Raw genomic sequence first — 112629 nt, 5'->3', positions numbered from 1 at the left:
AAGGACGCAACCGCTCGATCATAGCGCGGTTCGGCCGGACGTGGATTGAAGCTGCGCCGCGATCCGCTTCAGCCGATCCACCAGCCAGGCGATCGCCGGATCGTTTGCGTTACGGGATGACCATTGCGCGATCTCCCGCACCGGCGGCATTTCGAACGGCAATTCCATCAGCGTCAGCGGCAGGAACTCCGCTAGGCGAACCGCGAGCAGCCGGTGGATCGTTGCGATACGGTTCGTCCCGACCAGCAGACTGGCGACCGACATGAAGTTGGGCGCGATCACCTCGACCCGGCGCGCCACCGACCGCAGGCGCGTCGCCGTCGATTCATAGCTCGACGTCTGGCGCCCGAACCGGACCGCGACGTGACCAAGCTGCTCATAGCATTCCAGGGTCATCGGCCCGGTAAGCAGCGGATTGTCCCGCCAACCCGCGACCACGAAATCCTCGGTGTACAGCAAGGCGCTGGGATGGTCGGTCGACACCACATTGTCGATGCCGATCAGCAGGTCGGCATGCCCACGCTGCAGCGCGTCCACCGGGTGCTCGACGATCGGCACCAGCTCGAACCGGATGCCCGGCGCCTCGGTCGCGCAGGCGACGATTGCGGGCCGCAGCAGGATTTCGACGATATAGTCGGTCGCCATGATCGACAGCGTGCGATCCGAGGTCGCCGGGTCGAACGGCTCGGCGACCATGATGGTGGCGCGGATCTGCTCCAGCACCGAATGGACCGGATCGACCAGCTTTTCGGCGCGCGGGGTCAGCGCCATGCTGCGCCCGTGCAAGACCAGCAGATCGTCGTTGAAATACTCCCGCAGCCTGGCGAGCGCGCCGCTCGCCGCGGACTGGCTGAGGTTGAGGCGATCGGCCGCGAGCGACACGCCGCGCTCCTGCAACAGCGCGTCCAGCGCGATTAGCAGGTTGAGGTCGAGCCGGTCGAGACGCATGGCGGGAGCGGTCTAGCCCGCGCTGATCCGGCGGCGGGCGGTCCACAGGAGGAGCGAGGCGGCGAGCGGAGCGGCGAGCATCGTCGCCAGCGCATAGCGTAGCGCGTCCTCGCCATAGACCGGGTGCAACGCGTCGCTGACGACGCCGATCAGCAGCGGGCCGATCGCGAAGGCGAGCAAATTCTGGACGATCAACATCAGCGTGGAGGTGATGCCGCGCCGCGTCGCCGGCACCAGCGACACCGCGAGCGCGACGCACGGACCGAGGCCGCTGGACAGCAGGAAGTTCATCACCGCGATCGCCAGCACGACGGTCTGGAGCGAGGGCGCGAACAGGAACGTCGCATAGGCCGGGATCGCCAGCGGCAGCGCGATGATCGGCACGATCAGCCCGGCGCGGCGATTGCCGCTGCGCTTGATCAGCCGGGTCGCGAGAATGCCCGACAGGATTCCGCCGGCGATGCCCCCCAGCACCGCCGGCGGCCCGACCAGCGCGCCGACCTCGGCCAGTTGCACGCCGTGCGAGCGCAGCAGGAAGGCGGGCGACCAGACCGGCAGGCACGCCAGCGCCATGTTCGATGCGCCATAACCCAGCGCCAGCCAGCCGAGCCCCGGAACCTGCAGGATCGCACGGAGCGCGCCGATCAGGTTGCGATCCTGCGCCGGCGCCGCGTCGGCCGACGCGATCCGCGGCGTCGGCCGCATCGTCAGCGCGATCAGCAGCACCAAGGCGAGTCCCGCTACGCCGAAAATCCCGAACATCGTGCGCCAGCCGTGCGCCGCGGCCAGGATGCCGGCCAGCACCGAACCGACCATGATGCCGATCCCCGAACTTGCCTGGAAGATCGACACCTGCCGCGTCAGCCGCGGCCCCGGATAGAGATCGGCGAGCAGCGACAGCGCGACCGGGAACACCACCGCCTCGCCGACGCCCACCAGCATCCGGCACAGCGCCAGCGTCCAGAACCCCTGCGCGAAGCCGGTCGCCGCGGTCGCGCAGGACCACAAGGCGACGCCCACCGCCAGGATCAGGCGGCGGTTGCCGCGATCGACCAGCCGCGCGATGGCGATGGCGGCGATCAGGAAGAACAGCGAGAAGGCGAAACCCGAAACGATGCTGATCTGCGTATCGCTCAGCAGCAATTCCTTGCGGATCGGCTCGACGACGATGCCCAGCAGCGCGCGGTCGGCATAGTTGAAGATGTTGGCGAGCAGCAGCAGCGTCAGCGCATAGGCGGCGACCAGGCCGCTGCGCGGCGGCGCGATATCGGTCGACGCGGGATGGGCATTCGTGACGTTCATGTCAGTTCCCCACGCCAATCGTGACGTAGGCGGCCGGACCGGACAACGCCGCCGCCATCATCACGATTGACCGCTATCGTGCTGGGCCAGTTTCTTGAGCAGCCAGGGCGCGATGATATCGCGGATCGTGCGCTCCGGCCCCCAGCCCGCGCCGAAGCCCATGTGAACGCCCTTCGGATTGATCCACGCCTCTTTCGCGTCGCCGCGTTGCAGCAGCAGCAACTGGTCGGCGATCGGCACCTGACTGTCCTTCGCGCCGTTCATCACCAGCATCGGCGCGCACGGTCGATCGATCTGGTCGTCGATCAGCAGCGACATGCGCGAGCCGTATGCGAGGAATTCGTCGAGCGTCTTCACGCCGAACACATTCGCGCGCGCACCGAACAGGTCGAGCAGATATTCGCGTGTGCCGAGCGCCTTCAGTTGCCATTCCGGCTGAAAGAAATGATGCACCGCGCCGCCGTGATTGATCGCGCCGAGCAGCCGGTCCTTCTCGGCGATCGCGACGGGGGTCGCCCAGTGGCCGCCCCAGCTGACGCCGCGCATGAACATTCGCGTCGAGTCTATGTCGGCGCGCGTTTCGGCCCAGTCGAAGACGCGGCTGAAGATGCGTTCGGACCCGACATCCCCCTTGATCGGCGACTGGCCGGTACCGGGCATGTCCATCCCGAACACGCAGATGCCGTGCGGCAGGTACGACAATGCCTCGTCGGCGACCTGTTCCTTCCAGAAATCGAGTCCCCCGCACTGGACCATCAGCGGGAATGGCCCCGGCCCTTCGGGCTTGCGGAAATAGCCGATGATCTCGGCCCCCTCGAATGGGATTCGCACCACTTCCAGCTTCTGCGGGAGCAGATCGGCATAGCGCATATAGGCGGCGAGCGCCTTGTCGTAAGCGGCGCGCTTGCCCGGCGTCACCGGCGTCGGGAACCGGCCCATCGTATAGGTGGAAAAGGCGGTCTTGAAGAGTTCGCGCTGCTCGTCCGGACGCGTCGTGCGTTCTGCTTCCTCGACGACACGATCGCCGGCAACCGTCCACACGCTGGCCCATTCGTCGGGATCGAGCGACGTGAGCGCCGTCATCGCGGCCGCGGCGTCCGCCAGACGGATGCCGCGGCCGGGATAGCCGTTCCCCTTGATCCGCCTGACGACGTCTTCGCGCAGTTCCTCCAGCGTGCGAGGCGGCGCGATGCGCGGGTCCAGAAGGGTCATGAGTCGATCCTGCAATATCAATAAGGTTGTGCGAGCGCCCGCGTGGCGGACGCCAGCAGGCCGGTCTGCTGCGCACGGTCGCCGCCCGAGATTTCCATCTCGCCCGAGCGAACCGACGATTCCACCACCAGCTTTGCGCGTTCGAACCGGCGATCCATGAAGCCGCGCAGCGCCGCCGCCACGTCGTCGATCTTCGCCAGTTCCTCGGCGAGCACCAGCCCGTCCTCGACCGCCAGCCCCGCGCCCGACGCCATATGCGGCGTGGTCGCATGCGCGGCGTCGCCGATCAGCAGCACGCGGCCCTTGTACCAGGGATCGGGCAGCAGCAGCCACTCGAGCGGACGGTAGACGATCTGCGAATCCTCGCCGAGCGCCGCGCGCACTGCGGGCACATTGCCGCCGAACGGCTCCATCAGTTCGCTCAGGTGCGCGACATGCGTTTCGGGCGCGAACCACGGATTGCCGGGCACGTGTTCGAGCAGGAAGACGTACATCTGTTCCTGCGAGATCGGCGACATGCCGAGCTTCAGCGGACCGCCGAAGTAGATTTCGGCGCGATCGATCTGCGGAGGACGATTGGCGACGATCCGCCAGCATCCCTGATCGGTGAATTGCGGTTTCGGCGCATCGGGAAAGATCATGGCCCGGGTCTTGGAAAAGATGCCGTCCGCGCCGACCACCAGATCGTAGCGCGCGGTCACGCCGTCGCTGAACGCGACGTCGACGCCCCCAGAGTCTTTGACGTCATCCTGCTCCAGCGTCTCGACCTTCACGCCCAGCCGCACGTCGATCCCGGCCGCGCGGACGCGCGTCGACAAGATGTCGTGCAGCACCGGGCGCATGATGCCGCCGCCGTACATGACCGGGGGCGACCCCGGCGGCGCGCGCATCGGTTCGCCCAGCGGTTCGCCGGTGAACTTTAGCGGGCGCATCCCGTCATGGACGAAACCCCGCGCGCGAATTTCGTCCAGCACGCCGAGATCGTCGAATGCGCGCAGCGACATGCCGGTGATGGTGATGCCCGCGCCATAGACGCGCCACGCGGGATCGGAATCGATCAGCGTCACCGCGACGCCGCGCCGCGCCAGCGCCAGCGCCAGCGCAGCCGTCATCCCGCCGATGCCGCCGCCGACGACCAGAACGTTCTTCAGCATTGTGCAGCCCCCCGGCGCGGCCGGCTCAGGCCGGTACGCACCAGAGTCCTTTGTCGGCGTCCATCGTCTGATGCGGGACGTTGCCCATGATGATCCGCCCTGTGCCCCATTGATCGGTGATCTGCGGCGTCATTTCATAGGTTTTGGGCACCCACGTTGCGTCGTCGATATCCTCGAGGTCGGAGGTGTATTCGACCGCATTGCCGTTGGGGGTCAGGTAGTAAGTGAAAGTGTTGTTGCCCGCCGTGTGCCGCCCCGGCCCCCAGCTAAGCGTGACGCCGTCCTTCGTCAGCCGGCCGAGGCCGCGCATCAGTTCATCGACCGAGGCGACGTCGAACGCGACATGGTTCAGCGCCGGCTTGCCCGGCATGATCGCAAGGCGGTGGTGCGCCGGGTTGCAGCGCAGGAACACCATGAACTCGCCGATCCAGTCGGACAGCTTGAAACCGAGCACGTCTTCGTAGAACTTCAGCAGACCCTTATGATCGGGCGAATGCAGCACGACATGGCTGAGGCCGATCGGGATCGCCTCGCCCGGTTTGATCTCCCGCGCGGCGCGTTTGTCCGCGTCGCAGATCACTTCGAGCGCGCGGCCTTCTGGATCGAAGAAGCGCGCGGCATAACCGCCGTGCGGACCCTCCGCAGAGCCGGGCTCGGCGATCGGCTTCGCCCCTGCAGCGACCGCCTGCGCGAAGATCGCGTCGACATCGGCGGCGGAGCCGGCGGAAAAGCCGATCAGGTCGGTCTTCTTCTCGTCGTCCTGGCGCAGCCGGATGACGAACGGATGTTCGGACCCTTCGGCGGCGAAATAGATCTTGCCGTCTTCCTCGGCCACCTCGGTCAGGCCCCAGGTCTCGCCATAGAATTTCCGCTCCGCCGCCAGGTCCGGCACGGCGTGGGCGACATAATGAAGGTCGGTCACTCGGGCGGTCATGATGAATTTTCCTGTGATTTCGATCGTCCGGACCATAATTCCTGTTTACAGGAAATACAAGCCCGGACGATCGCCCCTGCACCTCTAGAAGCGCCCACCGATGCGGATGCCGTAGGTGCGCGGCGCGGTCGCGATGGCCGATTGCGTGCCCAGCGTTGCGTTGACGTTGGACTGAGTGATGCGCCGCTTGTCTTCGATATTGTTGACGAAGGCGGCCACAAACCAGTCGTCCGATTCGGGCGCGAGCGTCAGCGACGCGTCGGACTGGAACACGGCTTTCGAAATCACCCACGGCTGATAACTGGTGGCGGCGAAGAAATCGCCGCGCCACCGCGTACCGCCCTGCGCGACCAGCTTGAAACCGTCGAGCCGGATGGTCTGCTCGGCATTCACGTTGAACGACCATTTCGGCGAGAACAGCGCCGACGCGCCCGAACAGTCGATCGTGTAGATCGTCGTCCGCGTGATCTGGCAGGCGTTGGTGTCGAAGTTCGGCACCGGACCCATCACCGATGCGGTGACGGTGTACGATTTATATTCGGTGTCGAGATACTGGACGCTGCCGCCGATTCGCGTCGTGGGGGTCAGCAAGAAGTCGAGATCGACGTCGGCGCCCTTGATCACGCTGCGGCCGATGTTCGAAGTGTAGAATACCGAGATCGGCGGCGTGCTGAAATCGGTGCCGAACTGCGCGATCTGCTGATCCTTGTACTTCCAGTAGAACGCCTCGACGTTGAATTGCAGCCGGTTGCCGAAGAACCGGTTCTTCGACCCTATCGTATAGGCTTCGATCGTTTCCGGCTTGTAGGTTTCAAGCCCCTTGCCGAAATTGAAGCCGCCGCCGTGGAAGCCGGTTTCATAACTGGCGTACAGCAGGTTCGCGGGCGTGAATTGCCAGTCGGCGGCGAGGCGATAGGTGAACTTCTTGGTCTCCAGCGTCGAATCGATCACGACCCGGCTGTTGAGCACTCTCGCGCCGTTGACCACCGGAGGCGGTTGCACGCCGTTGGTCCCGACCAGGATGCCGCGGGCAGCGTAAAAGGCGCGCACGTCGGCTGCGGTGAAGACCAGCGGTATTAGCGGCACGGCCGGACACAGATCCTGCGCCGGGGGAAGCATGGGATTCCCGCAGCTCAACGTATACACGTCGCTGACGCCATTCATGAATTTCGTATCGTCGGTATACCGGCCCGCCGCGGTCAGCGTCAGCCCGTCGCCGACATGCAGACCCAGCTTGCCGAACACCGCCTTCGAGTTGGTGCCGGTCTTGTACGTCTGGATCGGCAGCACCGTCAGCTGGTTGATCGCCGCCTTGCTGTCGATGTTTTCATCGAAGAGGAACGCGCCGATCAGGTAATCGACCGGACCCGCCTTGCCGGCTAAGCGCGCTTCGATAGTCGTCTGATCGTTGCCCTCATCCTGGCGGAAGCCGCGGAAATTCGACGTGGTCGACAGCGAATGGATGAATGATTCGCGATACGCGGCCTGAACGGTCAGCTTACCCGCGCCGGTTACCCAATTGGTTTCGTTGGTGACGCCCCACACGCTGTTGTCGGAGCTGGGATAGCTGTTCACGGGTTCGGAGAACCGGCCGGCGCCGGGGATGAAGCGCGTCTGCACGAACGCCTCGGTGCGCGGATCGTGCACCCCGACCTTCGGCCCGAGCTGCGGCGTCGGCGTGAAAACATAGCCGGCGACCGGGGGGCTGAAGGCAAAGGTGCCGTAGATGAAGGAACCCGGACCCACGCCGCCCTGGTGCGAGAAATCGGCGCCGATCCGCGTCGTCAGGTTCGGGGTCAGTTCGGCAAGTACCTGCGCGCGCACGCTCTTCTGATCCTGATCGCCGGTGCCGTCGGACAGATAGCCGTCATGCTTGACGTACGCGCCCGACAGGCGGAACGCGCCGGTGTCGCCGATCGCCAGATTGACCGCGCCCTGCGCTTGGACCGCTTCGTAATTGCCGTAGCTCGCCTGGAACTCGCCGCTGTTCACGCCGACTTCGGGGCGCTGGGGAATGACGTTGATCGCGCCGCCGGTGGCGTTGCGGCCGTAGAGCGTGCCCTGCGGCCCCTTCAACACCTCGATCCGCTGCAGGTCGTAGAAGAACCCCTGGGTCGAATTCGGGCGGCCGATATAGACGCCGTCATAGTTGAACGAGATTGCCGGATCGCTGTACGAATTGTTGGTCGTGTTGCCGACACCGCGCAGGAAGAAGGTGGTGTTGGGGCCGCCCGACGCGGTCGCGACCAGCGCGGGCACGACGCGCGACAGATCTTCCGCGCGGGTTACGTTCTGGCGGATCAGTTCTTCGGGCTTGATCACCGCGATCGCGAGCGGCGCTTTCTGCGCGGTTTCCTCGGTGCGCTGCGCGGTGACGATGATGTCCTCCAGCCCGCCGGGGCGCTCATCGTCCGCCGATGACGTCGCAGCCCCCTGCGACGCGTTGTCGGCTGGCGTGGCCTGCCCGACCGGCGCGGCTTGCGCCTGCGCCGACGCGACGGCGATGGCCAGACCGGACACCGCCGCCAAGATGATATGCTTCATAACCCCTCCCAATCGCAGCTCTTCGGCTCTAATTCCCAAAATACAGAATTCAGTACCGAAGGCAATCGATAATCGTCAGATGTCTGCCGGTATTCCACCCTCGCGCTGATGGAGGCGGGCGCATCGCGCCGCTGATGAGGCGCGCGTCGACGGGGTTCTATTGTGGCGGCTTGCGGGTCGTGGTGACAAGCGCGGTCGGCTTCGTCGGCCGGCTTCGTCAGCGATGGCGACGTAGATGCTTTGGTCGATGCCGTCGTGTCGCAAATCGAGCGAAACAACGCACCGCTTGCCGACCGTCGCATTATTCCTTAATACCAGAATAAAGCGCGCGAGAAGCTGGGAGGATGCGAGGAAAATGACGACGCAGTTGTTCGACCTGTCGGGCAAGATCGCGGTGGTGACGGGGTCGAGCCGGGGCCTCGGCTATGCGATCGCGGAAGCGATGATCGCGCAGGGAGCGACCGTGATCGTGTCGAGCGAGAATGCCGGCGATACCGCTGCCGCGGCTGCGGCATTGGGTGCGACCGGCATCACATGCGACGTCTCCGACAATGCCGCCATCGCTGCGTTGGTTGCGCAGACGGTCGAACGCTTCGGCGGGATCGACATCTTGGTGTCCAACGCCGGGATTCAGGGCGGACCATCGGCCGACCCGCTCGACATGACGATCTTTGATCGCGTCATCGCGGTCAATCTGCGGTCGATGGCGGTGCTGACGAAGCATGCGTTGCCGCACATGGCGGGGCGCGAAGGCGCGTCCGTCATCCTGATATCGAGCATTTCCGCGCTGCGCGGCAATGCGAAGATCGACGCCTATGCGCTGGCCAAGGCGGGAATCGCGCAGCTCGCGCGCAATATCGCGGTGCAATGGGGGCCGAAAGGCGTGCGCGCCAATGCGATCGCGCCGGGGCTGATCGACACGCGCCTGGCCGATCATCTGAAAGCCGACGAAACGTTCATGGCTAGGCGGATGCAGATGACCCCGCTGCGCCGCATGGGCGAGCCGCATGAGATCGCCGGCGTCGCGGTGTTCCTTGCCGCGCCCGCGGGCGGGTTCGTCAATGGACAGGTGATCGTCGCGGACGGCGGCACCGTGATTACCGATGGGAGCTGATATGTCTGCACTACCCCCCGTTCGCCGGGTCGTCACCGGCCACGACGCCGCCGGCAAGGCCGTCGTCATCGCCGACGCGCTGCTCGATAGTCGGCCGAACCCGAGCGGGGACGCGCTGTTCACGCTCGTCTGGACCACCGCGACGGCCCCGGTCGACAATGACGACGCGACCGACGGGCGCGAGCGTACGGTGGGGCTGACGCAGCCGGGCGGATCGGTGCTGCGCGCGGTCGATCTGTTGCCCGGCAAGCGCGCGCCGATGCACCGCACCGACAGTCTGGATTACGGCATCGTCCTGTCCGGGGCGATCGAGCTCCTGCTCGACGACGACGCCGTGACGCTGGTCGAGGCGGGCGGCATCATCATCCAGCGCGGGACGATCCACGGCTGGCGCAACCCGAGTGCGGACACGACCGCGCGTGTCGCCTTCGCGCTGCTGGATGCGACGTCCGCGACCGTCGACGGCGTGGCCTTGCCCGCGATCCATCCGGGCGCGGTTCCCTCGAAATCCTGAAAGACAAGCGCGGAGAGTATCATGGACGCGGCACAGAACGAATTATTGACGCAGGTCGGACCGGCCACGCCGATGGGCGAAGTGCTGCGCCGTCATTGGTTCCCCGTGGCCGGGGTCAGCGAGTTCGATTCGGAACGGATCAAGGCGATCCGCCTGCTCGGCGAGGACCTGGTGCTGTACCGCGACCTCAGCGGCACCTTCGGGCTGACCGAGCGCCAGTGCGCGCATCGCCGCGCAGACCTGTCCTACGGCTTCGTCGAGAAGTGCGGCCTGCGCTGCAGCTATCACGGCTGGACCTACGACCAGACCGGACAGTGCGTCGCAATGCCGTTCGAGGACACCGTCGTCCCGCAGGCCAAATACAAGGACAAGATCCGGATCAAGGCCTATCCGGTCAAGGCCCATGCCGGCCTGCTGTGGACGTACATGGGGCCGTCGCCCGCCCCGGAACTGCCCGACTGGGAGCCGTTCGGCTGGAACAACGGATTCCGCCAGATCGTCATCTCCGAACTGCCGTGCAACTGGCTTCAGGCGCAGGAGAATTCGATCGATCCGGTGCATTTCGAATGGATGCACATGAACTGGGGGCGGCGGCAGGAGGACGAGAATGCCGAATTGGGGCCGCGCCACATGGAGATCGCGTTCGACGAATTCGAGTACGGGCTGATCTACAAGCGCAAGCGCGAAGACCTGATGGAGAACCATTCCATGTGGACCGTCGGGCGCGTGTGCCTGTGGCCGAACGCTTTCTATCTGGGCGACCATTTCGAGTGGCGCATACCGATCGACGACGAGAACATGCTGAGCATCGGGTGGATGTTCAATCGCGTGCCGAACGAGCAGGAGCTCTATGTCCAGGATCGCATCCCGACATGGCGCGGGCCGGTCGTCGATCCCGAGACGGGACGCTGGCACAGCCGCCACGTGATGAACCAGGATTTCGTCGCCTGGGTCGGGCAGGGGACGATCGCCGACCGCACGAAGGAGAAACTGGGCCTGTCCGACCGCGGCATCCAGATGCTGCGCAAGCAATTGCTGAAGGACGTGGCCGCGGTCGAACGCGGCGAAGACCCCAAGGGCATCATCCGCGATCCCGAAAAGGCCAAGAACGTCGAACTGCCGACCGCCGAGCGCGACCTGCTGGTCAAGGGCGCGAGCCTGGACGCGTTCATGAAGCATCCGTTCTTCGGCCATCACATGCATGAATTCCTGTTCCAGGCCGGGCAGCCGCGCGCGGTGTGGGAGGAATTCTGCGCGGCGATGGGGATCGACCCCGGCCATTCGACCGGCCTGCCGCCAGCGGCGGCGCGGTTCGGGGTGGCGCAAGGCGCGGAGAAGGAGGAAGCGGGGCCGTAGCGCGCGGCGGGCATCGCGTATCAGCGAACGGATTGTCGCGCGAGGCCGACCAAAGTTCACACAAGTTCACACGAAACGCGCCTGTCGTTTGGATGGGGTCCGGCGATTATGAAAGAGCGTTCGGCAGCGCCTGACCGTTATCAGATCGGCATCGTGTAGGAAAACGCGGAAAGACGGATTTCCCGCAAGCGCAGTCAGCGCGAATAGCGTCGGGGCCGACAGCCGGGATCACATGCGTCGGCGTATGGCCGCGATCGAACCCCAATCCTCCACCGCCGCACAATTGCGTTCGAGCAGAGCGAGCAGCAGGCGGTTGACCGGCGGCGCATCGGGCAGCAGCGCGACCGCCGCAGCGGTGGTCATCAACCCGCTGATCAATTGGATGCGATAATCGTCGACGATCCGGTTCATCACATAGCCGCGGGTGGCGCCGAATTCGTCGGCGTATAGATCGAGCAATTCGCGTTCGCTCGTGCGCCGGTCCTCGATCGAGACGCTGCCCGACAGGAAATAGCCGACATCGTGCATCGGATTCCGCACGCCGGCGACCTGCCAGTCGATCAGGATCGCCTCACCCGCATCGTCGTCGAACAGCACGTTGTCGACGCGCGGGTCGCCGTGCGTGATGGTCATCGCCGGGTGACGCAGATCGTGCCACGCGCGGCTGACGGTGGCGGCCTCCGCCACCAGGGCGATGTGCCGATCAGGCAATAAATCCGCGAAACGTTGCGCAACCTGCGAAACGGCGCTTTCCAGCACCGGCACCCAATAATCGCCCGCGCTAGGCATTCGGATCGCCCAGGGCGGGGCGTCCTTGCTTGCAAGCGGCCAGAATGTGCGGTGCAGCCGCGCGAACTGGGTTATCACCCGGCGCGCATCCTCCACGCCGCATCCCGCGACCTGATCGCCAGCGCGTGTGACCCGGCTCAAATCCTCCATCACCAGATTGATGTTGTCGTCGGTCCCAGCCAGCCACAGGATGCGCGGAATGCGGCATCCGTCGGTGGCCGCCGCGAACAGGCGATAGGCCCCGGCTTCGATGGAATAAGCGCCGCTCCCGACGCCGTGGGCGTGCGACGACGCCGTGGACGGACGGAATTTCGCGACGATCGAGGCCGGGGCATCGCCATCAGTCGTCAGGACGATCCGCGCCGTATCGCTGACGTTGCCTGCGCCGATCGGCTGGATCGCGAACTCGCGGACCCGTGCGCTGTGACCGGCGGCATGCAGCACGCTTTCCAGCCAGTCGCCGTCGATTTCGGCCAGCGTATCGAGCAGCCGCGGCGCGGTGCGTGTCCCGTCCATGTGATCCTCTCCCTCGCACGGCGATAACGATCGCGCGGGCGGTGACGCGCGCCAAATAGTTTTCGCGGGCGTATTGATCGGCGGCGTCGATGGTTCGCCCGTGAACCCCGATTGGACGCCGCCGTGGCGTGGTCTAACCTCGACTCGACGAAAGGCAGGACGGATGACCGAGGAGGTACGCACCACCATGACGGCCAAAGAGGTCGTCGATATCTACCTGCATACGATCTGGGACGGGAACCAGCCGGAGCTGGTGCGGACCTATTGCGCCGACCCGATCACGCGCCACGATGCGAACGGCGTCATCCGGTTAAGCCACGACGAACAGGTCGCGCGCATCGCCGGGCAACATGCCGAACTGGAACCGCGATTCGCCGATGTCGTGCTGTCGGGCGACGATCGCCACGTCACTACGGTGTGGAACGCGACCGGCAAGGATCCGAACTGGAAATTGTGCGGGATCGAGGTGTTCCGCGTGCAGGACGGGCGGATCACCGACGTCTGGAACTCGACGTACATGGACGGTTCCTGGGGTTAAGCCGCGATCTTGCGACCGTTTTCGGATCGCGCCGCCTGCCAGTCGCGCGCGAAGGCGAAGAAGTTGCGGGCCGCCGCATTGGCGCCGGTTCCCAGCACGACCGACAACTCCATGTGAAAATTCATGCCCTCGACCGGCCGATATGCCAGGCCGGGCAACACCGGGAACCAGCCGATACCGATCGCGCACATCGCGTGCCGTTCCGCATATCGTTCGATCGCCAGCGCGTTGCCTTCCGATGGAATGACCGGGGTCGCGCCGCAGCCGCGCAGGAAGGTCGCGATCGGATCGACGAAGGCGTGGCCGTGCTCTCCGCTCAACATTGCGACCTCCTGTCCGGCGAGCGCGTCTTGCGGGATGGTGGCGAATGCGGCGAGCGGCGAATCCTGCGGCACCAGCAGCCCGATCTGCCGCGCGCACAGGACGACGCGTTCCAGGCTGTCGGGATATTGCGTTTCGTTGATGATCTGACCCGCATTTCCATCACGCGGGTCTGCCTGATCGAGCACCGGCACGGGGATGCCGAGCAGGAACGCGGCGTCCAGCCGTTCGCCCATCAGATCGGGCAGCTGCGAACTCTGCAGGCGGTTATCGATCGTGAACCGGATTGCGGGATGGGCCGCATCGAAGGCGTCCATCAACGCGATCCGGTCCGCGAAATCCATGCTGTACATCGCGCCGCCCAAGCGGAAATGTGACGCGCGCGCGACCTGCATCGTCGCCACTTCGGCGCGTAGCAATTCCGTCCGTTCGAGGATGGTCATGACGATCGGCAGCAACCGCTCTCCATCCACGGTCAGCGTGACGCTGCGTGTCGTGCGGTGGAACAGAGCAAAGCCGAGATCCTGCTCCAGCTCCTTGATCTGCCCCGATACGGTCGGCTGCGTCAGGTGCAGTCGTTCGGCGGCGCGCGTGACCGACGCCTCTCCGGCGACGGCGGCGAAACTGCGCAGCAGGCGCAGATCGGGGTGGAACATCCTGTCCTCCTGACCGGCGATCTGTCGTCGATCGCTCGGCCGGAAGACTATCATATTCATCGGCAGGGTCGATAGATGCACACAAGATTTGGCCGGTACGGCCCATTTGCTCCATTCATCGGGACGCGTGATCGATCGCTGCGCAAAGTCGATTGGACGGGCCGCGGTCTACCCTTCAGCCTTACCGGAGGAGAGGGAGACGAACCGTGTCGCAGACGCTCGCCCGGAATATCGACGACATCATCACCGACCCCAAGACCTACGGCGACGAACACGCTTATCATGCGGCGTTCGCCGCCCTGCGTCGCGAAGACCCGGTGCACTGGACCGATCCGCCGGACTATCGCCCGTTCTGGGCGGTGACACGGCACGCCGACATCATGGCGGTGGAGCTGAACGCGGCCAATTTCCTGAACGACCCGCGCCAGTTCCTGGTCACGATCGCGGATGAGGACATGCTGTTCGAACAGACCGGCAGCCGCAATTTCGCACGCAACCTGGTGGCGATGGATAACCCCGATCACCGCGCGTACCGCGCGCTCACCGCTTCGTGGTTCGGCGCGAAGAGCGTCCGCAACCTGGAGGAGGAGATCACCGCGCTGGCCCGCGAAACGGTCGATCGGATGATCGAGATGGGCGGCGCGTGCGATTTCGCCAAAGATATTGCCGCCTGGTATCCGTTGCGCACCATCATGATCGTGTTGGGCGCGCCGCGCGAGGACGAGCCGTTGATGCTGGCGCTGTCGCAGAAGATATTCGGCAACACCGATGCCGAAACCGGCGGCGGCGACGGCATGGCGTCGATGGTCGAGGCCTCCAACGCCTTCAACGCTTATTTCAGCAAGATCACCGCGGACCGACGCACCAATCCGCAGAACGACGTCGCGACGATCCTGGCGACGGCGACGATCGACGGGGAGCCGATCGGCGAGGCGGAGCGCCATGCCTATTATTTGATCATCGCCGCGGCGGGGCATGACACGACGAGTTCGGCGATCTCTGGCGGGTTGCTGGCGCTGATCCAGAACCCGGCGGAAATGGCGAAACTGCGCGCCGACCCGTCGCTGATCGCGGGCGCGGTGGATGAATTCATCCGCTGGACCACGCCGGTGAAGCATTTCTTCCGCACCGCCGTCAGCGATTGCGAGGTCGGCGGGAAACAGGTGCGCGCGGGCGACAATCTGATGATGTGCTACCCCTCGGGCAATCGTGATGACGCGGCGTTCGATGCGCCGTTCGAGTTTCGCGTCGACCGTGCCGATGCGAAGAAGCATATCGCGTTCGGTTACGGCCCGCATCTGTGCCTCGGCAATGCGCTGGCCAAGCTGGAAATCCGCATCCTGTTCACCGAAATCCTCGCGCGGATCGACGATATCGAACTGGCCGGTCAACCCGCCTGGGTGGAGGCGAATTTCGTATCGGGGCTGAAACGGTTGCCGATCCGTTTTCGGCCCAAGGATCGCGCGTGATCCCGAACACCCCCGCCGGTCGGCTGGCGTCGCGCTTCGGCGATGTCGATGCGATGGCGGCGCTCTACGCGCCGGAGATCGAATGGACGATCTCGGCCTCGCTCGGCGTGCCGCGACTCATCGGACGCGAGGCGGTGGTCGCGTTCAACCGCCAGGTCTGGACCGAGCATCACCGCCCCGATTGCGAAGTCACTGTCCTTGACGAAGCGGGCGATGACGCGGTGAGCGCGGTGCGCTTCACCTATCGCGCCTGGTCGCTGTTCGCGGGCGATTGGTATGAGAACGAATATACGTTGTTCGTCCGGTGCGGCGCGGACGGCATCGATCAGGTGACCGAGGCGTTCGATACCGCCGCGACGATCGATTTCCTTTCACGGCGTCCGATCGGTACGGGTTGGGCGGCGCTCGGCGGCGAGGTCGGCGATAGCGTGGGAACGCTGGGCCGTGCGGAGACGGACCGATGACGAACACGATCGCCGCCGTTGCGCGACAACCGGGCGCGCCGTTCGCGATCGAGACATTGTCGGTCGACGAACCACGCGACGGCGAGGTGCTGGTGCGGATCGCGGGCGTCGGCCTGTGCCACACAGACCTGATCTTCCGCGATCAGTTCGCGCCCTATCCGCTGCCTGCGGTGCTGGGGCATGAAGGATCGGGGACGATCGCGGCGATCGGCGGCGGGGTAAGCGGGCTGGCGGTGGGCGACCGTGTCGTGCTCGGCTTTTCCAGTTGCGGGGCCTGCGCGCGCTGTGACGAGGGACTTCCGAGTTACTGCGCGCAGTTTCCGCCGCTAAATTACGCCGGGATGCGGCTCGACGATGGTTCGACCGCGCTCAGCAACGGCGACGAGGCGGTCGCGTCGCACTTCTTTGGCCAGTCGTCGTTCGCCGGGCACGCGATCGTCCGTGCGCGCAATGTCGTGAAGGTCGATGACGCGGCCGCGGCGCTTGAGCTGCTCGGGCCGCTCGGTTGCGGATTCCAGACCGGCGCGGGCGGCGTGATGCGGTCGATGGCGTGCCCGGCCGGATCGTCGATCGTCGTGCTGGGCGGCGGGCCGGTCGGGCTGGCGGCGGTGATGGGCGCGGCGATCCAGCGCTGCGCGCGCATCATCTTGGTCGAACCGGTCGCGGCGCGGCGCGATCTTGCGATCGAACTGGGCGCGACCGACACGATCGATCCCGCGGACGGCGACGTGACAGCCGCGATCCGCGCGATCCTGCCCGGCGGCGTCGATTTCGCGTTCGACACATCGGGTCGCGTCGCGGTGATCGAGGCGGCGCTGGCGGCGCTGGCCCCGCGCGGGCTGATCGGGCTGGTCGGCGTCCCCGCCACGGCCGACGCCACGCTGACGGTCAACATCGCCGCCGCGATCACCTTCGGGCAGCGGATCATCGGCATCATGGAGGGAGACAGCGATCCTCAGGTCTTCATCCCCGAGCTGATCGCGCACCACCGCGCGGGACGCTTCCCGTTCGACCGCCTGATCCGCACCTATCCGCTTGCCGAAATCAACGAAGCCATCGCGGCGCAGGCGCGCGGCGAATGCGTGAAGGTGGTGCTTATCCCTTAGCCAGCCGCACTTGGCGGTAGCGCTGCGACCAGCTCCGCCATGTCGAAATAGTCGCGCCACGCGATGATCCGGCCATCGTTCGCGATGTGAAACACGCCCGCCGCGCGCACTTCGGTCCAGTCCCGCCCGGCGAAGCGGAAACGGTCGATCCGTTCGGTCAGCACGATCGGCCCCGACGCGGCGATGGCGACGATCCGCCAGTCGATTTCCTCGGCGTCGAAGAAAGGATCGAGCAACACGGTCGCCGCCGCCTTGCCGTGCGCGGGCGGCAGCGGGATGCCGACGCACAGGATATCGTCGTGGAGCGCGGCGTACACCGCGGCGCGATCGCGACGGTTGAACGCGGCGACCAGATTTTCGACGATACGCGCCGGATCGATCACGCTCAGAAGCGGAAGCCGACCGTTGCGCCGTAACTGCGCGGTGCGCCGAGCGCGAGATAATCGTAACCAAAGCTCGCCCGCAGGTCGAGGCCGTAGACGTAATAGTCCTGATTGAAGAGGTTCTTGACCCAGGCCGTTGCGTACAACCCGCTCTCCATCGTCACGCCGAGATTGCCGCCGACCAGCCAGTATCCCTTCTGCTGCTGCCGCCGGTTCGTGATCGTGTCGGTGGTGCTCGACGGATCGCCATTGAAGGGCGAGAACCATTGCTGGCTGGTGTAGCTGACGTTGGGACTGAAGCTGACCTTGCCGCTGCCGAAATCGGCGACCGTCCAGTCGAAACTGCCGTTGAAGGTGAAGTTCGGCGCGAACGGCAGGCGGTTCCCGTCGAGGCTTACACCGGACAGCGTCAGTCCGTCATATTCGGTCTTCAGCAACCCAACGGAGGCATTGGCGGTCAGGCGGTCGGCCAGCACCGCGGTCGCCTCCACCTCCAACCCGTACAACGTCGATTTCGGCGCGTTGCGCAGCACCGCGACCGCGCCGATCACCTCCTGCAGCTGCTGGTTCTTGTAGCTGTAGTAGAAGCCCGCAAGATTGAGCCGCAGCCGCCGCCCGAGCAGTTCGGACTTCACGCCCGCTTCGTAGGCATCGACCTTTTCCGGCTCGACCAGCGACACCAGCTGGTTGCCGAGATAGCCCCCGCCGTTGACCGCGCCGCCACGATAGCCGCGGCTGTAGGACGCATAGGCGAGGACGCTGGGGGTGAATTGATAGTTCAGCCCGATCCGCCCTGACAGCGCCTTGTCGTCACGCGCGCGGGTCAGAAAGGAATTGGGATTGTACGGCCCAACGCCCGGCGCGTTCACAGGATCGAACGAATCTGCGGGATTGCCGACCGTGTTGAGCACCGGATTACCGTCGTAATCCAGGATGTTGGCATTGCCACGATAGTAACGCAGCGTATCCCAGGTGTAACGCAGGCCGATCGTCGCGGAGAGCCGGTCGGTCAGATCGTAGTCGACCTGCCCGAAGATCGCCTTAGACCGCCGCGTCTGGCTGAACTTCGAATCCACGCCGAACCCGCTGTTGGGGAAATTGAACGGCACCACCGGCTTCAGGAACTGGAAGAAGGTGAAGGTATTGAACACGTCGACCCGGTCCCAGCCGTAGTAACCGCCCAGGATCGCCTTCACCCCGTCGCGGTCGTAGTTCAGCCGGACCTCCTGGTTGAACTGTTCGGAATCGTCGCGGTAGAACACGTCGAGCAGGTCGAACGGCGAATGCGTGCCTTCCTGATCAATCCGTCGCATCGCCTTGTCGTAGGAGGTGAGCGTGGAGATCGACAGCGCGTCGCCCAGCTCCTTCGACAGTGTCAACAGCACCCCCTTCGATTCGATCTTGTACCGCCCGATGTGGAAGGATTCGATCTCATAGAAATCGAGATTCTGGCGGGTGTAGCCGGTCAGCGGATTGACCCCGCCCGCGCCGGTGCCGATGCCGTGGACCGCGCCCGCATACGGATTGCTGCGGCCGTAATAGCCCTTCAGGAACGCGGTGAAGGTCTCGTCCGGCTTCCACAGGACCGAGACCCGGCCGCCGATCGAATCCTCCGATTGCGCATCGGGCTGGCCGGGAAACAGATTGCGGACATAGCCGTCGGAATTGACGTAATCGAACGCCCCGCGGATCGCGAGCTTGCCCGGATCGACGACCAGATTGACCGCTCCTTGCGCGCTCTTGCGATCCTGATTGCCGTAGCCGACCTCGGCGTAACCGCCGTTCTTGTCCAGCTCCGGACGGTGCGTGATGAAATTGATCGCGCCCGCCGTCGTGTTGCGACCATACAGCGTGCCCTGCGGCCCGCGCAGCACCTCTACGCGCTCCAGATCGTATAGCTGGATGCCGTGGCTGTTGCGCGAACTCATATACGCATCGTCGATATACACGCCGATCGGCGATGCGGTGTTGGCGTTATATTCATTCGCGATCGAGATGCCGCGAAGCGCGAAATTGGGTTGCGCCTTTCCGAACGGCGCAGCGATCTGAAGGTTGGGGACGGCCTGCGTCAGGTCGGCCGCTTCGAACACGCCCTTGCTGGCCAGCGTATCGCCGCCGATCGCGGTGATCGCGATCGGGGTGGATTGCGCCGATTCCGCACGGCGCTGCGCGGTGACGACGATATCCTCCAGCCCGCCCGGTTCGCTTTGCGCCGCGTCGATCGGATCGGCCGGGCGCGGCTGTGCGGCGGCATCCTGCGCGAGCGCCGTCTGCGGCACGGCCGCCGCCGCGGTGAGCGCAAGGAGTCCACAGTCGCGGAGATAGGAAAGCCGCATCGTTCATCCTCCCCTGGACGGCGCCGGTCGACCCGGCTGCTCGATCTTCGTCGGCGCTCCACCCGAGGCTGGTTCGCCATTTTCCCGAGACTAGGTATGTCGGAGGAAACAGGTCCAATCGGTTTTGCACCGCGATCGATCGGACGCCGCGATGAATGGCCGACATACTGATCCGCTACGCGGCAGGGTGAGTTGAGGAGAAGGGACGAGCCTTGCGTTTTCTCCCAAGGCCGCGGTCGGTCCGGCTATTCCAGTCGCTCGCGCCACAGCCCCAGCTTCGTTTGCGTTGCCCGGTCCGAATAGCTGAACAGAACCAGGTCGCTGTCGGCCGATATCCGGCGTTCGGTCCAGGACGGGACGACGACGATCCCGCTGGGGGATAGTGGGAAGGCGGCACCGTCGATGAAGAGGGTTCCCGTTCCCTCGACGACGACGTTGATCGTGCCGTCGCTCGATCGCGCCGCGCGCGTCTCGAGCCCGGCCGGAACCAGCCGCGCGAAGGCCGACATCGTCGCCATCACCGGGCCGCCGTCGACCGGATTGGTGAATTCCATCAGATAGCCGTCATGCGCGTGTGGGGCTTCGCTCCGGCGGAGCACATCCAGCGTCTCGCGCCACTCGGCGAAGGGGTAGATGAAGAGCGGGTTGCCCTGTCCCTCCGCGCGCCCGGCATGGACCGGGCGCATGTTGCGCCCCCAGCGCAGCGCGGCGTCGCCCGCGGGGCGCGAGGTCGGCCACGCACCGCGATCCTCGCGGTGTTCGGCGAAGCTGGCGTCGAGCATCTGGACCAGCGGAATGTCGAGGCCGTCGAGCCAGATCATCGGCTGATCGGTTTCGTTGCCATGATCGTGCCACAGCCACGCAGGCGTCAGGATCAGGTCGTATTGATGCATGTACGCGCGTTCGCCGTCGAGCGCGGTGAACGCGCCATCGCCCTGCATGACGAAGCGCAGCGCGTTCTGCGCGTGGCGGTGGGCGGGCGCGACCTCTCCCGGCAGGATCAGTTGCAGCCCGGCATAGAGCGTGCTGGTAATCCGCGACTGGCCCGGCAGCGCGGGGTTTTCGAGGATCAGCACGCGGCGTTCGGCCTCCGCCGCGGTGATCAGTTCACCCGCCTCCATCAGTAGCGGCTGGATACGGTCGAAGGACCAGGCGGCCGGGACCGCCGGGGTGCGTGGCGTCGGCGTGACGAGCGCGGACAGCACCTTCCACAAGGGAGCCAAAGATTCGGGCGCGAGGCGATCGTAGAAATCGTCGCGGGCGGCATCGAGATTGCTGGGGCGGGCATGCGTGGCCATCGGCAGGAATCCTTTTGTGCTTGCGTCATTATGCGCGCTTGTCCACGGTTTTGCCACACAATCGTCAGAGGACTGATCATGTCGCACGTTTTCACGCTCCCCGAACGCCCCGCCGCCGCGATCGCCGGAAGCGCCGAGACCTTTCCCGTTGGGCGCATCATCTGCATCGGTCGCAACTACGAGGCGCACGCGCGCGAGATGGGGACGGATCCGGCCCGCGAGGCACCGTTCTTCTTCACCAAATGGGCCGATGCGCTGGCGCCGAACGGCGCGACGATCCCCTATCCGTCCGAAACCGCCAACTATCATTTCGAGGCCGAACTGGTGATCGCGATCGGCAAGGAGGGCGCGAAGGTCAACGAGGCGGACGCGTTGGGTCTGGTGTTCGGCTATGCAGTCGGACTCGACATGACGCGGCGCGATGTGCAGCTCGAGGCGCGCGAAAAGGGGCGGCCGTGGGACACGGGCAAGAACTTCGCCTTTTCGGCCCCGATGGCGGCGATCCGTCCGGTGGCCGAGGGGCATATCGCGTCCGGGCCGATCCAGTTGCGCGTGAACGGCGACCTGAAGCAGGACGGCGACATTCGCGACCTGATCTGGGATTGCGCCGAAACGATCGCCTATGTCAGCCGGTTCGAACGGCTGTTGCCCGGCGACCTGATCTTCACCGGCACGCCGGCGGGCGTCGGGGCGGTGGTGCCGGGTGACGTGATCGAGGTGACGATCGCAGGGCTGGAACCGCTGACGGTGACGATCGGCGAGCGCGAAGCCGACTTCGCATGATCCTGCACGACTTCCCATTGTCGTCGGCAAGCTACCGCGTGCGCATCGTCCTGAACCTGAAAGGGCTGGCGTACGAAAAGCGCAACTACGTCCTGCGCGCGGGCGAGCAGCGTTCGCCCGAGTATCTGGCGGTCAATCCGGCCGGGTTGGTGCCTGCGCTGGAGGTGGGCGGCCTGCGCCTAGGCCAGAGTCTGGCGATCATCGACTATCTCGATGCGCTCCACCCCAAGCCGCGGATGATCCCGGCCGACCCGATCGAACGCGCACGCGCGATGGAACTGACGCTGACCATCGCGTGCGACATTCACCCGATCAACAATCTGCGCATCCTGCAGTATCTCGAGCACGATCTGGGGCAGGACAAGGCGGCGGTCGACGGCTGGTATCGGCATTGGGTGGAACAGGGGTTCGCCACGCTGGAAAAGCTGCTGCCGGACACTTCGTTCGCGGGCGGCGATGCGCCGAACATCGTCGACGCATGCCTGGTGCCGCAGATGTTCAACGCACGCCGCTTTAAGGTCGATCTGACGCCGTTCCCGCGGCTGACCGCGATGGCCGATCGGGCGGGCGAAACCCCTGCCTTCAGGAACGCGGCGCCGCCTTTGGTTTGACGACGCGTTTGGGCCGCTTTTCGCCGGTCCCTGCGTGAATCGGGGCGCGGGTCTGTTCGTTGAACGCGGTGACGAACCGTTCCAGCAAGGCGAGGAACCTGGCGGCGTCCTTTGACGAAAACGGCTCCAGCGCGCGTTCTCTGGCGCGCGCTGCGGGTTGCGACACGCGCTCCAGCATGGCGTGCCCGGCCGCTGACAAGGTGATGATCTTGCGGCGCTTGTCGACCGCGTCGTCGCGGCGCTCGATATAGCCCGCTTCCTCCAGCTTGCCGACGACCAGTGCGGTCGTCGAACGGTCGATCCCGACCAAGGTCGCGATCCCGACCTGATCCAGGCTCCCGCGCGCGCGCAGCACGACCATCGCGCCATATTGCGTGGTGGTGAGCGCAAGTCCGGCGGCTTCTTCCAGAAACAGCGCGACGCTGATCTGATGCGCCCGGCGCAGCAGGAACCCCGGCCGCCGGTAAAGCTCGTCCAGCGAACGCTCCGCCGGGTTCCGATCGTCCGTCACGCGCGCATTCTCAAACAGCCTCTCCCAGCCGGTGGTTAGCCGATTTGACCCGCGGCGCAATCCGTCAGGTGCGCGTCCCCTCCAGCACGCTGAAGCCCGCGATGCGCTTGTATTGATCCGACAGCCGGCGCAATTCCGCTTGGGAGATGTAGTCGTCGAGATCGTCGAACGGGCGATCACCGACCAGTTCCTCGACCCTCAGGTTGATGATGTCGGGCGGGCTGACCCGGTTGGTGCGCACGATTTCGGCGGTCGTGGGCCGCCGTTCCGCTTCATAGGCGGCGAACGCCGCGCGCGGATCGTCATGCGCCGCCAGCAGGTCGGCCAACGTGCGCACGTCAATCAGCGCCTGCGCTGACCCGTTCGATCCGCGCGGGTACATCGGATGCGCCGCATCGCCGGCGAACGTCACTCGGCCGAACGTCCACCGATCGACCGGATCCTTGTCGACCATCGGATATTCCAGGACGGTGTCGGCGTCGCGGATCAATTGCCCCACGTCCAGCCAGTCGAACTTGAAGCTTTCGTAGATCGGCAGGAAGTCGCGCCGGTCGCCCTGCTGGTTCCAGTCGTTGCGGTGATTGCTGCCGGTTTCGATCTCGGCGATCCAGTTGATCAGCTGGTTACCCGAATCCTCGTCGGCGATCGGATAGACCACGATCTTACCGGTCCTGATCGACCCGATCCGCATATAGGTGCGGCCGCCCAGGATCGGCTTGCGTCGCGTGACCCCGCGCCACGTGTTGATGCCGGTGAAGGCGACCGTTTCTTGCGGGTAGAACAAGCGGCGCACCGCGGAGTTGATGCCGTCGCAGGCGATGACGATGTCGGCCGTGACCGGCGCGCACGACGACCCGTCTGACGTCGCCCTGAAATGCAGCGTGACTGCGGACCCGCTCTGATCAAGCCCGACGAATTGATGATCGCAGACGACCGCGTCAACGCCGAGACGCTGGCGCACTGTTGCCAGGAGAATGCCGTGCAACCGGCCGCGATTGATGCCGACCTCGCGATGAGGATATCCCGCATATTTGCCGCGCGCCTCGGCATACAGCTTTTGCCCGAACCTGTTGAAGAACGCGCTCTCCCGATTCTCGATGCCCGCGGCGAGCATCTCGTCCGCCAGGCCGAGCAGCGCGATTTCCCGCATGCCGTGCGGCAGCAACGTGATGCCGACGCCGATTTCCGCGATCTCGGGTGCCGCCTCATAGACCTGCGCTGCGATGCCGTGACGGTGAAGTCCCAGCGCCAACGCGAGGCCCGCGATGCCGCCGCCGACGATCGCGATCTTCAGCGGTGCTGCGGTCGCCATCCAAACCTCTCCCGTTCCAACGAGAATCCGTCAGACGTCTGTATTTAATCACGCTTGCATGCCGAAGTGTCAACCGGAGCGTCAAATATTCTTGTCTTGCTGAATTATAACCCTAAACCGGTTGCGCGACGCGCGTAGCTATAATATCAGACGTCTGACGATGCCGCGCCGATTCAGCAGTCGTGGCGGAGGGGGCCGGATGATCATCGATTGCCACGGGCATGTCAGCGCCCCGACCGAACTGTGGGCCTACAAGGCGGGCGTGCTGTCGCACCGCGGCAGCCACGGGCGCGGCAAGGTCAACGTCAGCGACGACGATATTCGCCGCGCGGCGAACAAGAAGGAAATGGCGCCGTGCGGCCATCTCGACATGCTGCATCGGCACGGCACCGACTTGCAGCTGATTTCACCACGCCCGTTCCAGATGATGTCCAGTTTCGAACCGGCGCGCGCGGTTCACTGGTTCGTGGAGGAGTGCAACCTCATCATCCATCGCCAGATGGGCCTGTTTCCCGACATGTTCGTCGGCGTGTGCGGCTTGCCGCAGGTCGCGGGCGAGCCGATCGAGAATACGCTGCCCGAACTCGAACGCTGCGTGTCGCTGGGCTTCAAGGGCTGCCTGCTCAATCCCGATCCGTACGAAAATACCGGCACGCATCCTCCAGGCCTCGGTGAGCGCTATTGGTATCCGCTCTACGAGAAACTGTGCGAACTCGACCTGCCTGCGCACATCCACGCGACCGGATCGCGCGCCGACCGAGAACCCTATTCGCTGCACTTCATCAACGAGGAGACGACGGCGGTCTTCAACCTGGTCAATTCGGACGTGCTGGTCGATTTCCCCGACCTGAAGATCGTCGTCAGCCACGGCGGCGGCGCGATCCCCTATCAGATCGGCCGGTTCGAGGCGGGATCGATCAATCCGGGTTCGACCTGGCGGTTCTCCGAACGGATGCGCAAACTGTATTACGATACGGTGCTGTACAGCGAGGAGGCGCTGCGCCTGCTGATCAAGACGGTCGGCCCCGAACGTTGCCTGTTCGGATCGGAATGCCCCGGCGTCGGGTCAAAAGTGGCCGGCGACGACGGTCGCACGATGGACCACATCGCCCCGATCATCGCCGGATTCGACTGGCTGAGCGATGCGGAAAAGAAGATGATCTTCGAGGACAATGCGCGGCGGGTGTTCAGGCTCGACGTCTGATATTGGAGGATTGCCATGGCAGAGATCGTTCTCGGCATGTGGACCACGCACGGCCCCACCCTATCGACGACGCCCGAGGAGTGGCTGCTGCGGCTGCCCGCGGATCACGCCAACAAACAGCATTGGTACAAGACCGGCCGTTACGATTTCGACACGCTGGTGGCGATGCGCGGCGATGAAGGCCTGACCGAGAAAAGCTCGCTTCAGGAGCGGACGAAGCGGAATGCCGCCTGTCGCACCGCGATTGACCGGATGGCCGACGTCTACGCGCAGGCGAAGCCCGACGTCGCGGTGATCTTCGGCAACGATCAGCAGGAGATGTTCAACGAAACGCTGATGCCGGCGTTCACGATCTTCAACGGCGATGTCGTGTGGAACGAACCATCGTCCGCCGAGCAGGCCGCGAAGCACCCGCCGGGCATCCACGCCGCGGAATCGGGCCACAAGCCGCCCGCCTACACCGAATATCCCGGCCACCCGGCACTGGCGAACTATTTGATCCGCGATCTGGTCTCGAACAGCTTCGACATCACGCGCGCGAACAGATTGCCGCGGCTGGAGAACCATTGGCACAGCGGCATCGGCCACGCCTTCGGCTTCGTCTATCGCCAGATCATGCGCGATTCCGTCGTCCCGCATGTGCCGATCGTCACCAACACCTTCTTCCCGCCGAACCAGCCGACTGCGCGCCGCTGCTTCGAGATGGGACGCACGGTCGGCCGTGCGATCAAGGCGTGGAAATCGGACGCGCGGGTCGCGATTTTCGGCTCCGGCGGCATGTCGCATTTCGTGATCGACGAGGCGTTCGACCAGCAGATATTCGACGCGCTGGCGGCCCGCGACGCTGAAGCGCTGTGCGCGATCGGCGAGGATTGGCTGCAGTCCGGTACCAGCGAGTTGAAGAACTGGATCGCGGCGGCGGGCGCGCTGTTCGAAACCGAACTTGCTGGTGATGTGGTCGACTACCAGCCTTGCTATCGTTCCGAAGCGGGCACCGGCACTGCCAACGGCTTCGTGTACTGGAACTGAAATGGATGATTTCGCCACCCGCCTCGCGCGGCTAGACGCCTGCGCGGTGTCCGATGCGCTCGATCAGCTGGGCCTGCCACCTTCGGTGACGGGACTCACCCCACGTGCCGCCAAGGGACGCATCTCGGGCTCGATCATCACCGTGAAACTCGCCGCGGGCACGCCGCCGGAAGGTGCGACTCCGCGCCACCTGTGCACCACCGCGATCGAAATGGCCGAACGCTGCCAAGTGATCGTCGTCGAGCAGCGCACCGGCGTCGAATGCGCCGGTTGGGGCGGCATATTGTCGAATGCGGCGCGCGGGCGCGGCGTCGCGGGCGTCATCGTCGAGGGGCTGGCGCGCGACGTCGACGAAGCCGCCGACATCGGCTTTCCGGTTTACGCGCGGGGGAGCACCGCGCGAACCGCGCGAGGCCGCATCTACGAGAGCGCCACCGGTGTGCCCGTCACCGTCGGCGACCTGACCGTGGCGACCGGCGACTGGGTAGTCGCCGACGGCAGTGGCGCTGCGTTCGTGCCCGCCGCCCGGATCGCGGACGTGCTGACCGCCGCCGAACGGATCGCATCGCGCGAGGCGAGGATGACCAAGGCGGTGCTCGCCGGCCATCCCGTCTCGATCGTGATGGGCGGTGATTACGAGCACTTGTTGGAGACGACCGAATGAGGGACGCCAATGTGGCACGGGCCGCAAGGCTCGACACCGCGACGATCAGCGATGCGCTCGACAAGCTCGGCATCGCGGGCCAGTGCCTCGATATCAAACCGCTGGACCACAGCTACCGGCTGGCCGGCCGCGCCTTCACCCTGGCCTATGCGCCCGTCGGCCACCCGGTCGGCACCGTAGGTGACTTTATCGACGACGTGCCCGAGGGCGACGTCGTGGTGATCGACAACGGCGGAAGGCCCGACGCGACGGTGTGGGGCGACATCCTGACCTTCACGGCGCACAGGCGCGGACTGGGCGGCACGGTGATCGACGGCGCGTGCCGCGACACGCAGCTCGCGCTCGATCTCGGCTATCCGATATACAGCCGCAGCTATTCGATGCGCACCGGCAAGGACCGGGTCCAGTTGGAGGCGACGCAGGTCGTCATCACGGTGGGCGACGTCCGCGTGTCTCCCGGCGACATCGTTCGCGGCGATTCTGACGGCGTCGTCGTCGTCCCGCAGAACCGCGAGGCCGAGGTGTTGGAGGTAGCGGAGGCGATCGACGCCGCCGAGATGCGCATCCGCGACGCCATCGCTGGCGGGCTGCGTCTCGACGAGGCGCGCAGGCAGCAGCAATATCACCTGCTACAACGCCGCGAGGCCCGGTGACCTACAGCGCCGACCAGCTTGCCGAGGCAAACCGGCTCGGCGCGGCGACGCTGCACGAAGCGGCGGGGCGGATCGGTGCGCTGCCCTCCGCGATCAAGCCGGTCGCGTCCGACATGCGCGTCGCCGGTCCGGCGTTCACCGTTCACGTGCCCGCGGGCGACAATCTATGGATCCACCGCGCGCTCTATCAGGCCGCGTCCGGCGACGTGCTGGTCGTATCGACCAGCGGCGGAATCGAATGGGGCTATTGGGGCGACATATTGAACGAAGCGGCGATGGCGCAGCGGTTGGGTGGGCTGGTGATCGATGGCGGGGTGCGCGACGTCGCTGGGTTGTCGACGATGGCGTTCCCGGTCTTTGCCAACGGCGTTTGCCTGAACGGCACGATCAAAGGTTATGAGGCGACCGCCTGGCTTCGCCAGCCGATCCGCATCGGGGACGTTGTGGTGGCGCACGGCGATCTGGTCGTCGGCGATCACGATGGCGTAATCGTGCTCCCCGCGTCGAGCGTCGTTAAGGCGCTGGACGCCGGGGCCGATCGCGAGCGCGACGAGGCGAACAAGATCGCGCGTATCCGGGCAGGCGAGCGAACGATCGACATCTACGGCTTCGGCGAAACGGGCGATCCCCGACGGCCCAACTGACCCTCGCCGAGGATCGCGATGGTTGCCAAGCCTGACCAGAAACAGGATACCGCCGCGATGACCACGGCTGCCGCACCATCCAAGGCTGTCCCCAAGAAGCGCGGGAAAGGCCGGCCCGTCTCGGGCGAGAATGACGTCGGGCGCGAACGGCTGCTGATGGCCACCGAAAAGCTGTTGCGCACCCTGCCACCGGCGCGCGTGACGATCTCGCGCATTGCGAAAGAGGCGAACGCCGATCCTGCGCTGGTGCGCTATTATTTCGGCAATCGCGCCGCTTTGCTGGTGGCGGTTGTCGATCGCGTGACCGCGCACGCGCAGCGCAACGTCCACCTGAAGGACGAGCCGTCCGTTGCGCTGGCCAGCCATATCGCACGCACGGTTCAACTGGTTCGCCGTGCGCCGTTTCTCCACCGTCTGCTGCTCGAAGAACTGGCCGAGGACGGCACGGAGGAGTCGCGCGCCCGCGTCCGCGACATGAACCTCGACCTGGTCGAATTCTATCGCGCGTTGCTGCGCGCCGATGGCGGCGGCGAACTGGTCGAGACCGATCCTCTGTTCCTGTACGTGGCGGTGCTCGGGGCGAGCGACTTCTTCGTATCGGCGGAACCGCTGATCCGCGAACTCGTCCCCGAGAGCACCGACATGGAAAGGCTGACCACGGATTTCCAGATGTTCCTGGGCAAGCTGGTGCTCGATGGCCTGCGGAAACGCTGACGCTGGCCGGCGCGCGGTGCGTCCGGCGCGACGTTCAATCGGCGACTTCGTGGATCATCCCTGAACGACCTGCTGGTCGATCACCCCGAACAGCGGCGCGCCGTTGGGCAGGGTCGCCTCCATCCGCACGCGATCGCTGAACTTCATGAACCCGGTGCGCGGCTTGCCCTCGTCGATCGTCTCGATGCCGCGGCGCTCGGCGATGCACGATGAGCCGACCTCGCGATAGTTCTCGTTCGACACCGTGCCGCCGCCGATGATCGTGCCGGCGCACAACGACCGCGTCCGCGCGGCATGCGCGACGTGTTCGGGAAACGACCAGCTCATGTCATAGCCACCCGCCGCCCCGAACCGCTCGCCGTTCCAGTCGACGATCAGCGGCAGGTCGACCCGGCCGTCGCGCCAGTGCGCGCCCAGTTCGTCGGGCGTGATCGCAACCGGGGCAAGGCTGCACGGCGGCTTGGCCTGCACCCAGCCGAAGCCGATCCTGGATTCGCGCAGGGCGAACCCGCGCAGCGACCAGTCGTTGATCAGCACGATCAGCTTGATGTGCGCCGCGGCCTCGCCGGCGGTCACGCCCATCGGCACGTCGTCGACGATAATCCCGAACTCGCCCTCGAAATCGATGTTGTTCGCCTCGCTCGGCGTCGGAAAATCGGCGGTGCCGGAATAGAATTGGTGCGACAGGCCCTGATACATCAAAGGTCCGTCGTTCGGCGGCGCATCCCGCCCCGAAATCAGCCGCAGCAACGCCCCGTGGCTGTCGTACGCCGATCCGTCGAGCCATTGCCACGTGCGCGGCAGCGGGGCCAGCGCGGCGCCCGCGACGAAATCGATCGCACCGGGCGCTTCCCCGTCCGCCAACCGGTCGGCCAGCGCGCGGAGCGGCGCTTCGACCTCGCTCCACCGTTCCAGCGCGTCCTGCAGCGTCGCGGCGATGCCGTCGGCCGGAACCGCTCGGGCGTGATCGCGCGAGACGATCACGAGACGGCCGTCACGGGTGCCGTTGTCGAGGGTGGCGAGTTTCACGCATCTTCTCCTTGTTCCGGATGCCGGGTCGCCGGATCGACGCGCTGCATGACCCGTCCGGCCCGTCGGTTATTATTCCCGTTATAGAGAATTTATACATGACGGCAATCATGATCGTCAGATGTGTGCCGGTATTGCATGCAGCGCTTTCTACGTGACGCCTCGCCCCCCGGATTGGGTAGCGTCGCGCCGTGGTGGCGCGTATCGCAGATCGATACGGGAGAGATACGATGCCGGCTGATGATCGCGTGATCCTGCACCATTACGATGCGTCGCCGTTCTCGGAGAAGGTGCGGCTGATGTGCGGGCTGAAGGCGCTCGACTGGGCGTCGGTGCTGACGCCGAACATGCTGCCCAAGCCCGACCTAATCCCGCTGACCGGCGGGTATCGCCGCGCGCCGGTGATGCAGATCGGTGCGGACGTTTACCTCGACAGTCAGGTCATCCTCGCCGAGCTGGAGCGCCGCACGCCGGGGCATGATCGCGGTCCCGCCTGGGCGGTGAATTTCTGGGCGGATCGTGCGTTCTTCCAGACCAGCGTCGTCGTGATCTTCGGGCGGATCGGTGATCGCATCGATCCCGCCTTCGCCGCCGACCGCGCGGCGCTCTCGGGTCGGCCGTTCGACGCGCAGGCGATGGCGGCGATGGCCCCGCTGGCCGAACCGCAATGGCGCGCGCACGCCGCATGGATCGAACGCGCGCTAGCGAATACGCCGTTCCTGTCGGGCGATGCGGCCGGAATCGCCGACATCGCGGCGTATATGAACGTGTGGTTCGTCGCGAACATCTTCCCCGAACTCGCCGATACATTGCTGGCGGGATTTCCGCGCGTGCAGGATTGGCGGGCGAAGATCGCCGCGATCGGGCACGGGACGCGGACCGAGATCACCGGCACAGATGCGTTGGCCATCGCGCGCGACGCGACGCCCGCCGCTGCCCTGCCGCACGACGCCGACGATCCGCAGCGGCTTTCGCCGGGCGAAGCGGTGACGGTGGCGGCCGACGACTATGGCCGTGATCCGGTCGCGGGGACATTGGTGTCACTGTCGCCCGGGCGCGTGACGATCGCGCGTGACACCGCCGATCTGGGAAAACTCCACCTCCATTTCCCGCGTGCGGGCTATGCCGTCACCGCCGCCTGAGCCCGACCCCCCGCACTCGCGCGTTGGGCGGATGAATTGAAGGCCGAACCCATCTTGTCCGCTTACCTGAACGCCATCGGCACCGCGGTGCCGGGCCACGACATCCACCACGCCTTCGTGGCGTGGGCGCGTGCGCGGCTGCCGGCTGAAAAGGCGCGGCTGTTCGACCGGATGGCGGCGCGATCGGGGATCGATCACCGATGGTCGGTGCTGCCCGCCACCGTCTCCCCGGTCGGTCCGGGCGGTTTCTACGCCGCCGAACCGCATCCGGGCACAGCCGCGCGGATGGCGCTCTACGCCGAGGCCGCCCCCGCGCTCGCGATTAAGGCGATCGAAGCGCTGGGCGAGCCGCCGGGCGGCGTGACGCATCTTGTGGTGGCGAGTTGCACGGGCTTCGTCGCACCGGGCATCGACCAGATCATCACCAAACGTATCGGCCTGTCGCCGTCGGTCGAACGCACGCTGATCGGCTTCATGGGCTGCTACGCCGCGGTCGCAGCTCTTCGTACCGCCCGTCACATCGTGCGGTCTGAACCGGACGCACGGGTGCTGGTCGTAACGGTGGAACTCTCGACGCTGCACCTGCAAGCCACCGATGAGATCGAGGCGTTGTTGGCGATGCTCCAATTCGGCGACGGCGCAGCGGCCGCGATCGTCACCGCCGATCCGCGCGGCTTCGCACTCGGCCAGCCGTTCGCGACGACGCTCCCCGATTCGGACGATCTGATCCGCTGGGATGTCACCGACCGCGGCTTCGCGATGCATCTGTCAGGCGAGGTACCCGCGCGGATTGCGACGGGTCTGGCCGACCGGGATTTCGCACGCGCGGCGACCGGCGGGCATGATCCGCAGGCGATCGACGGGTGGGCGGTCCATGCCGGTGGCCGGTCGATCCTGGATGCGGTAGAAAGTGCGCTGCACCTGCCGCGCGATGCGCTGACCGAATCGCGCGCGGTGCTGCGACAGGATGGCAATATGTCGTCGGCGACCCTGATGTTCGTTCTTGCGCGCCTGCTGGGCGGTCCGCGGATTGAACAGGGCGTCGCGCTCGCCTTCGGTCCCGGCCTTGCCGCCGAAGGTTTTGCGTTCGCGAGCGCGCCGTGACCCTGTCCGTCCGCGCCCAGCAGGACGAATTGATGGACGCCGACGATCTGGATGCGGACACCTACGCCGCGGTCGTCGGCGATCTCGCGAAGGTCAATGTCGTGACGATGGCGGCGCGGCCAACGCTGGGTTTCCTGTCGCGCGTAACCGAGGCGGGCGGGACGTACCGCCTGCTCGACGTCGGGTTCGGTGACGGCGACATGCTGCGGCGGATCGAGCGGTGGGGTTCGCGGCACGGACGCACGTTCGATCTGGTCGGCATCGACCTGAACCCGCGCAGCGAGCGCGCAGCGCGTGCGCATACGCCGCCTGGCAGCAGCATCCGCTGGATCACCGGCGACTATGCCGATCTGGCGGGCGAACATTGGGATCTCGTCATCTCCAGCATCGTTGTGCATCATATGACACACGACCAGTTGATCGCCTTCCTGCGTTTCATGGAGCATCACGCGGCGGTCGGCTGGCTGGTCAACGACCTCCACCGACACGGTTTCGCGCATTGGGGTTTCCCGATTCTTGCGCGCGTGTTCGGCTGGCACCGTATTGTGCGGCTGGACGGCACGCTGTCGATCGCACGCAGCTATCGACCCGCCGAATGGCCGCCGATCCTGGCCGAGGCCGGCATCGCGGATGCCACAGTCCACCGCGTCTTTCCGTTCCGGCTGTGCGTCGAACGCCGACGCTGATCGTCGGTGGCGGCCCGGCGGGCGCGGCGGCGGCTATCATGCTGGCGCGCGCCGAGGCACCGCATCTGCTGATCGAGCGGACGCGCGAGACGGGCGATGCCTTGTGCGGCGGATTCCTTAGCTGGCGGACGCTCGCCGCGCTGGAGCGGCTGGGCGTCGCATCCGACGACCTGAACCCGGCCAGCATTTCGCGGGTGCGGTTGTTCGTCGGCGATCGGACGACGGAGGCCCCCCTGCCCGCCCCGGCCAAGGGCGTTTCGCGACACCGGCTGGACACGCTCCTGCTCCAGCGCGCGATCGATGACGGCGCGGCGGTCGAGCGCGGCGTCGCGGTGCGCGCGATCGACGACGAAGTTCGGCTCGACGACGGGTCGTCGATCGCGGCTGACGCGCTGTTCCTGGCCAGCGGCAAGCATGACGTGCGTGGCCTCGTGCGGCCCGCCGCGGCGCGCGGAAATGACCCGGCGCTCGGCCTGCGCGTCCGGCTCGGCCCTGCGCCGGGACTGACACGGCTGGTCGGCGATGCGATCGAACTCCACGCCTTCGATCGCGGCTATGCCGGGCTGGACCTTCAGGAGGATGGCGCGGGCAATCTGTGCATGGCGGTGCATCGCTCACGGCTGCAGGAGGCGGGCGATCCCGAAAAACTGCTCGCCGGCCTCGCGCGCGATCATCCGCAACTAGGCGAGCGGCTGGCGTACCGGCAGGGCGGCGGACTCGATGCGGTCGCCAACGTGCCCTACGGATGGCGCGCGACAGAGGGCGTCGCGGGGCTGTTCCGGCTCGGCGACCAGGCTGGCGTCATTCCGTCGCTGGCGGGCGAAGGCATGGGAATCGCGATCGCCAGTGGGGTGTCGGCGGCGGCGGCGCGAATCGGAGGTGGCGATGGCGCAGATTGGCAACGCGCGTTCGGACGCCGCATCGCCCGGCCGATCGCGGTGGCGGGCGTAATCCGGATGCTGGCGGAGAACCGTGCCACCGCGCCGTTACTGCTTGCCGCGGCACGTCTTTTCCCGCCGCTGGTCGGGATCAGCGCGAGCGCGACGCGGATACCGCACGAAATCGCTTGAACAACCCGCCCGGCGCACCGAAATTCGTAACCATGGAAACACTGAACCTGTCCGAAGCCGAATGGCGCAAGCGCCTGACCCCCGAGCAATATCATGTGCTGCGCGAGGCGGGCACCGAACGCGCCTTCGCCGGGCGGCTGAACGACAACAAGGCCGACGGGACGTATGCGTGCGCCGCCTGCGGGCAACCGTTGTTCGACAGCGCGGACAAATATGATTCGGGCTCGGGCTGGCCCAGCTTCACGCAGCCGATCGAACCCGATGCGGTGACCGACCATTCCGACACCAGTCACGGCATGACGCGCGTCGAAACCCGCTGCGCGCGTTGCGACAGCCATCTCGGCCACGTCTTTCCCGATGGTCCGCCGCCGACCGGCCAGCGTTACTGCATGAATTCGATCTCGCTCGATTTTCATGGGCGTTAGGTTTTGATCGGCTCACGCCGATAGTCGGTGCCAGCCCGCTCCCCCTCCCGGCCACCCATCAGGATACCGTGTGGGTGGCCGGGAGGGGGAGCGGGCTGGCACCGACTTGCGCCCGAGAGGGCGTCAAAGAACGCGCAAACCCATTTCTTGTTAACCACGGCCTAAGCTTCTATCCGCCAAGCGGTATCCGATGGCCCGTGCCCCCTCCCCCCGTTCGACCAAGCCGCCACGTTCGCCCTGGCGTCGCCGTGTCTCGCTCGCGATCAAGCTGTCGCTGGTCGCCGTCGTGCTGGCGATCGGCGCGCTGGTCACTGCGGTCTATATCGCGAAAGCGCAGCTCCCCAGCTTCGACGAACTGAAATCGTCCCCCAACGGGCAGATGATCCGCGTTCATGCCGCCGACGGCACCGTGCTGGTGTCGATGGGGCCAAGCTACGGCGACTGGCTGGACTATTCGCGCATTCCCGCCGTGATGCGCGACGCTACGATCGCGGTCGAGGATCGCCGCTTTCGCAGCCATCTGGGCGTCGACCCGATCGGCGTCGCGCGATCGGTGAAGGTCCGGTACGACCGCGGGCGCTGGACGCAGGGCGGATCGACGATCACGCAGCAGCTGGCGCGCAACGTGTTCCTGAACAACCAGAAGAAATTCGGACGGAAATTCCGCGAATGGATTCTCGCGCTGGCGATGGAGCGCAAATTTTCGAAGGATCAGATTCTCGAACTGTACTTGAACAAGGTCTATTACGGCGGCGGCGCGTACGGCATCGACGCCGCGGCGCGGAAGTTCTTCGGGCACGGCGCGAACGAACTGACACTGTCCGAGGCCGCGATCATCGCCGGGCTTGTGAAAGCCCCCTCCAATTACTCCCCCACCGCCGATGCGCAGGCCGCGGTCGACCGCGCGCAGGTGGTGCTGCAGGTGATGCAGGACACCGGCGCGATCACCGCGACGCAGGCGCGCGCGGCCGATCCGCAGGCGGTGAAGCTCGCGCCCGAGCCGAAGCAGAACAGCGTGCGCTACTTCACCGACTGGGCGCTGCCACAACTCGACCTGCTGATCGACGAGACCGAAAAGCCGCTGGAGGTGTGGACCACCCTCGACCTGTCGATGCAGCGCGCCGCCGACGCCGCGATCCGCGCCAATTCACCCAAGGGCACGCAAGGCGCGCTGGTTGCGCTCGACCGCGACGGGTCGGTACGCGCGATGGTCGGCGGCCGCGATTACGTCGCGTCGATCTACAATCGCGCGACGCAGGCCGAACGTCAGCCGGGATCATCGTTCAAATTGTTCGTCTATCTTGCGGCATTGGAAGCCGGAAAGACGCCCGAAAGCACCGAGATCGACGAACCCGTCACTATCGACGGCTGGTCCCCGCGCAACAGCTCACGCCGCAATTCTGGCCAGGTGACGCTGCGCACCGCGTTTGCTTATTCGCTCAACACGATCGCGGCGAAGCTGGGGCAACAGGTCGGTTTCGCGACCGTCGCCGACATGGCGCGGCGCTTCGGCATCACGACTGCGGTCAACACCCACCCATCGATGGTCCTCGGCACGTCCGACGTGCGACTGATCGACATGACCCGCGCCTTCGCCAGCGTCGCCAACAAGGGAGTGGCGGTAACGCCGTTCGGGATCACGCGCGTGACCGCGAACAACGAAGTAATCTATCAGCATGAGGTCGATCGCAGCCGCGTGCTGGTCGCACCCTATGTCGCGGCGCAGATGACCGACCTCCTGCAAACCGCGGTCGCCACCGGCACCGGCCGTTCGGCGCAGATCGGACGGCCGGTGGCGGGCAAGACCGGTACGACCAGTTCGTCGAAGGACGGCTGGTTCCTGGGCTTCTCCAGCGGCATCACCACCGGCGTGTGGATGGGTCGCGACGACGCGCGCGCAGTCGGCGGCCTCAGCGGCGGACAGGCCCCTGCGCAAGCCTTTGCGCAATTCATGAAAGCCGCGGTCGCCAAACGCCCGATCGAGCAGTTCGATACGCAGGTGACGTTGCCAGAATGGCAGATGGAGCCGGACGAGGAGAGCTATTTCGGCGAGCCCGACAACGGGCTGTTCGTCGATGAGGACGGCAATCCGGTCGGCGGCGATCAGGGCGCGCCGGTCGACGAACAGCTCGTCCCCGGTCAAGGAGTCGAACGCCCGTCGCCTCAAGCCGAGCGCGCGCCGGTGCAGGTCGACGAGGACGGCTATCCGATTCCCGCCGCCCCGCCGCAACGCCAACCACAACGTCAGGGTCAACCCGAACAACGCATGGATCAGGACTGGATCGACCGGGTCACCGGTCGCGATCCGGTGCGCGACGCTCCGCGCACGCGGACCTATGATTCGCGCGAAATCGCCCCTGAGGAAGACCGCCCGAACCAGTGAAGGCCTGCGCCATGCGCCTTCAGCCAAGCGCGGTGCGGCGTTGGATCGCTGCCGTACAGTTCGGCGACCAGCGCGTGGAAGGCGGGCGAATGGTTCATATGGACGCGGTGCGCGACTTCATGCGCCGCGGTCGCGCGCCTGACTGCTGACGGGGCCAGCACCAGGCGCCAACTGTAGCGGACCGTCCCCGACGCCGCGCAGCTTCCCCACCGCCCGCGCGGATCGCCAACGCTGACCCGCGCGACCGACACGCCCGCGCGTTCTGCGTAGTAAGCGGTGTCTTCGCCAAGGAGCCGAAGCGCCTCACGCTTCAGCCAGGCCTCGACGCGTCGCGCGACCATATCCGCGGGGCCGCCGACGAGCAGCCGATCGCCATCACGCGTCACGCGCCGGGGATACGATTCCGCCCAGTCGATCGTCAGCGCCGCATCGTCGAACGGCAGCACCGCGCCGGGTGCGAACGGCCGCGCCTCGGGCAATCGCTCATGCTGCTGCGAAATCCAGTCGGCCTGCGTTTCGGCCCAGGCCAGCGCGCGCTTCAGCGACGCGCGCGGCGGCAGCACCAATCGCGTCCGACCACTCGCCGGATCGACCGACAGCTTTGCGCGCCGCGCCTGCGGATGCCGGACGACCTCGAGCGCCACGCTCACAGTTCGCGGTCTACCATATGGTTCTCGAGATCACCCGCATCGTCCTCGCTGATCGTCCACCCGCGCACCGATTCCCCGGCGCGGTGCACCGCCTCGCGATCGCCCGACACCAGATAATGCCACTCGGGCAATTGCTCGCCCGCCGCACGCAGTCGATACGCGCAGGTCTGCGGCAGCCAGTCGATGTCGCGCACGTTGTCCATCGTCAGCCGCACGCATTCAGCGACATAGGCATGGCGGTGGCGATAGTTCGAGCACAGTCCGCTGCGCCGGTCGAGCAGCCGGCACGCGACGTTGGTCGCGACGAGTTCGCCGGTATCCTCATCCTCCAGCTTGTGAATGCAGCATTTGCCGCAGCCGTCGCACAGCGACTCCCACTGTCCGCGATCGAGCTTTTCGAGCGGCGTGTCTTCCCAATATTTCACGTCGCCCACCGCTTGATCTCGGCGACAATGGCTTGCGGCGTTCCATCCTGCGGCAGCAGCGCGAGCGGCTTGCCGTTCGGGTCCATCAGATACGCCTGGCGGCTGTGATCCATCATATACCCGTCCGCGGTCCCCGCGCCCCTCGCGTAATAGATCGCATATTCCTTCGCGATGGCGGCGATCTGCGCGGGCGTGCCGGTCAGGCCGACCATCCGCGGATGGAATGCGCGGACGAATTGCTTGACCACCGCGGGGGTATCGCGCGCGGGATCGACCGTGACGAAGACGGGGACGATCTTCGCCGCCAGCGCGGGCTCGTCCTTGTCGAGCAACTTCATCGCCGCGCCGATATTCTGCACGTCGACCGGGCAGACGTCCGGGCAGAAGGTATAACCGAAGTACATGATGCGGTATTTGCCCGAGAACGCCGCCTGCGTGACCCGTCGCCCGTCCTGATCGGTGAGCGCGAAATCGCCGCCCAGCTTCGCGCCTTCCAGCGGCGGGCGTTCGGCCTGTTTGCCGGGCGAGCACGCCAGCGGCGCGAACAACAACATGGTGGCGAGGAAGCGTAGGTTCATGGCATGGCCAGCCTTGATCTGTTAGACCGCGAACCGCAACAGCGATGGACCTTGTAGCCGAGTATGACGATCCGCCCCGCCCTTCTCGCCGCCGCATTCCTGCTGTCGGCGTCCGCCCTTCCCGCCGCCGCCCAGCAGCAGTCGCAAAGCTACAAGTTTCTCGAGGCGGTGAAGGCCGCCAAAGGCGACGAGGTCATCGCGATGCTCGACAAGCCAGGGCAGCGGATCATCGACGCGCGCGACATCACAACCGGTGAAGGCGCGCTGCATATCGTGATCAAGCGCGGCGACGAATCGTACCTGCGCTATCTGCTGGCGCGCGGCGCCGACCCGAATTTGCGCGACGGGCGCGGCGAGACGCCGATGCTGATCGCGGTCCAGTTCGGGCAGAATGCGCTAGTCGACGTGCTGATCCTGGACAAGGCGAACGTCAATCTCGGCAATTCGAGCGGCGAGACCCCGCTGATCCGCGCGGTGCAAAAGCGCGATCTACCGCTGGTCCGCGCCTTGCTGGCGGCGGGGGCCGATCCCGACCAGACCGACAATGTCGCAGGGCGTTCCGCGCGTGACTATTCGAAGATCGACGGGCGCGCTCCGGCGATTGCCAAGTTGATCGACGAAAAGCCAAAACGCGCACCGCGGGCGGTCGCGGGGCCGAAATTCTAGTCTAGAACGGCGCGACCGCCTCGGGATCGGACAGCGCCACCAACCGCCGCGCCGCGCGGCGGGCGAAGGCTAACGTACAGCGTTTCCGGACGTGCGAGGGGAGCGGATCGGTGCGCGCCTCTCGCACCACCGCCGCGTCGTAGCGATCCGCGACGATCAGCCCGGTCCGCTCCGGAAGAAACGCCGCGCCATCGATCGGCGACGCATCGAACCCGGCCGGCACCGCCCAGAAGAAGCGGTCGCAATGCGCCAGGTAATCCTGCCATTTCGCATCGCCGAGCAGGTCGGCGCGCGACACCTTTATCTCGACGATCACGATCTGCCCGCGCGCGTCCAGCGCCATCAGATCAGCGCGACGGCCGCCGTCGAGCGGCACCTCCCCGATCGCCACCAGTTCATGCCGCAACAACATCCGCGTCACGCCGCGCGCGACATCGGCGGCGCAGAGAGCCGATTCCGGATCGTCCAGACAAGAAGAAGGCGTGACTAGCATAACCCGTCACGCCTTAGAACATTTCACGAACGGGGTGAAGACCCCGCCCCAAAATCAGCGAAAACTATCAGCGATAGAAAACGTGATTGCCGATCGATGCGACCTTCACTTTGCTCCAGCCGGGCGAGACGCGGCGCGCGTGGAAGAACAAGGCCTTCTCGGCAACGCTGTCCCACGCATCGGCCATCGCGACCTTCGCGACGGCGAGCGCAGTGCGGTACGACGGGCGGTTGGCGTCGATTGCGGGGATACGGCCGCCGCGCACGAACGAGAATTGCCCGCGCTGCGTGACGACCGAGCATGGCGTCTTGCCGAAGCGGCCCGACGACGCGCGGTTCAGGATCACCGCGGCGACAGCGAGTTGCCCTGCGAGCGGCTCGCCCTTCGATTCATAATAGATCGCACCCGCCAGGCAGCGGAGCTGTTCGTCGTCGGCGTCGGCGGTCTCCTGGGCGGCGACCGCAGCGGCCAGCGTAGGATAAGCGACCGCATCGTCCTCCTGCACGTCGGCAGTGACGTTCGGAGCCGGGGTAGGCGCGGTCGCGGGAAGGGTGATGACCGCAGGGACGGGAATCGGGAGTGCGGTGGCGACCGGCTGAGGGATCACGGTATATTCGACCTCGGCGGCAAGGCTGGCCGAGCTATGTGCGGCGAGCCCGAGGACGGAAAGGGAAACGGCCGCGGAAATAACGGCCCGGGAAACGAACGACATCAACCAGCAATTTTGTGCGGTGGGTGCGCGGACGCGATCGCTGTTTAACCGACCGGCCGGGATCCCCCCCGACTGCGTAACCGACCGGATCGCACCCGGAAGCGGCACAACGCATTGAACCAATGACGGTCACGTGCGTTGCGCTCGGTTACCAGTCAATGACCGAGGATCGTTTCAGCGGCGAACCGTTCGGCGTCCGGGGTATCCAGAGCAACTATCCAGAGATCGGGGTCGCGCGCGCGGCGTCTTTTCCAATATTCTTCAATCGATTCGCCGCTGATGTTCGACGGACCAGATGTGATGAGCGCATCGTTTCCATCCGGTCCAAGGCCGCGTTCCAGCACCTTCACGGACGCGCCATCGTCGGCGATCACCAGGATCATTCCGCCCTGATCGTCACCCCGCGCGCGCACCACGCCCATCCCGCCTGCATTGTTCGTGCGCCGCAACAGCGCCCCAACGATCAGATGTGTTGGGAGCCGCGCGTTCATGGCAGGCGATAACCGGGCAGACCCGACAGCGCGATCCGGCTGCGCATGAACGTGCCGGTGCCGCGCGCCACTTCCTCCCCGTCCGCCGCGATCAATCGCGCGTCGGCGACGAACACGCGGCGCTGCCCGCTGATCCAGCGCCCTTCCGCGGTCACCGGCCCCTCGCCCAGAGGGCGCGTGAACAACAAGCTGAACTGCGTCGTCAGCAGGAATCGATCGGTGACCAGGCTGTTCGCGGCGTAGAAAGCCGCATCGTCGAGCATCTTGAAATAGCTCGTCCCATGCGCCGCGCCGCCCGCGTGAAAATGGCGCTGGTCGACGGTGAAGTGGATTCGCGCCTCGCCCGGTGCGGTGATCTCCAGCGTCGAATCGAAGAACCGGTTGATCGGTGCTGCGGCGTACAACGCCTCCAGCGCGCGGTGATGCGCCGCTGCGCCTTCAGGCCGCGTCACGCTGCCCAGTTCCAAGATCATCCGCAGTGAGCAGGGCGTAGAAGGCGTCGACTGACCCCGCGCCGCGCAGCTTCTCGACGAACTTGCGGTCGCGAAAGCGGCGCGAGACGCGCGCCAGCGCCTTCAGATGCTCCGCGCCCGCGTCCGGCGGCGATAGCATCGCGACGACGATATCGACCGGCGCATCGTCGACCGCGCGAAACTCGATTCCCCGCACCAGCCGCGCGACGATAACGACGATGCGCGCCAGTCCCTCGATCCGCGCATGCGGAATCGCGACGCCGCCGCCGAAGCCCGTCGACCCCAGCTTTTCGCGCGCCGCCAAACCATCGGCGATCGCCTCGGCCTGCAACGACAGCACCGGTGCCGCCAGTGCGCCGACCTGCTGGAACAAGGCCTTTTTCGTCGTCGCGGTAAGCCCCACGACGACGAGATCGGGAAACAGCAGATCGCTGATATCGGTGGACATCATTACTCTAACGAAAAAGGAGGAATCAGTCGGCGCGTTGCGGTTCGACCCAGCCGATCGTGCCATCGCCGCGGCGATAGACCATGTTGTACGATCCCGTCCCCGAATTCTTGAACAACAACGCCGCGGTGTTGCGCAGGTCGAGCATCATCACCGCGTCCGACACGGTCGCATCGGGCACGTCGACACGCGTTTCGGCGACGATCAGCGGCGAATCCCCCGCCTCCTCCTCGTCGCGCGTTTCCGCGAACAACGTATATCCCGCATTATCGTAAGCGGCGCTCTCCACCGCTTCCATGTTCTGGGCCGAATGCCGGTCCTTCAGCCGCCGCATATAGCGCCGCAACTGGGTCTCGATCTTCTCCGCCGCACCGTCGAAGGCGCGGTGCGCGTCATAGCCGTCGTTGCTGCCCTTCAGCACCAGGCCCTTCATGACGTGCGCGACGATGTCGCATTTGAAGCCCGCATCGTGCGGCCCCTTGCCCAGCGTCACTTCGGCCGAGATCGCGCGCGAGAAATACTTGTCGGCGATACCCTGGAGACGGTCCTCGACGTGGCCCTTGAGCGCATCGCCAGTAGCGACCTGATGACCAGAAACCCGGATATCCATATGTACTTCTCCATTGATGGGCGTCCGCCGGGACCGGCGGGCGCGCCTGGCGTCAACCGGACGCCACAGTAGCTTGCGAAATCCCCCAGACGGGATTCTTCACCCTCCCCATGAACGCTTGATGCGCGGCAAGTTCCGCAGGTGTCGCCGAAAAGACCCGCGGCGCACGGTGGACCGATGGTGTGATGTTGGTGAAAACGGGCGCAACGGCGATCGTCTCGGCGACCAGCCCCAGCCCGATCTGGCGGCCGCCCGTCAGTTCGACGTACACCTGCGCCAACAGTTGCGCGTCGAGGAGCGCGCCGTGGAGCACACGGTGCGAACGGTCGATTCCGTAGCGCGAGCAGAGCGCATCGAGCGAGTGCTTCGCCCCGGGATGCCGCGTCCGCGCGATCGCCAGCGTGTCGACCATCCGCGTCGTGCACAGCGCGTCGCGCGCGCACAGCCCGAGTTCGCCGTTCAGGAATCCCCAGTCGAACGAGGCGTTGTGCGCGATAAGCGGGGCGTCGGCGATGAAATCGATCAGCGCATCGACCGCGGCCGGAAAGAATGGCTTGTCCGACAGGAATGCGTCCGAAATGCCGTGCACCGCGAACGCCTCGGGATGCACCGGGCGGCCGGGGTTGTAATAAGCGTGGAAGGTGCGGCCGGTTTCGATCCGGTTGACCAGTTCGACGCACCCGATCTCGATCAGACGGTCGCCACCGGAAAAGCTCAAACCGGTGGTTTCGGTATCGAAGACGATCTCCCGCATTCCCGCGATTATCCGCCTTCGCGTGCCAACAAGCAAGCGATGACCCGGCGGACATGGCCGCGCGTTTCGTCCAGCGGGACGTCGGTCGGGATCACGAAATCGGCGCGCGCGCGCTTTTCCGCGTCGGGCGTCTGACGCGCGAGAATCGCAGCGAATTTCGCTTCGCTCATGCCGGGGCGGGCAAGCGTGCGGGCGCGTTGAACGTCGGCGGTGGCGGAGACGATCGCCACCTTGTCGACCGATTTCTCGCCATTGGTCTCGAACAGGAGCGGGATATCGAACGCCACCAGCGGCGCAGATGCGTGGATTTCGAGGAATTCGGCGCGTTCCAGACCGACCGCGGGATGGACGATTCGTTCGAGCGCCTTCATCGCCGCATCGTCGCCCAGCACGGCTTCGGCCAGCGCGGTGCGGTTCACGCCACCCGCACCGGTCGTGCCCGGAAAGCGCGCCTCGATCGCGGCGACGACCTTGCCCGCCGGGCCTTGCAGGCGGTGGACGGCGGCGTCGGCGTCGAACACCGGCACGCCCTCGTCGGCGAACATCGCCGCTACGGTGGACTTGCCCATGCCGATCGATCCGGTGAGGCCGAGCTTCAGCATAATCCATCTCCGTCACCGCGGCCAAAGAGCCGAGGTCCCGCTTCTTCTGCGGCCCGACAGACAGCGGGACCCCGGCTCAAGGCCGGGGCGACGAATGAAGGGTTGCTCATTGCGTCAGCAACGCCCGCAGTTCGTCGTCGCATCCCTCGGGCGGGGCGACCCCGAACAGCAGTTCGAACGCGATCGCCGCCTGGCCGACGAGCATCTGCAGACCATCGACGGTGTCGAGCCCGCGCGCCGCCGCCGCCTGCAGCAGCGGCGTCTCCAGCGGCGCATAGACGATGTCGTACACGATCGCGTCATCGGGCAGCGGCGTCAGGTCGAGGTCGAGCGGCGGCTGGCCGGTCATGCCGAGCGCGCTGGTGTTGACCAGCAACGCGGCGGACGGAAGTTTGGCGGACAGCGGCAAAGCGTCGCCCTTCAAGCCGAAGGTCGCGAGCAACGCCGCCCCTTTCAACGGGCTGCGGTTGAGGATCGTCACGCGGCCGACCCCGACCCGCGACAGTGCGAACAGGATCGCCCGCGCCGCCCCGCCCGCGCCCACCACGACGACGGGCTGGCCGGTCAGATCGAGATCCGCGATCGGCGCGTAGAATCCGCCCGCATCGGTATTGGTGCCGATCAGCGCATCGCCGTCCCGGAGCACGCAGTTGATCGCACCGATCGTCGCGCGGACGTCGCCGCGGTCCTCGACATGATCGAGCGCCGCCAGCTTGTGCGGGATCGTGACGTTACACCCGCGCCATGCGGGATCGGCGCGGCGATCGGCAAAATAGTCCGCCAGTCCGTCCGCGGTCACGTGGGTCGCGCGGTAATCGGCGTCGATGCTGAGTTTCTTCAGCCAGAAACCGTGGATCAGCGGCGATTTGGAATGCGCGATCGGATCGCCGATCACTTCCGCATACGGGCGCGTCACCGGCGGTGCGACACGCGAATGTTGAGAAAGTTGAGACGCTGGCGCGATTTTGCGCGCGCGAAAGTTCCGAAAGTTCGCGGAAAACGACAACTCACGCCGCCAGCACCCCGCGCGTGCGGCAGTAATCGAGCACTGGCAGCAATGGCATGCCGAGGACCGTGAACTGACTTCCTTCGATCCGGCTGAACAACTGCACCCCCGGCCCCTCGATCCGATAGCAGCCGACGCATCCTGCGATGGCGGGCCATTCACGGTCGAGATACCAGTCGATGAACGTGTAGGAAAGCGGCCGGACGTGCATCCGCGCGATATCGACGTGCCGCCACACCGCGCGTCCGCCTTCCGCAATCACCGCAGCGCTGACCAGATCGTGGCGCTTGCCCGACATCCGCTGCAAATGATCGGCCGCGTCCTCACGGCTGGTCGGCTTGTCGAGGATCGTCCCGTCGTCGAGCACCGCAAGCGAGTCTGACCCCAGCACCAGCGCGGCGGGCTCGCGCTGCGACACCTTCAGCGCCTTCAGTTCGGCGAGCGCATCGGCGACATCGCGCGGCGGACGGCCCGCGAGCGAGGCCTTCGCGGCGTCTTCATCGACGTGCGCAGGTTGCGCTACGTAGGGGACGCCCGCCGCGTCGAGCATCGCGCGGCGTGACGCGCTCTGGGAGGCCAGGATGAGCGTCATTCGGCGTCTCTCGATCCTTCGCCGCGGCGTTCGTTGACGAGCGAGATAATCGCCGCGGCGGTTTCCTCGATCGATCGGCGCGTCACGTCGATCACCGGCCAGCCGTTGTCGGCGAACATCCGCCGCGCGAACGCCAGCTCGCGCGCTACCGCTTCCTGATCGACATACGCCGTCTCAGGGGCCTGGTTGAGCGACAGCAAGCGGTTGCGGCGGACCTGGATCAAGCGGTCGGCGCTGGTGGTGAGGCCCACGACCAGCGGATTTTTCAGCCGGTAGAGCGTGGTCGGCGGCGGGCTTTCGACGACGATCGGAATGTTCGCCACCTTGTACCCGCGATTGGCGAGATAGATCGAGGTCGGGGTTTTCGACGACCGGCTGACCCCGGCGAGGACGATATCGGCGTCCTCCCATTCCTCCCACGCGATCCCGTCGTCATGCGCGATCGTGAACTGGATCGCGTCGACCCGCGCGAAATAGGCCGCGTCGAGGACATGCTGACGTCCCGGCCGCGCCTTCGCCTGCTGCCCGAGCAGGTCCGACAGCGCATCGGTCACCGGATCGAGCGGCGCGACCATCGGCAAGCCGAGCGAGCGGCAACGCTGTTCGAGCGCGCGACGCGTGGCCGCGTTGACGAGCGTGTAGATGACGAGGCCGGGGTTCTGCGCGATCTCTTGTAAAATGCGGTCGAGGTGCGCCTCGGTCCTGACCATCGGCCAGAAATGCCTCACGGTCTCGACATCATCATATTGCGCGAGCGCGGCCTTCGCGATGTTCTCCAGCGTCTCGCCGGTCGAATCCGACAGCAGGTGCAGATGCAGCCGAACCGGCATCAGCATGAACCTGTGGACAACATGGGGACCGGCGGTAGCGCAACCGCTACCTGCCGCCAAGCATCGGACAGAGCGGTGGACAGAAGCGCGATCATCCACAATCCCGTTCACATCCCCGCTTTTCATCCACAGGCTGTGGATAACGGGGACGGATGAGGGCGGACGGCCTCGCAACCTGTTGGCATATCCGGCAGAGCGCCGTAAGCCCCGCAACCAACGCGCCTACTGCATCAACAACCCTTTTAAAGATTCTTCTATAGTGAAGAGGGACGGTTCGCTCTGACGGATACGAAGCGCCTGCTGGCCGTGTTGAAGGGCGAACGCCGCGAACGCCCCCCGATCTGGCTGATGCGACAGGCCGGGCGATATTTGCCCGAATATCGCGAACTGCGCGCGCAGAAGGGCGGTTTCCTGGCGCTGGCGACCGATCCGGTCGCAGCGGCGGAGGTGACGTTGCAGCCGATCAACCGGTTCGGCTTCGATGGCGCGATCCTGTTCTCAGATATCCTGATGGTGCCGTGGGCGCTGGGGCAGGATCTGTCGTTCGGCGCGGGTGAGGGGCCGCGGCTCGAACCGGCGCTGGTCGACACCACACTCGCCTCGTTGGAACGTGTTACGGCCCGGCTGGAGCCGGTCTATGCGACCGTTCGCGGTGTGGCGGCGGCGCTGTCGCCCGAAACGACGTTCCTGGGGTTCGCCGGATCGCCGTGGACCGTGGCCACGTACATGGTCGCCGGGCATGGCAGCCGCGATCAGGGTGAGACGCGGCGGTTCGCGTATAACGACCGACAGGCGTTCGCGGCGATCATCGATGCGATCACCGAACTGACGGTCGAATATCTCGCGAAGCAGATCGAGAATGGCGTCGAGGCGGTGCAATTGTTCGACAGTTGGGCGGGAAGCCTGTCTCCCGCGCAATTCGAACGCTGGGTGATCGCGCCCAACGCCGCGATCGTGGCGAAGCTGAAGGCGCGCTGCCCGCAGGCGGTGATCATCGGTTTCCCGAAGGGTGCGGGCGGCAAGCTGCCCGCTTACGCGCGCGAAACCGGCGTCGATGCGTTGGGGCTGGACGAAACGGTCGATCCCGAATGGGCGAACACGGTGGTGCCGGAAGGAATGCCCGTGCAAGGCAATCTCGATCCGCTGGCGTTGATCGCGGGCGGTGAGGCGCTCGACGGCGCGATCGACCGGGTGCTCGCCGCCTTCCGTGATCGCCCGCACGTCTTCAACCTTGGCCACGGGATCGACCAGCACACGCCGATCGCGCATGTCGAGCGGCTGTTGGCGCGGGTGCGGGGGGCGTGATGGGGCCGGGGTTTCTGGGCGTGGCCTATGATTGGGTGAAGGCGGCGCATCTGATCTTCGTGATCTTCTGGATGGCGGGGCTGTTCATGCTGCCACGTTATTTGGTCTATCATCAGGAAGGGCTGGGCGACGCGGCCGAGGAAGCGCGCTGGATCGAGCGTGAGGACAAGCTCTGCCGCATCATCCTGACCCCCGCGCTGGTGATGGTGTGGGTGCTGGGGCTGTTGCTGGCGGTGAACCTCGGCCTGCTCGCGGGTGCGCCGGGCCTGGGCTGGCTTCATGCGAAGCTGCTTTTGGTCTTTCTGTTGTCGGGATATCACGGCTGGGCGGTCGGCTATGCGAAGAAACTGGCGGCGGGGAAACCGACGCTGGCGAACCGGCGGTTGCGGATGATGAACGAAGTCCCGGCGCTGGCTGTGACGCTGATCGTGATTTTGGTGATCGTGAAGCCGTTCTGACTCTTTAAATCCTCCCCGGCACGGGGAGGAATCTGAGTCGCTTGACTTGCCCTCACGCGAATCCTACGTCCTTCGCACGGTGCGGCCGGTCCCGGCCCGCTGCCTCCTGCAGTCTCGTTCCAGAGCGACATTCGCCGAACCGGGCCTTTCCCCTACCGACCTATTCGGACAAAATTTATGCATCTCAAGGATTTGAAGAAGAAAGCCCCGGCGGAGCTGGTTCAGCTGGCCGAGGAACTGGGCGTCGAGGGCGCCAGTACGCTGCGCAAGCAGGATCTGATGTTCGCGATCCTGAAGGTTCAGGCCGAGAACGGCGAAATGATCATGGGCGAGGGCACGATCGAGGTGCTGCAGGACGGCTTCGGCTTCCTGCGCAGCGCCCAGGCGAGCTATCTCGCCGGTCCCGACGACATCTATGTCAGCCCGAACCAGGTGCGCAAACACGGCCTGCGCACCGGTGACACGGTCGAGGGCGAAATCCGCGGGCCGAAGGACGGCGAACGCTATTTCGCGCTGACCAAGTTGACGCAGGTCAATTTCGAAGACCCCGAGGCGGTTCGCCACCGCGTCAATTTCGACAACCTGACGCCGCTGTATCCCGAAGAACGGCTGAAGCTCGAGATCGAAGACCCCACGATCAAGGACAAGACGGGCCGCGTGCTCGACGTCGTCACGCCGCTCGGCAAGGGGCAGCGCTGCCTGATCGTCGCGCCGCCGCGCGTCGGCAAGACGATCATGATGCAGAACATCGCGCGCGCGATCAGCATCAACCACCCCGAGGTGTTTCTGATCGTGCTGCTGATCGACGAGCGGCCCGAGGAAGTGACCGATATGCAGCGCACCGTGGTGGGCGAGGTCGTCAGCTCGACCTTCGACGAACCCGCGACGCGCCACGTTCAGGTCGCCGAGATGGTGATCGAAAAGGCCAAGCGGCTGGTCGAACACAAGAAGGACGTGGTGATCCTGCTCGACAACATCACGCGTCTCGGCCGCGCCTACAACACCGTTGTGCCTTCGTCGGGCAAGGTGTTGACCGGCGGCGTCGACGCGAACGCGCTGCAGCGGCCGAAACGCTTCTTCGGTGCGGCGCGCAACATCGAGGAGGGGGGATCGCTGACCATCATCTCGACCTCGCTGATCGATACCGGCAGCCGCATGGACGAGGTGATCTTCGAGGAGTTCAAGGGTACCGGCAACGCCGAGATCGTGCTCGACCGAAAGGTGGCCGACAAGCGCATCTTCCCGGCGATCGACGTCGGTAAATCGGGCACGCGCAAGGAGGAACTGCTGGTCGAGAAGGGTCAGTTGTCCAAGATGTGGGTGCTGCGCCGCATCCTGATGCAGATGGGCACCGTCGATGCGATGGAATTCCTGCTGGGAAAGATGAAGGATTCGAAGACGAATGCGGATTTCTTCGATTCCATGAATCAGTAGCCGAGTGCGGCCTGCGGCATCCTGCCGCAGGACTCGCACCGGCTCGGCCGGTGGGCGAGAGCCCGGCCGACGGCGCGGCTTGGCCGCGGCGCTGCCAGGAGTTTCCACATGATCCTCGAACACGCCGTCTTGTCAGTAAAACCCGGCCAGGAACTCGCGTTCGAGGCCGCAATGCGCGAAGCCCGTGCATTAATTGCCGCCTCGCCCGGTTTCGGCTCAATTATCGTCCGTCCCGCCATCGACCAGCCCGAAACCTATCTGCTGTTGGTGGAATGGAGCGACATCGCCGCGCACCGCGATGGATTCCGCATGTCGGACCGGTATGAAGCTTGGCGCGGCCTGCTACACCAATTCTACGATCCGATGCCGGTCGTCAGCTACTTCGAGGAGTCGATCGTTTGAGCCTAATCGCCATGCTGGCCGAAGCGGCCACCGCCATCGGCCCTGGATCGCCCGCGGACATCTGGCATAACATCCTGAAGGATTTCTCCAACATCACCGAACCCGCAGCACTCGCGGCGTTCGGATCGGTGCTGATGATCGATCTGGTGCTGGCGGGCGACAATGCGATCGTCGTCGGGGCGCTCGCCGCGGGGCTGCCGGCGGAGCAGCGCAAGAAGGTGATCCTGATCGGGATCGGCGCGGCGCTGGTGCTGCGCATCTTCTTCGCGCTGATCGTGACGTGGCTGATGGGTGTCGTCGGGCTGATCTTTGCCGGCGGGCTGCTGCTGCTGTGGGTCAGCTGGAAGTTCTGGCGCGAAATTCGCGCAGGTTCGCACAGCGCGGGGTCCGACGAGATCGTCGGCGACGAACACAGCGGCGTGAAGTCGGCGCGCAGTTTCGCGGGGGCGGCGTGGGCGGTCGCCGTGGCGGACGTATCGATGAGCCTCGACAATGTGCTGGCGGTCGCGGGCGCGGCGCGTGAGCATCCCGGAATCTTGGTGGTCGGCCTGTTGCTGTCGGTTGCGTTGATGGGGCTGGCAGCCAACCTGATCGCGCGGATCATCGATCGCTATCGCTGGATCGCCTATGTCGGGCTCGGCGTCATCGTGCTGGTCGCGGGCAAGATGATCTATGAAGGGTGGATCGGCACCGCGGAGACGCAGGGGTTGGCGTCCCTGTTCATGTGATCCGGTTCAGTCCGCGTTCAACGCGCGATTGCATAAAGCGCATTTCATGACCGGGAGAGATTCCTTGAAGTATTTCACGGCGCTGACGGCGGCGGTCGCGATCGCGGCCCCTGCGGTGGCGCAAAGCGGCGATCTGGCGGCGGTGCAGCAGCATTTGCGCGCGACGACCACGATGACCGCGAATTTCAGCCAGACCGATCGCGCGGGAAAGGTGTTGAACGGCACGCTGACGCTGAAGAAGCCGGGCAAGATCCGCTTTCAATATGAAAAGGGCGTACCGCTGTTGATCGTCGGCGACGGCAAGGCGCTGACCTTCATCGACTATTCGGTGAAGCAGGTGCAGCGCTGGCCGATTGGCAACACCCCGCTGGGCGTGCTGATCAACCCCGACAAGGACATCACGAAGTTCGCCAAGATCGTGCCGGGGTTCGATCCACGCCTCGTCTCGGTCGAGGGCTATGATCCGAAACATCCCGAATATGGCCGCATCACGATGGTTTTCGCGCGCGACGCCGCGGCGCCGGGCGGGCTGATGCTGCAGGGTTGGGTGATGCTCGACAGCCAGGGCAATCGCACGACGATCCGCCTGTCGAACCAGCGGTTCAACGGATCGGTCAGCGACGGAACGTTCCGCTGGAACGACCCACGGAGTCGTGGCGGGCGAAGCTAACGGCGTTTCTGTACAATCGTTCATCTGAGCGACAGGTTCGCTGTCTTAGAGGCTGCGTCGCGGATTTGGGGCGGTTCGGGATTTTCCCCCCTGTTGCCTGGATAGCTCCATTTCCCGCCTGCGTGACGAACGCCAGGTCGGCCCTCGCTCCAAGCCCCCGGAGCGGGGGCCTTTCTGCGCAGTGCGGCAGGCGGCAACGTCCGCCTGACTCGCACAAGCACGGCCGGCGAGGCGAAGCCTCGACCGACGGCGCGGCTTCGCCGCGGCGCGCTTGTTACCGCCGATTGAGCGGTCTAACGCCCCTCCCGTGAAGATCGTCAGCTGGAACATCAATTCGGTGCGCTTCCGCATCGGCATCGTCGAGCAGTTCCTGCGCGAGAACGAGCCCGATATCCTGTGCCTGCAGGAAACCAAGGTCATCGACGCCGACTTTCCGGTCGCGGCGTTCAAGGCGCTGGGGTACAGGCATATCCTGCTCCACGGTCAGCGGATGCATCACGGCGTCGCGATCATCGCTCGCGTGCCGGTGCAGGAGGACGACCGGCTCGACTGGCAGGCGAACCGCGAGGCGCGGCATATCGGGGTGCGGCTGGAAAACGGCGTCCGACTGGAGAACGTCTATGTCCCCGCGGGGGGCGACGTGCCTGATCGGGAGATCAACCCGAAATTCGGGCAGAAGCTGGATTTCGTCGAGCGCATGACGCGCTGGTCGGAGGGGCTGGACGGCCCGACGATCCTGACCGGCGACTTCAACATCGCGCCGCTGCCGTGCGACGTGTGGAGCCACAAGGCATTGCTGAACGTCGTCAGCCATACGCCGGTCGAGGTAGCAGCGCTGGATGCGCTGAAGGCGTCGAACGACTGGACCGACCTGGGGCGGCATTTCCACCCTGCGCCGGCGCGGCTGCATACGTGGTGGAGCTATCGTTCGCCCGATTTCACGGTCAACGATCGCGGTCGGCGGCTGGATCATATGTGGGCGACCGGCGATGCGGCGAAGGCGGCGCGCGCGCATCACGTGTATGAGGAATGCCGTAGCTGGCTGAAGCCGTCGGACCATGTGCCGATCGTGACCGAGTTCGATTTTTGAGCGACCCGCGATCTGTCGCCCGCGCGATCGACGCGCTGCGCCGCGGATGGCCTGTGCGCGTGGGGGCGTTGTCGTTGCTGCCGATCGAAACCGCAGACGCGGTGCGGCTGGTGGCGTTCGACCCTGAGTCGAGTGCGCCGGTGCTTCTATCGGCGGGTCGCGCGGCGACGCTGAAGCTGGCGAACCAGATCGAGGCCGCGGTGCCCGACGCGCCGGTGCTCGTCGATCGCGCGCCGTGGCTCGATTTCGACGCCGCGACTGCGCTGGCCGATCCGCAATTCGATCTGGCGACCCCGCTGAAAGGGCCGTTCCGCGCGATCCCGGTGGCGCATGCGGACGATGCGGCGGCGGCGCTGCGGTTCGCGCGAATCGCGGGGCTGCTCCCGGCCTTTTTCGTGCGCGAAGGTGATGATGGGGAGGTCGCGATCAGCGAAGTCGGCATTACAGGGGCCGATATTGACGCGCACGAGGACGCCGCACGCCTGACGATCGCAGCGCGTGCGCGGCTGCCGGTGGCGCACGCCGAGGATGCGGAGATCGTCGCTTTCCGTACCCCCGAATCGCCGGGCGAGCATATCGCGCTGCTGATTGGCGAACCGACCGGCCAGCCGCCGCTGGTGCGGCTGCACAGCGAATGCCTGACCGGCGACGCGCTCGGGAGTCTCAAATGCGACTGCGGTCCGCAATTGGACGCCGCGATCAGTGCGATCCGGGCGAGCGGCTGGGGCATCCTGCTGTATCTGCGGCAGGAGGGGCGGGGGATCGGCCTGATCAACAAGCTGCGCGCCTATGCGCTGCAGGATCAGGGCTTCGATACGGTCGACGCCAACACCCGCCTGGGCTTCGCGATCGACGCGCGCGATTTCGGCGTGGCGGCGCGGATGCTGGAGCTGCTGGGGCAGCGGAATGTGCGATTGCTGACGAACAATCCGGCGAAGGTCGCAGGGCTTGAAGCGCAAGGTATCACGGTCGTCGAACGCGTCCCGCATTTCCTGCCGGCCAACCCGCACAACGAGAGGTACCTCGCGACGAAACGCGACCGGACGGGGCATCAGCTTTGAAGGGTTGTGCTTGACGCAGGTCGATCCCTAACCCCCAAATGTCCTTTGCCACCATCCGCGTTGCGGCTGATAAGGTTGACGAGCCGTGTCACGACTTTCAGGGAATAGGGTTGGATCGGATGTGGCAGGCACTAGTTGCGCAGGTTTTTCATTTTCTTCCACATTATTAGCTATCAGTGCGGCAAGTGATTCGGCAGCGTGACGTAGCTCAGACGTTACGTTCGTGCCGGCTATATTGCGCTCGGTTATTTCAAGACTTAAGAAAGGCTTGCGTGGATCCTTGATACGCAACTTAAGCTCCAGCGATGACAGCAAACGACTGGTCGAACTGAACGAAGTGGTCGTCGTTTTGGCGCTTAGACCGCCAATTACGGCACCGACCGGTCCAGCCAACGCGGCTCCAATACCGGCGCTGACCAACTGGTTGCCACGTTTCGTCCGTGTCTCCCCGACATTGTCTTCACTAACCTGCCAGATCGGAGTCAATTCTACGCCCGCAAGTGCAGAATACGGTATCCAAACTTCCTGCTGTTCCGCCATTTTGTAGAATAAGGCACGTTGCGCCGGAGCTGCGCCAATAATCACGTCTCCCGCCGCAAGAGCATGCACGAGGGAGTGCTCCATGGTAGCTTGCGCAACTCGCTCAAATTTTTCTTTGCGATCGGCTTCTGCACTGACCGCCGATGTGTGCAAGCTAGCGAATATCAATACAACGGCGATTACCAGAACGCCAAAAAGGGCGACCAAAAGTAGCATAAACATCAGCGCCCCGCCCACATTGAAAACTAGCTAAAGGAGAGCGTAACACACTTCATTGAAGCTACTAGCCACTGCGTGAACGCCGACCGCTCGCAGCCGCTCGGCATGGTCGGCCCCGCAATGCGAGCCTGCGCACAGGCCGATGACGTGGCCGCCGCTGGCGACAGCGCCGGTCGCGCCGACGGGCGAATCCTCCAGAATCACGCAGCGATCGATCCGGATGCCGAGTTGCGCCGCGCCGTAGAGGTACAGGTCGGGGGCGGGCTTGCCGCGGCGCACGTGTTCCGCGCCGCTGTAGATGTGGTCACCGAACACGTCCGACAGGCCGATATGATCGAGGTGTCGGCGGATCCAGCGGGTCGAGCTGGAGGAGACGACGGCCTTGGGCAGGTCCGCTGGTAGTGAGCGGACGAAGGCGATCGCGCCCGTCACCGCGTCGATTCCTTCGGTCATGACACGCGTGTCCTCGGCCTGCCGCGCGGCGTGGAAGCTGTCGGGGATCGGGCGGCCGATCCAAGTTTCCACCGCCGCGTGGAAGTCGGGTCCGGCTAGGCCCATGAAGTTCGCCATCGACTGTTCGGGCGTGGTCGGGTGGCCGATGCCGGTGAGGTATTCGGCGATCTGACGGTTGCCGACATATTCGCTTTCGATCAGCACGCCGTCGAAATCGAACAGGATTGCCCCAAATTTTAGCGGGAGTTTCATGCGCGTGCGCCGAACAGGGCGGAGCCGACGCGGACGTGGGTGGCGCCAGCCATCACCGCGGTTTCGAAGTCTTCGGACATGCCCATGCTAAGGCCCTCGACGCCTTCGTCGTGGGCGAGTTTGGCCAGCAACGCGAAGTATGGGGCGGCTTCCACATCTGCGGGGGGGATGCACATCAGACCTGCGATTGGCAGGTCGGCGGCGCGCGCGTGCGCCAGTAGCGCGGGGAGGTCGGCGGTGGCGCAGCCGCCCTTTTGTGGTTCGTCGCCGATGTTGACCTGGACGAAGCAGGTGGGGCGGCGGTCGGCGGCGTCCATCGCCTTTGCCAGCGCGGTGACCAGCGAAGCGCGGTCGACCGAGTGGATCGCGTCGAACAGGGCGACCGCGTCGACGGCCTTGTTCGACTGGAGTTGCCCGATCAAATGGAGTTTTGCGTCAGGGTAAGCTGCGCGCAACGCTGGCCATTTCTCCTGCGCCTCCGCCACGCGGTTCTCGCCGAAGTCACTGTGACCGGCGGCGAGCAACGGTTCGATCGCGGTGGCGGGGTGGGTCTTTGACACCGCGATCAGCGTGACGGGGTGGGGGGAGCGGCGGAGATTCGCGGCGCGATCGATGCGGTTGCAAATGTCGGCGAGACGGTTTTCTGGACGGTCGTCTGGGGTCATCGGGCGGGCTATAGGTGCGCCGATGCGCCGCCGCCACCCCGTGCCTACCCTGTGGCTGATGACCGACGAGCGGCTGGGCGACGGGTTGTGGGCCGCGATCGAACGGCTGCCGCGGGGGGCGGGAATTGTGTTCCGGCACTACGCCACGCCGGAACCGGAGCGGCGGCGGATGTTTGCGAAGGTAGCGCGGATCGCGCGTGCGCGTGGGCTGGTTGTGGTGCGGGCGGGGGCTGCACCGATGCGCGGCGAGATGGGGACGCATAATCGGAGCCGACGAGGAATCCTCACGTTTTCAGTGCATTGCCGGTCGGAGGCTGTCGCCGCCCGGCGATTGGGCGCGGATGTTCTGTTTGTGTCGCCGATGTTTGCGACGCGGTCACACAAGGATGCGCGGATGTTGTCGAATGTGCGCGCGATGTTGATCGTGCGGGAGGTTCCGGGAGCGTTGATCGCGCTCGGGGGGATGGATGCGCGACGGTTCAGGCGGCTGCGCGGGTTCGATGGCTGGGCGGCGATCGATGCGTGGACCCGCTAAGCATCAAAAGCGGAAAGCGGTGCCCACATAGACCGCTTGGCTGTCGCGGCGGTCGTCGGCGACGCGGGCGAGGCGTTCGCGTTCGGATTTGTAGCGCAGGCCCGCGGTCAGATCGATGTTGCGGGTGAGCGAATACGACCCGCCGACGTCGAGCGAATAGCTGCGGTCGGTATCGACGATCTTCGCAGCGCCTGGCAATGCGCGATCGGCGCCGCCCTTTACGCTGGCGGTGAAGCGCGGCAGCGAATAACTGACCGCCAGGTCGGCGCTCTCGCGGCTGCCCGGCTGGCCAGCCAGATCGACCTTGGCGACGTCGCCGGTCACCGCAAAACGCTTCCAGCCGACCGCCACGCCAAGGTTGTAGGCAATCGGCGCGATGCCGACGGTCGAGACGGCGGCAGGTGCGGTCACGCTGCCGCGGTTCGAGCGCGCACGCACCGCGACGGTGACCGCGCGGTTGCCCGCGCGCGTTTCGGACGGGGTGAACCGGAAATCGCTGCTGTCGAGCCCGGCGCGCGCGAACACCGCGGCGAGGCGCGGATCGGCGGCGGCGGGGGTGAAGCCACCCGCAATTCGCGCCGACGGGGCGATTCGCTTGGCGGGCGAACTCAATTCGGGCGCTCCGAACGCAGGCGCGACGGCGACGCCCGCGGCGACGAGCGCCCCGACCGATATACCGACAATAAAGCGCGCAGCGATCACGAGTCCCTCCAGCCCCTACAACACTCGCCTATCACGATTCTGTCCCGAGTCGACTCAGAGGGAGTCGCTTTATCCAAGAGTGTTGCATCATGCCCACAATTCGCCGCATTTCGGTGGTGCTTGCCGGGGGATATACGCCTCTATAGAGGTTGCCCGGATGTTTTTTACCCTGATCAGGACGATGCCGATGTTCCGCCCGTTGCGTCTCGCGCTTGGCGTTAGCGCCGCCCTTGCTGTCGCCTCTTGTGGAGGCGGCAAGGATCGTCCCAAGGCGGACCTTGCCGCGTCGCGGATCACCACGATCGGCGTCAATTCGTATCTGTGGCGTGCGACGCTGGACACGCTGTCGTTCATGCCGCTGCTGCAGACCGATTCCAATGGCGGCGTCATCGTCACCGATTGGTACATCAACCCGCAGGTTCCGACCGAGCGGATGAAGGTGACTGTGTCGATTCTCGACCAGGATCTGCGCGCCGATGCGGTGCGTGTCGCGGCGCTGCGCGAAGTGAACCGCGGCGGGCAGTGGGTGTCCGCGCCGGTCGAGGCCGCCACGACGCAGAAGCTGGAGGACATCATCCTGACGCGCGCCCGCGACCTGCGGCGTGCTTCTTTGGTCGGCTGATGCCGACGATACGGTGCCAGCCCGCTCCCCCTCCCCGCCTCCCACAGAATATCCTGAATGGGAGGCGGGGAGGGGGAGCGGGCTGGCATCGCCACTCAGCGAAGCTGCCAACAAATGACTAATCGTTTCAACGCGCTGAAGGCCGACGCGCACTGGCAAAAGGTGTGGGACGAACGGTCGACCTTCGCCGCGCGCGACGATTCGCCCAAGCCCAAAAGCTATGTGCTCGAGATGTTCCCCTATCCGTCGGGGAAGATCCACATGGGGCACGTCCGCAATTACACGATGGGCGACGTGCTGGCGCGGTATCGCCGGATGCAGGGCATGGAGGTGCTTCACCCGATGGGGTGGGATGCGTTCGGAATGCCTGCGGAAAACGCCGCGATGGAGAAGGGCGTCCACCCCGGCGGCTGGACGCGCGACAATATCGCCACGATGAAGGCGCAGCTGAAGCGGCTGGGCTTCGCGCTCGACTGGACGCGCGAGCTGGCGACGTGCGAGCCCGATTATTACGGGCACGAACAGGCTTTGTTCCTGAAACTGTTCGAGCACGGGCTGGTCTATCGCAAGGAATCGGCGGTCAATTGGGATCCGGTCGACATGACCGTGCTGGCCAACGAACAGGTGATCGACGGCCGCGGCTGGCGATCGGGCGCGCTGGTCGAGAAGCGCAAGCTCTCGCAGTGGTTCCTGAAGATCACCGATTTCGCCGACGATCTGATCGAGGGTCTGGGCGAGTTGAAGCATTGGCCCGACAAGGTGCGGCTGATGCAGGAGAACTGGATCGGCAAGAGCCAGGGGCTGACGTTCCGCTTCGCGCTGACCAGCGCAGGCGATGCGGGCGAGGGCGTGGTGGAGGTGTTCACGACGCGCCCCGACACGATCTTCGGCGCGAGCTTCGTCGCGGTCGCGGCGGACCATCCAATCGCGCTAAGGTTAGCGGAAGGTGATGCCAAGGCGGCGGCGTTCATCGCGGAGTGCAAGCGCGGCGGGACAACCGCGGCGGCGATCGAGACGCAGGAGAAGCTGGGCTTCGATACCGGGCTGCGCGCGCGTCATCCGTTTGATAACGCGTGGGAATTGCCGGTCTACATCGCCAATTTCGTGCTGATGGAATACGGGACGGGCGCGGTGTTCGGCGTGCCCGCGCATGACCAGCGCGACCTGGATTTCGCGCGGAAGTACGATCTGAACGTTACGCGCGTCGTGTCCGACGGGCATCTGGAAGACCCGGTGTTCGAGGGCGACGAGGCGTATAGCGGGCCGGGCACGTTGGTGAATTCGCATTTCCTGGACGGGATGGATGTCGAGGACGCCAAGCGCACCGTCATCCAGCGCGCCGAGGCTGGCGGATGGGGCGAGGGATCGACGGTCTATCGTCTGCGCGACTGGGGGGTTAGCCGCCAGCGTTATTGGGGCACGCCGATCCCGATCATCCATTGCGACGCGTGCGGCGCGGTGCCGGTGCCGGCGGACCAATTGCCGGTCGTGCTGCCCGAGGATGTGAACTTCGACGTGCCGGGCAACCCGCTCGATCGCCATCCGACGTGGAAGCACGTCGCATGTCCGACGTGCGGCGGTGACGCGAGACGCGAGACCGATACGCTCGACACGTTCGTCAATTCGTCGTGGTATTTCATACGCTTCGCCAGCCAGCCGGACGATAAGCCGTTCGACAAGGCGGTGGCGGAGCAATGGCTGCCGGTCGGGCAATATATCGGCGGGGTCGAGCACGCGATCCTGCATCTGCTGTATGCGCGGTTCTGGACGCGGGCGCTGAAGCATGTCGGGATGCTCGACGTTAGCGAGCCGTTCGCGGGCCTGTTTACGCAGGGGATGGTGACGCACGAGACGTATAGTGCGATCGACAATGGGCCTACGCCACAGCATGGCGAGCCCATACAGCGTCAATATTGGGTTGCTCCTGATGAAATCGAACGGACCGACGACGGACTGAGAGAGAAATCGACTGGACGGAAGGTGACTTCGGGCCGCGTCGAGAAGATGTCGAAGTCGAAGAAGAACACCGTCGATCCGACCGGCATCGTCGACCAGTACGGCGCGGATGCGGTGCGGTGGTTCATGCTGTCCGACAGCCCGCCCGAGCGCGATTTGCCATGGTCCGAGGCGGGGATCGAGGGCGCGTGGCGATTTGTCCAGCGGCTGTGGCGGCAGTTCCAGATCGAAGGCGGTGAAGGTGACGACAAGGCTTTAGATCGCAAGTTGCACCAGACGATCGCGGGAGTCGCCACGGATATCGAGGCGCTGGCGTTCAACAAGGCCGTCGCGAAAATCTACGAACTCGCCAATGCGATCGAGAAGGCCGCGCCGTCCGCATCGCGCACCGCCGCTGTACGCGCGCTGATGCTGCTGACCGCCCCGATGGTGCCGCATATCGCCGAAGAAGCGTGGGGTCTGGCGGGCGGCGAGGGATTGATTGCGGATGCCGCTTGGCCTGTTGTCGATCCCGCGCTGCTGGTCGAGGATGAGGTGACGATCGCGATCCAGGTCAACGGCAAATTGCGCGATACGCTGACCATGGCCAAGGGGCTGCCCAAGGACCAGATCGAGGCCGCGGCGCTGGCGTCTGACAAGGTTGTCAGAATCCTCGAGGGAAAGACCCCGCGAAAGGTGATCGTCGTGCCGGATCGTCTCGTGAATCTCGTCGCATGAGAGCCTTCGTACTCTTGCTGCCGCTGGCGCTGGCCGCTTGCGGGCTGCAACCGCTGTATTCCGGCGGAAGCTCGGGGCCGGTCGGCGCGTCGCTCGGCGAGGTCGAGGTCGCGCCGATCGAGGGTAAATCGGGCTGGCTGGTGGCCAATGCGCTGCGCGACCGGCTGGGTGCGGTCGAACAGCGTACGCCGCGTTACCGGCTCGACATCAAGCTGGACGACAATATCATCGGGCTGGCGGTGCGGCGCGACGACAGCGTGGCGCGCGAACGCCGGACTTTACGCGCACGATATCAATTGGTTGAATTGGGCAAGGGCACAGTGGTGCTGGACGCGACCGCCGGGTCGGACGCGGGGATCGATGTGGTCGGCAGCGAATATGCGACGATCGCGGGCGAGGCGAGCGCGCTGGAGCGGCTGTCGGAGATACTGGCCGACAAGATCGTCGCGCGTGTCGCGATCTATGCGCGGCGCAATCAAGCGACACCGTGACAGCCGCCAAAGAGCCGAAAATGAAGGCGGCGATGGATCGGCCGCCCGCGGATATCCGGCTCTACCTGCTCTACGGCCCCGACGAGGCGGGTGCGATGGCCTATGCCGAGCGGCTGGCGAAGGCGATGGGGCCGGAGGCGGAGCGGATCGATCTTGAGACCGCGACGCTGAAGGCCGATCCGGCGCGGCTGGCGGACGAGGCGGCGGCATTGTCGCTGTTCGGCGGGGCGCGGCATATTCGCGTGACCGGCGCGGGAGAGGAGAGCCTCGCCGCGGTCGAGGCGTTGCTGCAGGCTGATCGCGCAGGCAATCCGGTGGTGATCGTCGCGCCGGGCATCCGCGCGACGGGGAAGCTTGCCAAGCTGGCGCTCGATTCACCCGCGGCGTTGGTGCTGGCGTGTTATGTCCCCGATGGACAGGGCTTGGAGGCGATCGCGGTCGCTCTGGCGCGCGAATCCGGTTTGCGGCTGGTCGGCAGCGCGGCGCGACGGATGGCGCAGGCGAGCGGCGGCGACCGGGCGGTGATGGCGCGGGAGATCGAGAAGCTGGCGCTGTACCTAGATGCTGCGGCTGATCGGCCGGGCGAGATCGATGACGCTGCGCTGGATGCGGTCGGGGCCGATCTGGGCGAGGCCGATCTGTCGTCGTTGATCGAGGCGGTGCTGGCGGGAAAGGGCGCTGTGCTGGCCGGTGCGCTGCGGCGACTGGGGGAGGCGGGGACTTCGCCGGTCGGGTGGCTGCGGCAACTGGCGCGGCGGTTGATGGCGCTGTCCGATATGCGCGGAGAGATCGATGGCGGGGCCGATGTCGGGTCCGTGATGAAGCGCAACCGCGTGTTCTGGAAGGAAGAGGCGGCGACCGCCGCGGCGCTGCGGCGTTGGAACGCGGGCGCATTGGCGCGGGCGCATGCGCACGTCAGGCGCGCGGAGCGTGGCGTGATGGCGGGCGGCGGGACGGTCGGCGACCTTCTCGCCGACCACGCGATGGTCGAGCTGGTGGCCGGGAAGCGCTAGGTTCTAACGAAGTTCAATTTATCGACCCGCTCATCCAGAGGAGCCATTGAGCTTGTCGAACTGGTGTCTCGAAGGACGGTTCGCAGCACGTCCTTCGAGACGGGGCTTCGGCAAGCTCAGCCCTCCTCGGGATGAGCGGGAGTGGGTCAAATCCGCTCCCCGCTCAGGCGCTGGCACACCATGTCGAGTTGGTCGAGCGTCGAATATTCCAGACTGAGCGTGCCGCCCTTCTCGCTGTGGCTGATCCGCACCTTCAATCCGAGCAGATCGGCGAGCTGCCGTTCCAGCGCTGCGATGTCGGCATTGCCTTCGGCGGGCGCGGGGCGGGTTCGCGCGCGCGCCGGTTTGGCGGCGGCGGCGCGTTTCTCGGTCTGGCGAACCGACAGGCCCTTGGCGATCACCTCGTCCGCCAATGCGTCGGGATCGGGCGCGCCGATCATCGCGCGCGCATGGCCCATCGTCAGCGCTCCCTCGACGACCTTCGACTGCACGCCCTTGGGAAGATCGAGCAATCGCAACAGGTTGGTAACGTGGCTGCGCGATTTGTGAACGACCTTGGCCAGCGCATCCTGGGTATGGCCGAATTCCTTCAGCAACCGCTGATAGGCCTCGGCCTCTTCGATCGCATTCAGTTCCTGACGCTGGATGTTCTCCACCAGCGCGATCTGCAGCGTGTCCGAATCGGTATAGTCGCGGATGACGACCGGCACCTCGTGCAATCGCGCGCGTTGTGCCGCACGCCAGCGGCGCTCGCCGGCGACGATCTGATAATCATGGCCGTGAGGGCGCACGATGATTGGCTGGATTATCCCGCGTTCGGCGATCGACGCGGCGAGTTCGTCCAGCGCGGCGTCGTCGAAGCGGCGGCGCGGCTGCTCCGGATGCGGCGCGATCGCGCTGACCGGGATCATCCGGACGCCGCTGGCGCTGCTGCCGACATTGGTCGTCTCGGCATCGTCGCGCGCGATATCGCCGAGCAATGCGCCGAGACCGCGGCCGAGGCCGGAGCGGGGACGTTTGGAATCGGTCACGCGGCGACCTCGCTGAGACGGGGGAGGCGCGCGATCAGTTCGCGAGCGAGGGCGATATAGGCTTCGGAACCGCTGCAGCGGTGGTCGTAGATCAAGGCGGGCAGGCCGTGGCTCGGTGCTTCCGACAGCCGGACATTGCGCGGAATGACGGTTTCGAACACGACACGGCCGAGCACGGCCCGCACGTCGTTCGATACCTGTTCGGTCAGTCGGTTGCGGCGATCATACATCGTCAGCGCGACACCGAGAATCGACAGCGACGGGTTGAACCGCGCGCGGATGCGTTCGACGGTGCTAAGGAGCTGGCTCAACCCCTCTAGCGCAAAGAACTCACATTGCAGCGGCACGAGCAACGAATCTGCCGCGACCATCGCGTTGATCGTCAGCAGTCCGAGCGAGGGCGGGCAATCGATCAGCACGATGTCCCAGCGCGGGGCGCAGGCCTCGAGCGCGCGGTGCAGGCGGTGGGTGCGTTGTTCGAGTTCAACCAGCTCGATCTCCGCGCCCGACAGGTCGACCGTGGCGGGGAGCACGTCGAGCCGCGGGATGCCGGTGGCGACTGCCCCGTCCTCGATTCCGCGTCCATCGACCAGCACGTGATAGGTCGACACCACGCGCTTTGATTGCGGGATGCCGAGGCCGGTCGAAGCATTGCCCTGCGGATCGAGGTCGATCAGCAGAACGCGCTGTCCGGTCGCGGCGAGCGCGGTAGCGAGATTGATCGCACTAGTCGTCTTACCGACCCCGCCCTTTTGATTAGCCACCGCGACGCAGATCATCGCGGTCGCACCCTTGAGGCGACCAGGATGCCGGATTCCGGATCTGTCATGCTGGGTTCCACGTGGAACATTCCGTGCCATCCCGCCTTCGCATTTTCAAGTTCGTCTACGATCGACCGCCCGCGCGGGAGGAGATAGCGTGTCCCATTGTCGGCCAGATGACGCGACATCGCGAATATTTCTGAGACCGAGGCGACCGCTCGCGCCGATATGGTGGCCGCGGGCTTCGATTTCGTCACTTCCGCGCGCGCTGCGGATATGGTGATCTGCTTGGCCAAGCCCGCGCGGTCGACGAACGCTGCAAGGAACTCTGCGCGTTTTCGGCGCGGCTCGATAAGGATTGTCGGGGCTTCGGTAATCAGACTAACGATCATGCCCGGAAACCCTGCGCCGGTGCCGATGTCGATCCAGCGTCCCTTTGCGTCGGTCGCGAGCGACAGAAGCTGGGCGGAGTCGACGACGTGGCGCTGCCAGATCGTATCGAGCGTCGATCGTGCAACGAGGTTCTGGTTGGTGCTCTCTACGACGACCGCGTCGACGAAGCCCTCGATCCGTTTTGCCACTGACGTATCGAAGCTATGCGCGATCCACTGCCGTGCTTCGTCCTCTGTCACGAAGCGCGCGCGTGAAGCCAGAGTGCGGTGAGTGCGGCAGGGGTGACGCCGCGCACCCGCGATGCCTCGCCAAGAGTCGCGGGGCGCGCGGCGTGGAGACGTTCGCGCATCTCGTTGCTGAGCCCAGGGATCGATTCCAGCGAGGCGTCGGTCGGGATCGCCACCGTCGCATCGCGGCGCATCCGCGCGATCTCCTCCGACTGGCGCAGGAGATAAGGGGCATAACGCCGGTCTTCCTCGATCTCGCGCACAATATCGAGATCGACCGACGTCGTAGATGTGTCGCTGTGATAGCGCGCCCGCTCCTCTTGGCGATCGGCGACATGAATCTGGCGGGCAGTGGATAGACAGCCGTGCTCATCCGCGGTCTTTGACAGGCGTGTCTCGGCATTGTCCGCGCGCAAGGCCAGGCGGTACTCGGAGCGGGCGGTCAACATACGATATGGTTCGGTCACGCCCTGCAGCACCAGATCGTCGACCATCACCCCGATGTAGCTGCTTGCACGATCGAGGATCAGGGGGGCGACATCACATGCGTAGGCCGCCGCGTTGGCCCCCGCGATCAGGCCTTGAGCGGCGGCCTCCTCATAACCCGTGGTGCCGTTGATCTGCCCGGCGAGAAACAGGCCCGGCATTGCGGTCAACCCTAGCGTCGCATCCAACGCTCGAGGATCGATATGATCATATTCGACCGCATAACCGGGCATCGTGATCGCGGCGCGTTCGAGACCGGGGATCGACGCGACCATCGCGTGTTGAACGTCGGTTGGCAGTGAGGTCGAGATTCCGTTGGGATATACCGCCATGTCGTCGATGCCCTCCGGTTCGAGAAACACCTGATGCCCGTCGCGGTCGCCGAAGCGGTGAATCTTGTCCTCGATTGACGGGCAGTACCGCGGCCCTTCACCCGCAATCGCGCCGCCGTATAGCGGTGAACGGTCGAGACCACCGCGGATGATATTGTGCGTCAACTCGGTCGTGCGCGTGATCGCGCAGGCCAGTTGCGGGAGCGGCCTACCACGCGACATCGGCGACATGGTCCAAGGCTCGGCATCCGACGGCTGCATCGAGAGGCGCGCCCAGTCGATCGTCCGGCCATCTAGCCGAGGCGGCGTGCCCGTCTTCAACCGTCGCATCGGTAACGCGAGTTCACGAAGTTGCTGCGCCAGCGGGAGTGCGGCGGACTCCCCGACCCGTCCGCCGGCCAGCCGCTCCTCGCCGCGAAAGATTTTCGCGCCAAGGAAGGTGCCCGTGGCGAGCACCACGGCGCGCGCATTCAGGGTGCTGCCGTCGCCAAGTTCGACCCCGGCAACTGCGCCGCTCTCCAGCCGCAACGCGACCGCTTCGCCAGCGAAGATCGTCACGCCGGGTTCGGCGGCAAGCATCGCTCGGATTGCGGCGGCGTAGCGCGTGCGATCTGCTTGGACGCGTGGACCCTGGACGGCGAGACCCTTGCGCCGGTTTAGCATCCGATAATGGAGGCCCGCGGCATCGGCGGCGCGCCCCATCAATCCGTCGAAGGCATCGACCTCCCGAACGAGGTGCCCTTTTCCTAAGCCCCCAATCGACGGATTGCATGACATGGCCCCGATCTTTGCGGGATCGTGCGAAATGAGCCCGACACGCGCGCCGCGACGCGCGGCGACCGCCGCCGCTTCGGTTCCTGCATGGCCGCCGCCGATCACCAATACGTCGAACGATTGTTCCACGTGAAACATCACTTTCCGATGCAAAAGCGTCCGAACAGCGCGTCGAGCATCGCCTCGGTCGCGTTGGTCCCTAGTAGCTGCGCCAGCGCGTGACTAGCCCGGCGCAGCCCCTCGGCGCGAATCAGCAGGTCGTCGGCAAATCCGTCGAGGCGCAAAGCGGTCAACGCGGTTTCGATGGCGTCGCGTTGCGACCGCGCCAGGATCATCGCGCCGGGGGCGATGTAGATCGTACCCACCTTCGCGGCGATCGCTTCCCACAGGGCGGCGACACTGGCGGGATGAGCGATCGATACCGGCTGCCGGTCGGCCGAAACCGTCTCGCGACCGGGCACGTCCGCGCGGGCGTGAAGCGCCAGGGCAGGGCGGTCCGGCGGCGGCTGGTCGTCGAGCCACAGGATCAGATCGGCGCTTAGCGTCGCTCGGTGTGCACGGTCGATCCCAATCCGCTCGACCGGATCATCGGTGTAGTCGGCCAGGCCAGCGGTGTCGACCAACGTATAGACCTGTCCACCGCGCACGACGGTCGCCTCGATCAGGTCGCGCGTGGTGCCCGCGATCGGCGTAACGATCGCCGCCTCGCGATCCAGCAACGCGTTGAAGAGCGAGGACTTGCCCGCATTTGGTGGCCCGGCGAGAACGATGCGCGCACCTTCGCGAAGACGCTCGACCGAGGGCTGATCGAGCAGCGCGGCGACTTCGGCGATCCACGCTCTGGTCGCCGTGTCGAGTGATGAGAGGTCGGGCGTCGCGACATCATCCTCGTCAGAAAAATCGAGCGTCGCTTCCACCTGAGCGGCGATGCCGGACAGCGTATCCAGCCAGCCATGCACCGATCGGCTGAGTACACCGTCGGCCGCACTGATCGCGGCGCGCCGTTGATCCTCGGTTTCCGCCTCGAGCAGGTCAGCGAGCCCTTGCGCCTGCGCCAGATCGATCCGCCCATTGGTCAGCGCGCGCCGGGTGAACTCGCCGGGCTCCGCCGCCCGCAGACCTGGTAATGCGCCGAGCGACTGTTCGACCGCGTCGACCACCGCCCGCCCGCCATGCAGATGCAGTTCGAGCAAATCCTCCCCCGTCGCGGTCGCCGGTCCCGGAAACCACAACAGCAAGGCATGATCCAGCAATACGCCGTCCACAGCGCGCAACGCGCGCATCGACGCGCGTCGCGGCGTCGGCAATGCTCCCGCCAACGCCAGACCGGCTGCGGACGCGGCCGCCCCGCTTACCCGCACGACCGCGATGGCCGCGGGCGGGCGGCCGCTCGACACCGCAAAGATCGTGTCCATCGTCAGCCCGGCTTTCCGCCCGTCCCGGCCTCGATCATCTTGCGCCAGAACGACATGCCCGCATCGCCCATCGGCGCCCAGCTCTTGATCATGTTCTCCAGCAGTTCGGGGCGCACACTGCCTTCCATCGCGTCCTGCATCATCGCGATGTAGCGATCGTGGAGCGGCGTCAGGTCGGGCAGTCCCATCATGCGCCGCGCTTCCTCGGGCGTGCAATCGACCTCTATCGTAACTTTCATGGGGTCACTTTCATGGTCGTTCGCTCCGTGGTGGTTGAGCCGATCGCGTCGGCGGATTACCGTGGGTCCATGTATGCGCGCGATCATGCGATTATCGCAACGCCGATCGGATTCGTTCGGATCGAGGGGGATGAGTCGATCAGCCGGATCGCGATCGACCGGGACGGCGCGGCGAAGCGGGCGTCGAGCGCTGCGGTGCGCGCTGCGGCCAACCAGTTGCAGGAATATTTCGCGGGCGAGCGTATCACTTTCGATCTGCCGCTCGCACCGCTGAGTACCCCGCGCGGAGAGGCGTTGCGCGCCGCGATCGTCGCAGTCGCGGCGGGAGAAACCGCGAGTTACGGCGCAGTCGCCACGCGGATCGGATCGAGTGCGCGCGCGATCGGTCAGGCGTGCCGCAAGAATCCACTGCCGATAGTCGTTCCTTGTCATCGAATCGTCGGCGGAAGTGGACATTATTCGGCGGGCGAGGGAATCGCGACCAAGAACTGGCTGCTCGATCACGAGCGGCGCTTTGCAAGGATTGATGGATGACCGACGTGACGATCGAAACGCTGGATCACACCGGCAGCTTCAATGCCTATCGCGCGGACCCGGCGGGCGCGCCGACCGCAGCGATCATCGTCATCCAAGAGATTTTCGGGGTGAATCCCGGCATTCGCAGCAAGTGCGACCGGTTGGCCGAACAGGGCTATCTGGCGATTGCACCCGATCTGTTCTGGCGGATCGAGCCGGGCGTCCAACTAGACCCTGACGTGACGCCCGAGTTCGACCGCGCGCTGGCGCTGATGGGACAGTTCGATCAGGACAAGGGCGTCGCCGACATCGAAGCGACGATCCGCTTCGCGCGCGGTGAACTGGGTGCGGGGGGCAAGGTCGGCGCGGTCGGGTATTGTCTTGGCGGGCGATTGGCCTTCATGACCGCGGCGCGCACCGACGTGGATGCCAGCGTCGGCTACTATGGCGTCGGGATCGACGGCCTGCTGGGCGAGAAGCATGCGATCGCGCATCCGATGCTACTGCATGTGCCGGAGGAGGATCATTTCGTCGACAAGGCGGCGCAACGGCGGATGCACGAGGGATTGGACGATCACCCCAAGGTGACGATCTTCGACTATCCCGGCGAAGACCACGGCTTCGCCACCGAGTTCGGCGAGCGGCGGGCGGATGAAGCGGCGAAGCTGGCGGACGAGCGGACAGAAAAGTTCTTTGCCGCGAACCTTAATTAGCCCGCAGCTCATTACTCAGAACCGTAACGTGCAGTCTCCGTTTCGCTGCATCGTAAAGTCGCATCGGCAAAGCACATCCATCCCTAGCACCGCCTGAAAGCTTCCGTGGTCGGTCAATTCGAAGCCGGTAATGTCGTCAAACACATGCGGGAACGATCCGCTGATTGGAAAGGCTACCCGGAACAGAAATCGCTCGGCGAGGATTGTGCCGCCCGCCGTGTTGATCGGTTCCTTGCCAATCGACGGCAATCGAAGTTCGTCGGCGATACGCTTGGCCACGCCAGATGACGTTGCACCAGTGTCCAGCAGCGCGACCACGCGCACCGCCGTCAGGTCGGTCGCCGGGTCGGGCCGCAGAATGTCGATATCAAGGACAATCCGACGACCGGTTCGTCGCCATTCAATCACCGCGGACGTGCGAATGAAGTCCCAGGTCGATAGGTTCGTCGGTTACTTCTTGAATCGAAAAACGGTGATCGGGAAACCGGCGCAGGCCGGCGCGATAGGCGTCGCCGGCGGACGTGAAATAGCCGATGATTTCACGATCGCGAATGAGCGCATGTTCGTCGCGGTGAGTGGCGAGCACGACACCGAGCACGCGCTGGAACGCATCATAATTCTGATCGATCTGCTGGCGCTGGAGCAAGCGGTCCATCAAGACCTCCTTCAGACGAAGATGACACATTGGTGAGTCGAGGGGAATCCCCCTCAGATCGCATGCCCGTCGGCATCGCGCAGGACTTCGCGTCTTCCGACGTGGTCGGGGCGGCCGACGATGCCGTCTTTTTCCATCCGCTCGATCAACCGGGCGGCGGAATTGTAGCCGATGCGGAGCTGGCGCTGAAGCCAGCTGGTCGAGGCCTTTTGCGATTCGCACACCAGCTGGATCGCCGACCGATATTGCTGATCCTCCGCGGAATCCTCACCCGTAGGCGCACCGTCCAAGTCGAAGCTCTGTTCGGGTTCTTCGGTGACCGACGTGATGTAGTCGGGCGTCCCTTGCGCGCGCCAGTGATCGGTCACCGCGCGGACTTCGTCGTCGCTGACGAAGGGACCGTGGACGCGGACGATCCCCTTGCCGCCGGGCATGTAGAGCATGTCGCCCTTGCCGAGCAGTTGCTCGGCACCCTGTTCGCCCAGGATGGTGCGCGAATCGATCTTCGACGTGACGTGGAAGCTGATGCGGGTCGGCAAATTCGCCTTGATGACGCCGGTGATGACGTCGACCGAGGGGCGCTGCGTCGCCATGATGAGGTGGATGCCCGCCGCGCGCGCCTTTTGTGCGAGCCGCTGGATCAGGAATTCGACTTCCTTGCCCGCGGTCATCATCAGGTCGGCGAGCTCGTCGACGATCACCACGATCTGCGGCAGCACGTCGTATTCGAGCTTCTCCTCCTCATAGATCGGTGCGCCGGTCTCGGGATTGAAACCGGTCTGCACGCGGCGGCCGAGCGGCTGGCCCTTGGCGCGGCTCGTGCGGATCTTGTCGTTGAAGCCCGCGAGGCTGCGCACGCCGAGCGACGACATCTGCCGATAGCGATCCTCCATCTGCTCGACCGCCCATTTGAGGGCGCGGACCGCCTTCGCGGGATCGGTGACGACGGGGGAAAGCAGATGCGGAATGTCGTCGTACATGCTCAGTTCGAGCATCTTGGGATCGATCATGATCATGCGGCACTGATCGGGGGTCAGCCGGTACAGCAGCGACAGGATCATGCAGTTCAGGCCGACCGATTTGCCAGAGCCAGTGGTGCCCGCGACCAGCAGATGCGGCATCGGCGCCAGATCGGCGATGACCGGATCGCCGGCGATATTCTTCCCAAGAATAACAGGAAGTTGCGCGTTCTGATCCTCGAATGTCTGCGACCCGACGAGTTCGTGCAGCGACACCGATTCGCGCTTCGCATTGGGCAGCTCGATGCCGATCACGGTGCGGCCGGGGATGGTCGCGACGCGCGCGGAGATCGCACTCATGTTGCGCGCGATATCGTCGGCCAGCGCGATCACGCGGCTGGCCTTCACGCCCGATTCGGGTTCGAGCTCGTACATCGTCACGACCGGGCCGGGCCGGACCTCGGTGATCGAACCCTTCACCTTGAAATCGTCGAGTACGGTTTCGAGCAACCGGGCGTTGCGTTCGAGCGCGGCCTTGTCGATCCCGACGTTGGGGGAGGGCGGGGCGGGGGTCAGCAGGTCGAGCGACGGAAGTTTGTAATTGTCGCGCAGATCGAGCTGCGTCTGGCGCGGCTTCGCCTTGGCGGGCTGGGCTGGCGCAATATTGCGGTCTGCGATGACCGGGCCGGGACGCGGATCGGGTTGCGCGAGCGGACGCGGCGTGACCGGCCGACGCACCAGTTGCAGCGGCGTGTCGGCGTCGTCCTGCCCGCCACGCGGCGCGGGCAGCGCGAGGCGGCGGTCGCGCCAGCGGCGCGGCATGTCGATCTCCAGGCTGCGCGCCCAGACGATCGCACCGCTTGTCCCGGTGACGACGCCCAGCGCGACAATGCTCCACCACGTGATCCGCGCATCGTTCGCAAAGGCCAGCGCCCAGCGCGCGCCCGCCACCACGCCCGAACCGACCGCGCCGCCCCAGCCGAACGGCAGCGCCAGCACGGCTTCGTCGTCGACGCAGGCGAGCGCAGTCGCCATCAGCGCCACGCCGACACCCGCGCCGCGCAACGTGCGACCCCATGCGCCCGCAGGCTGATCGCGCCACAGCCGCAGCGCGACGATCGGCGCGACCGGCAGCAGCAACGCCACCGCCGGGCCAAGCAGCGTCAGCGCCAGATCGGCGAACCATGCGCCCGGCGCTCCGATCAGGTTCCCGATCGTGCCCGCGGAGGTATTGAGCGACGGATCGCCGGGCTTGTAGCTCGCCAGCGCCAGCGCCATCAGCAAGGTCAGCGCGAACAGCGCGCACGCCGTCACCAGCGCGCCGCTGCGCACCGCCCCCGCCTTCACCGTCTCGCGCCAAAGCCCCGTTTCTCTTCGGGACGCGTCAGCCCGGCTCGCCATCTGAAATCCCCGAAAAAGCCCGGTGAATTAATCTGCCTCGGCGAGTCCGGCGTCAAGCCGTCCGCGTTGGCTTGGGCACGCTATCACGCTAGAGCGTGGCGGATGGAACACGCTGATGTCCTTATCCTTGGCGGCGGGCTGGTCGGCTCGACGCTGGCGGTGGCGCTCGATACGCACGGCCTGACCGCGATCGTCGTCGATCCGGCCGACCCCGCGGTCACGCTGGCGGCGGGGTTCGACGGCCGCGCGTCGGCGGTGGCGAGCGCCAGCCACCGGATGCTCGACGCGATCGGGGTGGGGGCGAAGATCGCGGGGCAGGGCTGTGCGATCCGGCAGATTCGGGTGAGCGACGGCCTGGCGCCGGGCAAGCTCGATTTCATTCCCGATGCGGACGACGATGCGCTCGGCACGATGTACGAGAATCGCTTGCTGCGGACGACGTTGTACGAGGCGGCGCGAGACGCGAAGGGCGTCGACCTGCGGATGAAGACCTGCGCCACGCACGTGACGCGCGACGCGGCCGAGGTCCGCGCGACGCTCAGCGACGGCACGACGGCCACCGCGTCGCTGCTCGTCGCCGCCGAGGGCCGCAACTCGCCGACGCGGCAGGCAGCGGGGATCACCGTCGCCAACTGGCGCTACAATCACGCGGCGATCATCGGCGCGTTCCACCACGAGCAGCCGCACGAGGACATCGCCTACGAGATCTTCTATTCCTCCGGCCCGTTCGCGCTGCTGCCGTTGCCCGACGACGCGATCGGCCACCGCTCGGCGATCGTGTGGACCGTCAAGGCCGACGACGCGCCCGCGATGCTCAAGCTGTCGGATCGCGCGTTCCTGGCCGAGGCGGAGAAAATGATGGGCGGGTTCCTCGGCACGCTGTCCGACGCGAGTCCCCGCGCGACCTATCCCCTCGGTTTCCATCATGCCGCGCGCATCACCGATACGCGGCTCGCGCTGGTCGGCGACGCGGGGCACGGCATTCATCCGATCGCGGGTCAGGGGCTGAACCTAGGCTTCCGCGATGTCGCAGCACTTGCCGAGGTGCTGGTCGAGGGGCGGCGGCTGGGGCTGGAGCAGGGCGATGCGCAACTGCTTGACCGCTATCAGAAATGGCGCAGCCTCGACACGTTCCTGGTCGCGACCGCCACCGACACACTAACCCGCCTGTTCGGCATCCCCGGCAAGACCGCCAGCGCCGTCCGCCGCCTCGGCATCTCCGCCGTCGACCGCATCCCCCCGCTGAAGGCGCGCTTCATGGCGGAAGCGCGCGGCGAGAGCGGCGCGCTGCCGAAACTGCTGCAGGGGATGCCGGTTTAGAGCTTAGGTTCGCGGTGGTGCAGCCCGCCCCGGAACTGCCGCAATTACAGGCGCATAGTAAGGGCACCTTGCGAGGAGGCCTGTATTGATCGTCGTTGCCCTGCTGCTCTCGAGTATCGCTGTTGCGTCACCGACATGCGCGCGTCTTTCGGCGTTGCAGACGACGGACGCCGTGGCCCGCCCCGTCAACCACGCCTTTCAGAATGGTGAGCGGCTCCCACTTTTACTGTCGTGGATCGATTCGAAGGGCAAGCAGGTCCATTTCGGTACGATCGCCCCCGGCGCGCATATCTCGCTCGAGACCTTTGTGGGCCATACGTTCGTGTTGACCGATCCGAAGGGCCGTTGTCGGCGAACGGTGCTAATCGACGAAATATCCTCCGGAACCTACGTCGGTACGAGCCGCTATCGCTCGGTGGCCGTCCGCCCCGGATGGCACGTTTTCGTCGATCAGGCGCTCGATCCCGGCGCTGAACCTGCAAAGACCGCCCTCGTCACGCTTTCGCGACTGTTTGAACAGACGGAAACCGCCCTGCCGCCAGCATCTTTGGCGCAAGTACGTTCGACGCCGATCTTCCTTCACGACCATGCCGGTCCCGGCGGCATGTTCCATCCCGATCCCGACTGGCTCGTCGCGCATGGCCGGACGGTGGAAATGCTGAACGCCATCGAATTGTCCGATGCGGGCATGTTTGTAGAGACGGTGAAGGTTCAACCGAGTGCCGTGCTGCACGAACTTGCGCACGCTTATCAAGCGCGGCTGTCGAAGCAAGACCGCGCGGATATACACGCGACTTACCGTCAAGCGATGGAGAGCGGCCTTTATCGACGCGTAAAACGGCACGACGGTTCGATCAGCGATGCCTATGCCCGCAACAACGCAGCCGAATATTTCGCGGAGTTAAGCGAAGCCTATTTCGGGCGGAACGACTTTTTTCCGTTCACGCGATCCGACCTTGCCAGCTACGATCCGGTTGGCGAACGGTTGATAGCACGGCTTTGGCGATAGGCAGCGGCTATACGATGCCACACGGCTCCTGCAACGAACGCGGGAGAGGCCGATGTTGCATGGGGGTGTTGGAGCGGCCCGCTCATTCGACCGCGTCATCCTCGACCCGCCCCAACCGCTGCTCGGTCAGGATCTGCCAGCCGGTGATGAACAGCGCGCCCGCCAGCGGGCCGACGACGATGCCGCTTAAGCCCACCAGGTTGATGCCGCCCAGTGTCGTGACCAACACCAGCCAGTCGGGAATGCCGGTGTCGCGGCCGACCAGGATCGGGCGCAGGATGTTGTCGGCCAGCCCGATCAGCAGCACGCCCGACAGCGCTACGACGATCGCCTGCCAGATTGCGCCCGTCGCCAGCAGATAGATCGCGACCGGCGCCCATATGATCGCCGGGCCAACCGCGGGCAGCAATCCGGCGATCGCCATCAGCATTCCCCACAGCAATGCCGCGGGCAGGCCAACGATCCAGAAGGTGATCGCGCCCAGCGCGCCCTGCACCAGCGCGACGACGCCCGATCCCTTGATCGTGGCGCGCACGACCGCGACGAACTTGTCCGCGATGCGCCGGGCCACCGACGGCTCCAGCGGCAGCGCGCGGACGATCGCCGGGCCGATGCGCTCCCCGTCGCGCAGCAGGAAATAAGTGACGTACAGCCCGACGCCGAACGCCAGCAAAAAGGCGGCAGCGTTCGCGCCGATCGACAGCGCCTGCCGCGCGATGGTGCTGACGCTGCTGCTGAGCGCCTGCGACAGCCGCGTCTGGATGTTTTCGAAACTGTCGAGGCCCGAGCTGCTGAGCGCGCGCTGCAGACGATCGGGCAGTGCGTCCTGCACCTGCTGAAAGTATGACGCGAAGTTGATCTGCCCACTGCGCATCTGGACATAGACGCCCGCCGCCTGCTCCACGACCAGGCTGGCGAGGACCATCGCCGGAATGATCACCGCGACCGTGATGATCAACATCGTGACCGCCGCGGCGGTATTGCGGCGGCCGGGCCAGCGCGCCAACATCCGCTGGAACAACGGCTGAAACAGCAACGCCGCCAGCGCCGCCCACAGCAATGCGCCGATGAAGTTCGACACGATCAGCGCCAGCGCCACCGTGATGATGAAGAGGAACAGGATCAGGCCGCCGTTCTCGACGCGCTTTCGGGCGATGGTCATGCGGCGGGCCTTTGGAGAAAGGTGGAAACGGATGCGCGGGTCGCCCGGCAAGCGGTCGCCGTGCGTGTGAACTCTCCGGGATCGAGATGGCTCCGCGCGTGGGCCGCGACGGGAGACGCGGGGTCAGCCGCGGCGCCGATACGGGTCGTCGACCTCCACCACCCATCCCGCCGCGGCGGTGAAGCGGGCGGCGCTGCCGCGCGGGCGACGCGCCTCCCGCAGATCGACCGGCCAGGCGAAGCGGATGCCGGCCAGCGTCGCGCGGGTCCACATGACCTCGGCCTCGATCGCATGGATGCTGCCCATCGACACGCGAAGGATCATGCCCGTCGCCAGTGTGCCGTCATCGTCGACGCATGCGCCGGTGGCCGACAGATTGCGCACGCGGCGTTCGGATTGGACGCCGGGCACCTCGATCAAGGCGCGGATGATTACGCTGCTGCGCGGGTTGCGCATCGGATCGGCATCGTCAGCCATCTGCGCATTGTCGCGGACGAAGCTGGATAATCGGTTAAGGTGTGGCTGTGGCGTCCGCTTCATACGGCCCACGCCGCATGACGTAGTCGCGCGTCTCATACGGCGGCGCGAGTCCTTCGACCCAGGCGCCGTGCGCGTGGGTGAGCGCGACCAGCTCCATCGCGCGGTCGCCGGGCCAGCCGCGGACGCGGACTTCGTGGCGGTGGAGGTCGCGGTTGGGCTCCATCATCACCCAGCCGAGCGGGCGATCGGGCGTGGCGCGCGCACCCGCGGCGTCCATCGCGTCGCGGATGCGCGCCTGCGTGGGCGGCGGAAGGTATTGCCAGACGACCGAATGCATCAGCACGCGCGTGACGCCCGCGGGTTGCGGCTCCGCGAGCCGCGCCTCGACCCACGCCGCGGCGTCGCCCTGATCTAGGCTTACGCTATGCCGCCGCACCATGTCGATCGCGGTCGCCAGTCGCTCCTGCCGTTCGATATTCTCGACCCAGACATAGGCCTCCAGCCGTTCGGCCGGGGCGGAATCGCGCACGTCGACGGGGGCGATGTCCACCCCGCGCACGCTCTCGATCGCGATCGGCACGGCGGGCGGCGGGGGGCCGCGCCAGTCCGGGCGGATCGTCAGTTCGGCATCGCCCGGCCCGGCGCGGACGCCGCCGAGGTCGAAGGCGTAACGGTCGATCAGCAGGTTCAATCCTGCGCTCGATCCGATCTCGAGCAATCCGACGCGGGGACCGTAGTGTTCAGCGATATGCAGCAGCCCGGTCATCAGCCCCGCGGACCGCCCCGCCTCGTTGGTCTGCGGCGGGCCGTCGAGCCATGGCAGCAGATCGGCATCGTGGGTGCGCAGCGTCGCGCGGAGCGTGTCGATCACCGAAGCGGAATCGGCGACCTCGCCGGTGAACACGCGGGACAGCGCCGGATCGACGCCGCGCCGGTGCAGCGCATGGAACCCGCCGATCAACCGCAGCACCAGCGCGTCCGCCACCGGCTCGCCCGGCCAGTCGAGCACGCGCCGCCCGGTTTCGCTTGTCCGGTCGAGCGCGTCGGCCAGCACCGTCGCGATGCGCGCGGTGACCGGCGCGGCCATCGCGGTGCAATAGCCTGCCTGGACGTGGAACGACTGTCGGTTCTCGGCTTCGTGTCCCATCGATATCCCTCCGTCTGCGTCTGTTGCGCCTGCACGGGGGCCTGCGTAAAGCCCGGCCGTGACCAGCCCTATCGTGATCGCCGTGCCCAAGGGGCGCATCCTGGCCGAGGCGCTGCCGTTGCTCGCCGCCGCGGGCATCGTGCCCGAGGCCGCGTTCGGCGACGAGGACAGCCGCGCACTGCGCTTCACCACCGATACGCCGGGGATCGAGCTGATCCGCGTCCGCGCGTTCGACGTCGCGACTTTCGTGGCGCACGGCGCGGCGCAGCTCGGCATCGTCGGGTCCGACGTGCTGGCCGAATTCGCCTATTCCGAACTGTACGCGCCGGTCGATCTCGGCATCGGGCATTGCCGCCTGTCGGTCGCCGAGCCCGCCGACCTTGCCGCGACCGACGACCCGCGCGGATGGAGCCACGTCCGCGTCGCAACCAAATACCCACACGTCACCGCGGCCCACTTTGCAAAACGCGGCGTGCAGGCGGAGTGCATCAAGCTGAACGGCGCGATGGAACTGGCGCCGACGCTCGGCCTCGCGCCGCGGATCGTCGATCTGGTGTCGTCGGGCCGAACGCTGAAGGAGAACGGGCTGGTCGAGTTCGAGCGGATCATGGACGTGACCTCGCGCCTGGTGGTCAACCGCGCGGCGATGAAGACGCGGGCGGAGGTCGTGCCGCTAGTGGAGGCGTTCCGGCGCGCTGCGGCATGATTCGCCTTTCGACTGCGGACGCTGATTTCGCTGCAGCCTTCGCTACACTCGTGGATGCGCGCCGCGAATCCTCGGCTGACGTGACGCGCGATGTATCCACGATCCTGCGTAGCGTCCGCGACGAGGGCGACGCCGCCCTCCGCGCGTTCACCCAGAAGTTCGACGGCCACGATCTCGATGTGACCGGGTGGCAGGTGCCGCTGGCGGATTGTGCGGCGGCGTTCGAGGCGCTCGATCCCGAGTTGCGCATCGCGCTCGAACTCGCCGCCACCCGCATCCGGGCGTATCACGAGAAACAGCGGCCGGAGGACAGCGCCTTCACCGACGCCGCGGGCGTCCGGCTCGGCGCGCGGTGGCGTGCGGTCGATGCGGCGGGTGTCTACGTCCCCGGCGGACGCGCGGCCTATCCGTCCACGCTGCTGATGAACGCGATTCCGGCAAAGGTCGCGGGCGTCGAGCGGCTGGTGGTCGTCACGCCGACCCCGAACGGTGAAATCGCACCGCTCGTCCTCGCCGCGGCGCACCTCGGCGGCGCGGACGAGGTTTGGCGCATCGGCGGCGCGCAGGCGATCGCGGCGCTGGCCTGGGGCACCGGTCGGATCGCCGCGGTCGATGTCGTCACCGGTCCCGGCAACGCCTGGGTCGCGGAGGCCAAACGGCAGGTATACGGCGTCGTGGGGATCGATATGGTCGCGGGGCCGAGCGAGATCGTCGTCGTCGCCGATGGCAAGAACGATCCCGACTGGATCGCCGCCGACCTGCTCAGCCAGGCCGAACATGACGTGACGACGCAATCGATCCTGTTCACCGACGATGCGGACTTTGCCGATGCGGTGGCGGCGGCGGTCGAGGCGCAACTCGGCACGCTCGCTACCGAACAGGTCGCGCGCACCGCTTGGGAAACCAACGGCGCGGTCGTCGTGACACAGACGCTGGACGAAGCGATCCCCTTCGTCGACCGGCTCGCGCCCGAACACGTCGAATTCGCGTGCGACGATCCGCAGGCGCTGTTCGACCTGTTGCGCCACGCCGGGTCCGCGTTTCTCGGGCGGCACACGCCCGAGGCGATCGGCGACTATGTCGCGGGGCCGAACCACGTCCTCCCCACCGGTCGCCGTGCGCGCTTCGCCAGCGGGCTGGGCGTCGCCGATTTCATGAAGCGCACCAGTTTCCTGCAACTCGACGAAGCCGCCTTGCGCAAACTCGGCCCGGCGACGGTCGCGCTGGCCAATGCCGAGGGGCTGCCTGCGCACGCGAAGTCGGTCGCGCTACGGTTGCGGTTGAACCACTAGGAGCATAGGCGTTCGCCCATGTCCCGCACCAATACACGATCGAAGGCCCGCGCCGCCGCGCGCCTCGCCGCCGTCCAGGCCTTGTACCAGCATGAGATGGAGGGCACCGCGATGGCCGTCCTGCTCACCGAATTCCACAATCACCGCTTGGGGGCGACGATCGAGGATGCCGAATATGCCGAGGCCGATATCGATTTCTTCGACGATCTGGTCACCGGCGCGCACGCGCGAAGCGGCGAGATCGACCTGCTGATCGAAAAAAAGCTGGCGAGCGGCTGGACGCTGGCGCGGCTCGACAAGCCGATGAAGGCGATCCTCCGCGCCGGGACGTACGAACTGCTCGCCCGCGCCGACGTGCCGGTGGGGGCGGTGATCACCGAATATGTCGACGTGGCCGACGCCTTCTACGACAAGCGCGAGAAGGGGTTCGTCAACGGGCTGCTCGACGGAATCGCGAAAGATGTGCGCGCGTGACCAATTCCTCCCCGGAACGGGGAGGGGGACCACGAAGTGGGGGAGGGGCAGCCACAAGCCCCGGTCCTGCTTGGCTGTCCCTCCACCACCCGCCGAAGAGGCGGGCGGTCCCCCTCTCTGTACCGGGGAGGAATAAGAAGTGACCGAAGCCGAATTCATCGCCGCCCTGCGCCGCCTGCCGCTCCACCGCGGCGCGCATGGCCTGGCCGACGACACCGCGACGCTCGGACCGTACACGCTCACCACCGATACTTTGGTCGAGGGCGTCCATTTCCTCCCCACCGACCCGCCCGACGACGTCGCGTGGAAGCTGGTCGCGACGAACCTGTCCGATCTCGCCGCCAAGGGCGCGACGCCCGAAGGCGTCCTCCTCAACCACCCGCTGACCGACGATGCGTGGGACCGCGCGTTCCTCGCCGGGTTCGCCGCGGCGCTCGCGGCGCTGGACTGCCGGCTGCTCGGCGGCGACACCATTTCGCTCCCGCCCGGCGCGCCGCGTGTCATTACGCTCACTGCGATCGGCGTCGACGCCATCGCCCCGCCGCGATCAGGCGCGCAAGCGGGCGACACGCTCTGGGTCACCGGCACGATCGGCGACGCAGGGGCGGGCCTCGCCATCGCGCGAGGGACCGAAGGACCGGCCAACCTGCTTGCCGCCTATCGCCGTCCGCACCCACGGATCGCGGAAGGGAAATTGCTCGCCCCGCAGGTCCACGCGATGATGGACGTGTCCGACGGCCTGCTGATCGACGCGGCGCGCATGGCGGTCGCGAGCGGGCTGGCGGTGACGATCGACCTGGCACGCGTACCCCTGTCGGCCGCGTATCGCGCCTTCGCTGGCGACGACGCGCTTCCCGCCGCGACCGCGGGCGACGACTACCAGTTGCTGTTCGCGCTGGCCCCGGACGAGCGCCCCGCCGCTCCCGCCACGCGGATCGGCGCGTTCGCCGATGGCGCGGGCTTATCGCTAACGAACGGCGACGCGCCCGTCCCGCTGCCGAAAACCCTCGGATTCGAGCATCAAGCCTGCTTGCGCTGACGAAACGCGGCCTCTACCCCTCCCGCAACCGAGGATTGCGGCTCATCAGAGGCCGTGCGGAAACGAAGAGGGGATAGCCACGCGATGACGCCAGTCTATATCGCCATTCTCTGCGGCCTGTTGGCCGTGGTCTATGGTTTCGTCACCAGCCAGCAGGTGCTCCGCGCCTCGCCCGGCAATGAAAAGATGCAGGACATCGCGTCCGCCATTCAGGAAGGCGCAAAGGCCTATCTGGGCCGCCAATACACCACCATTGCGATCGTCGGCGTCATCGTCGCGGTAATCCTGGCGATCACCTTGGGCGTACTTTCCACGGTCGGATTCGTCATTGGCGCGGTGCTGTCGGGCGTCGCGGGCTATGTCGGCATGAACATCTCGGTCCGCGCCAACGTGCGCACTGCGGAGGCTGCGCGCACCAGCCTGCAGGGCGGCCTGACGATGGCGTTCCGCTCGGGCGCGGTGACGGGAATGCTCGTCGCGGGGCTCGGCCTGCTCTCGATCGCGGGCTTCTTCTGGTATCTGACCGGGCCGGAGGCGCTGGCCCCCAACGCGCGCGAAATCGTCGAGGCGCTGACCGCGCTGGCGTTCGGCGCATCGCTCATTTCGATTTTCGCGCGTCTGGGCGGCGGCATCTTCACTAAGGCGGCCGACGTCGGCGCCGATCTGGTGGGCAAGGTCGAAGCGGGCATCCCCGAGGACGATCCCCGCAACCCCGCGGTCATCGCGGACAACGTCGGCGACAACGTCGGCGATTGCGCGGGCATGGCCGCCGATCTGTTCGAAACCTATGTCGTGACGCTGGGCGTGACGATGATCTCGATCGCGCTGCTGATCACCGCCGACGCGGCGGAACTGATGCGGCTGATGACGCTGCCGCTGATCATCGGCGGGGTGTGCATCATCACCTCGATCATCGGCACCTATTTCGTGCGGCTCGGCAAGGGCAGCATCATGGGGGCGCTGTACAAGGGCTTCTGGACCAGCGCGATCCTGTCGATCCCGGCAATCTATCTAGCCATGCACTATGTGCTGGGCGACCTTAATGCGGTGATCGGCGGCGCGGGCTTCCTCGATGCGGGCACCGACGCGTTGACCAGCGACCTGCCCAACAACGCCGCACCGATCGCAGGCACCAGCTTCACCGGCATGGATCTGTTCTGGTGCTCGCTGGTCGGGCTTGCGGTCACCGGGCTGCTCGTCTGGATCACCGAATATTACACCGGCACCAACTATCGCCCGGTGAAGTCGATCGCGAAGGCGTCGGAAACCGGCCACGGCACCAACGTGATTCAGGGTCTGGCGATCAGCCTTGAATCCACCGCGCTGCCGACGCTCGTCATCGTCGTCGCGGTCATCGTGTCGTACCAGCTAGCGGGCATCATCGGCATCGCCTTTGCGGCGACCGCGATGCTGTCGCAGGCCGGGATGGTCGTGGCATTGGACGCCTATGGCCCGGTCACCGACAACGCCGGGGGCATCGCCGAAATGGCGGGCCTGCCCGACGACGTTCGCCACCGCACCGACGCGCTGGACGCGGTCGGCAATACGACCAAGGCGGTGACGAAGGGCTATGCGATCGGCTCGGCGGGTCTGGCGGCGCTGGTGCTGTTCGGCGCATACACGACCGATCTGCAGACGTATTTCCCCGACATCACGGTCGATTTCAGCCTGTCCAACCCCTACGTCATCGTCGGGCTGCTGCTCGGCGCGTTGCTGCCGTATCTGTTCGGCGCGTTCGGCATGACTGCGGTCGGCCGCGCAGCGGGGGCGGTGGTGGAGGAAGTGCGCGAGCAATTCCGCAACAACCCCGGCATCATGCTCGGCACCAGCCGCCCGAACTATGGCCGCACGGTCGATCTGGTGACAAAGGCCGCGATCAAGGAGATGATCGTACCCTCATTGCTGCCGGTGCTGTCGCCGATCGCGCTGTACTACGCCATCACCTTGGTGGCGGGGCAGGCGGCGGGGTTTGCCGCACTCGGCGCGATGCTGCTCGGCGTGATCGTGTCGGGGTTGTTCGTGGCGATCTCGATGACCAGCGGCGGCGGCGCGTGGGACAATGCGAAGAAATACATCGAGGACGGCAATCACGGCGGCAAGGGCAGCGAGGCGCACAAAGCCGCGGTGACCGGCGACACCGTCGGCGATCCGTACAAAGACACGGCGGGCCCGGCGGTGAACCCGATGATCAAGATTACTAACATTGTCGCGCTGTTGCTGCTCGCGGCTTTGGCAGCCACCTAACGCGAAGCGGTAGGCGGCGATCAGCCAAAGCCCGGACGGCGGACGGGCGGGACAAATTTCCCGCCCGTCCGTCCGACGGCGCGGCTTCGCCGCGACGCTGGAGGCCCTTCCAAACTCCATCCGATCCGTATCGGACGGAGTTTCCCTTAACCAAGAGCCTAACTTGCAAAGAACGGTCATCAGGGGATTGAACAAACAAGCGAAAATCGCCAGCCTCGCTCGTCAATCGGGGGGAGCAACGCATGGAACTGGCGTCACGGCTGATCGAGCTTGAGAAGCGCACAGCGCAGCATCGTGAGCTGCTGCTGACCGAAGAAGCGGCAAAGACCGCGCTGGTCATGCCGTTCCTCCAGGCGCTCGGCTACGACGTGTTCAACCCGTCTGAGGTTATCCCGGAATTCACCGCCGATGTCGGGATCAAAAAGGGCGAAAAGGTCGACTATGCCATCTGCATCGATGGTCGGCTAAGCATCCTGATCGAATGCAAGCCGTCCTCGGTCGAACTGGACCTGAAACACGCGTCGCAGCTGTTCCGCTATTTCGCGACGACCGACGCGCGCGTTGCGATCCTGACCAACGGCGTGATCTACCAATTCTATTCGGACATCGAACAGCCGAACAAGATGGATGACAAGCCGTTCTTCGCTTTCTCGATGAACGCGCTGAAACGGACCGACCCGACGACGATCGAGCGCTTCGCCCGCGCGCATTTCGACATCGACTCGATCGTCGCCGAGGCGAGCCGCCTGAAGCTTCAATCGATGGCGGCGCGCGTGCAGGTCGGCCGGATCACCGCGGCGGTGAAGGAGCAGCTTCACGCGACGCTGACCAACACCATCGCATCGTTCATCCGTGATCGCGTGAACGACCGCCTCACCTCCGCACTCGACGTCGCCAATCCCGCGCCCGAGATCATCGATGAGGGCGCGTCGGACGATATGTCGGAGGGCGATGGCGTGATCACCACCGAGGACGAAATCGGCGGCTTCCGTATCGTTCAGGCAATCGCCGCGCGGCACGTTGCGCCTAACCGTATCGTGATCCGCGATTCAAAATCCTATTGCGCGATCCTGCTCGACGACAACAATCGCAAGACGATCGCTAGGCTGCATTTCAACAGCCCGACCACGCGCTACGTCGGCACGTTCGTCGACAAGGCAGAAACGCGCCACGCGGTTTCCGACCTGACCGACATTTATCGGCTCGAGGAGGCGATCGTCGCGCGCTTGGGCGAGTTTCTCGGCTGAGCGAACCTGCGATAGCGCAATCGGGCCGATCCGTGACTTTTTTGCATCGCACCATCTAAATAGTTTCGTAACCGTCCCGATACGGCGGTTAGCGTATTGCGTGAACACGTCACCTCGGGCTTTATTGCAACAATACGACACAATGAATTGGTCGTGGGGCAATAAAGGGGACTTTTCCATGCGCGTTACGAAATCTATCGTTCGTTCCGGCGTAGCGGCGACGGCGCTGATCGCGGGGCTTTCGGCCGCGCCGGCCTTTGCGCAGGCCGCGCCGACCGAGGATCCCGCCACGCTGGAATCGCAGGAGGTCGTCGTCACCGGATCGCGCATCCGCCGCGACCCGCTCGACAATCCGTCGCCCGTCGTCACGATCGATTCCGCAGCGGTCGCCAAGACCGGCCTGTCGTCGATCGCCGACGTGCTGCAACGCATTCCCGCCTCGTCGGGTGGCCTCAACACCAAATTCAACAATTCGGGCAACCTCGGCAACCCGCCGGACGGCGGCGGCGTCGGCGCGGGTTCGGCGGCGATCGACCTGCGCTATCTGGGGTCGAAGCGCACGTTGGTGCTGGTCGACGGCCTGCGCTACGTAAACGGCGCATCGGCGAGCGGCATTCCCGGCACCGTCGATCTCAATTCGATTCCCGACGTGATGATCGAGCGGGTCGAGGTGCTGCAGTCGGCCGCCTCCGCGCTGTACGGCACGGACGCGATCGGCGGCGTCGTCAACATCATCACGAAATCGGGGCAGAAGGGCTTTCGCGCGTCGGCGCAATACGGCCAGTATCTGAAGGAAGACGACGGCGCGACGCAGAACTACCAGTTGAGCTGGGGCGGCGGCACCGACCGCGTCCATCTCGACGTCGGCGGTTTCTACACCAAGCAGGATTCGGTGCGGACGCGCGACCGGGCGATCTCGCAATTCCCCAATCCCGGGCAGACCAGCTGCACCGACGCGGTCGGCGGCTGTTCGTCGGCGGCGGTCAACGGGCGCATCGTGTTCAACACCGGCAACCCGTCGTTGCCCGCGGGCGGCAGCGTGACCGTGCGCAACCCGCCGCTCAACGGCCGCGGCGTGTACGACCCGACCCTGGTCGGTGGCGATTTCCGCGCCTTCACCAACTCCGACCGATTCAACTTCGCGCCTTTCAACTATTTCCTGACGCCCAACGAACGCTACGGCACGTTCGCCAATGCGCGCGCGGAGTTTTCGGAAGCGTTCAACGTGCGCGTGAAGGCGGTATGGAACCATCGGCAGTCGCAGAATCAGGCGGCGTTCCTGCCGTTGTTCCTGGGGCCCGACGCGGGCAACGGCAATCTGCTCGACACCGTGTCGATCGACGCGACCAATCCGTTCAACCCGTTCGGCATCACGCTGAATTCGGGCACCAACGGCCAGCCCGCGACCTATTCGTTCATCGCACGCCGCGTGACCGAGAACGGCCAGCGGACCTATAACCAGACGGTCGATACGATGTCGGTGACCGGCACGGTCGACGGCAAGTTCGACCTGTTCGGCAGGAACTGGTATTACGACGCTAACGTCGTGCTCGGCTGGAACGACGCGAAGCAATTGTTCACCGGCAACATCAACGCCGCACGGCTGCAGCAGGCGCTGGGACCGCTCAGCCAGTGCACCGGAGCGTGCGTGCCGTTCAACGTGTTCGGCGGTCAGGGATCGATCACGCCTGCGATGCTGGGCTTCGTGGCGTTCGACGAGCGTTCGCGCAGCCAGCAGCGGCTGGAGGATTACACCTTCAACGTGTCGGGCGAATTGTTCGATCTGCCGGGCGGCCCGATCGGCGTCGCGGCGGGATATGAGCACCGCTATCAACAGGGCAGCTTCACCCCCGATCCGGTCATCCAGGCCGGGCTGGGCTCGGACATTCCGGCGCAGGCCGCGCGCGGCGCGTTCAAGGTCAACGAAGTCTATGGCGAGCTTCGCCTGCCGCTGATCAAGGACGTCCCATTCCTGAACCTGGTCGAACTGAGCGGCGCGGTGCGCTACTCGGATTTTTCGACCTTCGGCAGCAACACGGTCCTGTCGGGCAGCGTCTTGTGGAAGCCGGTGTCGGACCTGCTGCTGCGTGCTTCCTATGCCGAAAGCTATCGCGCAGCCTCGATCGGCGAATTGTTCGGCGCGCAGTCGCGCTTCGATCAGCCGCTCGACGACCCGTGCACCAGCGCGCCGGGCGGGTTGTTCCAAAGCAATGCGACCGTGCGCACGAACTGCATCGCCAACGGCGTGCCGGCCAACGGCAGCTACACCGAACCGCAGGGCGGGCAGATCGCGCTGCTGACCGGCGGCAACTCAGGCCTGCAACCCGAAAAGGCCGAAACCTGGATCTACGGCGGCGTGTACAGCCCGACGTGGGCGCGCAACGGCTTCGCCAGCGCGCTCAGCCTGGAGGTGAATTATTACGACATCACCGTGGACGGCGCGATTTCGTCGATCCCGGGCAGCGTGCTGCTCAGCCGTTGCGTGCTGACTGGCGATCCCCTGTCCTGCGCCGCCGTCAACCGCACGCAGAACGGGTTCATCTCGAACATCAACGCGGTCCTGCTGAACATCGGCCGGATCGAAACCGACGGGATCGACTTCACCTTCACGCTGCGCACGCGTGAGACGGGCGTCGGCACGTTCGGCCTGTCGGTCAGCGGCAATTACCTGCTGAGCTACAAGGAAACCGTGCCCGCGACCAACGGCGTGACGGTGACCGACTATACCGGCACCGAACGCGGCGCCGACCCGCTCGATCAGGCCTATCCCAACTTCAAGGGGCAGGCGACGATCGACTGGGACATCGGCCCCGTGGCGCTGGCGCTGACCGGTCGATACATCGACAACGTGATCGAAAACCAGAACGGCCGCGAGCTGAAAAGCCGCTTCTACGGCGATGCGCAGGTGACGTTCCGGCCGAGCTGGATGGAGGAAAGGTTCGGGCTGACGCTCGGCCTGAACAACGTGTTCGACACCGATCCGCCCGCGTGCTTCTCGTGCGCCGGTCCGAACTACGATCCGACCACCTACGACGTGCCCGGCCGGTTCGGGTACGTGCGGCTCAGCTACGGGTTGTAACGCTCGGGGGGAGCGTACGACCCGCGAGCCCCGTCCGGTGACCACCGGGCGGGGCTTTTCTTTGCCCGGAATCCTCGGCACATAGCGCGCTCAAGGGGACGTGCGATGCGGCTGGGTTGGGACGAGATCAAGCGCCGCGCCCGCGCGTTCAGCGAAGAATGGCAGGGCGCGCATTATGAGAAGGGCGAAACCCAGTCCTTCTACAATGATTTCTTCGACATCTTCGGCGTGAAGCGCCGGCGCGTCGCCACCTGCGAACAACGTGTGAAGCTGCTGAACAACAAGCACGGCTTCATGGACCTGTTCTGGCCGCGCACCCTGTTGATCGAACAGAAAAGCGCGCGGCTCGACCTGGATCGCGCGGGCGTGCAGGCGCTGGACTACATCGACGGCATCCCGCCCGCCGAACAGCCGCGCCATGTCCTGACATGCGATTTCCAGACCTGGCGGCTGCTCGATCTGGATACCGGCGCGGAAACCCGCTTCGCGCTTGCCGACCTGCACCAACATATCGAGGCGTTCGCCTTTGTCCTCGGCCGCCAGCGCACGTTCGAAACGCAGGCGGGGGTGACGATCAAGGCGGCCGAACTGATGGGTTTGCTCCACGACGCGCTGGAGGCGGCGAACTACCGCGGCCATGCGCTGGAGCAACTGCTGGTCCGTCTGCTGTTCTGCATGTTCGCCGACGACACCGGCATCTTCCAGCCCAAGGACATCTTCCTAGAACTGCTGCAGAACGACACGCGGGAGGACGGCAGCGACACCGGCCGCATCCTGATGGAGCTGTTCGACGTCCTCGACACGCATGAGGACGATCGCCAGACCGGTCTGTCGGGGGAATTGAACGCCTTTCCCTATATCAACGGTCAGCTGTTCTCCGGGCGGCTGCGCACGCCCGTCTTCGATGCGAAGATGCGCCGGCAGTTGATCGACGCGTGCCGCCACGACTGGACCGGGGTCAGCCCGGCGATCTTCGGGTCGCTGTTCCAGTCGGTGATGGACGCGAAGGAACGGCGCGCAAAGGGCGCGCACTACACGTCCGAAGCCAATATCATGAAGGTCATCGGGCCGCTGTTCCTGGACGACCTGCGCGCCGAACTCGACAAGCTGATCGCGCGCCGCACCGGGCGCGATGCCGCATTGCTTGAATATCAGGCGAAACTGTCGCGCCTCACCTTCCTCGATCCCGCCTGTGGCTGCGGCAATTTCCTGGTCGTCGCCTATCGCGAGATCCGGCGGCTGGAACTCGATTGCCTGAAGGCGCTGTACCCTACGCAACAGATCGACGCCGTGCTGCTCAGCCGCGTCACGGTCGAACAATTCCATGGCATCGAGATCGAGGAATTTCCCGCGCGCATCGCAGAGGTGGCGATGTGGATGGCCGATCACCTGGCCAACAACGATTACAACGCAGCGTTTCAGGGCAATTCGGCGCGCATCCCGCTGAAGAATTCCGCGCACATCTTGCACGCCGATGCGTTGGAGGCGGACTGGTCCAGCCTGATCGCGCCCGAAAAACTGCACTACATCATGGGCAACCCGCCGTTCGTCGGCGCCAAGTTCCAGACCCCCGAACAACGCGCGCAGGTCCGCGCGATCGCCGGGCTGGGCGGCAGCGGCGGAACGCTCGATTTCGTCGCGGCCTGGTTTATCAAGGCGGGGGCGTATATTAGTGGTTGCGCGCCGCGGATAAGCATACACAACAGCGAACAGCGAACAGCGAACAGCGAACAGCGAACAGCGAAATACGCGTCGCCTTCGTTGCAACCAATTCGATCAGTCAAGGCGAACAGGTCGCGCAATTGTGGCCGATCCTGTTCGAACGCTTCCATCTCGAAATCTCGTTCGCGCACCGCACCTTCAGTTGGGGCAGCGAGGCCCGCGGCAAGGCGCACGTCCATGTCGTAGTCATCGGACTGACGCACCGCGATAACGAGCCGAACGAGAAACGGCTGTTCAGCTATCCCGATATCCGCCGCGATCCGATCGAGAGTCGGCATGAGGCGCTGACGGCGTATTTGTTTGATGCTCGCGGCGTTGCGAATCAACATTTAGTAGTGAGGGAGGAAGGTCGACCGATCAACGATGCCCCTCGGCTAGTGATCGGCTCGAAGCCAATCGATGGCGGTAATTTCATTTTCACTTCTTCAGAACGTCGTCAGTTTCTGGATATCGAGCCCGAAGCGGCTGACCTTATGCGGCCATTTGTTGGCGCAGAAGAGTTCATAAACGGAACGCAACGCTGGATTCTGGCCCTGCACGAAGCAAAGCCCGACCGATTGAGACGTATGCCACACGTCGTTGATCGTATCTCGTCAGTCCGTTCATTCCGAGAAAAAAGTAAAAGTCCTCCAACACAAGTACTGGCCAAGACGCCTACAACATATCATATTAATCTATTGCCAACAGAGCCATTTTTGCTAATCCCAAGAGTTAGTTCGGAGCGTCGAGAATATGTGCCGATCGGGTGGTTGGAGCCACCAATAATTCCGAGTGACGCCGCTCTTTGCTTGGCCGGCGCGTCACTGTGGCACTTTGCTTTTTTCAATAGTCGAGCGCATATGGCTTGGCTCAGCCACATCGGTGGTCGTCTCAAGAGCGATTTTCGCTATTCGATTGGCCTCGTCTATAACACCTTCCCGTGGCCCGATGCCACCCCGGCGCAACGCACGAAGATCGAGGCCCTCGCGCAAGCCGTGCTCGACGCGCGCGCCGCGCATCCGACCGCCAGTCTGGCCGACCTTTACGATCCCGACACGATGCCCGCCGATCTCCGCCGCGCGCATCACGCGCTCGATGCGGCCGTTGACAAACTCTATCGCCCCTCCCCGTTCGCGTCGGACCGCGACCGCGTCGAACATCTGTTCGGCCGGTATGAGGCGCTGGTGAACCCGCTGGCCACCACCGGCGTCCGCGCCAACGTCCGCGTCGCCCGTCGCCGTGCGCGCAACGCGGACGCGCCGTGACCTTCGGCCCGGCAGCTTGTCTCGCACGCCCAGCGACACCATTTCCTTGGGCGCAGAGGGAAGGCGCGAAAGCACCGTTTCCCGGAACCTTCGGAACCCTTGCCCGCTCCCGGCCCCCTCGCTTCCCTTTTCACAGGCGTTCCGCTAAGGGCGCGCCACGCGTCCGAACCCGAAAGAGACACTGCTTGGCGAAAGAAGAACTTCTCGAAATGCGTGGGCAGGTGGTCGAACTGCTGCCCAATGCGATGTTCCGCGTAAAGCTGGAGAACGATCACGAAATCCTCGGCCATACCGCAGGCAAGATGCGCAAGAACCGCATCCGCGTGCTGGTCGGCGACGAAGTGCTCGTCGAACTGACCCCCTACGACCTGACCAAGGGGCGGATCACCTATCGCTTCATGCCTGGCCGCGGCGGCCCCGGCCCGCAATAAGGGCGGCGGCGGATGCCGCCCGAAAACCGGCTTGTTTTAGCATCGTCATCCCCGCGCCGCCGCGAGCTGCTCGCGCGGATCGGCATCGTGCCGACGCGCATCGCCGCGCCCGCGATCGACGAAGCGCCGCTGAAGGGCGAACTGCCGCGCGTCTATGCGCTACGCCTCGCGGTCGAAAAGGCCGCGGCGGTGGAGCGCGCGCCCGACGAAGTGGTGATCGCAGGCGACACGACGATCGCGCTCGGCCGCCGCATTCTGCCCCCGGCCGAGACAGAGGCGGTCCAGCGCGACCTGCTGACGAAGCTCTCCGGCCGCCGCCATCACGCCTTGTCCGCGGTGTGCGTGATCGCGGCCGACGGCAAAGTCCGCACCCGCCTGTCCGACACGATCGTCGCATTCAAGCCGCTCTCGGCCGCGGAGATCGACCAATATGTCGCGTGCGGCGAGGGCCTTGGCAAAGCGGGCGGCTACGCGATCCAGGGCCGCGCCGAGGCGTTTGTCCGTTTCCTCTCCGGCTCGCATTCCGGCGTGGTGGGCTTGCCCCTGTTCGAAACCCGCGCGCTGCTCGCGGCGGCGGGCGTTTATGCCTGAATGGCTGTATGAGGACGGTATCGGCGAGGCGCGCGCCGCGCTGATCGACGATGACCGCATCGTTCAGGCGCGGATCGAACTGGTCGACACCGCGCACCGGCTCGGCGAGGTCGTCACGGGCAAGCTGACCGATCGTACGATCGTGACGCTCGACGACGGCGTGGAAGTCCTGCTCGACCGCGCACCATCCGGCGTGACGCAAGGCCAGCGCATGACCGTCGAGATCGTCCGCGAGGCGATCCCCGAACACGGCCGCCCCAAGCGCGCCAAGGCGGTGCTTAGCGAGCGCGACCCAACACCCGGACCACGCTTACGCGACCGTCTCGACGGCGCGGTCCGCGACCTGCGGGCGCACGAACCCGACGTGCTGGAGGCGGCGGGCTGGTCCGAAGTGCTCGACGAGGCGCTGACCGGCGAGATCGCGTTCGCGGGCGGCGCATTGCGCATGACCCCGACGCCTGCGATGATCCTGTTCGACGTCGATGGCGATGGCCCGCTGGAGCTGCTCGCCGAACGCGCCGCGATGGCGGTGGCGCAGGCGATCGTGCGGCACGACATCGGCGGTTCGATCGGCGTCGATTTCCCCACGCTCGCCGGGAAGGCCCCGCGTCAGGCGGTCGCCGCGGCGATCGATGCGCATCTTCCCCAGCCGTCCGAGCGCACCGCGATGAATGGCTTCGGCTTCCTCCAGATCGTCCGTCCGCGGCTGCGCGCCTCGCTCCCCGAACTGCTCCGCGCCGATCCCGTCGCCTCGGCCGCCCGCGCCGCGCTGCGCACGATCGAGCGAACCCCGCCAACCGCGCCCAACACCCACCGCCTGCCGCCCGCGGTCCGCGCGCGGATCGAGGCTCGCGCCGACTGGCTGGCAGACCTCGTGCGCCGGACCGGGCGAACCCCTATGTTCGACACATGACGAAGACGAAATGCCCCGTGTGCCGCGCGCCGACCGCGCCAGAGCACAACCCATTCTGCAGCCGCGGCTGCCGCGATCGCGATCTGCTGCAATGGCTGGGCGAAGGCTATCGCATCCCCGGACCGCCGGCCGATCAAGCCGGGCTGGAGAACAGTCTGGACAGCGGCGAAGACCGCGACTAGGGGAACCGCTCCCGGCCGCAAGGCCGTGTGCCCGAGTAGCTCAGTTGGTAGAGCATGCGACTGAAAATCGCAGTGTCGGTGGTTCGAATCCGCCCTCGGGCACCACCTTTTTGGTAAGACGGCACCAGCCCGCTCCCCCACCCGACCTCCCATTCAGGATATGCTGTGGGAGGCCGGGTGGGGGAGCGGGCTGGTGCCGTCTTCAAAACAAACAGCCCTTCAGGCCGGACTTCTCGGCTTCTTTCCTTTCAGCGCCGACAGCACCCCGCGCAGCGTCCGCACCTCCTGACTCGACCAGCCGGGTTTCGTCAGCAACGTGCGCAGCGTGCGGCGCGATGTTTCGGCGCGCGCGGGCGGGAAATAATAGCCGGTCGTCGCCAGCATCGCCTCCAGTTGCGCGATCATCCCCTCCAGCTCCTCCTGCGGCGCGGGCAGCGGCAGGTCGGTCTCGGGCGGCTGCGACAGTTTCTGCCCCTTGGACCATTCATAGGCGACCAGAATCACCGCCTGCGCCAGATTGAGGCTGCCGAACTCGGGGTTGATCGGCACGGTGATGATTGTCCGGGCGAGCGCCACGTCGTCCGTCTCCAGCCCCGACCGCTCCGGCCCGAACAGGATCGCGACGCGCCCCGGCACGGTGTGGATCGCGTGCGCGGCCTGCTCCGGGGACACGACCGGCTTGGTCACCCCGCGCTTGCGCACCGTCGTCGCATAGACGTGCGCGCAATCGGCCACCGCTTCGGCGACGGTGTCGAACAGCTGTGCTTTTTCCAGTACGATGTCTGCGCCGGACGCAGCGGGTCCGGCGAGCGGGTTCGGCCAGCCGTCGCGTGGGGCGACGAGGCGCAGGTCGACCAGCCCGAAGTTGAGCATCGCGCGCGCCGCCTTGCCGATGTTCTGCGCGAGTTGCGGGCGGACCAGAACGATGATGGGGTTGGTTGCTGGAGCGGTCCTTCGAGACGAGCCTTCGCCTCCGCTCAGCCCTTCCTCAGGACGAATGGGGGGTGGTTGATCCACCCGCTCATCCTGAGGAGCCGCTGAGCTTGTCGAAGCGGCGTCTCGAAGGGCTCGAAGGACGGCCCGGCTCGACAACGTCCGAAGCGCCGCAAAATCGCCCCGGATCAGCGCCTCCTTCTTGGCGCGCGACCAACCCTTTATCTGATGTTCCGCGCGAAAGGCTTGATCGCGTTCCTCGAATATTTCGCACCAGACGAGTTCGACCGGTCTCCGCGATTGAGTGTAGCCTTTCAGCGTCCCCTGCTGGTGCGCGACCAGCCTTGCCTCGAGATTGTCGGAATGCCCGGCATGATAGCTGCCGTCGGCGCATCGCAGCAGATAGGCGTGGAACGTCACCGTCCTTCGTGACGAGGCTTCGACAAGCTCAGCCTCTCCTCAGGATGAGCGCGATGGGATTGCAACGGGATCAGAATCGTTCTCATTGGTATTGGGTGTCACTGTGAAACAACGGCTGAACCATCATCCCCGCCCCACCTCCTCCACCGACCCCGCAAACGCCTCGAAATCCTTCGCCTCGCTGAAATCGCGATAGACGCTGGCGAAGCGGATGTAGGCGACCGAATCGAGGCCCTTCAGCCCGTCCATCACCATCTCCCCGATGCGTTTCGACGACACGTCAGATTCGCCCTGCGTCTCCAACTGGCGCTGGATGCCCGACACCAGCCGTTCGATCGCCAGCGCGTCGATCGGCCGCTTGCGCGCGGCGATGCCGATCGAGCGGAGCAGTTTCTCGCGCTCGAACGGTTCGCGGCGGTTCTCGGATTTGACGACGGTCAGTTCGCGGAGCTGGATCCGTTCGAACGTGGTGAAGCGTGCGGCGCAGCCCTCGCATTGCCGCCGTCGCCGGATCGCCGCGCCGTCCTCGGTCGGACGGCTGTCCTTCACCTGGCTCGCGTCATGTCCGCAGAACGGGCAACGCACCTAGATCTTGTCTCGCTTGCTGTAGGCATAGGCCGCACCGACGACGGCGCCGATCACCGGGCCGATGAAGGGCACGGGGATCGCGACGACCGCGCCCAGCGCGCCCCATTTCGCCATGCTCTTGCCGAGGCCCGGCGTGTTCTTCACATTATCCTGCACTTCGTCGATCTTCGACATTCGCGTTATCCTTGATAGATCGGGAATCGTGCGCACAGCGCGCGCACGCGGTTGCGGACGTCGGCTTCGACTGCGGGGTCGCCGCCTTCGCCCTTCTGACGCAGGCCGTCGAGCACGTCCGCGACCATGTTGCCGATCTCGCGGAATTCAGCGACGCCGAAGCCGCGCGTGGTGCCCGCGGGGCTGCCGACGCGGATGCCACTGGTCTTCACCGGGGGCAGCGGATCGTTGGGGATGCCGTTCTTGTTGCAGGTGATCCCGGCGCGCTCCAGCGCTTCGTCGGCGTCCTTGCCGGTCACGCCCAGCGGGGTCAGGTCGACCAGCGCGAGGTGCGTGTCGGTGCCGCCAGAGACGAGGTCCGCGCCGCGTTCCTTCAGCGTCGCCGCCAGTACCTTGGCGTTTTCCACCACGGCGGCGATATAGCTGTTGTACCCCGGCTCGAGCGCCTCGCCGAACGCGACCGCCTTGGCGGCGATGACGTGCATCAGCGGGCCGCCCTGCAGCCCCGGGAAGACCGCCGAGTTGATCTTCTTGGCGATCGCCTCATCATTGGTCAGCACCATGCCGCCACGTGGCCCGCGGAGCGTCTTGTGCGTCGTTGTCGTCACGACGTGCGCGTGCGGCAGCGGGGAGGGGTGATGGCCCGATGCGACCAGCCCTGCGAAATGCGCCATGTCGACCATGAAATACGCCCCGACCTTGTCCGCGATGGCGCGGAACCGGACGAAATCGATCTGCCGCGGATAGGCCGAACCTCCCGCGATGATGAGTTTGGGCTTGTGCTCGGTCGCGAGGCGTTCGACCTGATCGAAATCGATCAGGTGCGTCGCCGCATCGACGCCGTACTGCACCGCGTTGAACCATTTGCCCGACATCGCCGCCTTTGCGCCGTGCGTCAGGTGGCCGCCCGCATCCAGGCTCATGCCGAGGATCGTCTCGCCCGGCTTCACCAGCGCGAGCATCACCGCGCCGTTCGCCTGCGCGCCCGAATGCGGCTGGACGTTGACGAAGCCACAGTCGAACAGCCTCTTCGCGCGCTCGATCGCCAGCGTCTCCACCTCGTCGGACGGGTGGCAGCCCTGATAGTAACGCTTGCCCGGATACCCTTCCGCATATTTGTTGGTGAAGACCGATCCCTGCGCCTCCAGCACCGCCTTCGACACGATGTTCTCGGATGCGATCAGCTCGATCTGCGTCTGTTCGCGGTCGAGTTCGTGCGCGATCCCGGCAAACACCGCGGCGTCCGCATCGGCCAGGCCGCGGGTGAAAAAGCCGTCGGGCTGGACGTCGTGCAAGGCGGCGGGGTTGGTGCTCATGCGATTTCCTTCATCGAAAGCTTGTCGACGCGGTGCTGGTGGCGGCCGCCTTCGAAATCGGCGGACAGAAACGCCTCGACGCAGGCGATCGCCATCGTCTCGCCGATCAGTCGCGCGCCGAGCGCGATGGCGTTGGCGTCGTTGTGCGTGCGCGCGAGGCGCGCGGAGAGCGGTTCGCTGACCTGCGCGCAACGGCATGCCGGGTTGCGGTTCGCCGCGATCGCGATGCCGATGCCGGAGCCGCAGAGCGCGATGCCGCGGTCGGCGCGCCCGTCGGCCAGGGCTTCGGCGATCGCGAACCCGTAATCGGGATAATCGACCGACGCGTCGCCGTTGGTGCCGAGATCGATCACGTCATAGCGCTGATCGCGCAGCCATGCGGCGACGACCGTCTTCAGCGCGACGGCGGCGTGATCGGAGGCGATGGCGATGCGCATTCTTTGGGGTATTCCCGGGTGGCTGGCGGATCGACAGCGCCTTTACCCGCGCCGCCCGCCGAACGCCACCCGGAAGAAAAGTTACCCCGCTTTTGCCTGTTGCCGGAAGCGGTGGAGCAGGGGTTCGGTGTAACCGCTCGGCTGCGCGACGCCCTCGAAGATCAGCGCGCGCGCCGCCTGAAACGCCAGCCGGTCGCGGGTCAGCTTCACGTATAGCGGGTCGCCCGCATTCTGCGCATCGACCTTCGCCGCCATCCGGTCGAGCGCGGCGTCTACTTCCGCCTCGGTACAGACGCCGTGGAGCAGCCAGTTGGCGATATGCTGCGAGGAAATGCGCAGCGTCGCGCGGTCCTCCATCAGCCCGACGTCGTGAATGTCGGGCACCTTCGAACAGCCGACGCCCTGGTCGATCCAGCGCACGACGTAACCGAGGATACCCTGCGCATTGTTGTCGAGCTCCTCGCGCACTTCCTCCGGCGTCCAGTTGCGCCCGGCGGCGGCGAACGGGAGGGTCAGAAGCTTCGCCAGCGGCGGTACGGTCTCGGCAGCGATCTCCTGCTGTCGCGCGAACACGTCGACTTGATGGTAATGCAGCGCGTGAAGCGTGGCCGCGGTCGGGCTCGGCACCCAAGCGGTATTCGCGCCGCTCATCGGGTGACCGATCTTCTGCTCCATCATATCGGCCATCCGATCGGGCGTGGCCCACATCCCCTTGCCGATCTGCGCCTTGCCGCTGAGGCCGCAGGCGAGGCCGATGCGGACGTTGCGATCCTCATAGGCCTTGATCCAGTCCGCGGCCTTCATCTCGGCCTTGCGGATCATCGCGCCGCCCCGCATCGCGGTGTGCATCTCGTCCCCGGTGCGGTCGAGGAAGCCGGTGTTGATGAACACGATCCGGTCCTTGACCGCGTAGATGCAGGCCGCGAGGTTGGCCGAGGTGCGACGCTCCTCGTCCATCACCCCGACCTTCACCGTGTGCCGGTCGAGCCCGAGCAGATCCTCCACCGCGTCGAACAGCGCATTGGTGAAGGCGCACTCGTCCGGTCCGTGCATCTTGGGCTTCACGATATAGATCGATCCCGCGCGGCTGTTGCGCAGCGTGCCGAGGCCGTGCACGTCGTGCAGGCCGATCAGCGAGGTCATGATCGCGTCGAGGATGCCCTCCGGCGCTTCGCCGCCATCGGGCAGCAGGACCGCAGTCGTCGTCATCAGATGCCCGACGTTGCGCACGAACAGCAGGCTGCGGCCGGGCAGCGTGAAGGTCGAGCCGCTCGGCGCGGTCCATTCGCGATCCGGGTTCAGCGCGCGCGTGATCGTCCGCCCGCCCTTCTCGAAACTCTCCTCCAGATCGCCGCGCATCAGGCCGAGCCAGTTGCTGTACGCAGCGACCTTGTCGTCGGCGTCGACCGCTGCGACCGAATCCTCGAGATCGACGATCGTCGTCAGCGCGGATTCGAGGATGACGTCGGATATCCCCAGCGGATCGGTGGCGCCGATCGGGTGATCGCGGTCGACGACGATTTCGATATGCAGCCCGTTCTTCACGAACAGGAAGCCGCCATCGCGGCGCGCGAACGGCAGCGGGCACTCGCCGTCGGTCAGCGCCAGCGACCAGCCGGGAATCGCCTCGTCGAGAAAAGCGCGGACGCGAGCGATGACCGCCGCGCCACGCGCCGTGTCGTATCCGCCGGGGACAGCGGGCGGCGCGTCGAGTGCATCGGTGCCGTAGAAGGCGTCGTACAGGCTGCCCCAGCGTGCGTTTGCCGCATTGAGGACGAAGCGCGCATTCAGGCTGGGGACGACCAGTTGCGGCCCCGCCATCGTCGCGATTTCGGCGTCGACGCCCGACGTGCCGATCGTGAACGGCTCGGGTTCGGGCACGAGATAGCCGATCTCGCGCAGGAATGCTTCGTCGACCGGCTCACCGCCCGAGTAACGCGCGTCGATCTGCGTCTGCAACGCCTCGCGCTTGTCGAGCAGGGCGCGGTTTTCATGGACGAAGCGCGCGAAGATCGCCGCGGTCCCCTCCCAGAACGCCTCTGGTGCGATGCCGGTGCCGGGCAGCGCGCGCTCCTCGACGAAGCGGGCGAGCATATCGTCGACCGAAAGGCCGGCGCGGGTCTGCATGGAAATACCTCCGTTGAGCGTGTCGTGGCTGCCTGGGGAGGGCGCGAGCGCGATTAGGCTAGTCGGATGCAGAAGCGCAACATCAATCCTCCCCGGCACGGGGAGGGGGACCAGCCGCAGGCTGGTGGAGGGGGCGTGCCGCGCACGGCGTCGCTCGCGGTGATCCCCCTCCACCACCGGCTGCGCCGGCGGTCCCCCTCCCCGTGCCGGGGAGGATCGGTTATGCGCTCTGCCAGACCAGTTCCTCGCCGCCACCGACGACTTCGCCCGCGCTCCCGACCGGTTCGGCCGCGCCATTTGTCAGGAACGCGATCGTCGCCGCATCCTCCCCCGGCACCTTCGCCAGCGTCCGGCCACCCTCTGGCGTCCGCGCCACGACCACGCCGCCCTTCGCCGATCCGTCCCGTGCATAAAAGACGGTGTACGTCTCGATCGTCGCTGGACCGGCATAGTCCTTGACCAGTTCGGGCACCGGCCCGCGCGCGGCGTCCGCCTCCGCCTGGCAATCGAAGTCGTGCGCTTCGCCCGCGCCGGGCAGCGGTGAGGTCGCCAGCACGATCGCGTGATTGTGCGTCGCAAAGCCACCGTTCGCGAATAGTAGCCCCGTCGATCCTTCCCCGCCTCGCAATGCATCGACCATCTCGGCGACCGCATGGCTCATGTAGTTGCCGATCGGACCGCCACCGAAGGTCAGCCCGCCGAACACCGTTGCGGGCCTGTCGACCGGCCAGCCGATCACGCGCCGCGCCATCTTCGGCACGCAAGGAAAACACGAATAGAGTTCGACCAGATCGAGGTCGTCCGCCGTCACCGCGTTGAACTCCAGCGTGCGGCGCAGGCACACCTCCATGCTGGGCGACGCGTCGTAGCGGTCGCGCATCAGGAAATCGTCATGCTCGTGCGCTGCCGCGCCGCGTCCGACATAGATCACGCGCCCATCGGGCACGCCGCGGCGGCGCGCTTCGGCGAGACTCGTGACAATGAACCCCGCGCCTTGATTGACGGAGGAATTGGCGACCATCAGCTTGGTGTAGGGAAAGGCGATCGGGCGATTGTCGGCGGTCGGTTCGACTACGTCTTCCGCTGTCCGCGGTGCGTGGATCCATGCCGCCGGGGTCTGCGCAGCCACGTCCGAAAAGCGCGACCAGATCTCGCCCGATTCGCGCTGTCCCTCGGCCAGCGTCTGCCCGTAAGCGGCGCGCCCGGCATTCTCGTACAGCGGATAGACATCGACCGGCGTGGTCAGGCCGTAGCGCTGACGGTAGCCCGGCGCGCGGCCTTCGACGAGTTTGCGCAAGGGGTTCTGCGCGGCGAGATCGGTCTTCGCAGCGAGCGCGGCGCGCTGGCTCGCGGTGCGCAACGCCTCCGCCCCCACGACCAGCGCGATCGTCGCCTCGCCGCGCGCAATGCGGTTGGCGGCTTCGTTCAACAGCAGGATCGGGCTGTCGCCGTTCGGGCCGACCGATTCGTACGCGTGGCTTCCGCCCGCACCGATCGCATCGGCCAGTTTCTGCGCGAGCGGATTGTCCTGCCGGAAACTGATCTGCTGCACCACCGCGACCGAATCCGCATCCGCCAGCCAGCCGTCGCCCGCGTCGCGATCGGCCTCCTTCAGCGCGGCCTCCATCAGCCCGAGCGAATCGAGGCCCTGCAGCGGGTCGGAGGGGCGATCGTTGACTTGCCCGACGCCGACGATGACCGCGATGCGCTCAGGGTTGTTGGCCGGGTCGGCCATCACTTCGCCTTCCACACGGGCGCGCGCTTCTCGGCGAATGCCTTCGGCCCCTCGCGCGAATCCGCGCTGGTGAAGACGATCTTCGCTTCGCCGCGGTTTTGCGCCCACGGCGCCTCCTCGCGCGCGATCTTTCCGTCGACGATGCCCTGCGCCATCCGCTTCGATGCCTGCACCGACAGCGGCGCGTTGACTGCGATCCGTTCGGCGAGCGCGAAGGCGGCGTCGAGCAGCCCGTCGCGCGGGGCGAGGGCGTTGACCAGCCCCAGTTCCAGCGCACGGGTCGCTGAAATCGGGTCGCCGGTCAGGATCATCTCCAGCGCGATCTTCTTCGGCAATTGATCCGCCAGCCGGAACACGCCGCCGGCGGCCGCGAACAGCCCGCGCTTGGCTTCGGGCAGCCCGAAGCGCGCGGTGTCGACCGCGACCGCCAGATCGCACGCCAGCGTGATCTCCAGCCCGCCACCCAAAGCATCGCCGTTGACGCACGCGATCATCGGCTTGCTGATCGCGTGGGTGATAAGCCCCGCGAACCCCCACGCCTGCTTCGTCTTGTCATCAGGCGCGAGGCTCTCGCCGCGGGAGAGCGCAACCAGGTCCGCGCCCGCGCAGAACGCCTTGTCGCCCGCCCCGGTCACGATCACCGCGCGGATTTCGGGGTCGGTGTCGGCGGCGTGGAGTGCATCGCCGACGCCTTCGTGCACTTGAGCGTTCACCGCATTGCGCGCCTCGGGACGGTTGATCATGATCAGCATCACATGCCCGCGCGTCTCGACCGTGACCGCGTCGTTGCCCAGTTCGCTCATGGCTTTTCCTTCAGACAGCTTGTTCGATGATCTTGTCGGCCAGCAGCGGTGCTACGCCCGCGTCGTCCAGCCGCAGCCAGTCGCGCAGTATCTCGACGCTATGCTCGCCGATCCGCGGAGCGGGACCCTGTTCGGGGTCGGGGATGGTGGCGAAGTGCGCGGGTGCGATCTCCACTGCGGAATCCACCTCGATCAGCGGATGGTGCGCGATCCGGAAGAAGCCCCGCGCCTTATACTGCGGGGTGTCGGGCATCTCGACGACGCGCACCATCTTTCCGGCCGGAATGCCCGCCGCCTGCAGTGTCTCCATCACCTCGTCGGGCATGCGTTCCGCCGCCCACCGTTCGACCGATATACGATCGCAGCCGCGCGCAACGCTTGCCAAAAGCGCGCGATCGGCATCGTCGCGCACCGTCACGACGCACCATTCGTCCTCGCCCGCGCACGCGATCAGCCAATCCTCAATACGCTGGCCCGCCGACACCGGCAGCCCCGCCGCCCGCGCACCCAGCGCCGCAATCTTCGCCCCATTGTGCGCCAGCATCACCTCCGCCTGCGCGACGCTGGCGCTGCCGCCGCGCCCGGTGCGCATCCGCCGGATCAGCAGCGCCAGCGCGCCAACCGCGCCGATCCGCGCTGCGACGTGATCGGGATAGACCGTGATCGCGTCGGAAAAACTGTCGGGTTCGCCGGGATAGACCCACTCCTTCGCCAGCCCCGCCGAACAGCGCACTAAGGGGCCGTAGCCGAGCCGCTTCGACCACGGCCCCGTTGGCCCGAACGCCGAACTGTCGACCGTTACTAGCCGCGGGTTCGCGTCGCTCAGCGTCGCGGCATCGAAACCCAGCGCGGCCAGCGTGCCCGGCTTGAAGTTCGACAGCAGCACGTCGGCCTCGCGCACCAGATCGAGGAAAAGCGCCTTGCCGCGGTCGGATTTCAGGTCGATCGACAGTCCACGCTTGTTGCGATGCCCCGCGGCGAAGGTGATCGAGACCGGCGCATCGTCGCGCGACTGGCGCTGCCCGTCGGGAAACGCGCCATTCTCCACCTTCACCACGTCCGCACCCATGTCGGCGAACAGCCGCCCGGTTTCGCCGCCGACGACGATCACCCCTATGTCCAGCACCTTGACGCCGTCCAGCGGACGATCGGCGGGCGGGGGCGCATCGAACGCGGGGCGGGGGGCGTCGAACCGCGCATCGGAGATGTCGGGCGCGGGGCCGCGAACGCCCGCCCGCGCGCCGTCGATCTCGATCGTGCCGTTGGGGAAGGGGGCGGACAGGCCGGGCGCGACCTCGACCGGAACGAACGCGCGCCGCGCGGTCATCTGCGGCGTGACCGTCGCTTCGCTCGTGTCGAGCAGCGCGGCGGCGGGGACGCCGTGCGCCTCCGCCTCCGCCTCGATCCGGTCGCGCGTCTTGTCGGCAAGAAAATCGGCGATCGCGGGGAGCAACGTCGTCGAGCGGAAACGCGTTTGCAGCCGCTCCCACTCCGGCCCCGCGAATTGTTCCGGTTCGCCCATCCACCGGAACATGCCCCGCCACTGCCGCGGCGCGAGGATGCACAGCCGCACGAAGCCGTCGGCGCACGGAAAGATCGGATAGCGGTGCCGCTCGTCCACCCGCCCGCGTGACATCTTCCACAGCGGAATGCCGCTCTGCGCGCTTCCGGCAAGTCCGAAGCCGGGGTCGAGCGCCTGCATCCCCGCCTCGAGCAGCGACAGGTCGATATGCTCGCCCTTGCCGGTGCGCAGCCGCTGGACGAACGCGGCCAGCACGACCCATGCGGCCTGCGCGCAGGCGGTCTGCAGCGTCAGCTCGCCCGGCGGGATCAGCGGCTCGCGCCCCGGCAGGCCCGATCGGGACAGCCCGCCCGACAGCGCGTGCAGCACCGCGTCGCTTGCGGTCCATGAGGCCCACGGGCCATCCGACCCGAAATCGCTGATCGACAGGATCACGAGCGCGAGATGGCGCTCGCGCAGACCGGTTACGTCAACACCGGCCGCCAGTAGAATATCGGCTTCCGCGACCAGCGCCTCGAATGCAGCGGCGTCGGCGGGCAGGTCGAGGCCGATCGCGCGTTTGCCCAGGTTCGCGGCAGCGAACGACAGACTGACCCCGCCCAGCGTATCGCCCGCCCGTCGATCCGCTCCACCGCCGCGCGGCTCTACCCGGATCACATCCGCCCCCAGTTCGCCAAGCAAGCGCCCCAGCGCGCCTAGCGAACCGGGCACGCAATCGACGATGCGGACGCCCGACAGCGGAAGGTCTAGATCGGCCATGTCAGTTCGCGCCGCGCGGCGCTCTCCCGATAGAAAGTGAGGACCGCGTGGTCGTCACGCGCGCTGTCGATCAGCGCCGCGGACAGGGTCGCCCACTCGGCATCGAGAGCGGGCAAGGTTGCGTCGTCGCCGATCGCGGGTGCGTCGGCGGCCAACAGCACACGCATCGCCGCAATGTCCGCCACCCGCCACGCCGCAGCCTTCTCGGCTTCCTGCGCGGCCAGCAGCGCCAGCAGCCCGCTGACGAGAACCGTAGCGCCGCCGAACGCGTCATGCTCCGCCGCCGCCTGACCCGCGCCCGCCGAAACCAATCCCGCACCGGTCAGGATATGGCCGAGTTCGCTCTGGCCCGTCACCGAATCGACGCTCGGCGCATCGCCGCCCAGCTGTTCGGCGATGATCGCATCCTGCCGCCGCGCGGTGTACCAGCCGGACAGGCCGAGCACCGGATCGATCCGCCCGCCGTCGACGAACTCCCGGAACGCCGACGTCCAGATCGCGCGGCCCTTGACCGAATTGAACAGCGACCACCACGCCAGCGCCGCCGGATCGACGCTCAGCCCGCTCGCCGCCTCCCACGTCGCGATCGCCTGTTCGCGCGCGCACATCCCGCCGACCTTGCCTTCGACGAAATGCGTCCAGATCGGGTCGAGCGCCCAGCCGAGATCCTCCAGCGGATCGCCGAGATGCGCCATCTCCCAGTCTAACATCGCGAGCATCGTCCCCGCGCCGTCGTGCATCATGTTGCCCGACCGATAGTCGCCGTGGACGATCCGCACCGCCTGTGCGGGCGGCGGCGGATTCGCGCGCAACCGGCGGATCGCGGCGCGAACGATCGGCTGGGGGCTGAACGAATCCGCGTCGATCACACCTTCCCAATAATCGAGCACTACGCGCCAGCATTGGCCGGGGGCGGGCGCGTCGAGATGCTGCACGAGCGGCGTGCCCGCGGGATCGTGCGCGGCGAGGCGGCCGAGCGCCGCAAAGAATTGCTCGCCCAGCGCCGCGCCGTGCGCGCCGAACGGATCGCGTTCGAACGCGCTCGCCACCACGCCGCCATCGATCCGCTCCATGATGAAGAACGGCCGTTCCAGCTCCGCGCCGTCCGGCTCCAGCGCGACCGCGGCGGGGACGGGGACGATGCCTTGCGCGCTCTGGTATGCACGATATTCGGTCGCGCTTTCGGTATCGATCAGCCCCGCGGCCGGTTCGCGCCGCAGGATCAACGCGCGCACCGCCCCATCGACGGTGGCGTCGAAGCGATACGTCTCACGGCTCGCCCCGCCGGGGATGCGCGCCAAGTCCGTCACGCTTACCGGCGAACCCCACAGCCGGGTCAGATATGTCTCGATCTGCGGTGCGATGCTCATGCCGGGTCGAGCAGCCCGGTGAACCCCGACGGCGCGTGCGGCCCGATCGCGAGTTGTTCCAGCACCCCCTTGCCGCGGCGGACCGTGCCGTCGGGCAAGGTCATCGTTACCCCGACCGACGCCTGGATATGCAAATGATGCGGCTGCATCGGATCGAGATCGGCGACTACGAAATCCTCGCGCTCCACCGCTTCTCCCTCGTGCGCGCGGCCGTGGCCCCAGGTCGGGTGCCCGTAGCCCAGCCCGAGCATCATGAAGGTCTGCCCGATATCGAATTCGACCCTGGTCTTGCCGTGCGCGGCGGTCAGCGTCAGCCCCGCCGCCTGCGCCTGCCGGCTGCCCTGCCGCCAGCGCACTTCATAATTCGCGGCATCGTAATGATGCTCGTCCGCAATCCCACCGCCCAGCGGCCGCCACGCTGCGCGGCGGTTCCACAACCGGCCGTGCTCATCGTCGTTCGTGTGGAAATACAGGTCGCCCCCTTCCATCGCACACGGCGCCCACAGCCAGAAGAATTGCGGGACGATCGGCGGGTTCGGCGGTTGCGCATCGGGCGCGCCGATCGGGCGTACGCCCCAGCTTCGATCGCGCGTGCCGATCCAGCCGGTCACGTCGGTGCGCGCGCCGTCGACCTCGACCCAGCCCGCATATGATCCGTTCTGCGTCAGCCGCGTCACGTCCATCAGCACGCGCGGGCCGTTGCGGCGGGTGAAGCGCGGTTCCTCCAGCGGAAAGGCGCGCCCGGTGATCGTCAGGTCGGCGCGCATGCCTTGATCCGGCGCGTCGACGGTGATGCGCAGTTTCTTCAGCGGTTCGATCACCTCGATGCGGATTGGGCCGACCTGCGTGTCCATCCGCTCCATGGCGAGGCCGCGGCTGGCGTGGAGGTTCACTTGTTTGCCATCCATCAGCCAGCAGAACGACGCATCGATGACGTTCAGATGCGGATAGACTCCAAGTGCCGCGGCGAAGAACCCATCCTCCCCGACCCCGGGGGCATAGCCGTTGAAATAATAGCGGTCGTAGAAATTACGGTCGGTGCCCGCATAGGCGATCGGATCGGCGGTCTGGTGGATCGGATAATCGTCGCCGCGCGTCAGCACCATCGCCCGTCTCCTGCCCGCGGTCTCTCGCCGCGGCGCATCGTTGGACTACGCAGGCGCGCGCTGTCAACTTCGGGATAACAGAAGTTACGGTGCGTCCGGGGATTGCAGTTCGATCAGCGCGGCGACCAGCCCTGCATCCTCGCTTTCGGGGTACGTCGCCTTGTAGACCTCGCGCATCTTCTTGACCGTCGCCGCCCATTGTTCGGGTTTCAGCGGCGGCTGGCGAACGATCATGTCGGCCGAATGACACGCGGTGCAGGCGACGGTGACGCGGTCGGCGGCCGGACTTGCCGGCAGCGCGGCGGTTTCCGCCGGCAAGGTGATCGACGTTGCGGCGAAGGCGAACGGAGCCTCCGGTTCCTTCGCTGGCTTGCTGCACGCTGTCAGCGCCAGCAAGGCGAGGAGGACAGCGCGTCTCATGCCGCGCCAACCGCGATCGAAGGAATCGTGTTACGCATATAGCCGCCCGGATTCCAGATCGTATCCATCGCCTGCGTGTCGCCAACGACGTTGGTGCACCGCGCCCACAGCCGATAGCCGCCCGGCGCAAGCCCCGCGATCGTCGCATCCCACGCGCGGAACCCGTATTTGCCTTGATCAGGTCCAAGCCGAGCAGCGCGCCACGATCGCCCGCCGTCCATCGACAGGTCAACTCGCGCGACGCCGCTCGCCCCGCCCATCGCCACGCCGCTGACCGCGAACGGCGATCCCGCCGCGATCCGCGCGCCGTCGGCGAGTCCCGTGATGAACGCGCGCGGGTTCATCCGGTTGATCGGCACCGCCGGAAAATCCTTTGAACCGGGTGCGACGTTCGCGCGCGGCGCGGCCGGGATCTTGTACGCCTTGGCCATCCAGTAACGGTCGTCGGCGGCGGTCAGCACCTCGATCCGGTCCAGCGCCTTGATCCAATAGGTCGAATACCAGCCCGGCACGACCAGCCGGATCGGATAGCCGTTCAGCATCGGCAGCGCGTCACCGTTCATCCGGAACGCAATCATCACCTCGCCATCGCGCGCATGATCCACATCCAGCGACTTCTCGAACCACGGCGCGCCCGGCGGCGGACGGTCGAGTCCGGCCAGGCGTACCTGCACCGCCCCCGGCGCGACGCCCGCCAGATCGAGCACGTCGCGCAACCGCACGCCCTCCCACAGCGCATTGCCGATCGCGCCGTCGCCCCATTGTGCGCCGGGCACGGCGGGGGCGAAGAAGCCGCGCGAATTGCCCGAGCATTGGTTCACCGCAGCAAGCTCGACCCGTGGAAGCCGAAGCAACGCGTCGAGCGGAATCGCCAGCGGTTTGCGCACCGCGCCGCCGACACGCAGCCGGAAGCTCGCCGGATCGACCGCGGTCGGAATGTCGGCATAATGCCAGCGCACGAAGAAACGGTCGTTTGGCGTGAAGACCTGCCCCAGCGCGTCGATCGGCGTTTCCAGCAGCGGCGCGCGGGCGCGCAGCAGAATCATCTCGCTCTTGCCGGGAAAGGCGCTGGTCGTGCTGCGCCGTCCGCCCGCGAAGCCGAGATCGAGGTCGCGTGCGATCGCTCCGGTCGCCAGGCCCGCGCCGCCCAGACCGATCAGGCCAAGCGCGTGCCGCCGATCGAACAGGGGGCGATCAAGCATGGCTCTGCGCCAGCGGCGCGAACCGCGCGACCTGCCGCCCGATCAACCGCAATTGCTCGACCACCGCGGGATCGCTTGCGCCGCCGTCCGCATCGAACTTCGTCACCTGCGTGTTGATCGCCGCCGCGAACGGCGTCGGCCAGCCGCGCAACGCATGGACGATCGAGCGCAGCGCTGCGATCGTGCTGCCCGTCGCCTGCCACCCATAAGCGGTGGCGATCAGCCCGACCGGCATGTCGGCCAGATACGGGCGATCCGCATCGCGCGCGGTTTCCTCCAGCAGGTCGAGCGCATTCTTCACCACGCCCGAAATGCTGCCGTGATAGCCGGGCGACGCGATGATGATCGCCGACGCCTGACGCACCGTCGCGACGAATTCCTGTTCCTCTACCGTACGCGCCGTCGCCTTCGGATCGTACAGCGGGAGCCGCGCCATGTCCGCGCCGCCGAACATCCGCGTGTCGAACCCTTCCGCGCACGCCGCGTCGAGCGCGATCCTCAGCGCGCGCTCGGTCGACGATATGCCGCCGATCGTGCCGCCGATCCCCACCACCAGCGGCCGTGCCGCGGCTATCGCTTTCGCTTCGCTGTCCATCGCGGTAAGCCTCTCGCATGACGCGGGCGCTTGCGGCAACTGTCTTACTATCGTAATACGCTGAATGGACTTCCGGAACGTGGATATGCGCCCCGACCCCTTCGACACTGGCCGTGTGCGCTACAACCATGCGCCCGCGGAGGCGCGTGCTCCCGCCGACCTGCCGGGCTTCGACGACTGGCATTCGCCCGAACCCGGCGCGCCGCCGCCGCCGACGAAGCGCCGCACCAGCATCGTGCGATGGATTTTCCGCGGGATCGGGGCTGGGATCATCCTGCTCGTGCTGGCGATTGCGTGGCTCGCGATCACCGCGCCGCTGTCGCGCTCGCTCAAACCCCCGACGCCGCCGTCGATCACGCTGACCGATCGTGACGGCAATCCGATCGCACGGCGCGGCGCGATCATCGGCGCAGCCGTAGATGCGCAGGCGTTGCCCGCGCACGTGCGGGAAGCGTTCATGGCGATCGAGGACCGGCGTTTCGAATCGCATTGGGGCGTCGATCCGCGCGGCATCGCGCGCGCGGCATGGTCGAATGTCGGGGCAGGGGGCGTGCGCCAAGGCGGCAGCACGATCACGCAGCAACTGGCGAAGAACGCCTTCCTCGATTCGGACCGCACCGCAGCGCGGAAAATTCGCGAGGTGATGATCGCCTTCTGGCTGGAGGCGTGGCTGACCAAGAACGAGATTCTGTCGCGCTATCTGTCGAACGTCTATTTCGGCGACAACGTCTATGGCCTGCGCGCCGCAGCTAAGCATTATTTCGGGCGTGAACCGGAACGGTTGAACGTCGGGCAAGCGGCAATGCTCGCGGGGCTGGTGAAGGCCCCGTCGCGGCTTGCGCCCACCTCCAACCTCGACGGCGCGCGCAAGCGGCAGGCGCTGGTGGTCGGCGCGATGGTCGATGCCGGGTTCCTGACGAAGGGCGAGGCGGCCGACGTCCAGCCGCAGCGCGTGCTGAAGGCGAAGGCCGCGACATTGCCGTCGGGTACGTATTTCGCCGACTGGGTGCTGCCGGAGGCGCGCGATCAGGCGGGCGAGATCAAGACCGAAGCGACCGTGAAGACGACGCTCGACCGCGACCTCCAACGCACCGCCGAACGCGTCGTGCGGCAGGCGGGCCTGCGGCAGGCGCAGACCGCGCTCGTCGCGATGCGCCGCAATGGCGAGGTCGTCGCGATGGTCGGCGGGCGCGATTACAGGAAAAGCCCGTTCAACCGCGCGACGCAGGCGCGGCGTCAGCCCGGATCGACTTTCAAGCTGTTCGTCTATCTCGCCGCGCTCCGCGCCGGGATGACGCCGGATTCGATCGTCGAGGACAATCCGGTCGAGATCGCCGGCTGGAAACCCAAGAACGACGACGGCCGCTATCTCGGCGACATCACGCTGCGGCGCGCGTTCCAGCGCTCGTCCAACGTCGCCGCCGCTCGGCTGACGCAGGAGGCGGGCGTGCGGAACGTCATCAAGGCCGCGCGCGATCTGGGCATCTCCACGCCGATCCCGAGCGAGGCGACGATCGGCCTGGGCACTGCGGAAGTCTCGCTGCTCGAACTGACCGCCGCCTATGCCGGGGTCGCGAGCGGGCGCTATCCGGTGCAGCCGCGCGGGCTGACCGATGTCGAGGAGAAGGGCTGGTATCAGTCGCTGACCGGCGGCAGCCGGCAGCTGCCGTCGAAGGTCCATAGCGACATGCTCGACCTGCTCTCCGCCTCGATGCGCGGCACGGGCCGCGCGGCGGCGCTGTCGGTCGAGGCGTATGGCAAGACCGGCACTTCGCAGAGCGGGCGCGACGCGTGGTTCGTCGGCTTCGCGGGCGATCTGGTGGTCGGCGTGTGGGTCGGCAACGACGACAACACGCCCAATCCGGGACTGCACGGCGGCGGCATCCCGGCCAGCATCTGGCGCAATTTCATGGTTTCCGCACTCGATCTCGCGCCGCCGGTAAAGGTCGCGCCGCCCGAAGAAGTCGATCCGGCGATGTTGATCGAAGGGCTGGGCGAGAATGCGATCGCACCGATCCAGGGCGAACTGGAGGGGCTGGGCGTCGAACTGAAGATGGGGCCGGACGGTTCGTTCAGCGTCGGGCGGCGGCGCGAGGAGGAATTCGAGCCGCGCGACGACCCGCAACTGGCCCCCAACGAAGACGAGGTCGAACCGCGGTAGACCGACGGGGAATAGTTGACGCTCTCCCGCGACCCCCGCACAGCCGCCGCCATGCGCTTCTTCTCCGACAACGCCGCCCCGGTTCACCCGAATGTGCTCGCGACGATGGCCGCCGCCAACACGCTCGATACCGCATACGACGGCGACGCCTTCTCGAAACGGCTCGACGCCCGATTGTCGGAAACGTTTGAAACCGAGGTGACGGCCTTGTGGGTGCCGAGCGGAACCGCCGCGAACTGCCTCGCGCTCGCCGCGCTCTGCCCGCCGCACGGCAGCATCGTCTGCCACCGCGACGCGCATATCCAGAACGACGAATGCGGCGCGCCCGAATTCTATACCCACGGCGCGAAGCTGCTGCTGGCCGATGGCGAGGGTGCGAAGCTGACGCCCGACGCGATCACCGACATCCTGTCGCTGCAACGCTACGACGTGCATCAGCAGCGCCCGCACGCGATTTCGATCACCAACGCGACCGAATATGGGCGCGTCTATTTGCCGGACGAGGTCGCGGCGATCGGCGCGCTGGCGAAGGACCGCGGGCTTGCGTTGCACATGGACGGCGCGCGCTTCGCCAACGCCGTGGTCGGCACCGGCGCATCGCCCGCCGATCTGACGTGGCGCGGTGGGGTCGATGCGCTCAGCATGGGCTTCGTCAAGAACGGCGGGATGAACGCGGAGGCGTTGGTGTTCTTCGGCGGCGACCATGCGGAGACGACGCGCTATCGCCGCAAGCGCGCGGGGCATCTGTTGTCGAAGGGCCGTTATCTCGCCGCACAGATCCTCGCCATGCTTGACGATGACGTGTGGCTGGCGAATGCGCGCGCCGCGAACGCCGGGGCGGCGTTACTGGCGGATGCGGCCGGGGACCGGCTGATCCATCCGGTCGAGGCCAACGAGATGTTCCTGCGCGTGACCGCGGACGAAGCTGTATCGCTGCGCGCGAAGGGCTTCGATTTCTACGATTGGGGACCGGGCGAGGCGCGGCTGGTCGTATCGTGGGATCAGCAAGAGGCTGACATCCGCCCGCTCGCCGCCGCGATCCGGGCGCTGTGAGCGACGAAAAACCGCGTTCCGCCCGCGCGGTGGTGTTGATCCCGTTCGCGGTCGTGACGCTGATCTGGGGATCGACCTGGCTGGTCATCCGCGATCAGTTGGGCGTGGTGCCGCCGAGCTGGTCGGTCAGTTACCGCTTCCTGCTCGCGGGCCTCGTGCTCGGCGCCTGGGCGCTGGCGAATCGCGAATCGTTCCGGTTCGATGCGCGGGGCTGGCTGTTCGCGCTGGCGCTCGCGCTCAGCCAGTTCGTGCTGAACTTCAACTTCGTCTACCGTGCGGAGGCGTCCATCACCTCGGGGCTGGTTGCGGTGATCTTCGCGCTGCTGCTGGTCCCGAACGCCCTGTTCGGGCGCATCTTCCTCGGGCAGCGGCTCGGGCGGCAATTGCTGATCGGGTCGGCGGTCGCGATGGCCGGCGTCAGCCTGTTGTTCGTCCACGAAGCGCGCAGCGATCCCAGCGGCCCGGCGCGCGCGCTGACCGGCATCGGCCTGACGCTTTGCGCCATCCTCTCGGCCTCGACCGCCAATATCATGCAGGCGACGCCCACCGCGCGAGCGTATCCGATGCTGTCGACCACCGCGGTCGCGATGCTGCTGGGGGCGGCGATGGATGCGGCGTTCGCGTGGAGCACGGTCGGCGCGCCGGTGTTCGATTGGCGCTGGGGCTATATCGCGGGGATCGCGTATCTCGGCATCGTCGCGTCGGCGCTGGCGTTCCCGCTCTATTTCGGCGTGCTGCGCGCGATCGGCCCGGCGAAGGCGGCCTATTCGGGCGTGATCGTACCCGTCATCGCGATGCTGTTGTCGACCGTGTTCGAGGGCTATCGCTGGTCGCTGCTGGCCGCGGCGGGCGCGTCGCTCGCGGTGGCCGGGCTGGTCGTCGCGCTCACCGCGCGCAGGCCCAACCGGTAGGTCGGGTATAGCGGCGTCCAGCCGAGCACGCGCTTCGCCCTGCCATTCGCGACGCGGCGGTTTTCGGCATAAAAAGCGCGCGCCATTGGGCTGAGTGTCTCGAGCGCAATGAACGGCGGCGCGGGCAGGCCCAGCATCGCAGCGGCGTGTTCGACGACCTCGTTCTGGCTGGTCGGCAGATCGTCGGCGAGATTATACGCGCCCGCCGGTCCATCGAACCCCGCAATCACGCCGCGCGCGATATCGTCGACATGGACGCGGCTGAACACCTGATCGGGCAGGTCGACGCGGTGCGCCTTGCCCTCCAGCACGCGATCGAGCGGCGAGCGGCCCGGCCCGTAGATGCCGGGCAGCCGGAACACCCGCGCGCCCTTCGCCAGCCACGCCAGATCGGCCGCATTCCGCCCCGCGCGCCGTCCTGCGACTGGTGCAGACTCATCGACCCACGCCCCGCCTGCATCGCCATACACCCCGGTCGACGACAGATAGCCGAGCCACTGCCGACCAAGCAGGTCGCCGTATGCATCCAGCACCGGATCGCGATCCTCGGACGGAGGGACCGACGACAGAACATGCGTCGCCGCGGCCAGTTCGGCCCGCACCGCATCCGCATCGTCGAACCGCAGCGTGCCGTCACGCCCGTCGCGCGTCGTGCCAGTGACGCGCCAGTCGGGCACATGCGCCGCCACTGCCTGCGCGGCGTACCCCAACCCGAAGATCAGCAACCGGCTCATTGCGCGGCCATCGGCTCCTTGAACCCCATTGGCCCCTTAAAAAGCGTCCCGAAATAATCGCCCTTGTTCCACACCGGCCGCGTCGGGGCGTCGGCGATCTCGCGCGCGATGCGGTAGTTCGCATCGACGAAGCGCACCGCCTGATCCCACAGGATCGGCTGCGTCAGATCGTCCGACGGCTTGTGGTAATCGGTCGCCAGGAACGCGGTGGTCGCGGCCTTGCCCGCACCCTTGTGCCCCGGCCACAGGAAGACCGACGGAACACCCTTCTCCACGAAGCGGAAGTGATCCGATCGCACGAAGATGCCCTCGTCGGGAATCGGATCGGGCGACAGTTCGACCCCGATCGCGCCGACCGCACGCCGCACGATCGGCCCCAGCGACGAACGGTCGCCGCCAAACGCGACCATGTCTTCAAACTTATAGGTCAGGATCGGCATATCGAGGTTCACGTCGGCGACAATGTTCGCCAGCGGCACGGTCGGATGGTTCGCGAAATAATCGCTGCCGACCAGCCC

At 66.1% G+C, this 112629-nt stretch carries 116 protein-coding genes, 1 tRNA gene and 1 pseudogene (2 of these 118 only partly in view); 58 read left to right on the top strand and 60 right to left on the bottom strand.

Going from position 1 to position 112629, the window contains the following annotated elements:
- On the top strand, positions 1-24 hold the end of the coding sequence (locus M0208_RS11185) for an alpha/beta fold hydrolase (RefSeq protein WP_258891779.1). The gene continues 789 nt to the left of window position 1, outside the view; the window shows 24 of its 813 coding nt (coding positions 790-813); its start codon lies beyond the left edge, outside the window; the stop codon is at positions 22-24.
- Here M0208_RS11185 and M0208_RS11180 read toward each other — a convergent pair.
- From M0208_RS11180 to M0208_RS11155, 6 genes are all read right to left on the bottom strand, one after another.
- Positions 19-948, bottom strand: a complete 930-nt coding sequence (locus tag M0208_RS11180; protein ID WP_258891778.1) for a LysR family transcriptional regulator — start codon at positions 946-948, stop codon at positions 19-21. The two genes, M0208_RS11185 and M0208_RS11180, sit on opposite strands and share 6 nt — an antisense overlap.
- Positions 949-960: 12 nt before the next feature.
- Positions 961-2250 (bottom strand): MFS transporter, encoded by a 1290-nt coding sequence (locus M0208_RS11175; protein ID WP_258891777.1) that lies wholly within the window; start codon positions 2248-2250, stop codon positions 961-963.
- A 60-nt stretch (positions 2251-2310) separates the two neighbouring features.
- Positions 2311-3462, bottom strand: coding sequence for a S9 family peptidase (locus M0208_RS11170; protein ID WP_258891776.1), 1152 nt, complete (start codon positions 3460-3462; stop codon positions 2311-2313).
- Positions 3463-3479: 17 nt separating this feature from the next.
- Positions 3480-4616, bottom strand: a complete 1137-nt coding sequence (locus M0208_RS11165) for an FAD-dependent oxidoreductase (protein ID WP_258891775.1) — start codon at positions 4614-4616, stop codon at positions 3480-3482.
- Between the two features lie 25 nt (positions 4617-4641).
- Entirely contained in the window at positions 4642-5550 is a 909-nt protein-coding gene (locus tag M0208_RS11160) for a VOC family protein (RefSeq protein WP_258891774.1), read from the bottom strand.
- A gap of 84 nt (positions 5551-5634) precedes the next feature.
- Positions 5635-8094 (bottom strand): TonB-dependent receptor, encoded by a 2460-nt coding sequence (locus M0208_RS11155; protein WP_258891773.1) that lies wholly within the window; start codon positions 8092-8094, stop codon positions 5635-5637.
- 355 nt (positions 8095-8449) lie between these two features.
- On the opposite strand from M0208_RS11155, the gene M0208_RS11150 reads away from it, so the two are divergent.
- From M0208_RS11150 to M0208_RS11140, 3 genes are read left to right on the top strand one after another with little or no spacing between them, the layout of a single operon-like run.
- Positions 8450-9208 (top strand): SDR family NAD(P)-dependent oxidoreductase, encoded by a 759-nt coding sequence (locus M0208_RS11150; RefSeq protein ID WP_258891772.1) that lies wholly within the window; start codon positions 8450-8452, stop codon positions 9206-9208.
- Between the two features lies 1 nt (position 9209).
- A complete protein-coding gene (locus M0208_RS11145; protein ID WP_258891771.1) occupies positions 9210-9722 on the top strand; it encodes a cupin domain-containing protein in 513 nt (170 codons plus the stop codon).
- A gap of 21 nt (positions 9723-9743) precedes the next feature.
- Positions 9744-11078 (top strand): aromatic ring-hydroxylating dioxygenase subunit alpha, encoded by a 1335-nt coding sequence (locus M0208_RS11140; RefSeq protein WP_258891770.1) that lies wholly within the window; start codon positions 9744-9746, stop codon positions 11076-11078.
- A gap of 228 nt (positions 11079-11306) precedes the next feature.
- Here the strand turns inward: M0208_RS11140 and M0208_RS11135 are convergent, their stop codons facing one another.
- Positions 11307-12383 carry a phosphotransferase gene (locus tag M0208_RS11135; RefSeq protein ID WP_258891769.1) on the bottom strand — a complete coding sequence of 359 codons (1077 nt, stop codon included), beginning with the start codon at positions 12381-12383 and terminating at the stop codon, positions 11307-11309.
- Between the two features lie 163 nt (positions 12384-12546).
- Here M0208_RS11135 and M0208_RS11130 point away from each other — a divergent pair, with 163 nt between their 5' ends.
- On the top strand, positions 12547-12921 hold the full coding sequence (locus tag M0208_RS11130; protein WP_258891768.1) for a hypothetical protein: 375 nt from the start codon (positions 12547-12549) through the stop codon (positions 12919-12921).
- Here M0208_RS11130 and M0208_RS11125 read toward each other — a convergent pair.
- Entirely contained in the window at positions 12918-13958 is a 1041-nt protein-coding gene (locus M0208_RS11125; protein WP_258891767.1) for a LysR family transcriptional regulator, read from the bottom strand. The genes M0208_RS11130 and M0208_RS11125 overlap by 4 nt on opposite strands.
- Before the next feature lie 146 nt (positions 13959-14104).
- Here M0208_RS11125 and M0208_RS11120 point away from each other — a divergent pair, with 146 nt between their 5' ends.
- From M0208_RS11120 to M0208_RS11110, 3 genes are read left to right on the top strand one after another with little or no spacing between them, the layout of a single operon-like run.
- A complete protein-coding gene (locus M0208_RS11120) occupies positions 14105-15367 on the top strand; it encodes a cytochrome P450 (protein ID WP_258891766.1) in 1263 nt (420 codons plus the stop codon).
- Positions 15364-15831, top strand: a complete 468-nt coding sequence (locus tag M0208_RS11115; RefSeq protein ID WP_258891765.1) for a nuclear transport factor 2 family protein — start codon at positions 15364-15366, stop codon at positions 15829-15831. The genes M0208_RS11120 and M0208_RS11115 overlap by 4 nt, the downstream gene beginning before the upstream one ends.
- Positions 15828-16937: an NAD(P)-dependent alcohol dehydrogenase gene (locus M0208_RS11110; RefSeq protein ID WP_258891764.1), complete on the top strand. Its 1110-nt coding sequence runs from the start codon at positions 15828-15830 to the stop codon at positions 16935-16937. Before M0208_RS11115 ends, M0208_RS11110 begins: the two co-directional genes overlap by 4 nt.
- On the opposite strand, the gene M0208_RS11105 is transcribed toward M0208_RS11110, so the two are convergent.
- From M0208_RS11105 to gtdA, 3 genes are all read right to left on the bottom strand, one after another.
- Positions 16934-17320: a limonene-1,2-epoxide hydrolase family protein gene (locus M0208_RS11105; RefSeq protein WP_258891763.1), complete on the bottom strand. Its 387-nt coding sequence runs from the start codon at positions 17318-17320 to the stop codon at positions 16934-16936. The genes M0208_RS11110 and M0208_RS11105 overlap by 4 nt on opposite strands.
- A 2-nt stretch (positions 17321-17322) precedes the next feature.
- The gene (locus M0208_RS11100; RefSeq protein WP_258891762.1) at positions 17323-19656 is read right to left on the bottom strand and encodes a TonB-dependent receptor; all 2334 of its coding nucleotides are present in this window, start codon (positions 19654-19656) and stop codon (positions 17323-17325) included.
- A gap of 245 nt (positions 19657-19901) precedes the next feature.
- Complete coding sequence (gene gtdA / locus M0208_RS11095; RefSeq protein ID WP_258891761.1) at positions 19902-20954, bottom strand: gentisate 1,2-dioxygenase; 1053 nt, start codon at positions 20952-20954, stop codon at positions 19902-19904.
- A 78-nt stretch (positions 20955-21032) separates the two neighbouring features.
- On the opposite strand from gtdA, the gene M0208_RS11090 reads away from it, so the two are divergent.
- Together M0208_RS11090 and maiA are read left to right on the top strand one after the other, a co-directional pair.
- A complete protein-coding gene (locus M0208_RS11090) occupies positions 21033-21737 on the top strand; it encodes a fumarylacetoacetate hydrolase family protein (protein ID WP_258891760.1) in 705 nt (234 codons plus the stop codon).
- Positions 21734-22348 (top strand): maleylacetoacetate isomerase, encoded by a 615-nt coding sequence (gene maiA / locus M0208_RS11085; protein ID WP_258891759.1) that lies wholly within the window; start codon positions 21734-21736, stop codon positions 22346-22348. The genes M0208_RS11090 and maiA overlap by 4 nt, the downstream gene beginning before the upstream one ends.
- Here the strand turns inward: maiA and M0208_RS11080 are convergent.
- On the bottom strand, positions 22320-22859 hold the full coding sequence (locus tag M0208_RS11080; RefSeq protein ID WP_258891758.1) for a MarR family winged helix-turn-helix transcriptional regulator: 540 nt from the start codon (positions 22857-22859) through the stop codon (positions 22320-22322). The genes maiA and M0208_RS11080 overlap by 29 nt on opposite strands.
- A gap of 64 nt (positions 22860-22923) precedes the next feature.
- A complete protein-coding gene (locus tag M0208_RS11075; RefSeq protein ID WP_258891757.1) occupies positions 22924-24171 on the bottom strand; it encodes a flavin-dependent oxidoreductase in 1248 nt (415 codons plus the stop codon).
- A 199-nt stretch (positions 24172-24370) separates the two neighbouring features.
- Here M0208_RS11075 and M0208_RS11070 point away from each other — a divergent pair, with 199 nt between their 5' ends.
- Genes M0208_RS11070 through M0208_RS11045 form a run of 6 tightly spaced genes read left to right on the top strand, consistent with a single transcriptional unit; the run spans position 24371 to position 29079 of the window.
- Positions 24371-25375, top strand: a complete 1005-nt coding sequence (locus M0208_RS11070) for an amidohydrolase family protein (RefSeq protein ID WP_258891756.1) — start codon at positions 24371-24373, stop codon at positions 25373-25375.
- A 15-nt stretch (positions 25376-25390) separates the two neighbouring features.
- The gene (locus tag M0208_RS11065) at positions 25391-26404 is read left to right on the top strand and encodes a protocatechuate 3,4-dioxygenase (protein WP_258891755.1); all 1014 of its coding nucleotides are present in this window, start codon (positions 25391-25393) and stop codon (positions 26402-26404) included.
- 1 nt (position 26405) lies between these two features.
- A complete protein-coding gene (locus tag M0208_RS11060) occupies positions 26406-27068 on the top strand; it encodes an RraA family protein (RefSeq protein ID WP_258891754.1) in 663 nt (220 codons plus the stop codon).
- Positions 27065-27721 (top strand): RraA family protein, encoded by a 657-nt coding sequence (locus M0208_RS11055; RefSeq protein ID WP_258891753.1) that lies wholly within the window; start codon positions 27065-27067, stop codon positions 27719-27721. The genes M0208_RS11060 and M0208_RS11055 overlap by 4 nt, the downstream gene beginning before the upstream one ends.
- Entirely contained in the window at positions 27718-28365 is a 648-nt protein-coding gene (locus M0208_RS11050; protein WP_258891752.1) for an RraA family protein, read from the top strand. Before M0208_RS11055 ends, M0208_RS11050 begins: the two co-directional genes overlap by 4 nt.
- A 57-nt stretch (positions 28366-28422) precedes the next feature.
- The gene (locus tag M0208_RS11045) at positions 28423-29079 is read left to right on the top strand and encodes a TetR/AcrR family transcriptional regulator (RefSeq protein WP_258891751.1); all 657 of its coding nucleotides are present in this window, start codon (positions 28423-28425) and stop codon (positions 29077-29079) included.
- Between the two features lie 54 nt (positions 29080-29133).
- Here M0208_RS11045 and M0208_RS11040 read toward each other — a convergent pair whose 3' ends face one another.
- Positions 29134-30108 carry a fumarylacetoacetate hydrolase family protein gene (locus tag M0208_RS11040; RefSeq protein WP_258891750.1) on the bottom strand — a complete coding sequence of 325 codons (975 nt, stop codon included), beginning with the start codon at positions 30106-30108 and terminating at the stop codon, positions 29134-29136.
- Between the two features lie 230 nt (positions 30109-30338).
- On the opposite strand from M0208_RS11040, the gene M0208_RS11035 reads away from it, so the two are divergent.
- From M0208_RS11035 to M0208_RS11010, 6 genes are all read left to right on the top strand, one after another.
- The gene (locus M0208_RS11035; protein ID WP_258891749.1) at positions 30339-31250 is read left to right on the top strand and encodes a glutathione S-transferase; all 912 of its coding nucleotides are present in this window, start codon (positions 30339-30341) and stop codon (positions 31248-31250) included.
- A 36-nt stretch (positions 31251-31286) separates the two neighbouring features.
- Positions 31287-32354 carry a type III polyketide synthase gene (locus M0208_RS11030; RefSeq protein ID WP_258891748.1) on the top strand — a complete coding sequence of 356 codons (1068 nt, stop codon included), beginning with the start codon at positions 31287-31289 and terminating at the stop codon, positions 32352-32354.
- On the top strand, positions 32351-33040 hold the full coding sequence (locus tag M0208_RS11025; RefSeq protein WP_258891747.1) for a methyltransferase domain-containing protein: 690 nt from the start codon (positions 32351-32353) through the stop codon (positions 33038-33040). The genes M0208_RS11030 and M0208_RS11025 overlap by 4 nt, the downstream gene beginning before the upstream one ends.
- Entirely contained in the window at positions 33019-34110 is a 1092-nt protein-coding gene (locus M0208_RS11020; protein ID WP_258891746.1) for an NAD(P)/FAD-dependent oxidoreductase, read from the top strand. The genes M0208_RS11025 and M0208_RS11020 overlap by 22 nt, the downstream gene beginning before the upstream one ends.
- Before the next feature lie 32 nt (positions 34111-34142).
- A complete protein-coding gene (gene msrB / locus M0208_RS11015) occupies positions 34143-34535 on the top strand; it encodes a peptide-methionine (R)-S-oxide reductase MsrB (RefSeq protein WP_258891745.1) in 393 nt (130 codons plus the stop codon).
- A 190-nt stretch (positions 34536-34725) separates the two neighbouring features.
- Positions 34726-36918: a transglycosylase domain-containing protein gene (locus tag M0208_RS11010; protein ID WP_258891744.1), complete on the top strand. Its 2193-nt coding sequence runs from the start codon at positions 34726-34728 to the stop codon at positions 36916-36918.
- Here the strand turns inward: M0208_RS11010 and M0208_RS11005 are convergent.
- From M0208_RS11005 to M0208_RS10995, 3 genes are read right to left on the bottom strand one after another with little or no spacing between them, the layout of a single operon-like run.
- A complete protein-coding gene (locus M0208_RS11005; protein WP_258891743.1) occupies positions 36870-37568 on the bottom strand; it encodes a M48 family metallopeptidase in 699 nt (232 codons plus the stop codon). The two genes, M0208_RS11010 and M0208_RS11005, sit on opposite strands and share 49 nt — an antisense overlap.
- Positions 37565-38002 carry a YcgN family cysteine cluster protein gene (locus M0208_RS11000; protein WP_258891742.1) on the bottom strand — a complete coding sequence of 146 codons (438 nt, stop codon included), beginning with the start codon at positions 38000-38002 and terminating at the stop codon, positions 37565-37567. The genes M0208_RS11005 and M0208_RS11000 overlap by 4 nt, the downstream gene beginning before the upstream one ends.
- A complete protein-coding gene (locus M0208_RS10995; RefSeq protein WP_258891741.1) occupies positions 37990-38571 on the bottom strand; it encodes an SCO family protein in 582 nt (193 codons plus the stop codon). The genes M0208_RS11000 and M0208_RS10995 overlap by 13 nt, the downstream gene beginning before the upstream one ends.
- 63 nt (positions 38572-38634) lie before the next feature.
- Here M0208_RS10995 and M0208_RS10990 point away from each other — a divergent pair, with 63 nt between their 5' ends.
- Positions 38635-39237, top strand: coding sequence for an ankyrin repeat domain-containing protein (locus M0208_RS10990; protein WP_258891740.1), 603 nt, complete (start codon positions 38635-38637; stop codon positions 39235-39237).
- A gap of 1 nt (position 39238) precedes the next feature.
- Here the strand turns inward: M0208_RS10990 and M0208_RS10985 are convergent, their stop codons facing one another.
- From M0208_RS10985 to M0208_RS10935, 11 genes are all read right to left on the bottom strand, one after another.
- Positions 39239-39730, bottom strand: a complete 492-nt coding sequence (locus tag M0208_RS10985; RefSeq protein ID WP_258891739.1) for an MmcB family DNA repair protein — start codon at positions 39728-39730, stop codon at positions 39239-39241.
- A gap of 67 nt (positions 39731-39797) precedes the next feature.
- Positions 39798-40442 carry a cell wall hydrolase gene (locus M0208_RS10980; RefSeq protein WP_258891738.1) on the bottom strand — a complete coding sequence of 215 codons (645 nt, stop codon included), beginning with the start codon at positions 40440-40442 and terminating at the stop codon, positions 39798-39800.
- A 155-nt stretch (positions 40443-40597) separates the two neighbouring features.
- Positions 40598-40933, bottom strand: coding sequence for a DUF1491 family protein (locus M0208_RS10975; protein ID WP_258891737.1), 336 nt, complete (start codon positions 40931-40933; stop codon positions 40598-40600).
- On the bottom strand, positions 40930-41406 hold the full coding sequence (locus tag M0208_RS10970) for a PaaI family thioesterase (protein ID WP_258891736.1): 477 nt from the start codon (positions 41404-41406) through the stop codon (positions 40930-40932). The genes M0208_RS10975 and M0208_RS10970 overlap by 4 nt, the downstream gene beginning before the upstream one ends.
- Entirely contained in the window at positions 41372-41857 is a 486-nt protein-coding gene (locus M0208_RS10965) for a PTS sugar transporter subunit IIA (RefSeq protein ID WP_258891735.1), read from the bottom strand. Before M0208_RS10965 ends, M0208_RS10970 begins: the two co-directional genes overlap by 35 nt.
- Positions 41858-41879: 22 nt before the next feature.
- Positions 41880-42464: a ribosome hibernation-promoting factor, HPF/YfiA family gene (gene hpf, locus M0208_RS10960; protein WP_258891734.1), complete on the bottom strand. Its 585-nt coding sequence runs from the start codon at positions 42462-42464 to the stop codon at positions 41880-41882.
- A gap of 52 nt (positions 42465-42516) precedes the next feature.
- Positions 42517-43218 carry a DNA polymerase III subunit epsilon gene (gene dnaQ, locus M0208_RS10955; protein ID WP_258891733.1) on the bottom strand — a complete coding sequence of 234 codons (702 nt, stop codon included), beginning with the start codon at positions 43216-43218 and terminating at the stop codon, positions 42517-42519.
- A gap of 8 nt (positions 43219-43226) precedes the next feature.
- Positions 43227-43820 (bottom strand): dephospho-CoA kinase, encoded by a 594-nt coding sequence (gene coaE, locus M0208_RS10950; protein WP_258891732.1) that lies wholly within the window; start codon positions 43818-43820, stop codon positions 43227-43229.
- A 106-nt stretch (positions 43821-43926) separates the two neighbouring features.
- Positions 43927-44736 carry a shikimate dehydrogenase gene (locus M0208_RS10945; protein ID WP_258891731.1) on the bottom strand — a complete coding sequence of 270 codons (810 nt, stop codon included), beginning with the start codon at positions 44734-44736 and terminating at the stop codon, positions 43927-43929.
- 91 nt (positions 44737-44827) lie between these two features.
- On the bottom strand, positions 44828-45418 hold the full coding sequence (locus tag M0208_RS10940; protein ID WP_258891730.1) for a nucleoside triphosphate pyrophosphatase: 591 nt from the start codon (positions 45416-45418) through the stop codon (positions 44828-44830).
- On the bottom strand, positions 45415-46248 hold the full coding sequence (locus M0208_RS10935) for a pyruvate, water dikinase regulatory protein (RefSeq protein ID WP_258891729.1): 834 nt from the start codon (positions 46246-46248) through the stop codon (positions 45415-45417). The genes M0208_RS10940 and M0208_RS10935 overlap by 4 nt, the downstream gene beginning before the upstream one ends.
- Before the next feature lie 279 nt (positions 46249-46527).
- On the opposite strand from M0208_RS10935, the gene hemE reads away from it, so the two are divergent.
- From hemE to ribA, 8 genes are all read left to right on the top strand, one after another.
- Positions 46528-47553: a uroporphyrinogen decarboxylase gene (gene hemE, locus M0208_RS10930; RefSeq protein WP_258893227.1), complete on the top strand. Its 1026-nt coding sequence runs from the start codon at positions 46528-46530 to the stop codon at positions 47551-47553.
- Positions 47553-48011, top strand: coding sequence for a CopD family protein (locus M0208_RS10925; protein WP_258891728.1), 459 nt, complete (start codon positions 47553-47555; stop codon positions 48009-48011). The genes hemE and M0208_RS10925 overlap by 1 nt, the downstream gene beginning before the upstream one ends.
- 177 nt (positions 48012-48188) lie before the next feature.
- Positions 48189-49445 carry a transcription termination factor Rho gene (rho, locus tag M0208_RS10920; protein ID WP_258891727.1) on the top strand — a complete coding sequence of 419 codons (1257 nt, stop codon included), beginning with the start codon at positions 48189-48191 and terminating at the stop codon, positions 49443-49445.
- Between the two features lie 108 nt (positions 49446-49553).
- Positions 49554-49847 (top strand): antibiotic biosynthesis monooxygenase, encoded by a 294-nt coding sequence (locus tag M0208_RS10915; protein ID WP_258891726.1) that lies wholly within the window; start codon positions 49554-49556, stop codon positions 49845-49847.
- An 11-nt stretch (positions 49848-49858) separates the two neighbouring features.
- Positions 49859-50575: a TerC family protein gene (locus tag M0208_RS10910; RefSeq protein ID WP_258893226.1), complete on the top strand. Its 717-nt coding sequence runs from the start codon at positions 49859-49861 to the stop codon at positions 50573-50575.
- A 46-nt stretch (positions 50576-50621) separates the two neighbouring features.
- Complete coding sequence (locus M0208_RS10905; protein ID WP_408988090.1) at positions 50622-51245, top strand: LolA family protein; 624 nt, start codon at positions 50622-50624, stop codon at positions 51243-51245.
- A 307-nt stretch (positions 51246-51552) separates the two neighbouring features.
- Positions 51553-52335 carry an exodeoxyribonuclease III gene (locus tag M0208_RS10900; protein WP_258891724.1) on the top strand — a complete coding sequence of 261 codons (783 nt, stop codon included), beginning with the start codon at positions 51553-51555 and terminating at the stop codon, positions 52333-52335.
- Positions 52332-53396 (top strand): GTP cyclohydrolase II, encoded by a 1065-nt coding sequence (gene ribA / locus M0208_RS10895; RefSeq protein ID WP_258891723.1) that lies wholly within the window; start codon positions 52332-52334, stop codon positions 53394-53396. Before M0208_RS10900 ends, ribA begins: the two co-directional genes overlap by 4 nt.
- Before the next feature lie 27 nt (positions 53397-53423).
- Here ribA and M0208_RS10890 read toward each other — a convergent pair whose 3' ends face one another.
- The 3 genes from M0208_RS10890 to M0208_RS10880 are packed head-to-tail and all read right to left on the bottom strand — an operon-like array spanning position 53424 to position 55525.
- Complete coding sequence (locus M0208_RS10890; RefSeq protein ID WP_258891722.1) at positions 53424-54158, bottom strand: hypothetical protein; 735 nt, start codon at positions 54156-54158, stop codon at positions 53424-53426.
- Between the two features lie 27 nt (positions 54159-54185).
- Entirely contained in the window at positions 54186-54860 is a 675-nt protein-coding gene (locus M0208_RS10885) for an HAD family phosphatase (protein WP_258891721.1), read from the bottom strand.
- Positions 54857-55525 carry a YggS family pyridoxal phosphate-dependent enzyme gene (locus M0208_RS10880; RefSeq protein WP_258891720.1) on the bottom strand — a complete coding sequence of 223 codons (669 nt, stop codon included), beginning with the start codon at positions 55523-55525 and terminating at the stop codon, positions 54857-54859. Before M0208_RS10880 ends, M0208_RS10885 begins: the two co-directional genes overlap by 4 nt.
- A gap of 22 nt (positions 55526-55547) precedes the next feature.
- On the opposite strand from M0208_RS10880, the gene M0208_RS10875 reads away from it, so the two are divergent.
- Positions 55548-56060 carry a thiamine phosphate synthase gene (locus M0208_RS10875; RefSeq protein ID WP_258891719.1) on the top strand — a complete coding sequence of 171 codons (513 nt, stop codon included), beginning with the start codon at positions 55548-55550 and terminating at the stop codon, positions 56058-56060.
- 3 nt (positions 56061-56063) lie between these two features.
- Here M0208_RS10875 and M0208_RS10870 read toward each other — a convergent pair whose 3' ends face one another.
- Positions 56064-56762, bottom strand: coding sequence for a porin (locus M0208_RS10870; protein WP_258891718.1), 699 nt, complete (start codon positions 56760-56762; stop codon positions 56064-56066).
- A 187-nt stretch (positions 56763-56949) separates the two neighbouring features.
- On the opposite strand from M0208_RS10870, the gene M0208_RS10865 reads away from it, so the two are divergent.
- From M0208_RS10865 to holA, 4 genes are all read left to right on the top strand, one after another.
- Positions 56950-57384 carry a DUF3576 domain-containing protein gene (locus M0208_RS10865; protein WP_258893225.1) on the top strand — a complete coding sequence of 145 codons (435 nt, stop codon included), beginning with the start codon at positions 56950-56952 and terminating at the stop codon, positions 57382-57384.
- A 114-nt stretch (positions 57385-57498) separates the two neighbouring features.
- Complete coding sequence (gene leuS, locus M0208_RS10860) at positions 57499-60057, top strand: leucine--tRNA ligase (RefSeq protein WP_258891717.1); 2559 nt, start codon at positions 57499-57501, stop codon at positions 60055-60057.
- Positions 60054-60548: an LPS assembly lipoprotein LptE gene (lptE, locus tag M0208_RS10855; RefSeq protein WP_258891716.1), complete on the top strand. Its 495-nt coding sequence runs from the start codon at positions 60054-60056 to the stop codon at positions 60546-60548. The genes leuS and lptE overlap by 4 nt, the downstream gene beginning before the upstream one ends.
- Before the next feature lie 20 nt (positions 60549-60568).
- Positions 60569-61561 carry a DNA polymerase III subunit delta gene (gene holA, locus M0208_RS10850; protein ID WP_258891715.1) on the top strand — a complete coding sequence of 331 codons (993 nt, stop codon included), beginning with the start codon at positions 60569-60571 and terminating at the stop codon, positions 61559-61561.
- A gap of 146 nt (positions 61562-61707) precedes the next feature.
- Here holA and M0208_RS10845 read toward each other — a convergent pair whose 3' ends face one another.
- Genes M0208_RS10845 through M0208_RS10820 form a run of 6 tightly spaced genes read right to left on the bottom strand, consistent with a single transcriptional unit; the run spans position 61708 to position 67219 of the window.
- A complete protein-coding gene (locus tag M0208_RS10845; RefSeq protein ID WP_258891714.1) occupies positions 61708-62592 on the bottom strand; it encodes a ParB/RepB/Spo0J family partition protein in 885 nt (294 codons plus the stop codon).
- A complete protein-coding gene (locus M0208_RS10840) occupies positions 62589-63371 on the bottom strand; it encodes a ParA family protein (protein WP_258891713.1) in 783 nt (260 codons plus the stop codon). The genes M0208_RS10845 and M0208_RS10840 overlap by 4 nt, the downstream gene beginning before the upstream one ends.
- Entirely contained in the window at positions 63368-63985 is a 618-nt protein-coding gene (rsmG, locus tag M0208_RS10835) for a 16S rRNA (guanine(527)-N(7))-methyltransferase RsmG (RefSeq protein ID WP_258891712.1), read from the bottom strand. Before rsmG ends, M0208_RS10840 begins: the two co-directional genes overlap by 4 nt.
- Positions 63982-65703: a tRNA uridine-5-carboxymethylaminomethyl(34) synthesis enzyme MnmG gene (mnmG, locus tag M0208_RS10830; protein WP_258891711.1), complete on the bottom strand. Its 1722-nt coding sequence runs from the start codon at positions 65701-65703 to the stop codon at positions 63982-63984. Before mnmG ends, rsmG begins: the two co-directional genes overlap by 4 nt.
- Positions 65703-66980 carry a tRNA uridine-5-carboxymethylaminomethyl(34) synthesis GTPase MnmE gene (gene mnmE / locus M0208_RS10825; protein WP_258891710.1) on the bottom strand — a complete coding sequence of 426 codons (1278 nt, stop codon included), beginning with the start codon at positions 66978-66980 and terminating at the stop codon, positions 65703-65705. The genes mnmG and mnmE overlap by 1 nt, the downstream gene beginning before the upstream one ends.
- A 2-nt stretch (positions 66981-66982) precedes the next feature.
- Positions 66983-67219: a DUF6489 family protein gene (locus M0208_RS10820; protein ID WP_258891709.1), complete on the bottom strand. Its 237-nt coding sequence runs from the start codon at positions 67217-67219 to the stop codon at positions 66983-66985.
- A 69-nt stretch (positions 67220-67288) separates the two neighbouring features.
- On the opposite strand from M0208_RS10820, the gene M0208_RS10815 reads away from it, so the two are divergent.
- Both M0208_RS10815 and M0208_RS10810 read left to right on the top strand, forming a co-directional pair.
- Positions 67289-67753 carry a methylated-DNA--[protein]-cysteine S-methyltransferase gene (locus tag M0208_RS10815; RefSeq protein ID WP_258893224.1) on the top strand — a complete coding sequence of 155 codons (465 nt, stop codon included), beginning with the start codon at positions 67289-67291 and terminating at the stop codon, positions 67751-67753.
- Complete coding sequence (locus M0208_RS10810; protein WP_258891708.1) at positions 67750-68448, top strand: dienelactone hydrolase family protein; 699 nt, start codon at positions 67750-67752, stop codon at positions 68446-68448. Before M0208_RS10815 ends, M0208_RS10810 begins: the two co-directional genes overlap by 4 nt.
- A 15-nt stretch (positions 68449-68463) precedes the next feature.
- Here M0208_RS10810 and M0208_RS10805 read toward each other — a convergent pair whose 3' ends face one another.
- From M0208_RS10805 to M0208_RS10795, 3 genes are read right to left on the bottom strand one after another with little or no spacing between them, the layout of a single operon-like run.
- Positions 68464-68856 (bottom strand): aspartyl protease family protein, encoded by a 393-nt coding sequence (locus M0208_RS10805; protein ID WP_258891707.1) that lies wholly within the window; start codon positions 68854-68856, stop codon positions 68464-68466.
- Complete coding sequence (locus M0208_RS10800) at positions 68849-69103, bottom strand: hypothetical protein (protein WP_258891706.1); 255 nt, start codon at positions 69101-69103, stop codon at positions 68849-68851. The genes M0208_RS10805 and M0208_RS10800 overlap by 8 nt, the downstream gene beginning before the upstream one ends.
- Positions 69104-69156: 53 nt before the next feature.
- Complete coding sequence (locus M0208_RS10795; RefSeq protein WP_258891705.1) at positions 69157-71463, bottom strand: DNA translocase FtsK 4TM domain-containing protein; 2307 nt, start codon at positions 71461-71463, stop codon at positions 69157-69159.
- 102 nt (positions 71464-71565) lie between these two features.
- On the opposite strand from M0208_RS10795, the gene M0208_RS10790 reads away from it, so the two are divergent.
- Complete coding sequence (locus M0208_RS10790) at positions 71566-72783, top strand: UbiH/UbiF/VisC/COQ6 family ubiquinone biosynthesis hydroxylase (protein ID WP_258891704.1); 1218 nt, start codon at positions 71566-71568, stop codon at positions 72781-72783.
- Positions 72784-72868: 85 nt separating this feature from the next.
- Positions 72869-73792, top strand: a complete 924-nt coding sequence (locus M0208_RS10785) for a hypothetical protein (RefSeq protein WP_258891703.1) — start codon at positions 72869-72871, stop codon at positions 73790-73792.
- A gap of 82 nt (positions 73793-73874) precedes the next feature.
- Here the strand turns inward: M0208_RS10785 and M0208_RS10780 are convergent, their stop codons facing one another.
- The 3 genes from M0208_RS10780 to M0208_RS10770 all read right to left on the bottom strand — a co-directional run bounded on the left by M0208_RS10780 (position 73875) and on the right by M0208_RS10770 (position 76581).
- Positions 73875-74954, bottom strand: coding sequence for an AI-2E family transporter (locus M0208_RS10780; protein WP_258891702.1), 1080 nt, complete (start codon positions 74952-74954; stop codon positions 73875-73877).
- Positions 74955-75077: 123 nt separating this feature from the next.
- A complete protein-coding gene (locus M0208_RS10775; protein WP_258891701.1) occupies positions 75078-75431 on the bottom strand; it encodes a PilZ domain-containing protein in 354 nt (117 codons plus the stop codon).
- A gap of 34 nt (positions 75432-75465) precedes the next feature.
- Positions 75466-76581, bottom strand: coding sequence for a DUF2332 domain-containing protein (locus M0208_RS10770; RefSeq protein WP_258891700.1), 1116 nt, complete (start codon positions 76579-76581; stop codon positions 75466-75468).
- A 58-nt stretch (positions 76582-76639) separates the two neighbouring features.
- Here M0208_RS10770 and hisG point away from each other — a divergent pair, with 58 nt between their 5' ends.
- The 15 genes and pseudogenes from hisG to M0208_RS10700 all read left to right on the top strand — a co-directional run bounded on the left by hisG (position 76640) and on the right by M0208_RS10700 (position 91850).
- On the top strand, positions 76640-77287 hold the full coding sequence (gene hisG / locus M0208_RS10765) for an ATP phosphoribosyltransferase (protein WP_258891699.1): 648 nt from the start codon (positions 76640-76642) through the stop codon (positions 77285-77287).
- Positions 77284-78579 (top strand): histidinol dehydrogenase, encoded by a 1296-nt coding sequence (gene hisD / locus M0208_RS10760; protein ID WP_258891698.1) that lies wholly within the window; start codon positions 77284-77286, stop codon positions 78577-78579. Before hisG ends, hisD begins: the two co-directional genes overlap by 4 nt.
- 18 nt (positions 78580-78597) lie before the next feature.
- Positions 78598-79053 carry a transcription antitermination factor NusB gene (gene nusB, locus M0208_RS10755; RefSeq protein ID WP_258891697.1) on the top strand — a complete coding sequence of 152 codons (456 nt, stop codon included), beginning with the start codon at positions 78598-78600 and terminating at the stop codon, positions 79051-79053.
- Between the two features lie 139 nt (positions 79054-79192).
- Entirely contained in the window at positions 79193-80092 is a 900-nt protein-coding gene (gene thiL / locus M0208_RS10750; protein WP_258891696.1) for a thiamine-phosphate kinase, read from the top strand.
- Positions 80093-80176: 84 nt separating this feature from the next.
- The gene (locus tag M0208_RS10745) at positions 80177-82336 is read left to right on the top strand and encodes a sodium-translocating pyrophosphatase (protein ID WP_258891695.1); all 2160 of its coding nucleotides are present in this window, start codon (positions 80177-80179) and stop codon (positions 82334-82336) included.
- Positions 82337-82578: 242 nt separating this feature from the next.
- The gene (locus M0208_RS10740; RefSeq protein WP_258891694.1) at positions 82579-83583 is read left to right on the top strand and encodes a type I restriction endonuclease; all 1005 of its coding nucleotides are present in this window, start codon (positions 82579-82581) and stop codon (positions 83581-83583) included.
- A 178-nt stretch (positions 83584-83761) separates the two neighbouring features.
- Complete coding sequence (locus M0208_RS10735) at positions 83762-86662, top strand: TonB-dependent receptor domain-containing protein (RefSeq protein ID WP_258891693.1); 2901 nt, start codon at positions 83762-83764, stop codon at positions 86660-86662.
- 105 nt (positions 86663-86767) lie between these two features.
- Complete coding sequence (locus tag M0208_RS10730) at positions 86768-88570, top strand: DNA methyltransferase (RefSeq protein WP_258891692.1); 1803 nt, start codon at positions 86768-86770, stop codon at positions 88568-88570.
- Positions 88462-89253 (top strand): annotated as a pseudogene (locus M0208_RS18570) (type IIL restriction-modification enzyme MmeI); the annotation flags it as partial. The gene M0208_RS10730 and the pseudogene M0208_RS18570, both read left to right, overlap by 109 nt.
- A 105-nt stretch (positions 89254-89358) precedes the next feature.
- Positions 89359-89628, top strand: coding sequence for a type IIL restriction-modification enzyme MmeI (locus M0208_RS18565; protein WP_408988146.1), 270 nt, complete (start codon positions 89359-89361; stop codon positions 89626-89628).
- A 185-nt stretch (positions 89629-89813) separates the two neighbouring features.
- Positions 89814-90059, top strand: a complete 246-nt coding sequence (gene infA, locus M0208_RS10720) for a translation initiation factor IF-1 (protein WP_194953529.1) — start codon at positions 89814-89816, stop codon at positions 90057-90059.
- Between the two features lie 12 nt (positions 90060-90071).
- Positions 90072-90650 (top strand): nucleoside triphosphate pyrophosphatase, encoded by a 579-nt coding sequence (locus M0208_RS10715; protein ID WP_258891690.1) that lies wholly within the window; start codon positions 90072-90074, stop codon positions 90648-90650.
- A complete protein-coding gene (locus M0208_RS10710) occupies positions 90643-91563 on the top strand; it encodes a ribonuclease (protein ID WP_258891689.1) in 921 nt (306 codons plus the stop codon). The genes M0208_RS10715 and M0208_RS10710 overlap by 8 nt, the downstream gene beginning before the upstream one ends.
- The gene (locus M0208_RS10705) at positions 91560-91745 is read left to right on the top strand and encodes a DNA gyrase inhibitor YacG (RefSeq protein ID WP_258891688.1); all 186 of its coding nucleotides are present in this window, start codon (positions 91560-91562) and stop codon (positions 91743-91745) included. The genes M0208_RS10710 and M0208_RS10705 overlap by 4 nt, the downstream gene beginning before the upstream one ends.
- A gap of 29 nt (positions 91746-91774) precedes the next feature.
- Positions 91775-91850 (top strand) — tRNA-Phe (locus M0208_RS10700).
- A 114-nt stretch (positions 91851-91964) separates the two neighbouring features.
- Here M0208_RS10700 and M0208_RS10695 read toward each other — a convergent pair.
- From M0208_RS10695 to M0208_RS10630, 14 genes are all read right to left on the bottom strand, one after another.
- Entirely contained in the window at positions 91965-93098 is a 1134-nt protein-coding gene (locus tag M0208_RS10695) for a TrmH family RNA methyltransferase (RefSeq protein ID WP_258891687.1), read from the bottom strand.
- Positions 93099-93221: 123 nt separating this feature from the next.
- The gene (gene nrdR / locus M0208_RS10690; RefSeq protein ID WP_258891686.1) at positions 93222-93683 is read right to left on the bottom strand and encodes a transcriptional regulator NrdR; all 462 of its coding nucleotides are present in this window, start codon (positions 93681-93683) and stop codon (positions 93222-93224) included.
- Positions 93684-93860: a hypothetical protein gene (locus tag M0208_RS10685; protein WP_258891685.1), complete on the bottom strand. Its 177-nt coding sequence runs from the start codon at positions 93858-93860 to the stop codon at positions 93684-93686. It lies immediately after the preceding gene.
- A gap of 5 nt (positions 93861-93865) precedes the next feature.
- Positions 93866-95176, bottom strand: a complete 1311-nt coding sequence (gene glyA / locus M0208_RS10680) for a serine hydroxymethyltransferase (RefSeq protein WP_258891684.1) — start codon at positions 95174-95176, stop codon at positions 93866-93868.
- A complete protein-coding gene (gene rpiB / locus M0208_RS10675; RefSeq protein WP_258891683.1) occupies positions 95173-95613 on the bottom strand; it encodes a ribose 5-phosphate isomerase B in 441 nt (146 codons plus the stop codon). Before rpiB ends, glyA begins: the two co-directional genes overlap by 4 nt.
- An 81-nt stretch (positions 95614-95694) precedes the next feature.
- Positions 95695-97740, bottom strand: coding sequence for a malate synthase G (locus tag M0208_RS10670; protein ID WP_258891682.1), 2046 nt, complete (start codon positions 97738-97740; stop codon positions 95695-95697).
- 220 nt (positions 97741-97960) lie between these two features.
- On the bottom strand, positions 97961-99475 hold the full coding sequence (locus tag M0208_RS10665; RefSeq protein ID WP_258891681.1) for an acetyl-CoA acetyltransferase: 1515 nt from the start codon (positions 99473-99475) through the stop codon (positions 97961-97963).
- Positions 99475-100278 (bottom strand): enoyl-CoA hydratase-related protein, encoded by an 804-nt coding sequence (locus M0208_RS10660; RefSeq protein WP_258891680.1) that lies wholly within the window; start codon positions 100276-100278, stop codon positions 99475-99477. The genes M0208_RS10665 and M0208_RS10660 overlap by 1 nt, the downstream gene beginning before the upstream one ends.
- A 10-nt stretch (positions 100279-100288) precedes the next feature.
- Positions 100289-102559, bottom strand: coding sequence for a CaiB/BaiF CoA-transferase family protein (locus tag M0208_RS10655; RefSeq protein ID WP_258891679.1), 2271 nt, complete (start codon positions 102557-102559; stop codon positions 100289-100291).
- Positions 102547-103929 carry a phosphotransferase family protein gene (locus M0208_RS10650; protein ID WP_258891678.1) on the bottom strand — a complete coding sequence of 461 codons (1383 nt, stop codon included), beginning with the start codon at positions 103927-103929 and terminating at the stop codon, positions 102547-102549. Before M0208_RS10650 ends, M0208_RS10655 begins: the two co-directional genes overlap by 13 nt.
- Entirely contained in the window at positions 103926-105035 is a 1110-nt protein-coding gene (locus tag M0208_RS10645; RefSeq protein WP_258891677.1) for a hypothetical protein, read from the bottom strand. Before M0208_RS10645 ends, M0208_RS10650 begins: the two co-directional genes overlap by 4 nt.
- An 84-nt stretch (positions 105036-105119) precedes the next feature.
- Positions 105120-105455, bottom strand: coding sequence for a cytochrome C nitrite reductase (locus M0208_RS10640; protein ID WP_258891676.1), 336 nt, complete (start codon positions 105453-105455; stop codon positions 105120-105122).
- Complete coding sequence (locus M0208_RS10635) at positions 105452-106657, bottom strand: molybdopterin-dependent oxidoreductase (protein WP_258891675.1); 1206 nt, start codon at positions 106655-106657, stop codon at positions 105452-105454. Before M0208_RS10635 ends, M0208_RS10640 begins: the two co-directional genes overlap by 4 nt.
- A complete protein-coding gene (locus M0208_RS10630) occupies positions 106650-107252 on the bottom strand; it encodes an NADPH-dependent FMN reductase (protein WP_258891674.1) in 603 nt (200 codons plus the stop codon). The genes M0208_RS10635 and M0208_RS10630 overlap by 8 nt, the downstream gene beginning before the upstream one ends.
- An 85-nt stretch (positions 107253-107337) precedes the next feature.
- On the opposite strand from M0208_RS10630, the gene M0208_RS10625 reads away from it, so the two are divergent.
- From M0208_RS10625 to M0208_RS10615, 3 genes are read left to right on the top strand one after another with little or no spacing between them, the layout of a single operon-like run.
- The gene (locus M0208_RS10625) at positions 107338-109413 is read left to right on the top strand and encodes a transglycosylase domain-containing protein (protein WP_258891673.1); all 2076 of its coding nucleotides are present in this window, start codon (positions 107338-107340) and stop codon (positions 109411-109413) included.
- A gap of 51 nt (positions 109414-109464) precedes the next feature.
- On the top strand, positions 109465-110466 hold the full coding sequence (locus M0208_RS10620; protein WP_258891672.1) for a low specificity L-threonine aldolase: 1002 nt from the start codon (positions 109465-109467) through the stop codon (positions 110464-110466).
- Positions 110463-111377 carry a DMT family transporter gene (locus M0208_RS10615; protein WP_258891671.1) on the top strand — a complete coding sequence of 305 codons (915 nt, stop codon included), beginning with the start codon at positions 110463-110465 and terminating at the stop codon, positions 111375-111377. Before M0208_RS10620 ends, M0208_RS10615 begins: the two co-directional genes overlap by 4 nt.
- Here the strand turns inward: M0208_RS10615 and M0208_RS10610 are convergent.
- Positions 111287-112111, bottom strand: a complete 825-nt coding sequence (locus M0208_RS10610; RefSeq protein ID WP_258891670.1) for an NAD(P)-dependent oxidoreductase — start codon at positions 112109-112111, stop codon at positions 111287-111289. The two genes, M0208_RS10615 and M0208_RS10610, sit on opposite strands and share 91 nt — an antisense overlap.
- On the bottom strand, positions 112108-112629 hold the end of the coding sequence (locus M0208_RS10605; protein WP_258891669.1) for a M28 family metallopeptidase. 1161 nt of this gene lie beyond the right edge of the window; 522 of the gene's 1683 nt are visible here — the last part of the coding sequence; the start codon falls outside the window, past its right edge; the stop codon is at positions 112108-112110. The genes M0208_RS10610 and M0208_RS10605 overlap by 4 nt, the downstream gene beginning before the upstream one ends.

The sequence above is a fragment of the Sphingomonas sp. SUN019 genome, assembly GCF_024758705.1.
GTDB lineage: Bacteria > Pseudomonadota > Alphaproteobacteria > Sphingomonadales > Sphingomonadaceae > Sphingomonas.
The sequence above is the reverse complement of the archived record's forward strand: the minus strand, read 5'-3'. Positions and strand labels throughout refer to the sequence as shown.

Excerpts from the sequence above, each read along its gene's own strand:
- M0208_RS10905 (WP_408988090.1), top strand. The coding sequence starts at position 50,622 with ATGACCGGGAGAGATTCCTTGAAGTATTTCACGGCGCTGACGGCGGCG.
- coaE (WP_258891732.1), bottom strand. The coding sequence starts at position 43,820 with ATGCTGAAGCTCGGCCTCACCGGATCGATCGGCATGGGCAAGTCCACC.
- M0208_RS11090 (WP_258891760.1), top strand. The coding sequence starts at position 21,033 with ATGTCGCACGTTTTCACGCTCCCCGAACGCCCCGCCGCCGCGATCGCC.
- M0208_RS10810 (WP_258891708.1), top strand. The coding sequence starts at position 67,750 with ATGACCGACGTGACGATCGAAACGCTGGATCACACCGGCAGCTTCAAT.
- holA (WP_258891715.1), top strand. The coding sequence starts at position 60,569 with ATGAAGGCGGCGATGGATCGGCCGCCCGCGGATATCCGGCTCTACCTG.
- M0208_RS11145 (WP_258891771.1), top strand. The coding sequence starts at position 9,210 with ATGTCTGCACTACCCCCCGTTCGCCGGGTCGTCACCGGCCACGACGCC.
- M0208_RS11170 (WP_258891776.1), bottom strand. The coding sequence starts at position 3,462 with ATGACCCTTCTGGACCCGCGCATCGCGCCGCCTCGCACGCTGGAGGAA.
- mnmE (WP_258891710.1), bottom strand. The coding sequence starts at position 66,980 with ATGGACACGATCTTTGCGGTGTCGAGCGGCCGCCCGCCCGCGGCCATC.
- M0208_RS11055 (WP_258891753.1), top strand. The coding sequence starts at position 27,065 with ATGAGGGACGCCAATGTGGCACGGGCCGCAAGGCTCGACACCGCGACG.
- M0208_RS10705 (WP_258891688.1), top strand. The coding sequence starts at position 91,560 with ATGACGAAGACGAAATGCCCCGTGTGCCGCGCGCCGACCGCGCCAGAG.
- M0208_RS11135 (WP_258891769.1), bottom strand. The coding sequence starts at position 12,383 with ATGGACGGGACACGCACCGCGCCGCGGCTGCTCGATACGCTGGCCGAA.
- msrB (WP_258891745.1), top strand. The coding sequence starts at position 34,143 with ATGGAAACACTGAACCTGTCCGAAGCCGAATGGCGCAAGCGCCTGACC.
- leuS (WP_258891717.1), top strand. The coding sequence starts at position 57,499 with ATGACTAATCGTTTCAACGCGCTGAAGGCCGACGCGCACTGGCAAAAG.
- M0208_RS10885 (WP_258891721.1), bottom strand. The coding sequence starts at position 54,860 with ATGAAACTCCCGCTAAAATTTGGGGCAATCCTGTTCGATTTCGACGGC.
- M0208_RS10985 (WP_258891739.1), bottom strand. The coding sequence starts at position 39,730 with ATGCTAGTCACGCCTTCTTCTTGTCTGGACGATCCGGAATCGGCTCTC.
- M0208_RS10685 (WP_258891685.1), bottom strand. The coding sequence starts at position 93,860 with ATGTCGAAGATCGACGAAGTGCAGGATAATGTGAAGAACACGCCGGGC.
- M0208_RS10650 (WP_258891678.1), bottom strand. The coding sequence starts at position 103,929 with ATGAGCATCGCACCGCAGATCGAGACATATCTGACCCGGCTGTGGGGT.
- M0208_RS10630 (WP_258891674.1), bottom strand. The coding sequence starts at position 107,252 with ATGGACAGCGAAGCGAAAGCGATAGCCGCGGCACGGCCGCTGGTGGTG.
- mnmG (WP_258891711.1), bottom strand. The coding sequence starts at position 65,703 with ATGTTTCACGTGGAACAATCGTTCGACGTATTGGTGATCGGCGGCGGC.
- M0208_RS10875 (WP_258891719.1), top strand. The coding sequence starts at position 55,548 with ATGCGCCGCCGCCACCCCGTGCCTACCCTGTGGCTGATGACCGACGAG.
- M0208_RS11075 (WP_258891757.1), bottom strand. The coding sequence starts at position 24,171 with ATGGCGACCGCAGCACCGCTGAAGATCGCGATCGTCGGCGGCGGCATC.
- M0208_RS10635 (WP_258891675.1), bottom strand. The coding sequence starts at position 106,657 with ATGCTTGATCGCCCCCTGTTCGATCGGCGGCACGCGCTTGGCCTGATC.
- M0208_RS11125 (WP_258891767.1), bottom strand. The coding sequence starts at position 13,958 with ATGAATATGATAGTCTTCCGGCCGAGCGATCGACGACAGATCGCCGGT.
- M0208_RS11110 (WP_258891764.1), top strand. The coding sequence starts at position 15,828 with ATGACGAACACGATCGCCGCCGTTGCGCGACAACCGGGCGCGCCGTTC.
- M0208_RS11070 (WP_258891756.1), top strand. The coding sequence starts at position 24,371 with ATGATCATCGATTGCCACGGGCATGTCAGCGCCCCGACCGAACTGTGG.
- M0208_RS10710 (WP_258891689.1), top strand. The coding sequence starts at position 90,643 with ATGCCTGAATGGCTGTATGAGGACGGTATCGGCGAGGCGCGCGCCGCG.
- M0208_RS10790 (WP_258891704.1), top strand. The coding sequence starts at position 71,566 with ATGGAACACGCTGATGTCCTTATCCTTGGCGGCGGGCTGGTCGGCTCG.
- M0208_RS11035 (WP_258891749.1), top strand. The coding sequence starts at position 30,339 with ATGCCGGCTGATGATCGCGTGATCCTGCACCATTACGATGCGTCGCCG.
- M0208_RS10770 (WP_258891700.1), bottom strand. The coding sequence starts at position 76,581 with ATGGGACACGAAGCCGAGAACCGACAGTCGTTCCACGTCCAGGCAGGC.
- M0208_RS10660 (WP_258891680.1), bottom strand. The coding sequence starts at position 100,278 with ATGAGCGAACTGGGCAACGACGCGGTCACGGTCGAGACGCGCGGGCAT.
- M0208_RS11130 (WP_258891768.1), top strand. The coding sequence starts at position 12,547 with ATGACCGAGGAGGTACGCACCACCATGACGGCCAAAGAGGTCGTCGAT.
- M0208_RS11165 (WP_258891775.1), bottom strand. The coding sequence starts at position 4,616 with ATGCTGAAGAACGTTCTGGTCGTCGGCGGCGGCATCGGCGGGATGACG.
- lptE (WP_258891716.1), top strand. The coding sequence starts at position 60,054 with ATGAGAGCCTTCGTACTCTTGCTGCCGCTGGCGCTGGCCGCTTGCGGG.
- M0208_RS11175 (WP_258891777.1), bottom strand. The coding sequence starts at position 2,250 with ATGAACGTCACGAATGCCCATCCCGCGTCGACCGATATCGCGCCGCCG.
- M0208_RS10775 (WP_258891701.1), bottom strand. The coding sequence starts at position 75,431 with ATGGCTGACGATGCCGATCCGATGCGCAACCCGCGCAGCAGCGTAATC.
- M0208_RS11160 (WP_258891774.1), bottom strand. The coding sequence starts at position 5,550 with ATGACCGCCCGAGTGACCGACCTTCATTATGTCGCCCACGCCGTGCCG.
- M0208_RS10980 (WP_258891738.1), bottom strand. The coding sequence starts at position 40,442 with ATGTCGTTCGTTTCCCGGGCCGTTATTTCCGCGGCCGTTTCCCTTTCC.
- M0208_RS11100 (WP_258891762.1), bottom strand. The coding sequence starts at position 19,656 with ATGCGGCTTTCCTATCTCCGCGACTGTGGACTCCTTGCGCTCACCGCG.
- M0208_RS11045 (WP_258891751.1), top strand. The coding sequence starts at position 28,423 with ATGACCACGGCTGCCGCACCATCCAAGGCTGTCCCCAAGAAGCGCGGG.
- M0208_RS10800 (WP_258891706.1), bottom strand. The coding sequence starts at position 69,103 with ATGGACCGCTTGCTCCAGCGCCAGCAGATCGATCAGAATTATGATGCG.
- hpf (WP_258891734.1), bottom strand. The coding sequence starts at position 42,464 with ATGGATATCCGGGTTTCTGGTCATCAGGTCGCTACTGGCGATGCGCTC.
- M0208_RS10620 (WP_258891672.1), top strand. The coding sequence starts at position 109,465 with ATGCGCTTCTTCTCCGACAACGCCGCCCCGGTTCACCCGAATGTGCTC.
- M0208_RS10925 (WP_258891728.1), top strand. The coding sequence starts at position 47,553 with ATGGGGCCGGGGTTTCTGGGCGTGGCCTATGATTGGGTGAAGGCGGCG.
- M0208_RS10970 (WP_258891736.1), bottom strand. The coding sequence starts at position 41,406 with ATGATCTTGGAACTGGGCAGCGTGACGCGGCCTGAAGGCGCAGCGGCG.
- M0208_RS10715 (WP_258891690.1), top strand. The coding sequence starts at position 90,072 with ATGCCGCCCGAAAACCGGCTTGTTTTAGCATCGTCATCCCCGCGCCGC.
- M0208_RS10645 (WP_258891677.1), bottom strand. The coding sequence starts at position 105,035 with ATGGTGCTGACGCGCGGCGACGATTATCCGATCCACCAGACCGCCGAT.
- M0208_RS10880 (WP_258891720.1), bottom strand. The coding sequence starts at position 55,525 with ATGACCCCAGACGACCGTCCAGAAAACCGTCTCGCCGACATTTGCAAC.
- M0208_RS10610 (WP_258891670.1), bottom strand. The coding sequence starts at position 112,111 with ATGAGCCGGTTGCTGATCTTCGGGTTGGGGTACGCCGCGCAGGCAGTG.
- M0208_RS11065 (WP_258891755.1), top strand. The coding sequence starts at position 25,391 with ATGGCAGAGATCGTTCTCGGCATGTGGACCACGCACGGCCCCACCCTA.
- M0208_RS10840 (WP_258891713.1), bottom strand. The coding sequence starts at position 63,371 with ATGATCTGCGTCGCGGTGGCTAATCAAAAGGGCGGGGTCGGTAAGACG.
- M0208_RS10975 (WP_258891737.1), bottom strand. The coding sequence starts at position 40,933 with ATGAACGCGCGGCTCCCAACACATCTGATCGTTGGGGCGCTGTTGCGG.
- M0208_RS10995 (WP_258891741.1), bottom strand. The coding sequence starts at position 38,571 with ATGAACCTACGCTTCCTCGCCACCATGTTGTTGTTCGCGCCGCTGGCG.
- M0208_RS11180 (WP_258891778.1), bottom strand. The coding sequence starts at position 948 with ATGCGTCTCGACCGGCTCGACCTCAACCTGCTAATCGCGCTGGACGCG.
- M0208_RS11150 (WP_258891772.1), top strand. The coding sequence starts at position 8,450 with ATGACGACGCAGTTGTTCGACCTGTCGGGCAAGATCGCGGTGGTGACG.
- M0208_RS11155 (WP_258891773.1), bottom strand. The coding sequence starts at position 8,094 with ATGAAGCATATCATCTTGGCGGCGGTGTCCGGTCTGGCCATCGCCGTC.
- M0208_RS10665 (WP_258891681.1), bottom strand. The coding sequence starts at position 99,475 with ATGGCCGACCCGGCCAACAACCCTGAGCGCATCGCGGTCATCGTCGGC.
- gtdA (WP_258891761.1), bottom strand. The coding sequence starts at position 20,954 with ATGGCCACGCATGCCCGCCCCAGCAATCTCGATGCCGCCCGCGACGAT.
- M0208_RS10655 (WP_258891679.1), bottom strand. The coding sequence starts at position 102,559 with ATGGCCGATCTAGACCTTCCGCTGTCGGGCGTCCGCATCGTCGATTGC.
- M0208_RS10940 (WP_258891730.1), bottom strand. The coding sequence starts at position 45,418 with ATGACGCTCATCCTGGCCTCCCAGAGCGCGTCACGCCGCGCGATGCTC.
- M0208_RS11010 (WP_258891744.1), top strand. The coding sequence starts at position 34,726 with ATGGCCCGTGCCCCCTCCCCCCGTTCGACCAAGCCGCCACGTTCGCCC.
- M0208_RS10890 (WP_258891722.1), bottom strand. The coding sequence starts at position 54,158 with ATGTTTATGCTACTTTTGGTCGCCCTTTTTGGCGTTCTGGTAATCGCC.
- M0208_RS10640 (WP_258891676.1), bottom strand. The coding sequence starts at position 105,455 with ATGAGACGCGCTGTCCTCCTCGCCTTGCTGGCGCTGACAGCGTGCAGC.
- M0208_RS10935 (WP_258891729.1), bottom strand. The coding sequence starts at position 46,248 with ATGCCGGTTCGGCTGCATCTGCACCTGCTGTCGGATTCGACCGGCGAG.
- M0208_RS10740 (WP_258891694.1), top strand. The coding sequence starts at position 82,579 with ATGGAACTGGCGTCACGGCTGATCGAGCTTGAGAAGCGCACAGCGCAG.
- M0208_RS10795 (WP_258891705.1), bottom strand. The coding sequence starts at position 71,463 with ATGGCGAGCCGGGCTGACGCGTCCCGAAGAGAAACGGGGCTTTGGCGC.
- hisD (WP_258891698.1), top strand. The coding sequence starts at position 77,284 with ATGATTCGCCTTTCGACTGCGGACGCTGATTTCGCTGCAGCCTTCGCT.
- rpiB (WP_258891683.1), bottom strand. The coding sequence starts at position 95,613 with ATGCGCATCGCCATCGCCTCCGATCACGCCGCCGTCGCGCTGAAGACG.
- M0208_RS10730 (WP_258891692.1), top strand. The coding sequence starts at position 86,768 with ATGCGGCTGGGTTGGGACGAGATCAAGCGCCGCGCCCGCGCGTTCAGC.
- rho (WP_258891727.1), top strand. The coding sequence starts at position 48,189 with ATGCATCTCAAGGATTTGAAGAAGAAAGCCCCGGCGGAGCTGGTTCAG.
- M0208_RS10625 (WP_258891673.1), top strand. The coding sequence starts at position 107,338 with ATGCGCCCCGACCCCTTCGACACTGGCCGTGTGCGCTACAACCATGCG.
- M0208_RS10915 (WP_258891726.1), top strand. The coding sequence starts at position 49,554 with ATGATCCTCGAACACGCCGTCTTGTCAGTAAAACCCGGCCAGGAACTC.
- M0208_RS10780 (WP_258891702.1), bottom strand. The coding sequence starts at position 74,954 with ATGACCATCGCCCGAAAGCGCGTCGAGAACGGCGGCCTGATCCTGTTC.
- M0208_RS10815 (WP_258893224.1), top strand. The coding sequence starts at position 67,289 with ATGTATGCGCGCGATCATGCGATTATCGCAACGCCGATCGGATTCGTT.
- dnaQ (WP_258891733.1), bottom strand. The coding sequence starts at position 43,218 with ATGCGGGAGATCGTCTTCGATACCGAAACCACCGGTTTGAGCTTTTCC.
- maiA (WP_258891759.1), top strand. The coding sequence starts at position 21,734 with ATGATCCTGCACGACTTCCCATTGTCGTCGGCAAGCTACCGCGTGCGC.
- nusB (WP_258891697.1), top strand. The coding sequence starts at position 78,598 with ATGTCCCGCACCAATACACGATCGAAGGCCCGCGCCGCCGCGCGCCTC.
- M0208_RS11140 (WP_258891770.1), top strand. The coding sequence starts at position 9,744 with ATGGACGCGGCACAGAACGAATTATTGACGCAGGTCGGACCGGCCACG.
- M0208_RS10745 (WP_258891695.1), top strand. The coding sequence starts at position 80,177 with ATGACGCCAGTCTATATCGCCATTCTCTGCGGCCTGTTGGCCGTGGTC.
- M0208_RS10735 (WP_258891693.1), top strand. The coding sequence starts at position 83,762 with ATGCGCGTTACGAAATCTATCGTTCGTTCCGGCGTAGCGGCGACGGCG.
- M0208_RS10965 (WP_258891735.1), bottom strand. The coding sequence starts at position 41,857 with ATGATGTCCACCGATATCAGCGATCTGCTGTTTCCCGATCTCGTCGTC.
- M0208_RS10990 (WP_258891740.1), top strand. The coding sequence starts at position 38,635 with ATGACGATCCGCCCCGCCCTTCTCGCCGCCGCATTCCTGCTGTCGGCG.
- M0208_RS10820 (WP_258891709.1), bottom strand. The coding sequence starts at position 67,219 with ATGAAAGTTACGATAGAGGTCGATTGCACGCCCGAGGAAGCGCGGCGC.
- M0208_RS10910 (WP_258893226.1), top strand. The coding sequence starts at position 49,859 with ATGCTGGCCGAAGCGGCCACCGCCATCGGCCCTGGATCGCCCGCGGAC.
- M0208_RS10865 (WP_258893225.1), top strand. The coding sequence starts at position 56,950 with ATGTTCCGCCCGTTGCGTCTCGCGCTTGGCGTTAGCGCCGCCCTTGCT.
- glyA (WP_258891684.1), bottom strand. The coding sequence starts at position 95,176 with ATGAGCACCAACCCCGCCGCCTTGCACGACGTCCAGCCCGACGGCTTT.
- M0208_RS11060 (WP_258891754.1), top strand. The coding sequence starts at position 26,406 with ATGGATGATTTCGCCACCCGCCTCGCGCGGCTAGACGCCTGCGCGGTG.
- M0208_RS10670 (WP_258891682.1), bottom strand. The coding sequence starts at position 97,740 with ATGCAGACCCGCGCCGGCCTTTCGGTCGACGATATGCTCGCCCGCTTC.